Source organism: Spiroplasma endosymbiont of Phycita roborella (genome assembly GCF_964031195.1).
GTDB lineage: Bacteria > Bacillota_I > Bacilli_A > Mycoplasmatales > VBWQ01 > Spiroplasma_E > Spiroplasma_E ixodetis_A.
The window spans coordinates 461,372-576,714 of sequence record NZ_CAXIQJ010000004.1; the positions used below are offsets into that span (position 1 = coordinate 461,372).

The following is a 115,343-nucleotide window of genomic DNA, read 5'->3' on the forward strand; positions in this document are numbered from 1 at the left end:
TGAAGTGATTTTTTCTTGAATTAATAGATTATAAACTGTACTATATGCAATTTTAGTGTTTTCTTCATTAATTAATTTTTCCTGAAAATGTTGAAAATTAAAATTATAATATTTTGTTTTATATAAGTTTATAATTTTATTTTTAATTTCTATTTTTGTTGCCTTATTAGAAATTTTATTGCGAGATTTATGAATAAAACCAACTTTACCTTCTTTATTAAAAATTTGAATTAATTGGTTAATTCTTCTAATAGTTAGGTTAAGTTTATTTTTGGCTTGATGTTTAGATAATTTATTAATAACAATGTCATTTATAATTTTGTATTTATATTTTTCTTTCATAGTCATGCTTCTTTCCATTTTTATCACCAAGTATATTTAACTTCACTTTTTGAGAAATTTTCACTCGATAACTAATAGGAAATTATCACTAAATAATGACACATATTAAAAAAATCTTGTAATTTATTAAAAATCTAATATAATAATAGTTGATATAAAGAAAGTAGTTTTTACGCTCACCTGATAACTAAGTTGTTATAGGTTCAATGCTTTAAATTTTTATTTTTAAAATAAAGTTTTGTAGTGGTGAGTGTGCGTTTTAGCAGACTTTTATTTATGCAAATTAAAGGAGGTATGTATGGCTTTTAAAAATAATGATAATTTATGAAATAGTAATATTCCCTTTTATGAATTTTTATTAATTGGTAATGAGGGTACTAATTATGGCTTAATGAAAAAAAATGATGCTTTAAAAAAAGCAGAAGATTTAGGATATGACCTGTTATGTATATCACCAAATGCTAAACCACCTGTTTGTAAAATGTTTAAATTTGATACATATCGTTTTGAACAACAAAAAAAGGAAAAAGAAGTTAAAAAAGCACAAAAATTAACAATTGTTGAAGAAAAAGAAATTCGACTAAGTGTTGTTATTGATAACAATGACATTAAAACAAAGGCAAATAAGGCTCGTAAATTTCTAAGTAATGGTAACAAAGTAAAAGTTACATTAAAATATCGTGGTCGTGAATTACATAATCCTGAAGCAGGATTTGAAGTAATTACAAAATTTTATAAAGAATTAGAAGATATTTGTATTTATGATAAAAACTTTGATAAAAAAGAAAAAAATATACAAACTATTTATCTTTTTCCAAAAAAGAAAAATCAAGAAAATTAACAATAGGAGGTAAAATATGCCAAAAATGAAAACAAAAAAAGCTTTAAAAAAAAGAATTAAAGTAACAGGAAGTGGTAAATGAATGCGTAGTGGTGCTTTTGTTTCTCACTTAGCTCAAAATAAAACAACAAAACAAAAACGTCAATTACGTGGGTGAAGTGAAGTATCTGCTTCTGACTATAAGCGTTTAAAAGATTTAATTTAGGAAGGTGACAAAATAAATGGCTAGAGTTAAAGGCGGTTATACAACTAATCATCGTCGTAAAAAAATACTAAAAGCAGCAAAAGGATATTATGGAGCAAAACATAGTTTATATCGTACAGCAAATGAACAAGTAATGAACTCATTAGCATATGCTTATCGTGATCGTAAAAATTGTAAACGTGAGTTTCGCAAGTTATGAATTCAAAGAATTAATGCAGCTGTTCGTAATTATGATTTATCATATTCACGTTTTATTGATGGCTTAAATAAATCTAATATTAATCTTAATCGTAAAATATTGTCTGAGTTATCAATTAATCAACCAGAAGAATTTGAGAAATTAGTTTTGGCATCAAAATCTGCTTTAGCAAAATAATTAATTGCAAATTTTATATAAATTAAAAACACTTATAATAAATTTAATTTATTTCAAGTGTTTTTAATTTATAAAATTATGATAAGTTTTGGAAATGTATTTAATATAAATTTCAAAGAATATTTTTTTATCACAAACTTTGTTTTATAATATATTTAATGGTAAAATTAAAAAATAAATTCGCTTCTTAGTATAAAAATAAGAAAGAAATTTAAAAAAGAGGGGGCCATTATGCAATTTGTTTTTCTTGGATTTTTTGATGGTAATCCACAAGCAGTTATTAATCCTTTATTTGGTATGTATTATTGAATTGGCTTATCTATATCATTATTCTTGATAATTAGTTTATTTATTTTTAAAAGGTTTTATGCTAATTTAAGTAAGTGCTATAGTTTTAAATATAGTTTAGGTATTTTTCAAATACTTTTATATATTAGTTTTTATATTGTTCATGGATTGAATGGAGATAATTATCAATGGTATGATTATTTTCCTTTTCAATTATGTTCGGTATTAAATATTACTAGTGGTATATTATTAATTATTCCTAATAAAAGTTTATTTAATATTACTTTTCCTTTAATTGGTCTTGTTATTTTGGCATTTTTATTACCAGATAAAACAAAATGAGTTTTTGGTCCACAGTATTTTCTTTATTGAAATTATTATTTTATTCATATTATTATTCTTTTTTCTTATTTACTTTTATATTTATATGGTCATATTGAATATGACAAAATATATATCAAAAAAAGTATATTATATTTAACTTTATTTGGTGGTGGTGTTTTTATTTTTAATACTTCCTTTGGTACTAATTACTTATTTATTGGAAATGCCGGTTATAAAGCAAGTTTTGGTAAAAAAGTATTAGACACTTCAGTGTGGTTACCAATTTTACGTTTTACATTTATGTCTGTTGTTGGTATTTCATTACTAGTTTTAACATATATTTTTATTATAAAAACTTTATCTCCTTTTTATTTAGAAAAAGGAACAAAAATTAATCGTATTTACAAAGATAAAAAATCATTAATTACAAAATTTTATAAAAAATTAAATTTAAAAGATAAAAAAATAATGAAATCTTAATTAATAATTAAAAAAAGAAAGTGAGTTAATTATGTTAAATTCAAAACAATTTTCAACAATTATCCAACTTCAAAATGAGTTAGATAAAAAAATAATTATTAATCGCGGTGTTAGCGATATTAAAACATTAAATTCTAGATTTTTAGCACTTTTAGTTGAATTAGGTGAATTTGCAAATGAACAAAGATGTTTTAAATATTGAAGTTCAAAACCAAGTAGTGAAAAATCAGTAATGCTTGAAGAATATATTGATAGTCTTCATTTTATTCTTAGTATCGGTAATAGCCTTAATATTGATTTTCAAAATTTTAGTTTTTCAGAAAAAACAAATTATCAAGATCTTAATCTTGCATTCATTGATTTATTTGCTTTTGTTACAACTTTTTTTAAATCAAAATCAAGTAATGATTTTTTTGAATTATTAAATATTTATTTTACAATTGGTAAAAAATGTAACTTTAATAGTGAAGACATTATTTCTTGTTATATTTATAAAAATGAAATAAATCATTTACGACAATCACAAAATTATTAATGGAAATAAGTGATCGTTTTATTTAGGAGATTAAAATGACTAATGTTAAAATTTTCAATTATAATAATACAAAATGAGAGTACATTATTACATATAAACAACAAAAACATATGTATTTAAAAGTGCGCAATGATCAAATTATTATTAGTGCTCCATTTTTTATGCAAGAAAAATTAATTGAAGATTTCATTTTAAAAAGTTTATCTAAAATTTTAAAAAAGAAAACTATATTAAAACCTAATATTGTTATTAATAATAATGACAGTTATCTTTATTTTTTAAGTAAAAAATATAAATTAATTACTAAGTATCATTCAAAAAAAACCATTATTTATTTTGAATTTAATAATTTGGTAGTATGCACAAATATTCAAGATGATAAGCAAATATTAATTAAAATTCAAAAATTTTTAAAAGAAGAGTCAAAAAATATTTTTATGAGTCGTTTACAATATTGATCAGAAATTATGAATATTGAGTTTTCAGTACTAAAAATTCGTTCGATGTTAAATAAATGAGGTGTTTGTCAACCAAATACTAAAATCATTACACTTAATTATAAATTAATTCATTTTGATTATGCTGTAATTGATTATGTTATAATTCATGAGTTAACGCATATAATTCATGCTCATCATAAAAAAACATTTTGAAATTTTGTTGCTCAATATTGTCCAGATTTTCAAGATTGTCAAAAAATATTAAAACAAGGAGTTATGGATGAAACAAATAACCTCACTTAAAAATCCAATAATTCAAGAATTAGTTTTATTACATGAAAGAAAACATCGCAATGTTAAAAAAAAGTTTTTAATTGAAGGAGAACATTTAATTAGTATTGCATTATTAAAAAAAAGATTACTTGCAGTATATGTTGATGAGAAGTATTTAGACAAATATGCAAATTTATTAAAAGATTGTAATAATATTGAAGTTATTGTTGTAAATAGTATGATTATTAAAAAAATTTCACAACAAAAAACACCACAACCAATAATTGGCGTTTGTAATATTGTTAAACCTTTAAATTATTTTTATTCTTCTCATATTATTCTAATTGATACAATTCAAGATCCAGGTAATTTAGGAAATATTTTACGCAGTGTTACTGCTTTTAATATTTCTGAAGTATATTTATCGAATGAAAGCGTTGATTTATATAATCACAAAGTAATTAGTGCAAGTCAAGGAGCTATTTTTTATACTAATGTGTATTATGAAAATTTTGATCAATTTTTATTAAAAGTAAAAAATGCAAATTATATGATTTATGGTACATTTCTACATGAAGATAATAGTACTAATTTATCTGAAATTACCTTTAAGCAAAAGAATGCTTTTTTATTTGGCAATGAAGGACAAGGCATTAATAAAAAGTATAAAGATAAAATTAATAGTAATATTTATTGGGAGCGTACCGATGTTGTCAATAATATTCAAATTTGTCTTAAAATTATAAAGTTAGACGAGAATAATTTTGACTTCAATATGCAATTGTATGTTAATCTTAACACTTGAAAAATATTAGTCAACAATAATACTTACTTTTATAACTCAAAAATTCTTATTAAAGCATCTTTAATAAGTTTTTAATATGTTATAATGTAATAAAGTCCTTTAAGATAAACCGTATACCGTTATGATTACTAAGCGTATGTAAAGTACGTGGTCTCTTAGGCAAATCCCTTAATTAGGGATTTTTATTTTAATTTATAATAACTGGATGGCAGTATTTATTTGATAGCATTTAAAATTAACCATTTTTGTATACATATCAATGTTATAAGTTCTATCACCAATCATATGCTTTAAAATTTGTTTAATATTAGTTTCAGTAAAGCAACCAATATTTTCAACTAATGCTTGGTTTAATACACCATCTTTTGCATTAATAAAATAACCAACTTTTAATTTTTTATATTGTAAAGTTAATGATTGTAAAAAATCAATTAATTCATAATATTCACCTTTGGCAAATAAATTTATTGCATTTTGATAGTGTAATTTAGCAATTTGATTTTTTCTTCTTCCAGCCATGATACCAAGAAATAAAACATGAAAAGCATGAAATTTATCTAAAATAAATTTGGCATTTAAAATTGTAGCAGTTTTTCTAATTCATTTTGCACTATCACCACAAACTATTAAATTTGCTTGGTCAAAGTTTTCAAAAAATAAATTACCATATTTTTCTATTAATTTTGCGGTTTTTTCAGCACCAATTTCTGTTTTTGAAACTCTTATTTTACAAACTGCTCTTTTATTAATTAATTTTCCATTTTTCTTTTTACCAGTACACATTACTATTAATCTCATCGAACATTTTTTACAATTTTTAGTATTGTGTTTTTCATTAAACTTAAATTTTCGATGACCATCATCAATATTTACATATAAATTTTGATTTGGTTGTAATGGTATTTTGGGAATATTTGCTTTTGGTAATTCAAATTTTTGATATCTTCTACAAACTGTACTATTACTTATTAAATCTTCAATAAAAGTATCACAAACATCACGATACTTTTTACCATCAGCAAAATATTTTAAAATTTGTTTAATAACATCTGGTGCTAATTTACTATACTTTTTAACACCAAGATATATATCTAATAATGAAACAAATTCCTTTTTTTGTGTTTTTGGGTTATAATATGTACAAATACGTCGTTTATAATTTAATAAACCTTTTTTTGTTTTTAATTTTCTTTTTCTAAATCTATATGATTTATATAAAGATTTATTACATGTATTTCATAAATAATCATCTATTTTTTTAAATAATTCTTCTGTTTGTTGTAAATTTAATTCATCTTGATTAAAATAGTGTTTGTCTCAATCAAAATGATTAGGGAATGGTAGTGTTAACATTTTTAATGTTCCTTTCTTTTAAATAATTTAATTTTAACTTATATATGTTAATAAGGAGTAAATATGGCTTTTATCACTAGTTATGCACAATTAAATAAAAAATATAATCTTAATTTTAGTGATAATAATTATGGTTTTAGTTGAGATATTTTTAAAAAATTTGTTGGTGATGAATGAGCCGAATATTTTACTACTAATTGTTTTTATCGTTTTATACCAACAGCACGTGGAACAAGAAAAACTTGAAATTGCTTAGCATTTGATTTATTTATATGTTGTAATTTTAGTGATAGTAGTGTTCAAGAAGTAAGAAGATATGAAAATACTCATAGTGAAACTACAATTGGTGCTTTAATGAATGTTTGTCAAGTTTTATTAGATACATATAATATTAATTTACTACCTAATAATCCACATGGAATTAAATGAAAAATTACTAAGGATGGTGGTTGTATTATTTTTCCTAATAATCAACAAATTGACTTTATTGGTTATGCTAATGGTAATAAAATTTTTGGAAAAGAAGCAGGTGGTTCAAGTTTTTTAGGTTCAAGAACAGATGAAATTATTATGGCAGAAGAAAAAGAAACATTAACTGAAAAGCAATTAACATATCGATATGAACGTTTACAAAACTCTATGTTTAGAAGTAATCGTATTAAAGTATCAAATGAACCTATTAAAGAGTGAAGTTGAACATTTATTGATAAAAATATATATAGTTCTACCTTTGGACAAAAGATTACTCGTTATTTTTATAAAAGTTTTTTCATTACTTTTACATGTAATCCATACGATAAATACCATCCATTTTATTTAAAGTATTGCACGCCATTTTTACCATTAAATGATAAAATTATGGAAAATCTTAAAAAAGTTGGTAAAGTTTATTATGAAAATAAAGAAATTTTTAGTGGTTTAGGTTTATTTATATTAAGATTTACTATTCAACCATTTTGAAATAAATTACCAGACATTCAAAAAAGAACATTATTAGAAATGAAAAAAAGTAATCCCGATGAATTTAATACTGTTTTTTATGGTTTTGAATTTTTAGATAGTGATGCAACAATTTTTCCATTTCAAAAAACAGTAAAATATTGACAACCATATGATTTAAAACAATTTTATAATGAAGAAAAAGATATGTATAAATTTGATTTTTATTCAGTTGGTGTTGATTGAGCAACTGGACATAAAGACCATACTGTATTTATGATAGTTGGTTTTAAACAATATAATAATACTGGATATTATGATGCTTATATTATTTGTGAATTAGTAGTTACACCTAATGATTTTATTAATGAAAATGAAAAAATTAATGCTTATGTAAATGAAATTTTAGGATTAATGGATAATTTTGAAAATTTTGACCAAGCAATTTATTTTTATGATGATAAAGCAAGAACAGCAATTGATTGATTAAATCAAAAATTAATAGATGAGCATAATACTATTCTAATAACACAAACTGCTATTAAACATGCTTCAAATTTAAATCAAGAAGCAGGATTAACTAATAGAGTAGTTTGAATGAGAAATATTATGAGTTATGGAAACTTTTATGCAAATCAAGATGATTTACCAAAAACTACTCAATGTTTAGAAGAATTACGTTATGATGAAACAAAAACTAACATTCCTGATAAAAATATGTACCAAGACCCTTACGATGCTTTATTTTATTCACTATATCCATATAAAAATGTAATTAGGGGTAAAAATAATGCTAGTGTCAAAAAAAGCATCTTCACATTTGCTATATAATAAACAAGTTGAATATCATTAATAGTATAGGTATCACAAAATAAACGCCTTTTATTTAGGCATTATTTTCCATTTAAAAGCATACTTGTAAAAATAATCAAAAATAGTACAATTTATAAGTAAAATCAAGGAAAAAAGGAGAAATTTATTATGAAAACATGAATAAAAACAAATTTAAGTAAAATAACATTAGCATTAGCACTAACTGGTGCAGTAAGTGGAGTAACTGGTTTAATAATTGGTTCAATAGCACATAATAAAGTAAATGATTTAAAATATTACTTAGATTATGATGGTAATGTTCACTGGAGAGGTCTTGTACAACAATATGAGAAAGAAAAACAGATGATATTCATAAAATAACTTTATATTTATCTATTAATCCAACTTATCCTAATGTTGATATAAAGTGAGATGGAATTTATCCAGTTGGATATTTCAATAAAAAAATCTAAATTTCTAAATTTATATAAGAAATATTTTCGTTATATTTATCAAATAAATTAATATTAGTTAAATTTATTTCTTGTTTATCAGTTATTAAAATTAAATCATAATTTCCAGAGCCAAATATACCACTAAGTTCAATCCGATTTAAGTTATTAATCGGATTTTCGATTTGTAATTTAAATTCACTATTATTATCAATTTGTGCAATTTCTTTATAAAATTCTAATTTAGAAAATAATTGAGATTTATTTGAACCATATAAATTTAAAGCATTTTCAATTTTATTTTTATCAATAATTGCTCTTGTAAAATACTTACCATATTCACCATTACCTAGTGTTCAATCAGCAGGAATTAATGATGGAATATTATTACTTTCTAATTCATTTGTAATAGATAGTCAGTTAAATTGGTTATCATCTAGTTTAAATAATTCATTTTGACTAATATCATTATTTTTTAATTTAATATTATTAATATTTGTAAAATCAAAATATTCAGATTTTAATATTACTTTTACATCTTTAAATTCTCAAACATCAGTTGGATTTGTATGAATTGGATTTGATTTTAATTCAAAATAATAAGGTAATAAAAGTTTATAATCATCATTCAAACCCTTATTAATTGAACTAGTAGAATAAATATATTTAGAAAGCATATTTATTATTTTTTTTAAAATTTGTATTTGTTGTAATTTTACATAATTTGGATAATCTAATTCCCATTGTTTAAATAAATTTGTAATAACTTCTTCTGGTTTTTGTCCTTCAAATTTAGTACGTAATTCTGCTATTTTTGAATTTAAAGTATCTGGTTTAAAACCATCAAAATTCCTATTATAATTATATGTATAACTTAGCATGCCTAATAATACTTTTTGTAAACTATCATTAGTTGGTGCGTCTTTTATTTCAATTTCAATATCATCAAATTTATCATTTGTAGCAACATAACTATAAAATTGACTTTCACCAGCAAAATTTCAAACTTCTTTATCTTTTAATTCTTTTTGTTTTTTTAATGGTCACTTACCATCTCAAACAGTACCCATTTCATATCCTAATCAAGCATGTGTCACTCTTGCATTTTTAATAACTTCTCTTCTTGTTTCAGTTCCAGTACTAATTTTAATTAAATCTAAAACTGATTTTTCTTGTCCTATAAATTGTTTTGCTAAGTTTCAAGGTAATATTTGTTCACTAAATCATTGTTGTAATATTCTAACTTTTGGTTGAGTTTCAATAGGCATTGATAATAGCGGAAATGCTATCTTATCTTTAACAAATAACTTTGGGTATACTTCCATATTGTCAACTTCACCAAGTACCTTTATATTGCCAAAAATCATGCTTCTAGGGGCTTTAATTTTTAAACCAGTAACTTTTGTATCTTTATCTAATGGTTTTTGTAATTTAATAATGATTGGATAACCATCTCTTGTTTTAAAATCTTTAATTTTAATAATAGTTATACTTTTAGTACTTCTAGTTTTTGGATTTTGATAAGGTTGTGAATAATTATTAATTATATATAAATTATCAATATTATTTTCAGTTAAAGGTTCATTTATATTAACTGCATATAACTTAAATTGATTTAATAAATTTATTTCTTGAAATATTAAATTTTTAATATCAGTCATACTATATTCAATTGTATTATCATTAATATTAGTACTTGCTCTTTGATTTAATTGCATAGTAAAATCAGATGTTTCAACAGCAGTAGTTTTTAATACTTTATCAATATCAATAAAACCTATTTTAATAGTATTTGCTGAAAATTTTAAACTATTATTTTCATTATTTTTAAATAAACGTTCAATTTCATAAATATAAATTGTTCTTTTTTTAAATTCATCATATGCTCTATTAATATCTGGGTCACTAGTAGCACCCATCATATTTGTAAAATCATAAGGAATATTATCAATTAAATAATCATTTTCTACTTCTGCTTGATTAAGTTTAGTTTGTTTCTGTGGAAACTTCGTTTGTGGTTTGTTGTTGTTTTCCATTGTTCTCTCCTATTAATTGGTTATTTTCGGGATTAAATAATTTTAATTTAACAGTTAAATTATTAATTTCTTGTTCATCATTAATATTAAATGTTTTACTATTTAATAAATCTTTATCTAAACGTACTAATATTTGAATAAATTTAAGAATATCAATATTAAATTGCCATAATTTTTGTTCAATATAATTAATAGTAGAAATATTTACAGCTGTACTTTCGGGTACTGATTGTTGTGCAGATTTCTTTTGACTTGGTATATGAATACCACAACGTTTAAATATTTCATTAACATTTCAATCATATATATCAGTTAAATTTTTACCTTTAAAATTACTATTTGTCATATTGATATTTTCGTTTTGTTCATTATTATCTCCACCACTTTTAAATATGTAGTTTTTAGTAACTAATGTTCTTACTGCTTCTTCTAATGCTGATTGAACATTACCATAAGTTTGACTAAATATAAATTTAGGTGAATTTAAAATGGTATCTAAAACAATTTGTTCATAAATGACATCTAATGCTTTAATTTTATCCATTACTTTATTACAATCTGCTAATTCATTTGCTTTATTTCGCATAATTGCTATTGGTATATAATTAATATTTAGTGTTTGTTCTTGTTCTAAATTAGGATTATTACTATATTCTTTAAAAGATAATGGAAATTGTTTTTTATTATCATTAATACTATAAATTGCACGATTAATAGTTACTTGTTCATTATTTAGTGTATAAATTTCAAATAATCTTACAGTTTGTGCATTTTGTTGATAACTATCATAAAAAATAGTACATTGAATTAATTTACCAGTAATATCATAAACTCTTTGTTGTATATCCACTACTTGAAAATATAAGTCATCATTAGCAATATAAATTAAATAACCACTAATTCCTAATTTACTTAACTTAAAAATAGAATTTCAATTTTTTCTATAAAATTCTTGTTGAATTAAATATTGTTTAATAGTTTCATTATTAATATCTAATGGAGCATTATATAAATTAGCATTATTTTCTGCTACAAAATCAGTAAAATAAGTTTCATGATTAAAATCATTAAAACCAAAATAATTTAAAATAGAAGCATGTGTACTTTTATTTTTATTAGTTAAAAATTTTACTTTTTCATTTTGATTATCACTAGTATTTGTTTTATCTTTTCTTTTAAATAAACTTAACATAATATTCACCACCTTTCTAAAATATTTGATTAATTTTTAATATTATTTTTACAATGATAAATATAATTAAACCCGCTGTTGCTGATGACAGAATTACTCCAATTAAACCTAAAATAATTTTTATAATTTTAAAAAACATAATATTATTCTTGTAATTCTTCTAATTTTCATACATTACCTTTTAAATTACCTTTTCCACTATAAATAGTAATAAATTTAGCATGTTGAACTGATAAAATTACTATATTAGCACTATCATTAAAGGTTTGTATTGGTACACCAGCAATTTTTTTATCAGTTATAATAAATTCTTGAATAGTATAAACTGGATTATATATACTTCAAGAATAATAAACTCTATAATGTTTATTCTCTTGAAAATAATAAGTAATTTGTCAATTATCTCATTTATTTTTCTCTCTTGTTCCTACTTCTTTTCAATTTGAACCACTTGGACTTGGTGTTGGATTATTTTTTAATTCAATATCTCAAATATTTTCTTCTATTTCATTTGTAGTTAAACTACCAGACCTTATTTGTAATTTTGATTTAATATCAACTTTAATAGTATCTTGTAATTCTTCTAATGAAAATATATTCCCATATTGTTTATTTCCACCAATAATAATTAATTGACTTTTATTACCATCAACAGTTCCTAGTTTAATAATTAATGAAGCATCTTCATTATCAATTTTACCTTTAACAAGCATATAATCTCCACCTATATATGCAGAACTCTTAAACTCTATTTTTAGTTTTACACTTGTTTGATTAAAAGGTGGTTTATCTCATGTTATAAATACTCTATAATATTTATTAAAACTAAGAGCAAAATCTTCTCATGTACGATTATCAAGACTTTTACCTATTATTTTTCAATTTTCTTTATCTTGTTTTTTATCAATATTACTTTTATTTTCATTAATAGCACCAACAACTGTTTTATTAGTAGTTTCTAAATTAGGAATTTCTTGACCAATAGCATTCATAGAAAAAGCAATTGGAAATAATGCTTTTGTATCTTCTAATTTTTTATCTATTTCTTCTTTTTTATAATAATCAGTTAAATCAGTAGAACCACCAATAGCACTAATTTTATTATTTTCATCAATAGTTATATTAGTACCAGCAATTAATTTATTTTGTTTTTTATCTAATAAATTATTAGTTTCTAGTTTTGTATAATAATCACGTTCAGTATTTTCTTCTGCTATAAATTCAGTTGGTGTACCTATTCCTTGATATTGATATATATTATGAATTATTGGTTTATACTTTTTTGTGTTATTAGTAGCAATAAACTTTATTAAATCAACATCATATAATAATGTTACTTTATCAATATTAACATCAATATTTTCAATTATTATTTGCTTTTGTTCTATTTGACTATTAGTAATTCTTATATTAGATTTAGTTAATTTATTATTACTTATAATAAGTTGTTTACTATCGATAAAATAATATGTTCAATCAATAATATATCATATATCTGTTTTAATATTTTCATTTTTAACTTTCTTTCATAAAGGACTAGTTTCAATATTAAATCAATTATTTTTAACATCATTAATATTTTCATTTGCTTTAATTAATTCAGTATTTAATTTGGTAATTTCATTTTCATTAGTAGTAATTCGTTTTTGTTGTTTAGCAGAAAAATCACAAGTTGGTGCATGAGTAAAATCACCAATTTGCGGATTATTTTGTAATGCTTCTGGTGGTAATGTTCCAATTTCATCTGGTCAATCTAAAATCATTGTTTCAGTTTCTTTATCATAATCTGTTGCAACATAACCTTTATTAATAAATTTACTAACAGGACCTCTATATATTTCATTTTCATTATCATCAACTAAATCATCATATAATTTAATTTGTTTTGATAATGTAAATTCTTTTTGTTGTTCAATTAATTCATCAACTTGATTTCTAGTATAAAATGCTTTTAAGTCAATTTTTTCAACATCTATTTCATCATCATTATAACTTGAAAATATTTGTTTTAATTCTGTTAATCTTGCTCATATTTTCATTCTACTAGGTGCTAAATCTCAAACATTAATTGTAGGAGTACTATTTGCACTAAATTGAGTACCATTATTAAATTGAATAGTAGCATCAACATTAAATTCAATTGGTGTACGATTAAATACTCAATGTTCAACCATAACATAAACCATATCTCTTAATGTTTCTTTAATTAATTCATCTTTAAAACTATCGAAAGGAAATTTAGATAAAATAAAATCAAGATAAGCATTAATATCATTTTGAGCACGAATAGCAAAAGTTTTAAATCAATCATTAACATTAGATCATGTTTGTATATATTGCTGTGGGGTTTCTGTAATTTTTCCAGTTAATGGATATCAGTTATTATAATTTTCAAGACTGACATCAGTTCAAAGTTTATTAATCATAATTTATCATTCCTTAAAAAATGCTTTTTTATAATGCTTAGTTTTTGTTTTAGTTTTTCTATGTGAAATATGGATAATTTCTTTTTGCAACTTTTTCTTACCCTTTTCTACAACTTGACTATATGCAAATTTTTCTAAATGATGTAATAATCCAGTACCAAATAAAGTGTTTACTGAAAATTTTAAACCAACATTTTTAAATGATTTGTTAATATTTTCAATAGGATTATTAATAACATTTACTACTTTATGATAAGTTCTAATAGTTCTAAATATTTCTCTATATACTTTAAAACTATCTCTAATTACTTGTTGAACAACTGGTGGAGCAAATGCTATTGCTTTTAATCATTTATTACGATTAACACCATAACCAATGTATCAACCACTATATCAACGATATCAATGAAATGGATGTATTTGAGTAACAAAAGTTTTTGCTTTAAGAATACTATCAACAACTGTAATTGGTTTATATTTAGGATTACGATGATAAATAGTAATTGCACATTTATCTAATGACAAAGGTTGAATTTTACAACCCATAAATACTGGTGAATTTAATGGAATTAATTGTGCGTGTTTAATTGCTCTTTTTTCTGCACTAGTAAATAAATCAGTTGCTTTTTCTTTTAATTTATTAATTTTTTCAAATGCTTGTTTTTCTAACTTTTCAAATTTTTCTTGTAATTTATATATACTTTCTCTTATTTTTTCAAAATATGGTGTATCTTTTCAAAATTTATTTAAACCTTTTTTTAAATAAAATCTAATATCAAAATATTTAAAAGTTTGATTTGCTTTTAAAACAAGTTGATGAATAATATTATTTTTAAAATTAAATTTAATAGCATTAGCACGAATTTTTTGTAAATCTAAAATTAAAGTTTTTCCATATCTATTTTCTGTATGTATTGTATGAACTAAATTTAATCAATCATGTTGATTCATTTTTAATACTTCTTTTAAATCAGTATTAAATTTTTTTAAAAAGTTATTTGCTTTTTCAATATCTTTAATTTTAAATTTAGGAGTTAATTGTGGACTTAGTTTTATTAATGTATTTTGTAATAATAAGTGTTCCATTAATTTTTCTGTTTCTAGTTTTTGAAAATTATTTTTATATTGTCTTTCAGCAACATAACCTAAATCTCGTAATACTGTTTCACGATTAGGAGTAAAACTATAATTCATTAAATAACGTTTATTACCAATAATTTTATCTGTTAAAATTTCTTTTCCACTTACTTGACTAATAATTTCTTGTAAATTTTTTGCTTCTTTAATTCCCACTTGTTCTAATGTTTTAGTTTTTTGTGCTAGTTTAATAAATTTACTTGTACGATAACCACGACTAATTTTATTAAGTCCAGCAAATGCTGGTAATATATTAAAAAAAGTATTTAATGGTGTTACATTTCCTTTTAAATAATCATAAACTTGATTAATAGTAAAATCAGTTAAAAATTCTACACCAACAGCACTAATACTAGTAATTAAATCACTTGCACCTAATCCAAGGGCTACACTTTCACTTAATCCACCAGTAAAAGGAGTGGATGGGTTACACTTTATTGGACACTAATTACATAGACAAGTGAACAAATTAGTTAAAAGAAAGGAATTATAATTATGGTCACTATTAACTCATATTCAGATGAATTTAAAAAACAAATAGTAGCTTTATATCAAAGTGGCAAATCAGTATCTTGCCTTGTTAAAGAATACAATGTTACAAGAGCAGCTACTTACAATTGAATTAAGCAATTTACTAATTCAGGTAGTTTTAAAACTAAAGATAATCTTTCAGATTTAGAAAAACAATTAATTCAAGCAAATAAAGAATTAAAACAGTTACGAATGGAAATTGATATTTTAAAGCAAGCAGCACTAATAATAGGCAGAAAGTAGAGATTATTGCAAATAATAAATCTAAATATAAAATTCGCACAATGTGTCATTTTTTAAAACTCTCTAAATCAACATATTATTTTAATTTAAAGAAAAAAAATAAAATTCAAAATAATATTTATGAACAAGCTGTTATTAGTGCTTTTAAAGAAAATAAAGAAGTTTATGGTACTAGAAGATTAAAAGTCATACTAGCAAACCAAGAAATTTATTTATCACGCAGAAAAATTAAAGAAATTATGAATAAGCATAATTTAATATCAAAATACACTAAATTATCATTCAAAAATTATCATAATAAAGTCAATGATAGTCAAATAACCAATCTTGTTAATAGAAACTTTAATAATAGAATTAAAAATGAAGTTATTGTTAGTGATTTAACTTATGTTCAAGTTAATGGTAAATGAAACTATATTTGCCTATTAATCGACCTATTTAACCGCGAAATTATTGGACATAGTGTTGGAGTTAAAAAAGATGCATCATTAGTATATCAAGCATTTATGCAATCAAATCACTGTTTAAAAGATATTGAAATATTTCATACTGATCGCGGTAATGAATTCAATAATAAAACTATTGATAAACTTTTATTAGCTTTCAACATAACTCGATCTTTAAGCAAAAAAGGATGTCCTTATGACAATGCTGTTGCTGAAGCAACTTTTAAAACTTTCAAAATTGAATTTATTAATGATAAAAATTTTACATCATTAATCCAATTAAAATTAGAATTATTTGATTACATCAATTGATATAACAACATAAGAATTCACAGTACTCTAAACTACCTAACTCCAATTAGTTATCAAAAACAAATGTCTACCAAAAAATAGTCCTAAAAAGGGTTGCCATTCCAGAGCAAGTGCTACTGCTATAACTTGTACACCAATCATTTCTAAAATTTCTCATCAAAAACTTTTGTTTTCTTGTTGGTTACTTGTTCTAGTATGTTTTGGTTTATTTATGTTTAAAAGTATTGCTGTACTAGTTGTACCGATTGGCATAATATTAATTTCCTTTATTTAAGAGTTATTTTAATTGGATTTGTTGTTCCTTTATAATTTAAGTCATTAACATTAGCAGTAATGGTTATATATAAGTCACCTGCTTTTTGTTTTTGATTACTTACATTAGTTTTTCCTTGTGCATCACTAAAATATTTAATAGTTGGATTTGTTAAATTAGGATTTAATGATTTAAGTTCATTAGTACTTTTTATTTGTGTATTTAATTCACTATTATTGTTATTAACATTTGCAGTAATATCAGTTGTTAAACTTGTAATTTTAGTTTTTAAATCATTTTTATCATTATTAACAATTGCACATAACATTCAGCGTGAAGTTGTTTCTTCATCTGTTATATAGGGTATTGATTCACCAGTTACTTCTCCACCAACTAAATATCTTCTTCCAACTTTACCATCAGCAATATCTTGAACATATACAACTGTATTTTGTAACATATATCTTTTCATTGCTCTTGGTGTTGCTAAAACAAAAGACATAATTTTAGTTTCATTATTATCAGTAAATGTCATATAATCATCCATTACAATTTGACATAGTACACCTTTGATGTATAAATTATTTCCATTTAATCTTAATTGTTGAGCAATTTGATTATCAGTAATTAGACCTTTATTATTGGCTAAATAAACAATAGTATCATAAAGATTATTAGTAATAAAAAAACGACAATTATTACTATTTCTTAGTTGAAATAAAGTATTTCAAGCATCTAACATTGATTTTAAATATCCTAATGGTGTTTTATCAGTAATGTCTATTTTAGTTGCATATTTTGCAATTACATTTGTATCATTATTTGCTAAATAATCTGCTAAGTCATTAGCAACTTCATATTGCATTGTATTTAATAAATTTTGTCCATTTTCAGCATTTAAATCAACATTAGCAATTATTTCACCCGCAACCGCTTCTTCTTTAATTTCTTTTAAAATTTTAACAGTTTCAGCATAACTAACATCTAATCCTTTGCTTTTATCATTTCATTTTAATACTTTAATTTCTGAATTTTTTGGTTTTTTAACTATAAATTCAATTTTTGTTGAATTAACCATTTCGATAGGAAAAAAACTTGATCATGGTGAATTTGATTGTTTATAAAATTCTATAAACTCTGGTGCTTCTACTAATTTTTCGGTATTATCTAAATTTTTATTGAATTGTATTGCCATTTTTTGATTTCCTTTCTGTTATAAATTATTATTTTTTTTATAATCCAATAATGTACTTTTTATTGAATTTTGTTGATTTGTTATTATTGTTTGTTGTTTACCACCTGTATTAATTATTTCTTTAAATACTGGTTGTTCTTTAATAATTTTTTTAATAGTTTCTTCAATTTTTGAATTTTCTAAATTATTAGTTTTAAATTTTAAAAAATCATAAAATTCAGTTTTAACTTGATATTTTTTAAATATATTAATTATTTCTTTTTCTTTAATTTCTTGATTAAGTTTATTTAACTTATTTTCTGCTTCATTAACTTTATTTTCTATTTCTTGTTGAGCATTATTTTCAGTTAAAGGTTCAGTTGTTTGTTGAACATTATCTTCATTTTCTAACATTTAACATTCTCCTAATCTTATCCCAATAATCAATCTTTAACTAATTGTGGCATTTCACTTATTAATTTTTTATAATCATTAACTGCATTTTCTAATGTATCAATATCAGAAAATTTAAAACAATTATCAATATGTAAATCAAAATCTCTATCAATACTAATATCTTGTTTTCTATATTTTTCATTAAATTCAATTTTTGTCATATTATTTTTCTCCTTTATTAATCTTTTCATTTAATTTTGCTAATTTTTTTTGATGTTTTATAATTTTGTTATTTGCTCTAACATGTTTTGGAGTTGTGATAAATCTTTTTAATAAAACAATAATTTCTCTGCAAATTAATGTTCCAACACTTGTTCCAATAATTATTAATTCATGTAAAAATTCTTTCATTTCAATATTTTCCTTTCAATTATTTATTTTTTAATTATTCATCAAATTGACCACCATTAATTCTTTCAATCATCGATTTTGAATTACTTATAATGCTTACTAATAAGGCAATTTCTTTATTTAATTGTTCCATTCTCTCTTTATATGTCTGAATTTCATTATTATAATATTCAAGTAATTTTTCTTTATTCATAAATTATTCACCTCCTTTATAAACTCATGTGATTATAATCTCAATTTAGTGAAGCATTATCATGATTTAATGGTACTTCGCTCATATTATCACTACCATATTGACTAGTTGTTTCACTATTAATAGTAAATCTATTATCATTTACTAATCTTGATGTTTCATCATTAAATGGTGTTTCTTGCATTTCTTCAATATGATTTGTAGTTTCCATAGGTAGTAAATTATGGATAATTTCATTTGCACCAGCAACTATTGTAGGTATAGCATAAGCATTATTAAAATCATTATTTATACCCATTGCAACACCACTTGATATTAAACATCCACCAGTAGCCATATTACAAATCTTTCTTATTGTTTCAAATTTATTAGGTATTAACTCAGTTAATCCACTAATAAGATTTGATATACCATAAGCATTTAAACTAATATATGTATCTCAATCCATTAATGACTGATTTTCTTGTTTATTTAATAGTAATCATGGAGGACCCTCAGTTGTAGTTGTAGTAATTATTGGCATTGGTGTTGGTGGAATAATTGGAGTAATATTATTCTTTGTTCATTTACTATAATTTGCTAATCCAATTGTTCCTAAACCTAATAATATTTTTTTAGAACTATTAATTAATTTAGTTTTAGTATTTGGTCTTTGATTTAAATTTCAAATATCTAAACCTAATTTTTTACCAAATAATAAACTATTAATTGAACCTAATACTGGATTTACAATCACTTGACCATAATAAGCACTTGTACCAATCATTGCACAAATTGGACTTATACCAGTTCTAATTAATTTAGTTAAAGTATAATTTGATTGTGTATTTTCTATACTTGGCATTTTAATCTCCTTTAATTTTCTAATTTTTTAATTGTTACTTTAATTCAACCTTGATAAACATCATTATCACCAACTATTAATGCAACATTACTTTCTGGTTCAGAAACAATTATGTGTTTTGATTTAACATTTGGATATTGTCTTAAAATAATTGCTCTAATATCATTACTTGTATGAATTGCTTTTGGAAATGGTGATAATATTTCAATTTCATCTTTATTTTCAAACAAAGTAGGTAATATTATCATTAATTATTTCTCCTTATTTTTAATTTGATTAGCAATTTCATTTAATATTTTTAATACTTTATATTCATTTTTTAATTCTTTAATAATAAATATTAAAAATATTATTAGTGTTATGCTTGTTATTAATATTGGTACTATTAATAAAATTTTTCATAATATCATTTTTTTACTCTTTTCATTTTTTAAATCATTTAACATTAATTGAACAAAATGCACGATTTTTAGGAATGTTTAAAGTATTAAAGATTTGACCAGTTACTATAATTTCATCATTTTTGTTTAATAAAATACAGCGTCTATAAAATTTTGGGTTGTTAAAAATTAAAGTAACATAGTTTAATCCATTTCACTGACCTCGAACACTATAATATAATTCTTTATTACCTTTTTCATAATATTTTGCTTCAATAGTGTTACTTAGTTTTACTGTTAATTTGACATAATTTACTTTCTCTTTCATCTTTATAATTTCCTTAAATAATTATCAAAAATTAATATTTTTTTATGATTTTTTAAATAATATTGAATATGCTTATAAGCATCTTGTTCATGTTTTGTTAATTTTATATTTCCTTTATATTCTGTTATTTTATTTTTATTTTTTGGGTGATTTTCGAAATAATCTCAGTTGAAAACATCTTGTACTAATACCATTAATGCACCAATAATTTTAGGAGTTGCTAATGGATTAGTTAATAATTGTTTTGAACTTAAAAAGAAATTTTCTACAATAACTAATATTTTTTTATTAATAAATTTTTCTTTAATTAATTGAAATTTTTCTTTATACATATTTTTAGTTCATAAAACAGTTAATGTATTAAACGTTTCATTAAAAATAATATTATTAGTTTCATTTGAATAAATAACAATTCCATTGTTGCCAATTCCAGCGGGGTCAATTCCAATAATTAAGTCATATTGCATAATTAATCAAATTCACCATTTTTAATTTTTTCTTGTAATTTCATTATTAATTTAAGTTTTCAATTACTAATATTAATTTTAATTTCACTACTAATATCATCTTTAAGTAATTCCATAAATTCATTTTCAAGATAATTAATTATTTTTTCTTTATTCATATTTATACCTCCTACTTAACCTAATATTTAAAATACAGTCATAACAAATTGCTTTATTATTTTTATCTCTTAAAAATATTTTCTTGTTTTTTATATCCTTAGTATTAAAGAATAAATAATCTAATTTATTTTGTTTACATGTTCAACAAAAATACTTTTTCATTATGAGTTGATTTTTCTTTATAGGAAGTAACTATATAATTAATTGGTAAATCATCATGTTTATATGGATTATTTATTTTAAAATCTTTTCTGTTCTCTTCTCACGTAATGTTATATTTAAAACAAGGATTAGTAATTTTAGTTTTGTTATCTGTTATTTCACCAATAAATCAACTATTATGCTGTTCATAAAATGTTAATGGTTCAAGTTTGATATCATTAAGATAATATTCTTTTGGAGTAATTGGTTGATTAACAGTTATTTTTTGGTCTTTAATATAGGGTTCTAATAATTTTATTAATTCATTACCACTTAATTCTCTTTTAATATTTTCTAAATTAAAAACTCAATATGTATATTTATCATCAGCAATAAAACTATTATTTTTAACCATTCATTTTGGACATTGTAATTTATATTCACCATAATCAATAAGAATAGATTGTGGTTTATCTTTTACAATTTGTTCTTTTTTAAATTCTATTTGCATAATAATCCTTTCCTAATATGTTCTGTTGCTTCTAGCATAAAGAACATATATTTTGATTTTTTAATTATTAATAATCACACTATTCGTTTTTTTCATTCCATGAAAACTGGGCTCAAAAATAAATTATGAAATTTTAAAAATAAATCGAGGCATTCGATTCAATATTTATTTAATTTATGTTTAATAAATTAATATTTTAATTGAACCGGCACCGCTCAATTTTTTTTACAAGTTTGAAATTTATTTTCTCGCCCAAAAAAATTTTTCAAAAAAAATAAAAAATAAAACCAACACTTGCTCACTGGGGAGTGGCAAGGTTGGTTAAATAAAGAATAGAATTAATACAATAGGTCCCTACAACAGGTCTATATATACTAGTTTCCAATTCGCTCCCACCCCAAGAATTACCATTAATGGTTAGTATATTTTATTAGGTATCACTCCACTTTTTATTTATTCATGCAAGTCCACATGCTAGCTACTATTTTTAACAACTGTGTTGTAGTTCACTTTTTTAGTTCCCTAACACGTGTTGATAATAGCGTTAAAGAGGTTTATTAAAAATTTTAAAATTTTACAATTACAAAAAAAAGACAAGATTTTTATTCTCATCTTTTGTCATTTATTTTTAATTTAAGGATTTAAAAAAGAAAGGAGCTATTTTTAAAACTTTTTAGTTATCGACATCTTCGACACGCTCCCTTTTTATTCCAACTTCTTTTAATGTTGAATCATTAAATTTAGCAACAAGTATAGCAATAGTAACGTATTGCTTATTTACTAGTAATATATTAAAATAAATTATACTTATTTTGAATTATAAAAATTTAATTATACATATTAACAAATTAATGGAGGAATAGAATGTTAGCGGTTAACGATTTAAAAAAAAGATTAGAAATTATTAGACAGCAAGCATTTAATAATATTGATGAAGTTGCTGATTTACATAAATTGCAAGTTTTAAAATCACAATATTTAGGTAAAAATTCGGATATTAATAATATATTAAAATCTTTAGAAAAGTTTCCTCATAATTTTAGAATTGAAATTGGTCAAGCAGCTAATAAATTAAAAAAAGAAATTAATGAATATATAATAAAAAAATTTAATGAAATTGAGAAAGATAACATTAATAAGCGTCTTAAATCTTCAGAAATTGATTTAACACTACCGGGTATTGATTTTAATATTGGTCACATCAATCCTCTATTAAAAACTGTTACCGAAATATCTGAAATTTTTAAAAATTTGGGTTATCAAATCATTAGTGGTAATGAAGTAGAAAATGAAGAATATAATTTTAATCGCTTAAATTTACCATTTGATCATCCAGCAAGAGATATGCAAGATACTTTTTATCTTGAAAATAATAATGACAAACTTAATCGTTGATTATTAAGAACACACGTTACAAATATGACTGCACGCATTCTTAGCGAGCAAGATAAAAATTCAAAAGAAACCACGGCTATTATTAGTTTAGGAAATGTTTATCGAAAAGATGATGATGATGTTACTCATTCTCATCAATTTATGCAAGTTGATGGGTTTTTAGTTGGTTCTAACATTACTTTTGCAAATTTAAAATGAACATTAAATTATTTTTGTCAGCAATTTTTTGGTATGGAAACTAAAACAAGATTACGTCCTAGTTATTTCCCATTTACGGAGCCTTCAGTTGAAGTAGATGTAAGTTGCCCAAAATGTAATACAGAAGGTTGTTCATTATGTAAGTATACTGGTTGAATTGAAGTTTTGGGTGCTGGTATGATTCATCCAAATGTTTTTATTGCTGCTGGTTTAGATGAAACAACAGCAGGTTTTGCCTTTGGTGTAGGCATTGAAAGAATTACTATGATTAAATATGGCATTGACGATATCAGATTATTTTATAATAATGATTTTCGATTCTTAAAACAATTTTAAAAATTAAAAGGAGTATAAAATAAAATGATAGTTTCACGTAAAATCATTTCGCAGTGATTGAATATTAATAGCATTAAAGATTATGAAATCGTTGATGCTTTAAATAGTTTAGGTTTTGAGGTTGATCAAGTAAAAAATTTAATGTTTAGTAATACAAACTTAGTTGTTAGTCAAATTACTAAAATTACCAAACATCCTAAATCGAATAAATTAAATATTTGTGAAGTAACAGTAGGTACTGAAATGTTAACTATAGTTTGTGGTGCACCAAATGTAGTTATTGGTATTAAAGTTGTTGTAGCAAGGATAGGAAGTGTTTTAGGTAATGGTCTTACTATTGTTGAAAGAACAATTCAAGATGTTGTTTCTTCAGGAATGCTTTGTTCATTAACAGAATTAGGATTAAGCGGTATTGTTCAGAATAAAGAAGAATTAAGTGGTATTATTCATTTACCAGATGATGCAATGATTGGTAATATTAATCCGTTACAATATTTAAATTTAGATGATACAATTTTTTTTATTGATTTAACAGTAAATCGTAGTGATTGTTTGGGGATTTATAGTATTGCTAGAGAATTAAGCGGGTATTTTAAAATTCCTTTAAAAAACATGGAAGTTAGTAGTATAGGAAAATTTGATAATAAAAGTCAAGTTAGCGTTCTTAATGGTAAAATTCAAGCTTTAGCAACATTAAAGATTGAATTTGATGATAAATCTGTAATAACACCAATTTGAATTAGAAGAACACTACAACTTGCAAATATTGTACCCAAAACTTTATCAGAAGATATTATTCATTTAGTAATGTTAGAATTGGGTCAACCCTTAATTACTTTTAGTGCTGATGTTTTAAAAAAACCATCTTTAAATATTTCGCCTAAATCATACCCAGAAGGTAATTTGCAAATTAAAGAGGGCGATATTTTATTACACGATAAATATTTGGCTTTTAGTGTTTTAGGAGTTAGTCATAATATTGAATATGAAGTTAAACCAAGTTCCAAAGAAGTTTTTATATTTTCAATTAATCCTGATGTTACCTTAATGAGTAAACAAGCAAAACGACATGGTGCTCTTATTAATACATTATTAGAACGTTTAACAAGACCAGTTGTTCCTGACTATTATTTAATTGCTTTACAACGTTATTTGTTTATTTTAGGACAATTGCAAGTTAAATATGAAATTACCGGTTTTAGTAATGATGTTCCTTATCAAGTTAAAACAAAAGTGATTAACTTTAATTTTAATTTTATTAATAAAATTTTAGGTACAAAATTTGAGGTTAATGAAATAATTAATTATTTGACTATTATTGGTTGTCAAATTGAAATTGATGCAAAAAATCAAGAAATTTTAAAAGTAACAGTTCCTAATCATCGTAGTGATTTAAATAACGCTAATGATTTTAGTGAAGAAGTTGCCAGAGTATTTGGATATGATAAATTACCAGTTATTAAACCACAATTTAATGTATCATTTAAGTCACCAACAGCATTGGAAAATTTAATGATGAAATGAAGACAACATTTAACAAGTTATGGTTTTAATCAAGTAAAAACATATAGTTTAACAAGTATGCAGAGATTAAATGATTTTAATTTTTTTAAATATAAAATACCTGTAAAATTAGAAGCACCGTTGACATTAACAAGAGAAGTTATGCGTTTTAGTTTGACAGATAGTTTATTAAGAATTTGTCAATATAATTATGCACGTAAAGAAACACAATTAAAAATTTTTACTGATGAAACTGTTTATACAGGTGATGAAACTGATGATAATCATCATTTAGCTTTTATGATTATGGATAATTTTTGACCAAAAATTAATGCTAATAAAATTACTAATAGTACTTATTATTTTATTAAAGGTTTTTTAGATGGTTTTTTAGCAAAAGTTATGTCAAATTTATTTAACTCTATTGTTTATAAAAATAATAATTCTTTAATGCATCCGTATTTAAGCGCAGATATTTTTTATGAGCAAGAACATATTGCTACTATTGGCGCACTGCATCCACAAACTGAAAAAATAATGAATGTTGAAAAAATATTCTTAGCAGAAATTAATTGTAGTAAGTTAGTTAAAATCATAGAAGAACAACAAAAAGTAGTTTCTAAATTTAAGCTTTGATCAAAATTTAATACTTTAAGTCGTGATATATCAATTATTGTTAATAGCGATATTCAATTTTCTGATGTAAAAAATGCTATAATGTTTGCAAATATTGATTTTTTAGAACAAATATCTTTGGTAGATTTTTATAATGATGAAAAATTAAAATCACAACATCAACACTCATTAACTTTTAATTTGAAATTTAATAGTCAAGAAGAACAATTAGATGAAACAAAAGTAAGTGGACAAATAAGTAATATTCAAGAAATATTAAAGAAAAAATTTCAAGCAATTATTCGTTAAAAATATAACAAAATATTAAATAATAACATTAATATATTTTTTTATTATATTAAATTTTAAATTGGGTGAGATGATATGAAAATGTTAAACAAAGATAATTTAAGCTTTTATAAAATGGCATTATTATTTATGATTCCAATTTGTGCACAATCTTTAATTGAAACATTAATAAACTTAATGAATAATTTTGTGGTTGGTCAATTTGGAAATGATGATGCTATTGCCGGAGTTGCATCATCAAGTAATATTTATGATATGGTTTGATATATCTTTTTTGCTATTGTTGCTACTGGTAATATTTTTACTGCTCAATATTTAGGTATTAAAGATAAGAAGAAAATTCAAGAAACTACTAATATAAAATTATTTTATACTTTAATTTTTTCAATATTTTTTGTTGTAATATTAGAATTATTTAGTAAACAAATTATGGGAATAATTCTTGGTGCTGAAGATAATTCTCATCAAAATGCTATTGGTATTGCTGAAGAATATAGTAAATTAATTGCTTGAAATTACCCATTATTAGGTTTTGCTTTTATTATGTCAATTACTATGAATACATGTGGTAACGTTAAAATACCATTGATAACTTCTATTTGTTCATTACTCTTAAATACATTTTTAGTTTGTATTTTATCATTACCATATAGTGGGGGACCACAATTAGGCATTGAAGGATTAGCAATAAGTTTAATTATTTCAAGAGCAGTAGAATGTTTTATATTGTTAGGTTATTTAATTTATAAAAAACCAAGTTTTGCTCCTAATTGAAATATTTTTAAATTTACAAAAGATTTACATAAAAAATATATTATTACTTTTATTCCTTTATTTGCTAGTCAAGTATTATTTGGTGTTTCAGTAGTAATGTTAACAGCTTTATATTCTCATTTTGGTGATACTGAAGTTGTTGCCGCTGTGCAAATTGTTGGTAGTGTTGTTGCTATTTTTTATTCTACTTTTAGGGGATATAATGCTTTAGTTGGCTATGCTGTTGGTAGCAAGTTAGGTTTAGGAGAACTAGTACTGGCTAAAGAAAATGCTAAGAAGATATTAAAATTGAGTTTTGCTATTTCAACTGTTATTGCTTTAATTATTTTGGGTAGTGCTTTTTGAGTTCCAAAAGTATTATTTCCAAATTTATCTAATAATGCTATGAAACTTGCAGTTTGATATATGGCTTTTTCAGCAGTAACTTATTTTTTCATTAATATGATGCAACCATTATTTAGTTTTCTTTATGCTGGTGGCTATACTTTAATTATTAGTATTGCTGATCTATTTTTAATTTGATTTATTGATATTTTTATTACTTTTGCTTTATTGCAGTGAACTGACTTAAGTATTAAAATGGTAATTATGATTTCGTGTTTAAGTAAATCAGCTGATTTTATTTGTGCTTATGTATTTTATAAAATAATTCCTTGAAATAAAAATATTATTAATTCTAAAGTAGAAAGTGTACCTCATCCGACATTTGAACCACATGGATAATATAAAAATCCCTTTTTAATAATAGATTTATTTTAATAACTCTGTTTAAAAAATTTTAAAAAAATTCTATTATATTTTAGAAAATAAATTCATATTTATCGTTTTATTTTTATTGTATTTAATATACAATTATTATAGTTACTGGTGTGATTTTAGAGGATGGTAAAAGTAATGATTTTTTTATTTTTAGTTATAATTAAACTTTTATAATAATTAAATTTTAAATAACTAAATAAATACGGACATTAAAAATTTTGACATACCTTTATTATAAGAAATTTTTATTTTTTGAAAGAATTTTAAAAAATAAGTTTAAGTAAATATATAAAAATAGTAATAACACCAGAACTAATAAAATCATTTTGGAATTAAAAAAGAAATTAAGAAATAATAAAAAAATAAAAAAAGCATGATTGTTTTAAAATTTTTTTATTTTTTTATAAGAAGGAGAAAGAAAATGTTAAAGTTTATAAGAAAATTTTATAATAAGTATCTTAAAAAGTACTTTAAAAAGAAATGGAATGGCAACCCTTTTTAGGACTATTTTTTGGTAGACATTTGTTTTTGATAACTAATTGGAGTTAGGTAGTTTAGAGTACTGTGAATTCTTATGTTGTTATATCAATTGATGTAATCAAATAATTCTAATTTTAATTGGATTAATGATGTAAAATTTTTATCATTAATAAATTCAATTTTGAAAGTTTTAAAAGTTGCTTCAGCAACAGCATTGTCATAAGGACATCCTTTTTTGCTTAAAGATCGAGTTATGTTGAAAGCTAATAAAAGTTTATCAATAGTTTTATTATTGAATTCATTACCGCGATCAGTATGAAATATTTCAATATCTTTTAAACAGTGATTTGATTGCATAAATGCTTGATATACTAATGATGCATCTTTTTTAACTCCAACACTATTTCCAATAATTTCGCGGTTAAATAGGTCGATTAATAGGCAAATATAGTTTCATTTACCATTAACTTGAACATAAGTTAAATCACTAACAATAACTTCATTTTTAATTCTATTATTAAAGTTTCTATTAACAAGATTGGTTATTTGACTATCATTGACTTTATTATGATAATTTTTGAATGATAATTTAGTGTATTTTGATATTAAATTATGCTTATTCATAATTTCTTTAATTTTTCTGCGTGATAAATAAATTTCTTGGTTTGCTAGTATGACTTTTAATCTTCTAGTACCATAAACTTCTTTATTTTCTTTAAAAGCACTAATAACAGCTTGTTCATAAATATTATTTTGAATTTTATTTTTTTTCTTTAAATTAAAATAATATGTTGATTTAGAGAGTTTTAAAAAATGACACATTGTGCGAATTTTATATTTAGATTTATTATTTGCAATAATCTCTACTTTCTGCCTATTATTAGTGCTGCTTGCTTTAAAATATCAATTTCCATTCGTAACTGTTTTAATTCTTTATTTGCTTGAATTAATTGTTTTTCTAAATCTGAAAGATTATCTTTAGTTTTAAAACTACTTGAATTAGTAAATTGCTTAATTCAATTGTAAGTAGCTGCTCTTGTAACATTGTATTCTTTAACAAGGCAAGATACTGATTTGCCACTTTGATATAAAGCTACTATTTGTTTTTTAAATTCATCTGAATATGAGTTAATAGTGACCATAATTATAATTCCTTTCTTTTAACTAATTTGTTCACTTGTCTATGTAATTAGTGTCCAATAAAGTGTAACCCATCCAGTATTCTAAAATTTTAAATACAGGTCATGAAATTAAACGATTAATTATTGATAGAGATGGTGTTTTGTTTGCTGGTGTTGATTCAAATCAAATATATAAAAAAGTAAAAAAATCATCTACTTTTTACAATATGTTAGGAATAGATAATGATAATGAACATATTCTTGCCTTAACAATTAATTCAGAAAACACTTTATATGCTGCAGGAACTGAAGGCATTTTGTATTCAAATAAAAATTTTAAGTAACATTTTAAATGTTACTTAAAATTAAATATATTAAAAAAAGATTTTAATTAAAAAATGTTGGCTGTTATGATATAAAATTAGATTTTTTTAATGCTATACTTATTTATAAAGTTTAAAATAATATGAAAGGAAGCAATTATGAAAGTAATTAAGGTTAAAAATATTACTAAGTCATATAATGGTAATGTTGTACTGGGACCTATTAATTTAGAAATTGAGAGTGGTAGTTCTGTTGCTATTTTTGGTGCTAATGGTGCTGGTAAAACCACATTATGTGAGATTATTAGTAATACTAAAAATGCAAGTACAGGAGAAATTGAATATAACTTTAATAAAAAAGATATTCCATATGTTGTTGGAATAAATTTTCAAGATCAAGTTTATCCTAACTTTATAACAGTTAAAGAATTAATAAATTTTTATCATAAAATTTATTTAGATAAAATAAAACCCGAAATTTTTAATAGTATGTTAGATAAGTTTCAATTAAAAGAATTATACAAACGTAAAGTAAATAGTTTATCGGGTGGTCAAAGACAAAGAGTTAATTTATTTTTATCATTATTTCATCAACCAAAAATTTATATTGGTGATGAGATTTCAACTGGTTTAGATGTTAAAACAAGAATTGATATTATTAATTTTTTACAAGAACAAATTAGTTTGAATAACATTACTTTAATTTTAGTTAGTCATAACTTAGATGAAATACAAGCTTTATGTAAACGTATTATTTTTTTAAAGGATGGTCAAATTATTGATGATACTACTGTTGTTGAAGTTACTAAAAAATATGGTTCATTATTAAAATATTATTTAGAAAAAACAGAAACATCATTAGAAATAACTACGAGAAAGGAAAAAAAATAATGCTAGCAATGTTTCAATTATTATTTGGTTATTTTAAGAAATCTTTCCATAGTATTTTCTTTGGCTTTATTTTCCCTATTATTATGTTAACAATTTTAGTTGCTGTATTAACACCTGGTAATCCAAATGCTGCACAAACAGTATTACCGGGGTTAGTGATGTCAGCTTCACCAGTATTAGGAATTGTTACTTTATCAATGACATATTCTGATTTTAAACAATCAATAATTATTAAAAGAATTGGTGCAACACCATTAAAACCATGACAATTTATTAGTAGTATTTTAATATTTCATGTTATTTTAATTTTTATTGGTAGTTTTTGAACATTAGGAATTGGTGCAGCTTTATATCATAATCAGATTAATTGAGAACTAATTAATTGAGGTTATATATTACTAGCAATTCTGCTTTCATCAATTATGTGTTCAGCAGTAGGAATAATGGTTGGTATTCTTGCTTCTGATTTTAAAATTGCTAATGCTTTTGCTTTATTATTATATTTGCCAACGTCATTTTTATCGGGTCAATATATTCCGTATGTAGCCATTAAAGGACAACCAGTTTTAGTTATTATTGCTAAAATTATTCCTTTTTCTTATCCTGTTTCTATTATGAATAGAGGATGAAATAATTATGGTACTCCAAATGATTTAATCAATGCAGCACTTTTTGATAATTACTGAATACCGATTTTAGTTAGTTTACTTTGAATTGGAGCATTAATATTTGGAGCAATTATGGCTTATAAATATCGACGTAAATAAGTAAATAAGAAAAAATATTTGTTTATAAAGAAATTATTTAAATTTTAAAAAATATTTACAAAATAAACAAGCCTAATTAGGCTTGTGTCATTATTTAGTGATAATTTCCTATTAGTTATCGAGTGAAAATTTCTCAAAAAGTGAAGTTAAATATACTTGGTAATAAAAATGGAAAGAAGCATGACTATGAAAGAAAAATATAAATACAAAATTATAAATGACATTGTTATTAATAAATTATCTAAACATCAAGCCAAAAATAAACTTAACCTAACTATTAGAAGAATTAACCAATTAATTCAAATTTTTAATAAAGAAGGTAAAGTTGGTTTTATTCATAAATCTCGCAATAAAATTTCTAATAAGGCAACAAAAATAGAAATTAAAAATAAAATTATAAACTTATATAAAACAAAATATTATAATTTTAATTTTCAACATTTTCAGGAAAAATTAATTAATGAAGAAAACACTAAAATTGCATATAGTACAGTTTATAATCTATTAATTCAAGAAAAAATCACTTCACCAAAAAGACATAAGAATAAAAAAAATAACTTGCATCCCACAAGAAATCGTAGAACAAATTTTGGTGAATTAATTCAAATGGATGCAAGTAATCATCATTGATTTGGTAACGATAAACCAAAAGCATTTTTACATGCTGCAATTGATGATGCTACAGGAAATATTGTTGGACTATGATTTGATCACCAAGAGACATTAGATGGTTATTATAATGTTTTTTATCAAATTTTAACTAAATATGGCATACCAAAGATATTTTATACTGATAATAGAACAGTTTTTGGATATAAGAAAAAAATTGATTCAGGTAAAATAAACACAGAAAATGACACTTATACTCAATTTCAAAAATGCTGTAATGATTTAGGTGTTGAAGTAATTAGAACCTCAATTCCACAAGCTAAAGGCAGAATTGAACGATTATTTGGAACACTTCAAAGTCGCTTAATTAGTGAATTACGACTTAATAAAATTAAAAATTTAGAAGATGGTAATAAATTTCTTAAAACATATATAAACATTTTTAATAATCAGTTTGCTTTTCCTATTGATGATAATAAATCTGCTATGGTTAAAGCTCCTACACAAAATGAAATAAATGTTTATCTTTCAAGATTTTGTAAAAGAAAAACAGATAGTGGTTCAACTATAACATATTATGGTAAAAAATATTTTCCTTATAAAAATAACAAAGTTCAATATATACAACCTAGAACTGATGTAATTGTACTTAAATCATTTATTAATGAATTCTATCTTAGTTATAATAATAAAATATATGAACTAAAAGAAATAGCATTAAAACCAATTATTAAAGAAGATTTGATAAAAACTAAAAAAGTTTATATACCAAATAAAGACCATCCTTGAAGATATGGATATCAATAATTTTTAATTAAAAGTAAAAAAACATATTTTAGAAGAGATTTATTTTATTAATACTAAACCATATAAAATTTTAAAACATTTGTATATGAGCAAATTTGGTGTCTTAAAATCAATTTTAAAGATATAAAGATATTGCAAATGCAATATCTTCCCCTTTTACATCTGTGGTGAGCTTGGTTTATATCCACTTGTTAAAGGTTGATTTTCACTGTTTGCACTACGTTTTCATTGTTCAAAAATTGAATCAAAATCATAATCTAAACTTGATTTTAATTTTAAATATTTTCCTACATTATCAACCCTTTTTTGTCCTTTTGATTCGATTTTATCTTCTAAATCATATATATTTAATTTTTCAATATATGGAATTATTTTATATTTCTTTTTTAAATTTTCATTTAATGTTTTTAGATATATTTCTAGTTTTTCTATTTCTTCTTTAAGATTTTTTTCAGTATTTATTATATTATCTAATTCTTTATTATCTTTAATTTTACCCTCTAATTTTTTTATTTCAGAATAATAAAATTCATAAACTGGTGAATTAGGTTTAACTTTAAACATTTTTTATTTTCTCCTTTGAATAAATAATAAAAAAACTCATTTATTTTATCTTAAAATAAATGAGTTAAAAACTTATATAATTTTTTGTATAAATTAATTATACAAAAAATTTTAAAAAATTAAAAAACTTTATTTCTATTTTTATCTAGAAAAGAATTTATTTGGAATTTATGTTTATTTAACAGTATAACTTTTCAAAATAATTTATTTTTTAAAAAATATTTTTGGGAAATTTTCACTCGATATTGACAGCCTAATTAGGCTTGTTTTGATTTATTTTTAAAAATTAATGATACTTAAATTTTGGTCATTTACTTCGGCTATCAATTCCTGAATTAGTAGCAAAAAGATCAAAATTATTAACTTTTTCTACATTTCATGCTGAAAGGTTCTGATTAAATTTTTTTGCATTTCAAAACATTCCCATCATATTTGTTACTTTTGAAGTATTTCACTTTGAAATGTCTTGATTAAATTTTTTTGCATCATAAAACATATAACTCATATCTACTATATTTGATATATTTCAAGAAGATATGTTTTGATCAAATGTTAGATTATCAGCAAACATATTACTTAAAGAAGTAATTTTTGTTGGTAATTGATCTGGTACTTTTTCAACTATTCTTGGCATTTTAACAGCTTGAATTTCTCTAATTCCATTTTCAAAAAATCCGATTTGAATAATTTCTTTACTATCTATATTTGATAAATCTTTTTTATTTGTTTCTACTTTTGTTCCTGTTTTGTCAATATAAATTGTATCTTGTTGTATTTTATTTTGTGTAATATTAGTATTTTGTTTGATAGTGTTTAAGAAACTAGTTAAATTACCTGTGGTTGTTGCAAGTGTTAAAACACTTAATGTTTTGATTAATATTTTCATTAAGATCTCCTTTTTTGTTTTTCCCGAATAACTTCTTAAGTTTAAGAAGTTAATTTATATTTTAAGTCGTTTAAAAATAAATGCAATAAGTGTTTAGTTTATGATAGAAATAAAAATATATAAATATTAGGAAAAAATTTTATGTTATTAGTAAGGTTAAATGTAATAAAAAAGTTATATAATATATTTTTTGCATACAATTTGTTTTTTTTAAAAAAAGATATTTTATGATATTATTAAATTAATTTAATAACTGTTAATTACTAGTATAGATAGTTTTACCTATATTAGTTTTTTTGTTTTTATTAAATTAATTTAATTAAAAAAATATTATATATTAGGTTTATTGCGTTTAAAGTCAAGTTTTATATTGAATTTATTAGAAAGAAGTTAAAATATGGCAAACGGCAGAGAAGTTATTATTACTAATAATTTAAATAATCCAAGTATAAAAAGTTTATTATTAATTGATGAATTTAGTAATAAAATTGGTGACGCATTACTTATTATTGATTTAGAAAAAAAGAAGATATTTTAGAAAGTATATTTATTGAAGAAAAATATCGTAAGCAACAATATGGTAGTTTACTTATTTACAAAATTTTTGAGATATGTCATAGCAATAATATCGAAAACCTTATTTTATTATCAGATCCAACTAATGCTACTGTCGGTGAATTTTATGAAAAATTAGGATTCACTTATGCATGAAATAAAAAAACTTTTTTTATGATTATGAAATTAATATACCTCATGCAATTTTTAATAAAAGAGATGATATTAAAAAGTGAAAAAATATTAAAATAAAAGAAATTTTTATTGATTTTGATAAGTCAAAATCAAAAGCTATAAATGATGAACAAAAGATATTAGAGGATAGTGAAATATTATCTAGTATTTTAGATGAAGTTTTAATACATGAAGAATCAATTTTAAAGGAGGATTATCAAAAAGTTATTGATTGATTTAATCAACAAAGAGAACAAATAATCAAAAATCCAAAACAATGATGAAATACTTTAACCCCCAAACAAGTAGATGTTGTTAAAAATGAGGCAAAAAAATGGTGAAATAACTTAACACCAGAACAAAGAAAAATAAAATTATTAGAAAAACAAGCATATCAAAAAAAGACAATAAAAAAAGATGATACTCCTTTATTGTGTGATTTTGATCAAAATATAAAAAATAAATTAGACTGCATGCAGTCTATGAAAACATCAACTCCTGTTTTTAAAAAAGATAATTTTAATATTTAGATTTTTTCTTTTCTCAAATGTCTGTCAATATCGAGTGAAAATTTCCCAAAAATATTGATCAAAAAACACTAATTCTGAATAATCCCTAAAAATTTTAATTCCTATTTTTTAATGTAGGGATTATTTTTATAAAAAGAAGTATAATTTAAACAGATTAAAATAATTAGGAAAAAAATAAATAAAAACTTAATATAGTTTTTAATCCCTTGCTTTAATTTCAAAGTAAATGGTTTTTTTAATGTTAAAAAGTAAAGAAGGTAATAAAAATGGGAAATATTAATGAAAGTTTCAAAAAAGAGACAGCAGATAATGATATTATTAAAAATTTAGAAGAAGGTAATGGAACATACATTAAAAATAACCTTATGCATGTATTAAAACATAAAGAACATCGTAATTTTCAAAATTGAATGGTTACAGAGCCATATTGAAGTGCATGAATAGTATCATCAGATGGAAATACAGCAGAAAGTTCTACAGTTAATATTTTAGAAAGAATAGTTTATGTTGCAAATCATGATAATAAACTTACTTGAGAACTAATGTTAAAAAATGGTGAAAACGATGCAAATCCTAATTTAATTGGCAATTTTTATAATTGATATAGAACTGTAAATGAACCAGAAAATGACAGGTTTGAAAAGAGTGTATTAGAAGCAGCAATTTTAAAAAACAAGCCAAATTTAGTTGAGATTTTAGTTGAAAGTGGTGCAAATATCAATTATCAAAATCCTAAAAATGAAAATAAAACACCATGAGAACTTGCAATTATCGAAAAGAAAAATAAAATAGCAAAATATTTAATTAATAAAATTGAAGTAGATAAAAAAAATAAAAATGGTCAAACACCTTTACATTTAGCAGTTAGATATAAAAATAAGGACATAGTTAAATTTTTACTTGAAAATAATGCCAATTTAAATATTAAAGATAATTGAGATGATACACCTTTATTTGATGCACAAAATGTTAATAATGTTGAAATATTTAAATTATTAGTTAAAAAAGGAGCAGATTTAACGAAAAAGAATAAAAAAGGTCAAACAATTAAACAAGTAGTAAAATTAGAAAAAAAATGTTTAATAATGGAATATGAAAAATTTTGTCCTGATAAATTTACTTTGGAATTATCTGGAAAGTATAAAGTAGTAGATTGAAAACTTACGTATGAAAAAACAGATAATGAGTCAGTGAAAAAAATTATAGGTAAAATTATATCAAAAGATGAAATGCTTAATATAATTAAAAATTACAAAAATGATTTTGATTCAGATGAAATAAACTCAAGCAATTATCAAAATCAACCTTCAACAAGTGGATATACATCACCAAGAATATAAAAAATAAGAGATTGTAATTGCAATCTTTTTATATCTTTAAAATCAATTTTAAGGCATTAAATTTGCTTTTCGACAAACAATTTAAAATTTTATATAGTTAAGTATTCACAAAAATAATCTTTTATAAAAAGAATTTTATCTAATTTTAATTTGACATTATTGGTATCCATATCTTCAAGGATGGTTTTTATTTGGTATATAAACCTTTTTAGTTTTTATCAACTCTTCTTTGATAATTGGTTTTGGTGCTATTTCTTTTAATTCATATACTTGATGATTGTAACTAAGATATAACTCATTAATAAACGATTTAAGTACAATTACATCAGTTCTAGGTTGTATGTATTGAACTTTGTTATTTTTATAAGGAAAATACTTTTTACCATAATATGTTATAGTTGAACCACTATCCGTTTTTCTTTTAGAAAATCTTGAAAGATAAATATTTATTTCTTCTGATGTAGGAGCTTTAATCATAGCAGATTTATTATTATCAATAGCAAAGGCAAATTGATTATTAAAAATACTTATATATGTTTTAAGAAATTGATTAGCTTCTTCTAAATTTTTAATTTTATTAAGTCTAAGTTCACTAATTAAGCGACTTTGAAGTGTTCCAAATAAGCGTTCGATTCTACCCTTAGCTTGTGGAATGGAAGTTCTAATAATTTCAACACCTAAATCATTACAAGACTTTTGGAATTGAGTATAAGTATCATTTTCCGTGTTTATTTTGCCAGCATCGATTTGTTTTTTATATCCAAAAACTGTTCTATTATCAGTATAAAATGTTTTTGGTATGCCATATTTAGTTAAAATTTGATAAAAAACATTATAATAACCATCTAATGTTTCTTGATGATCAAATCATAGTCCGACAATATTGCCTGTAGCATCATCAATTGCAGCATGTAAAAATGCTTTTGGTTTATCCTTACCAAATCAATGATGATTACTTGCATCCATTTGAATTAATTCACCAAAATTTGTTCTACGATTTCTTGTTGGATGTAAGTTATTTTTTTTATTTTTATGTCTTTTTGGTGAAATTATTTTTTCATTCATTAATATATTATAAAGTGTACTATATGAAATTTTAATTTTTTCTTCATTGTTTAATTTCTCATGGAAATGTTGAAAATTAAAATTATAATATTTGGTTTTATATAAATTTATAATCTTAATTTTGATTTCAAAATTTGTTACCTTATTAGAAATTTTATTTCGAGATTTATGAATAAAACCAATTTTACCTTCTCTATTAAAAATTTGAATTAATTGGTTAATTCTTCTAATAGTTAGGTTAAGTTTATTCTTGGCTTGATGTTTAGATAATTTATTAGTAATAATGTCATTTATAATTTTATACTTATATTTTTCTTTCATAGTCATGCTTCTTTCCATATTTATCACCAAGTATATTTAACTTTATTTTTGGGAAATTTTTACTTGATAACTAATAGGAAATTATCACTAAATAATGACACTTTTCTCAAATGTCTTGTTTTTTAAAATTAACAATGTAAAATAAAATACATAATTAATTTAAAATATAAAAGAGTAAAATTAAATGGTAATTTAGAGACTTAGTGGTTGCTGTAAACTAAGCAAGTTTAATTTGAAGGTAACTTATATTATTAGTAATTTAAATAATAATTAAGTGCATTTACTTTGTAAATGAATTAGGATGGTACCGCGTTAAAAAACGTTCCTATTTGTGGAATGTTTTTTTATTTTAAAAAGGAGTATAACAAATGAATAGAAATTTAAACAAAAAATATAATCATATTGAAATTGAAAAGGATCGTTATCAACAATGAGTAAAATCTGGATTATTTAAGGCAAATGTTAGTTCTATTAATCCTACATTTTCTATTATCTTACCACCACCCAATGTAACCGGACTTTTACATTTAGGTCATGCTTGAGATAGTACTATCCAAGATTTATTAATTCGTTATAAACGTTTACAAGGATTTAATACTTTATTTATACCCGGTATGGATCATGCTGGCATTGCCACACAAGTTAAAGTTGCACAACGTATTAAAGAAGAACAAAAACTTAATTTGCAAGAATTAGGTAAAGATAAATTTTTACAACAAGCATGAAAATGAAAAACAGAATATGCACAAAACATAAGAAAACAGTGAGCAAAACTTGGTTTAGCATTAGATTATTCGCATGAAGTATTTACTTTAGATGAAAATGTTAAACAAGCAGTTAATGAAGTATTTGTAAAGTTATATAAAGAAGGTTTAGTTTATAGAGGAAAAAAGATAGTAAATTGAGATCCAGAATTAAAAACCGCTATTTCTAATATTGAAGTAAATTATCATGAAACAAAAGGAAAAATGTATTATTTAAAATATTTTATAGAAAATAGTAGTGAATTTATTACTATTGCTACTACCAGACCAGAAACAATGTTTGCTGATCAGTGTATAGTTGTAAATAGTAAAGATAAACGTTATTTACAATTTATTGGTAAAATGGTTATTAATCCGGCTAATAAAATGTTAATTAAAGTCATTGCTGATGATTATGTTGATATGAATTTTGGAACGGGTGCTATGAAATGTACACCGGCTCATGATGCTAATGACTATGAAATTGCATTACGTCACAATTTAGCAATGCCTATTTGTATGAATGTTGATGGAACTATGAATGAATTAGCACAATCATATATTAATCAAGATCGAATGGTATGTCGTAAACAATTAGTTGAACAATTAAGAAAAGAAAATTTAGTTGTAAAGGTTGAAGACCATCTTCATCAAGTTGGTTATTCAGAAAGAAGTAACGCTATTATTGAACCATATTTATCACAACAATGATTCATAAAAATGAAACCATTAGTTGAAATGATTATTGATAAACAAAAAAATAAGAAAACAAAGATTGATTTTCATCCAATATTATTTGAACAACAACTTTTGCAGTGATTAAATAATATTCAAGATTGATGTATTTCCCGTCAATTGTGATGGGGTCATTCGCTTCCGGTTTGATATCATAAAAAAACTAAGAAAATTTATGTTGATACTAACCTACCATCACCAATTAACGATTATATTCAAGAATTAGACGTATTAGATACATGATTTTCTAGCGGTTTATGACCTTTTGTAACCTTGGGTTGACCACAAAAAAATGTTGATTTGCAAAAATATTATCCAATATCAGTATTAGTTACTGCTTATGATATTTTATTTTTTTGAGTTGCACGAATGATGTTTATGGGTTGAAAATTTACTAATCAAAAACCATTTACTAATGTTTTAATTCATGGTTTAATTCGTGATGAACAAGGTAGAAAAATGTCAAAATCATTAAATAATGGAATTGATCCAATGGAAGTTATTAAAAAGTATGGTGCGGATGCTTTACGTTACTTTTTAGTTAGCAATTGTGCTCCCGGTCAAGATTTAAGATTTAGTATTACTAAAGTTGAGTCAGCTTGAAATTTCAATAATAAGTTATGAAACGCTGCACGTTATGTGCTAATGAATATTGATGATAAGTTTCAATTGGATGAAAATATTGTCTATAATAATTCGTTATCATTTATTGATCAATGAATTTTACAAGAACTTAATCAATTGATTATTTATGTAGAGCAATATATGGAAAAATATGAATTTGTTTTAGTAGTTAAAGCACTATCAAATTTTATATGAAATAAATATTGTTCTTGATATATTGAATTAAATAAAGTTAATTTACAAAATCAAGAGCAACAAAGTAACTCATTACAAACATTATATTATGTTTTACAGCAAATTATTATTATGGTTCATCCCTTTATTCCCTTTATTACAGAAGCAATTTATGAAGAAATGGGGTATAAAAATAGCATTTTAACAAATAAGTTTCCTAAAGTTAAAGTTATGGAAAAAACAAAAGTTGTAACACAATTTGTTGAAATATTAATTGAAATTATTGGTAATATTCGAGAAATTCGTAAAGAACTTAATTTATCTTTAAAATTACCGTTAATTATTCATATCAATACGACTAATTCTTTTTTTGAAGTAGAAAAAAATACTTTAAATCCTTATTTATTACAATTAACTAATAGTCAAATTGTTACTATTAGTGATAGTCCGTTGTCTGTTAATAATAAAATAATTAAAATTATTAATTCAGCAGTAATAGAAATTAATGTTTCAAATTTATTTAATAAAGAAGAACAATTAGCAAAATTAAAAGGGGAATTAGTTTATATTGAAAATGAAATAAAACGTAGTAAAGATATTTTAAATAACCAACAATTTTTAGCAAAGGCACCACCAACAAAAGTTGAAATAGAAAAGCAGAAATTAGAAAAGTATCAAAATCAAAAAAAATTAATCAATGCCAAGATTAAAGAATTATAAAAAACTTTTATTTTAATTCAAGTTGAAAAATTTCATTATTTTCCAATTTAATATCATCAATACCTACTGAAAAATCAATAAATTCTTTACCATTTCAATGCTCAATGTATCAAAATTTTTTATCTTCTTGAGTACCTTTTTTACCTTTTACAGCAACCAAAAATCTTCCCAATTGACTTTTTTCAACAGTAAAATTATTAGAACAAGCACTTAATAAATTACCAAGTGTATTAAAAGTAGTAATATAATTAGTTTTTTCAAGGATAGTTTCCTTGCCGTTGATAGCTGTAATTTCAATATTAGTAGTAATGCTATTTTGATTAGTAGTACCATTTAAGAATTTTGGGATATAAATAATATTTAGTATTAATGAAGTTCCTAATATTAATATAATAGAATTATATTTGCATCATTTAATAAATGTTTTATTTTTAATTATTTTTATAAAATTATTTTCTCATTTCTTACCATCAGTTTTTATTTTTGTCATTATTATCAGCCTTTGAATTATCTTTTTTATTTTATTATATTAAAAAAAATAAAAAAAGGAAATTGCTTATCTCATTTTTAATAATTATTGAGGTGAAATTAAATGAGATTATTAATTATAACATTGACAATTCTTTTTCTTGCAAGTAATGGATTAGTTGTATTAAAGTTGATTAAAAATTTTAATGAAAATGAAATAGTTAGTAAGGAAAAAAATGATACAAAAATTATTACTATTACTGTTGAAATTAAAGAACATTTACCAATTAGAGAAGATTTATGTATACGAAATAAATATTATGTTAAAATTCTTAATTCAAAAATAAGTATTATTAATTTAATTAATACTTTGAATATTTCTAATGTTTATTTTGACATTTTGGCATTAAATCTAAATCAAAATATTAGTGAAAATTATAAATTAATATTATCACCAAGAAATAATGCTATTAAATATTATTCCCGTTATACTATTACTTTAGAGCCTTTAATTAATTTAGGTTTAAATAGTCAAGATGCCAAAAAAGTATTATTATTATTTAATAAAAAAAATTTAAATGCAAAACAATTGTTAGAGAATTTAGAAAAATTATTAATAACCACAAAAAGAAAATATATACAATTGATGCATAAATTTATTACTTTTTAATGATGTTTACTTATCATGCTTTATTAGTTTTATTTCGGAAATGTTTAGTAATCTGTGTAACTTACAAAAATAACTATGTTTAATTAATTCTAGTAAATATAATTAAATGACTAGAAAGAGTGAGTTACAGATGGCTAAAAAAGATAACTTTAATAATAATGATCCAATATCAAAAGCAGTAGATTTATTACTAGAAAATACTGAAGATTTAACAACAGTTTTTAAACCTGGCGGTTTATATAAAGAATTAACAAAAAGATTAGTTGAAAAAATGTTGAATTCTGAAATGCAAAATTATTTAGGATATGAAAAAAATCAACATAGTACTACTGAAAATGCTCGTAAGAGGCTTTTTAATTTAAAGGTACACATTCAAGTACAAAGTCTCTAATTTTTTTATTAATATCCTTAGTATTTTTTAATTCTTTTTCTAGTTTTTCTACAGTGTTTTTACAATCTTGTATTATTTTTTTTAGTTCTTCAATGTTTTCTTTTGAATATTTTAATTGTTTTTCTAATTTTTCTTTATCATATTGAGATTGTTTTAGTTTTTTTTCTAATTTTTGGTTATTATTTATATAATCTTTTAATTCTTTTTCTAATTGTGTTTTATTTTCTGTATTTTCTTGTATTATTTTTTGTAAATATCTAATATTTTTTTCTGCTTCTTTTAATTGTTGTTCTAATTTTTCTTTAATACCTTTAGATTCTCTTAATTCTGCTGCTTGTTTTGCTATAGTATATCTAGATTTTCTTAATTCTTTTTCTAAATTTTCATTATTATCCTTATAATCTTTAAGTTCTGTTTCTAGTTTTTTTTTATCATTTTCTACTTCTTTTAATTTTATTTCTAGTTTTGCATTATTATCTTGAGTTTCTTTTAATTCTTCTTCTAGTTTTTCTTTATTATCCATATAATCTTTAAGTTCTGTTTCTAGTTTTTTTTTATCATTTTCTACTTCTTTTAATTTTATTTCTAGTTTTGCATTATTATCTTGAGTTTCTTTTAATTCTTCTTCTAGTTTTTCTTTATTATCCATATAATCTTGGATTATTTCTTGTAAATGTTCAATACTTTCTGTTGCTTCTTTTAAGTTTGTTTCTAATTTTGTATTTTTATCTTGAGTTGCTTTTAGTTCTTCTTCTAAATTTTGATTATTATCCTTATAATCTTTAAGTTCTGTTTCTAGTTTTTCTTTACTGTCTTGAAATTGTTTTAATTGTGTTTCTAATTCTTTTTTATTGTTTTTTGAATCATTTAATTCTGTTTCTAATTTTGTATTATTATCTTGAATTTTTTTTAATTCTTCTTTTAGTTCTTTAACTTTATATTCAAAATTTTTGTTTTCTTTTACTGATTTTGTATAAAGATTGCTTATTTCGTCTAATTTATTACATGTTTCTTGTAATTTTTTATTTAATTTCTCAATTTTTTTATCACATTTATTGCTAGTGGTAATACCTCATCAACTATCAACATCAGATTTTTTTACTATATTTTTATCTTTATCATTTATCATTTTTAAAGTACCCCTTTTTAAATATAAATATTTATTTTTAATAATTGAGATTTATTAAAATATTTTTAATTAAATTTTCATTTATTTTTTTAAATTACTTTAAATAAATCTCAAATAAAGTTTATATGTGAAAAAAACAATATACAATATATTTTTTCAAAGATAAAACTAAATAAAAAAACTATTTATTTGATTTTAAGCAAATTAATAAAAACACCTATAAGTTTTATTTTAATATATAATTTTTCATATATGAAAATAACTTAAATGATATTTAACATTAAAAAAATGTTTTTTTAATTTTCATAAAGCAAAAATGGTTTACAAAAAATATTAACTAGATATAGTAAATTATTATTTTTTTAACAATAATATCTGTATACTAAAATTATATGAAAAATAAAATAGTATTTTACACAAAAATGTTAACACTATATAATAAGAGTTTTTATTAATATAAAAAAGGAGTAAGAAATGCGTTTTATAGATGTAACAAAATTAAAAGTTACTGCTGGCAAAGGTGGTGATGGTGTTGTTGCTTTTCGTCGTGAACTTTATGTAGCCAAAGGTGGTCCATCTGGTGGAGATGGAGGAAGAGGCGGTAATATTATCTTTATTGGTGATTCGGGTATGAATACTCTATTAGACTTACGTAAAAATAAAGAGATAACTGCTGAAGATGGTAACAATGGTGCACCCAAAAATATGCATGGACGTAAAGGAACAAATACTTATGTAAAAGTTCCATTGGGTACCATTATTAGAGATAACAAAACTCAAAATATTCTTGGTGATATTATTAAAGATAAACAAGAAATAATAATTGCTGCCGGTGGTCTTGGTGGACGAGGAAATGCTCGTTTTGCTTCGGCAATAAATCGAGTACCTAAAATATGTGAAAAAGGAATGCCTGGACAACATTTTGAAATAATTTGTGAGTTGAAATTATTGGCTAATGCCGGATTAGTTGGGTTGCCTAACGCCGGTAAATCAACATTATTAGGAGCTATTTCTGCTTCAACTCCAGCAGTTGCTGATTATCCTTTTACTACTCTTAATCCGCATTTAGGTGTTGTTAGAGTTGATAAAAATAATAATTTTGTTATGGCGGATTTGCCTGGATTAATAGCGGGAGCTAGTTTAGGAAAAGGATTAGGTTTACAATTTTTGCGTCATATTGAACGTTGTCAAGTTTTAGTACATATGATTGATATTAGTGATAAGACTCAAGATCATTTTTTAAATTATCAATTAATTATGAGTGAATTAGAAAGTTATAATAAAGATTTGACAAAAAAACCGCATTTAATTGTTGCAAATAAAATTGATTTACCAGATGCAGAAACTAATTTAGAGAAATTAAAAGAACAAATTAAATTACCAATAATTGCAATTTCTGCTATGAAACATATTAGTTTGGATATATTAATTAAAGATATTGCTAAAGCTGTTGAAAAAGAACAACTGCATCAAGTTAATAATGATGAAAATAATGAAGAACATATTTTTTATGAATATATTAATAAAGAAGAAGTTCCACAAGTTTTTATTACTAAAATTGCAAGTAATCAATGAACTATTTCTGGTAAAACCGTTGAAGTAATATATCAAAAAAATCCTTTAAATAATTATCATAATATTTTATTATTTAAAATTAAATTACAAGATTTAGGAATTTATGATGAATTAAGAAAGCAAGGAATAAAAAAAGGTGATCATGTTAAGATTTTTAATTATGATATGATTTGAGAAGAAGAATAAAAAAGGGCAAAGGAAAATAGGAAATGGAAATAGTAATTAGTTTATTGGTAGTTATTTTAATTATTAGTAGTATTGGTGGCTTAATAATTTATATGCAAATTAAAAAAAGTCAGAATGTTACTAGTGACCCAATTGCACAAGATTTTTTAAAAATGCAAGTAGAAACTTTAAAAGAACAATTAAATGATTTTAAAATATCATGAAATGGTTCAGATCGTGATAAAACCGAAAAATTAATTAATTTAATGAGTAATATTGATAATTTTCAAAAAAATTTAGATAAAAAAGAAGATGATTATAAACGCAATGCTGATGTCATTCAAAGACAAGTAGTAGATGTTATTAAAGATTTAGCAAAGTTACAAGAATCATCAACTGTTTTAGGAAAAATTAATGATAATATTCAAAGTTTACAAGAAGTTTTTATTAATACTAAAAAACGTGGTAATGTTGGTGAATTTGTTTTAGAAAAAATTTTGACTAATATGTTGGGTTCAAATCAAAAATTATGAGAACGACAATATAAAACAATTGATGGCAAAGTTGTTGATGCCTATGTAAAAACAGATTCTGAAAAAGAAGGAATTGCTATTGATTCAAAGTTTTCAATTGATAACTATCAAAGGTATTTAGTAAGTGAAGATATTAAAGTTAAAGAAAATTATTTAAAAGATTTTCGTAATGATATTCGTAAACGAATTGATGAAGTTGGAAAATATATTAATATTAAAAATAAGATTTCTAGCGCAGTAATGTTTATTCCTTCTGAAGAAATATTTGCTTTTATTTACGCACAATTTGCTGATGATATTGTTGAATATGCTTTTAAGAAACGTGTTTGAATTACCTCTCCTACTACTTTATCTGCTGTTTTATTTACAGTTGATAAAAATCGTAAAGACATTGATTTCAATAAAAATTTAGAAAAAATGGCAAAAAAATTACGTTTATTCAAAGATGATTTTGATCGTTGGGTTGATAGATGAGAAAAAGTTAAGTCTGGTTTTGATACAACTAATAAAGCCATTGAAACTTTAGATAAAACCCATAATAAAATTGCTGGACATTATAACAATATTTTTGAAATGTCTGAAGAAATAAAAGAGAGTGAATAATTATGAATTTAGAACAATATTTAGATGAAATTATTAAATTTTTACAAAGTGAAGTAAAAAAAGCAAATGCCAAAGGTTTAATTGTTGGTTTAAGTGGTGGTGTTGACTCGGCAGTAGTAGCATTATTGATTAAAAAAGCTTTTCCTAATGATCATTTAGCATTAATTATGCCTTGTTTTTCACCAGATATTGATTTAGAATATGCAAATAATTTAGTTAATATTCATAAATTAAATGCCAAAGTAGTTAATTTAAATAATGTTTTTTTAAGTTTTAAAAAAACATTAGAAACTGAAATTAATATAGAAAAATCAAAATTAATTTTAGGAAATTTAAAAGCTAGATTAAGAATGAATACTCTTTATGCATATGCACAAAATCATAATTATTTAGTTGTAGGAACAGATAATAGTGACGAATGACACATTGGTTATTTTACTAAATATGGTGATGGTGGTGTTGATTTATTACCAATTATTCATTTGTTAAAAAAAGATGTTTTTGCTGCAGCAAAGATATTAAAAGTTAATGAAGAGATCATTATTCGTAAGCCAACTGCTGGTTTATGAGATGGACAAACCGATGAAATGGAAATGCAATTTAAGTATGAACAATTAGATCAATATTTACTAGGAAATAAATCATTAATACCATCATCAGTAATTAATAAAATTGAATTTATGCATCAGAATAGTGCACACAAAAGAATACCTGTACCGCAAGCTCCAAAATGAACAAGAAAAAAATAAAGGAATGAGAATATGGCTGGACATTCACAATATGCAAATATTAAACATCGTAAAGATGCCCAAGATAACAAACGTGGTAAAATTTTTCAAAAATTATCAAGAGAAATTTATGTTGCTGTTAAATTAGGTGGTGCAAATGTTGAAAATAATCCACGATTAAAATTAATGTTAGAAAAAGCACGACGTATAAATATGCCAAAGGATAATATTAATCGTGCTATTAATAAAGCTAGTAATAAAAATGAAACAACTAATTATGAAGCAGTCACTTATGAAGGATATGGACCAAGTAATATTGCCATAATTATTCATTGTTTAACTGATAATAAAAATCGAACTGCAAGTAATATTCGAAGTTATTTTAATAAATTGGGTGGTCATTTAGCTGCTACTAATTCTGTTCAATATTTATTTCAAACAACGGGGGTAATTCAATTTTCAAGTTTATTATCAGTTGAAGAAATATTGGAGTTAATAATTGATTTTGAAATTTTTAATATTGAAAAAAATGAAGATATTATTGATATTGAAGTTAATCCTAAACAGTTAAATGCTGTAACTAATTTATTAGAAAAAAATAATATTAATGATTTTATTAGTAATGAAATTGTTAATATTCCCCATGAATTGATTACCATTACTGATCAACAACAAATTAAATTAATTGATATATTGTTAGAAACAATTGAAAATGATGATGATGTGCTTTCAATTGAACATAATTTTAAAAAATAAAAAGGTTTATTTTTCTTTTTCATCTAATTAAGAGTAAGAATAGAAAAGGAGGAATAAGTTATGGATGAATATTTTTAGGTATTATTAAATAATTTTATGAAAATAAAATTATTTTTGAATGTAATGATCATGGATATATTATTGAAGGTGTTAATTTACAAACATTACCATTAAATATTAAAGTAAAAATTTATGTTTATTTTCATCAAAAACCAACTTATGAACAATTTTTTGGGTTTGTATCAAAACCAATAAAAACCTTTTTTATTCACTTACTTAATATTAGTAATATTGGACCAAAAACTGCTTTAAGATTATTAAATCAACTATCACTTGATAGTATTAAGTTGGCTATAAGCAAACAAGATTATAAGATATTGCAACAGTGTAAAGGTATAACTCATAAAATTGCTAATAATATTATTAATTATTTTAGTAATCATATTAAAGTAGTAAGTAATTTAACAACTAGTCAAAATGAAAAATCAGATTTAGTATTTGATACATTATTAAAATTAGGTTTTAGTTCAATAGTAATTAATAATTTTTTATTAAGAAATATTAATTGAGATTTGGAAGTTGAAGAAATTATTGCATTAGCTATTAAGGAAATAAAATATGGGTATTAGTAGTTTTAATAATTTTGTTGGACAAAATAATGTTATTGAACGTATTCTAATTTTAATCAAAGGTAGTAAAATTCAAAATATTGCTTTAAGTCATATTTTATTGATTGGTCCTCCTGGTATTGGAAAAACAACTATTGCACGATTAATAGCAGAAGAATTGCAAGTAAATTTTCATAGTTTAGAAGGAACAAGCATTAATAAAACTAGTGATATTATTAGTATTTTAGCAAATATCAAACAATCTGATATAGTTTTTATTGATGAAATTCATGTTGTTAACTATGAAATATTAGAAGTATTATATTCTGCATTAGAAGGTAATTTTATTAATATTATGATTGGTAAAGATTATAATAATAAAATTGTTAAAATTAATTTACCCACTTTTACATTTATTGGTGCTACTAATAAAGTAGGAATCTTAACTAAAGCGTTGATAAGTCGTATTCCTAATATTTTACAATTATCTGATTATAATTATCAGGATATTAAAAGTATTATTTCACAAGTTTCTTTGAGTTTAAATTGAAAATTAGAAAATAATATAATAAATATTATTGCTAATCATTGTTGTAATATTCCGCGACTCATTATTAACATCATTAAACAATTGTATAATTATTGCGTTGTTATGAATGTAGATTTAAATGAAACTAATATTTTGCAAATTTTATTTTTTTTGCAAATTTATCCTTTAGGGTTAGATAGTTTACAATTGGCATATTTAGCATTGTTTAATAATGTAAATTTAGATAAAAGTTTGAGTATTGAAACTATTTGTCAACTTTTGAATGAAGAAAGAAAAAATCTTGAAATTCATTATGAACCTTGACTTATTCATTGTGGTTTAATTACTAAGACAACTAAGGGTCGTAAAATAACAATTATTGGTAAAGAGTATATTAATAATAATATAATTTTATTTAGAAAATAATTAGGAAATGTTTAGTAATCTGTGTAACTTACAAAAATAACTATGTTTAATTAATTCTAGTAAATATAATTAAATGACTAGAAAGAGTGAGTTACAGATGGCTAAAAAAGATAACTTTAATAATAATGATCCAATATCAAAAGCAGTAGATTTATTACTAGAAAATACTGAAGATTTAACAACAGTTTTTAAACCTGGCGGTTTATATAAAGAATTAACAAAAAGATTAGTTGAAAAAATGTTGAATTCTGAAATGCAAAATTATTTAGGATATGAAAAAAATCAACATAGTACTACTGAAAATGCTCGTAATGGTACAAGTTCAAAAAAATTAATAACTCAACAAGGTAAAATTGAAATTGATGTACCAAGAGATCGCAATAGTAATTTTACTCCTGTAATAGTTCCTAAAAGGCAAAGAAGATTTGATGGTTTTGATCAACAAGTTCTTTCCTTGTATGCAAAAGGAATGACATTATCTGACATTAGAATGCAGTTGCAAGAGTTATATCATGGTGCTGATATTAGTGAAAGTGTTATTAGTCAAATTACTGATGATGTTATTGATGATGTTAAAGCATGACAAAATCGACCATTAGAAAGTATTTATCCTATTGTTTATTTTGATTGTATAGTAGTTAAAGTACGACAAGATAAACGGATTATTAACAAATCAGTTTATATAGCATTAGGAGTTGATTTAGAAGGCAAAAAAGATGTTTTAGGATTATGAATTAGTGAAAATGAAGGTTCTAAGTTTTGATTATCTAATTTCACAGAAATGAAAAATCGTGGCTTAAATGATATTCTTATTGCTTGTAGTGATAATTTAACAGGCATGTCAGAAGCAATACAATCAGTTTATCCTAAAACAGAATATCAATTATGCATTGTTCATCAAATTAGAAATAGTTTAAAATATGTTTCATACAAACATCGAAAAGGTCTAGTTGCAGATTTAAAACCAATTTATAGTGCATGTAGTGAAGAACAAGCAATGCAAGCTTTAGAATCGTTTGAAAGTAAATGAAATAAACAATATCCTCAAATTACTAAATCTTGATATAAAAATTGAGATAATTTAATGGTTTTTATTAGTTATCCAGTAGAAATCAAAAGAGTGATTTATACTACAAATGCTATTGAATCTGTTAATAGTCAATTACGAAAAATCATCAGAAATAAAAAAGTTTTTCCTAATGATATGGCAGTTTTCAAAATATTTTACTTGGCAATTGAAAATATAACAAAAAAATGAACATTGCCTATTCAAAATTGAAAGGAAATGTTTAGTAATCTGTGTAACTTACAAAAATAACTATGTTTAATTAATTCTAGTAAATATAATTAAATGACTAGAAAGAGTGAGTTACAGATGGCTAAAAAAGATAACTTTAATAATAATGATCCAATATCAAAAGCAGTAGATTTATTACTAGAAAATACTGAAGATTTAACAACAGTTTTTAAACCTGGCGGTTTATATAAAGAATTAACAAAAAGATTAGTTGAAAAAATGTTGAATTCTGAAATGCAAAATTATTTAGGATATGAAAAAAATCAACATAGTACTACTGAAAATGCTCGTAATGGTACAAGTTCAAAAAAATTAATAACTCAACAAGGTAAAATTGAAATTGATGTACCAAGAGATCGCAATAGTAATTTTACTCCTGTAATAGTTCCTAAAAGGCAAAGAAGATTTGATGGTTTTGATCAACAAGTTCTTTCCTTGTATGCAAAAGGAATGACATTATCTGACATTAGAATGCAGTTGCAAGAGTTATATCATGGTGCTGATATTAGTGAAAGTGTTATTAGTCAAATTACTGATGATGTTATTGATGATGTTAAAGCATGACAAAATCGACCATTAGAAAGTATTTATCCTATTGTTTATTTTGATTGTATAGTAGTTAAAGTACGACAAGATAAACGGATTATTAACAAATCAGTTTATATAGCATTAGGAGTTGATTTAGAAGGCAAAAAAGATGTTTTAGGATTATGAATTAGTGAAAATGAAGGTTCTAAGTTTTGATTATCTAATTTCACAGAAATGAAAAATCGTGGCTTAAATGATATTCTTATTGCTTGTAGTGATAATTTAACAGGCATGTCAGAAGCAATACAATCAGTTTATCCTAAAACAGAATATCAATTATGCATTGTTCATCAAATTAGAAATAGTTTAAAATATGTTTCATACAAACATCGAAAAGGTCTAGTTGCAGATTTAAAACCAATTTATAGTGCATGTAGTGAAGAACAAGCAATGCAAGCTTTAGAATCGTTTGAAAGTAAATGAAATAAACAATATCCTCAAATTACTAAATCTTGATATAAAAATTGAGATAATTTAATGGTTTTTATTAGTTATCCAGTAGAAATCAAAAGAGTGATTTATACTACAAATGCTATTGAATCTGTTAATAGTCAATTACGAAAAATCATCAGAAATAAAAAAGTTTTTCCTAATGATATGGCAGTTTTCAAAATATTTTACTTGGCAATTGAAAATATAACAAAAAAATGAACATTGCCTATTCAAAATTGAAATACAGCAATTGCTCATTTTATGATAAAATTTGAAGACAGAATTAATCTAAATTAGTAACTTTGTAAAACAAAGATACACAGATTATTAAAAAGCCTCAATTGAAATACAGCAATTGCTCATTTTATGATAAAATTTGAAGACAGAATTAATCTAAATTAGTAACTTTGTAAAACAAAGATACACAGATTATTAAAAAGCCTCAATAATTATTTTTGATATTACTGTAAAACAATTGTTATTTATAACGAATGTTGCTATTCTTATATAGTGCTTAAATAATATACAATCTATGTTTATACAAATAAATTGATTTAGGAGTGAAGAAATATGAACACTTCTTTTAAGACAAGAAAAACTAAAAATCTTGGATTTTTTTTAAGAATTTTTAGTTTAATAATTATTGTTTCTACAATAATAATTTCAGTAGTGTTTAGTGCTAAATATGTTGAAAATAATAGTAAATTAAGTATTGAGTTTGCTGGTGGTTATCAAACACAAGTTCAATATGATGGTAAAGGTAAACAAAAAGATGTTATTAATTTATTAAAAGACAGAGTTGACCCTTTAGGTACTAGTAACGTTGACATTGAAAGCATTACTAGCAGTAATAATAATAAGTATAATTTAGCGTTGAGTAAAGATGCGGGAGTTGATATTTCTACTTTTGTTCATAGTGTATCACGACGTGGTTATTCTTATATTGTTGATAAAGATGGTAATGACTTATTAGCAACCGAAAAGAAAGATGACAAAGATACTACTTGAACAAAAAGAGATAAAAGATTATTAACTAGTGATGTGTTTTCTGCTATTAAAGCTGTTAATAATTCTGTTACTCATCGCCCAGAACTTGTTTTTGATGTTAAAAATGATTCAGTTTTAAAAGAACTTACTTCTGCCAAAGAAAATACATTTTACATTTATTCAGATATTGGTCAGTTATTAGATTATATTCGAAGTAGTATGGAGGGTATTCGCTCCCTTGCTTTTATAATTGATAATCTTAAAAATGATACTGATGGTAAGATTAAAGCATCATTAACATCATTATTAGATAATAATACACCAGGTCTTGGTAAAGGTACTGATATTTTAGCTAGAGCTAAAGCACAAGACCCTATTTTAGCACGACTATTAAATCCTAATCAAAATGGTCAATTTGGTATTAATTGAATTTATTCTGATAATTTAGGTTCAGTTCATAATCTTTCTGTTGATACTAATGATGAAAAAAATACATATGATCCTGCTAATCGCTTTGATCCTTTTGCTTCCCCTATTGTTGGTTCACCTATGAATGCATGATTGCCTTATATTAAAGATTTATTACGTTTACCAGATGTTTCAGATATTTTACATGAAGATGTTATTGATTATCGTTATATTCCATATTGAGTTGGTGAAGTTAAAGTAACTAACAATAGTATTTCAATTAATTCAGATACTTTTAATCTTGAAACAGTTGAACAAATGAAAAGTGTTTTAACATCAGGATTGTCAAAAAATAATTTTACTATGTTATCTTATGCTAATGTTAGTCCAACGCTAGGTGCAACATCTTTAAAAATTGCAGTTATTATTATATTAGTTACCTTTGTTCTTATGACTATTGTTCTGTTTTATTATCGTATGTTAGGAGTTATTGTTTTAATTATAATATCATTATTTTTATTATTTACTATTGTTAGTTTTGTTTTCATTAATGGCATAATTGCTCCTGAAAGCGTAATTGCTTTAATTATTGGTTTTGCACTATTATTAGATACGATTATTAATTTGTTGGAACGTTTTAAAAATGAATATATGCAAGGTAAAACTTTGATTAGTGCTTTTAAATCAGCAAATAAGAAAACATTATCTTCTTCATTAGATTGTAGCGCTATTATTTTAATTGTTAATTTAACTATTTTCTGATTTGGAACTCGTGCTATCAAAGGTTTTATTATTATGACTTCTATTGCTACTTTTGGTGTAATTATTTTTGGAATTATCTTATTAAGATTAATGTTATGAACATTATTACGAAATAACTGGTTAGAAAATAAACCTCAACTTTTAGGAACTAATAATATTAGTAGAAAAAGCACTATAGTTTTAAATAATTCAATAGATACAAATAATATTAAAACTGATGATAAAAAAATAAAAAAACAATTAATTTCAGAAAAATGTCAGTTTAAAATTAATTATAAAAATAAAGTTAAAGAATTAATTAAAAAATTTAAAGTTGATAAACAGCAATTAAAAAAAGAACATAGTAAATCAAGATCAGTTTATAAGTCAAAAGTAAAAGATTTAAAATTAAATCTTTCACAAGAAATTAATAAATTGAAACAAGAATTAATTAATGCATTAAAACCGTTAAAAATTCAAATAGTTAAAGCAAAAGACAAAAAAATATTAGTTAATTTTAAAAATGTTTTTTCAAAACTTAAAATAAGTAACTGAAATTATTTTCATAAATTAACAAAATGAATTCTTTCAGGTTCTGCTGTTATTGTTCTTGCTTCAGGTATTACTTATGGTGTAATTGGTTCTAATTTTGGTTCTGGTTTTGATCAACGAACTGATTTTGTTGGAATGGGTACAATTACTCAAGATCCAAGTGATCCTAGTTACAATATTATTAAAGAAGCAGAATTAGCAAAAGATTTTATTAATAAAGAAATTCAAAATAATAGTCAATTTAGTAAATATTTTAAAAATATTAATTTTTCCTTAATTGCTGGTGGTGAAGGAAAACCATATCAGTTTAAGATTATTGTTCAAACAACAGTAAATTCTCAAAGTATGCAGCAAAGGTTTAAGAATTTTTTAGGAGAGATTACTAGAAATTGAAAACAAGAATCTATTTTACAATGAGGAGAAATTGATCTAGTTGTTGCTAAGTCAGGTGTAGATTTATTAGTTAATATGATTATTTCAATTGCTTTATCTTTTATTGTTATTTTAATTTATATTATTATTAGATTTCAATTGACTTATGTTATTCCTTTAATTTTAGCTATTATTTTTAGTTTACTAATGACACTTGCTATTATTAGTATTTTCCAAATTGTAATTTCTACTTCAATTGTTGGAATATTATTGGGAGTAATGATTTTAACAATAATTAGTATTATGTCAATTTTTGATAATATTCGTGAAATTAAGATTAATAATAATCAAACACAAGTTATTAGCACAGAAGAAATAATTCAAATTTCAAATAAAAGTGTTCAAAAGGCTTTACCAAGAACATTAGTTATTAATGGTGTAGTATTAATAACATCAGTAATTGTTATGTTTATTATTCCTAGTTTCTGAATAGTTAGTTTATCATTATTAATAGGTTGTATAGTAAGTTTAGTATCATCTTACTTTATTGCTCCTTTTATTTGAACTTATTTTGAGAAATGAAGAGTTTATAGATATAAAAAACGTATTAATAAAATTAAAAAACATTTCATTGGTGCAGATGAATATGTTATTAAAGGTATTAATGAATAGGTGGTTGCAATGACAAAAGAATCATTAAAAAAAATTATTATTAATATTCCTGATTTTCCAATTAAAGGTATCCAATTTAAAGATATTAACCCAATATTAAGTAATCCAGAAGCATTTCAAAGTGTTGTTAATATTTTTGTAGATTTTATTAAAAAATGTGGAGCAACAGCAATTTTAGCACCTGAAGCAAGAGGATTTATTTTTGGTGCTGCTATAGCATATAAGTTGGGTATTAAATTAGTTCTTGCACGTAAAAAAGGTAAATTACCAGGTAAAACCTATAAAGTAACTTATGATTTAGAGTACGGTACTGCTATATTAGAAATGCAGCAAAATGTACTTTCAACAAAAGATAAAGTAGTAATAATTGATGATTTGATTGCAACTTCAGGGACAATTAATGCTTGTCTTAATTTAATAAAGCAAAGTAACGCTCAATCAGTTGGTATTGCTGCTTTAATTTCGCTTTCTGAATTTGCTAATAAACATCATTTTGATAATATTCCGCTGTTAGAAATAATTAAGTTTTAATAAGTACTAAATAATGAATAATTTAACTTGTAAAGATTTTAATCAATTATTAGCGGAAGCAAAAACATTTATCAAAGATCCTAAGCAAATTACAAAAATTAAAGTAGCTTATGAATATGCATTATTAAAACATAAAGATCAATATCGAAAGAATGGTGATCCTTATGTTTATCATGTTTTATCAACAGCATACAATTTAGTATTATGGCATTTAGATGTCTCTTCAATACAAGCAGGATTTTTACATGATATTTTAGAAGATACACCAACAACTTTTGATGAGTTAGTAGCAGAATTTGGTTTGGAAGTTGCTAATTTAGTTTTAGCTGTAACTAAAGTTAGCCATTTTGCAAAAGAAAAAAGAAATGAAATTAAAGCTAATTATTTACGTAAATTATATTTAAGTTTAGCTCATGATATTCGTGTCATTATTATTAAAATGGCAGATCGTTTACATAATATTAGAACTATTAATTTTTTAAATCCTGAAAAACAAATAATTATTGCTAAAGAAACTTTAGAAGTTTATGCTTCTATTGCTCATCGTCTAGGTATGCGTAAATTACAATCAGAACTAGAAGATCGTTCTTTTGCAGTATTACATCCTAAAGAGTATAAAAAAATTGATAACCTTATTAATTTAGATCGTGAAAAACGTGAAAAATTAGTTAATGAAATTATTAAAGAATTAAGTAAAACATTATCACAACATAAAAATTTAATTTTTAAAATTTATGGTCGTAGTAAACACTTATATTCTATTTATCGTAAAATGTATTATTTTGGAAAAGATTTTGATGATATACATGATATTTTAGCAATTAGAGTTGTTACTAATTCTATTGATAGTTGTTATGCCATTTTGGGTTATATTCATCAAAGTTTTACTCCTGTTCCGGGTAGATTTAAAGATTATATTGCAACACCAAAAAATAATATGTATCAATCATTACATACATCTGTTGTTTTTGATAATGAAATTTATGAATTACAAATTAGAACTGAAGAAATGGAAGATTTTGCTGAAGCAGGTGCAGCTTCGCATTGAAGATATAAAGAAGGGGAAAATAAAAATCCTAAGAAACGTCAAGCAGAAATTGATGAAAAATTAAATATTTTTCAAGAAATATTAAATTTAAATGACTTAAATCCAAATGTTGATGAAAACATATTAGCAGATAATATTGCCAAAGATAATAATTTAGAAAAAGAAATTCGACAAGATATTTTTAGTGATTTAATTTATGTATTAACTCCAAATGGTAATGTTATAACATTACCATTTGGTTCAACTGTTTTAGATTTTGCTTTTAAAGTTCATACTGAAATTGGTGAAACAACAGTGGGTGCAAGAATAAATGGTATTTATTCTCCTATTAATACTGTTTTAAAATCAGGGGATATTGTTGAAATTAAAACTGCTAAAACTGCACGTCCTTCTCGTGATTGATTAAATATTGTTAAGACCAATTTTGCTCAACATAAAATAAAAAAATATTTAAATAATCAGCAAGAAAAATTTAATCAAGAAAATAAAATTAAAGATACAGAAAACAAAGAGAAAATAAAAAAAACAAAGGAAAAAATAGAAGAATATATTATTGAAAATCACATTCGTTGAAAAATTGCAAAACGTAATGTTATTATGTCAAGAATTAGATCATTAAAATATAAAACGTATGAAGATTTTTGCTTAGATGTTGCTAATGGAACTTATACAATTGAACAGACGGTTACTACTATTTTATATAGTGATTCAGCAACATTTCAAGAATTAAAAACTAAACAACAAACAACAATGAATTTAAGTAGTAATAATGAAATTATTATTGAAAATGCCCCCAATACTAAAACATCATTGGCTCATTGTTGCTTACCTATTCCTGATGAACCAATTGCGGGTTATATTACTAAAGGGCAAGGTATTAAAGTTCATCGTTTAATTTGTCCTAATGTTAGTTTGCCAGAGCGGAAAGAACGTATTATTGATACTAAGTGAAATTTATTAGCAACCAGTCATCATCTTTATAATTCAAAAATTCAAATTCAATATTTAGATCGACCAGCATTGATGACTGATGTTTTAAATATTTTGGGCTATTTAAAGGCACAAATTCAAAGTATTGATGCTAATAATAAACTTAAGGAAAATCATGGAAGTTTAAAAATTTTAATTAAAGTTTCTAATATTGAACGTTTACATCAAATTATTTCATCAATTAAAAAAATTCCTGATATTATTGCAATAAACAGAATAATTATGTAATATTTTAGTATAATATTTTCAGTATTTAAAAGTAAATTTAGGGTAAACATTAAGAGACGGTGTGGTTGGTGCAAACACTGGTTAACTAATTTTATGACATTAAATAGCTTGTATTATTAATTAATTAAATATGATAAATTATAATTAAGTGCATTTATTTTGTAAATGAATTAGGATGGTACCGCGTTAAGAAACGTTCCTAAAATAAAGGAACGTTTTTTTAGAAGATTTATTTTTTATTAAAAGGAGTAAAAAAAAGTATGCAATTTCAAAAGCCAAGAGGAACACGTGATATGTATAATGAAGAGGTTATTATATATCGTAATATTATTAAATCTTTAACACAGTGTGCAATTAAATATAATTATCAAGAATTTATTACTCCTATTTTTGAAAATGCTCAACTATTTTTACGAGCTGTGGGAGATACAACTGATATTATTCAGAAAGAAATTTATCAATTTAATGATAAAAATGATAGATTATTAGCTCTTCGTCCTGAAGGAACAGCAGGTATTGTTCGTGCTATAATTGAAAATAAATTATATAAATCTAAGCAAACGTTAAAGTATTTTTATTATGGTTCGATGTTTCGATATGAAAGACCTCAAAAAGGGCGTCAACGTCAATTTAATCAATTTGGTATCGAAACTGTTGGTGTTAAACATCCTTTAGTTGATGTTGAAGTAATGATGATGGCCTTAGAAATGATAAAAAGTTTTTCAATACCAAATTTAACTTTAAATATTAATTATTTTGGATCTAATGAAACAAAAAATAAATATCAAATAGCACTTAAAGAACAATTATTAAATCAAAGTAAGCAATTGTGTGAAAATTGTCAAATTAGAGTTAATGTATCACCACTAAGAGTTCTTGATTGTAAAATTTGTACTAAATTAAATTTAGAAATACCATATTTAAATGATTTTTTAACTAATGAAGAAAAAACATATTTTACAACTATTATTAATAGTTTAAAAAATAATAAAGTTAATTTTATTATTGATGAGCATTTAGTTCGTGGTTTAGATTATTATAATGGTATTATTTTTGAAATAACTACTATTGATTCACGAATTGGTGAAAGTCAAAATACTTTACTTGGTGGTGGTAGATATGATAATTTATTTAATGAATTGGGCTCACCATTAAAAATTCCTGCTATTGGTTTTGCAATTGGTATTGAAAGATTAATGTTATTATTGGTAGAAAATAAAAATATTAATAAACCACCAATTATTGATTTACAAATTATTGCTTTAAGCGAATTAGGATTAATAATGGCTTCCGATTTATTATTACAATTACGTAAAGAAAATTATCATATTGATATGGAATATAATTTATATCAAGATAAAAATAAGTCACAGATTATTGATCGTAGTTTAGCCAAAAATATACTATTTTTAAAAGAAAAAAATCAGGTTAGTTTTTATTCTTTTGTTAAAAAAGAAATGATAAAATTAATTTTTGATACTGAACAGCAATTGCTTAGTAAGGTTAAAAATCTATTATTAGAGGAGAATGAAGAATATGGAAAAACTCTTTAGAACTCATACATGTGGTAATTTAACGCAGGGTGATATTACAAAAGAAATTATTATTAGTGGTTGAGTTAAAGATATTCGTATTAATAAATTTGGTATTTTTATTGATTTACGTGATATGTACGGAACAACACAAGTCATTGTTAAACCAGATAAAGGATATTATCAAGAAATAAAAAATGTTAAAGTTGAATCTGTTTTAAAAGTAATTGGAACAGTTGTCTTACGAAAAAATAAAGATGCAAAAACTGCTAATGATATGATTGAAGTAGTAGCAAAAGATATTGAAATATTAAGCAATTCTATTAATTTACCATTTGTTATTAAAAATGATAATACGCTTGCTAGTGAAGAATTACGTTTACAATATCGCTATTTAGATTTAAGAAGACCAGCAATGAATTATAATATTAAATTTAAACACCAAGTTCTTAGTTGTTTACGAACATTTTTGAATCAAAATAATTTTTTAGAAATTGATACTCCTTGCTTAACAAAATCAACACCAGAAGGTGCTCGTGATTTTTTAGTTCCTGCTCGTATTCAAAAAAAACATTTTTATGCTTTACCACAATCACCACAAATTTATAAGCAATTATTAATGATATCAGGTATTGACAAATATTATCAAATCGCTAAATGTTTTCGTGATGAAGATTTTCGTGCTGATAGACAACCCGAATTTCAACAATTAGACTTAGAAATGGCATTTACTACTAGTAAAGAAATTAAATTAATAGTAGAAAATATGCTAATAAGTCTTTTTAATACTTTAAAAATTGGTAATATTCCTTCAACATTTTCATCAATTACCTATGATCAAGCAATGGATTTATATGGTAGTGATAAACCCGATTTACGTTGTATATGTAAGTTAATAAATATTAATATTAACAATAATAGTGATGGATTTATTTATAAGGGTTTTATAGTTAATGATAAAATGAACGAAACAACTATAAAAAAATTAACAGAAATTAGCAATCAGCATGGAGGAAAAACATTAATAATTTATGACTTAATTAAGAAAAAAATTATTCATAATAATTCTAAAGTAAAGTTTGATGATTTAGTTTTATCAGAAGAAATATCAAAAATAAAATATAATAATAATTTTTTAATTTTCGTATATGAACAACAAGATATTGCTAATAAAGTTATGGGTGCTATTAGAAGTTTTTATATTAATGATTTGTCAAAACGAATTAATCATAAAGATTTTATGAATAATATTGAAAACTTTGAATTTATTTGAATTATTGATTGACCAATGTTTGAACAGGAAGAAAATAAATGACAAGCTTGTCATCATCCTTTTACAAGTCCAAAAAATCCTGAAAAATTATTAGATATAAAAAATAAAGATTTAGGAACTTTAACTGCAGATGCTTATGATTTGGTTTTAAATGGTTTTGAAATTGCTGGTGGGAGCATTAGAATTCATGATTATAAATTACAGAAAAAGATTTTTGAATTATTAGATTTAAGTAAAACAGAAATTGAAAATAAATTTGGTTTTTTCTTATCAGCTTTTAATTACGGAGTTCCTCCACATGGTGGTATTGCTTTTGGCATTGATCGTTTATTAATGCTTTTAATTAAGAATGAATCAATTCGTGATACTATTGCTTTTCCTAAAAATAATCGTGGTATTTGTTTATTAACAAATAGTCCTAGTGAAATTTCATCTGATCAGTTATCAATATTAAATTTGGAATTTAAGAAGTAAAATTTTAATTTTAAAGTGATTAGAAGTTTAATAAAATTAGAAAATATAAATATTAAAAATCTCTAATGAAAAATAATTAAATTATTTTTCATTAGAGATTAATTATGTAATTTAATTGAAATCAATTTTTCAATAATGTTAAATTAATAATTATTAATTTCAATTATATTTTTTTGATATTTGTTAATATTCAAGTTCAATAAATGGTTCACTATCTTTGGTTTTTAGATGTCATATAGCTGGTAAATTTTTTTGAACTAAAGTAAAGACATTATTTGTTGCTAAACATTTATAAAGTGAACCATCATTAGTTTTAGTTTTTCCATCTCCGTTTCATGTAGTAACATATAAAAAATTTGTATTTTTATTAAAAACTAATGATAGTACTCCCCCTTTTATTCCAGACATTGGTTTAAAGTTTGTTTCTCCTGCTAAACATTTGTAAACTTCACCATTACTAGGAGATTGATATGAACCGGTTCAAACTCCTGCATAAATATTATCATCATTGTCAAAAGTTAAAGAAGAAACAGATTTAAATGGTTATTTCTAAATGTAATAGAATAAATTTAAAAACATAAAATTTAGATATTTTTATGTTAATTACAGAATATAAAAACTTATTAAATTAAAATTTAATAAGAATTTTTGTTGTATATTGATGTTAATTAAATATTTATAAATTTCATAATTTGTATTTTAGTTGTAATTATTTTTACTAAGTAGTATTATTAATTTACAATTACATAACAAAAGTCTTAATTTATTCTCGTCTAAATAATAATAAAGACAGTATTGAATAATTTATTCCGCATTTTTGTTATTCGCCCAAAAACTGTTGATGTATTTTTAGTTGGTTGTTCAACAATTATTGTTTTAGTAGTAGATGTAGTAGTTTGATAATTAGTAGTGGGGTAGTACATATAGTTTGAATCCATAGGTTGTAAATATTGATATTCATTATCAAAATTATTACTAAAGAATTTAATACAGCAGTTTCATAACATTTTCTTTTTTTCCTTTTTTTTGAATATTTGAACACTATCTAAAACTAAATAATTGCATTATTTAATTTTAATAGTTTATAATTATAATAATAGCAAAGTTTATTTAAAGGTGAATATAATGTTACGTAGTAGTAATATTTTAAAAATTAATAGTATTAATAATTTTGAACAATTATTTATTTTTTTTGGTTTACCAGTTCTTTTTTTACTTTTAATTATGAAATTAACTTTTTTAATTACTATTAATTTTCATAAAAATAGTATTAATAATAAAAAAATATTTAATAAAACAAAAATCATTATTCTTCAATTTAGTTTATGATTTTTAGCACAATTTTGTTTATTTTTATTACCAGTTCAAGAAATGGTAATTAATATTAATTTTTTAGATTTAGAAAGTTTACCAATGCTATCATTGATTTCAATTTTACATTTATTTATTTGTTTTAGTTTTTTAAGCCGTAATAATAATCAGATTATGAAAGTGATGCGTTTTACTATTTTGTCAATTATTATAATTGCCATTATTTTACAATTTAATTTTACTATGATTAAAATATCATTACCATCAATAAATAACTTTGTTTCAATACTAATTTTAGTGTTCTTTTACTATTGATTAGGTTTTTTTTCATGAAAAATGTTTAGTGATAATTTATTTACAATTTTTAATTTAATGAAAAAAACTTGAGTGACATTATTTAGTAATTCTTCATTACCTAATATTATTAATAAACAATTTCCAGTAAAAGCATATACTAAAACTAAAATTATCATTTTAACATGGCAATTTAAAAAACAAATGTTTACTAATTTTGACCACCAAGTTTTTATTACTGATAATAATAAAAAACTTTTAATTGCTATTTTTAAGAAGAATTTAACTTATTTTTTAAGTGCCCAATTAACACTACTTATTACTAAAACTATTCAAGATTTAAAAACTTTAATTAATGGTTGAAAAATGGCTTTAATTCAATAACTTTTTTTGTTTTAAAATTTAAAAGAAAGGAAGAACGAATATGAAAAAACAATCATTTTTGCTTTTTAAAAATGCGTTTAAACAAGCATTTCGTAATAAAATTCAATTAGTTGGTTTAATTGTTTTAGTATTATTATCATCAACTATTTTTTCATTAATGCAAACAAGTTTAGCAAGAATTTCTGATGAATATTCAACATTAGTTGCAAAATCTAATTTACATGATTTTGTTATTGATTTATCTAATACTACTCCAAAAACTGTTTCTAATAAAATCTCAACATCAACAACTGCTGTTGATGAAAAGAATGATTTTGATATTAACAATATTGCAAATGATGCTGGTAATGAATTTATATGAGATCGTGTTGAAGGCAGAACTATGCAATTAGATAATAATAGTAATCCTAGAATTTTAAAAATATTAACTTATAATCAAGATGCTCGTATTGATAAATTAATCATTAGTGATGGTTATCAAATAGGAGATAGTAAAAATCCAGATAAAACTCCAAGTTGAAAACAGGTAGTTATTAATAAAGAATTTGCTCAAAAAAATAATTTGCATATTAATGATACAATTCGTGTGCAATCAGATCAATTAGGAAGTAGTTTAAAAGTTTCAGGATATGATTTAAATGATGCTGCTTATAGTAGTTATAATTGATTAAAAATTGTTGGATATGGTGTATCTGCTGATTTCACAACCCCAATTATTGATCAAACTACACCAATTCCAAATAAAACTCGTGAAGGTTTATTATACGTTGATCCAATGCAATTTGGTTTAAGTAAAAGGTTAGAAAAAAATAATTATATTTGATCATATGATAAAGCTAATGAAAAAATCACAATTTCTTCTGATAATGATCGCGAAATTTATTTTGTTGGAAAATCAACAATAGGTAAAATTAATGATATTAAATTAATTTCACAAAGTTTAAGAAGTAAATATATTAATACTATTGATTCTGATGCTGCTTTAGTATATAAGTTAGGAAATAATAAGTATACATTTAATAATCGTACTGCTACTTTGAATGCAACTATTATTGGATTTAAAAGTTTATTAATTGGTTTATTGTTAATTGTTTTAATTATTACAGGAATTACAGTAATATTAATTACTTATAAAAATATTGATAATTCACGAACACAAATTGGAATTTTAAAATCATTAGGTTATAGTAATATTAAAATTTTAATTACATCTTTAGCTTATCCAATGGTAGCAGCACTTATTGGTACTATTTTAGTGTTTTTACCAGCAAGTGGTTTACAAGTAATTATAGTTCAAACATTTGCCAACTATTTTAATCTAGATTTTGGTCGTTTTATTTTTGATGGTTTAGGATTTATATATTGTTTAATTTTAATATTTGGTTTTTTATCAATTATTGCATGAGTTATTAGCGCTTTAACAGTTATTAAAAAACCAATAGATTTAATTAAAAACGAATCAGCTACTGTTAATTCTCGCTTTAGTCGAATTATTAAAACAAAAAGTATTAATCGTGGATTTTTAACAAGATTCCGTTTATCACTATTTACATCATCAATTGGAAAAATGGCAGCAGCAGCATTAACTATGTTTTTAGGAACAACGTTAATGACAACATCTATTATTGGTCCAAAAATTATGGCTGATAATAAATTACTTTCTTTTACTGGTATGAATTATCACTCCTTAGTTGAATATGACATTCCGACTTATAATTCTCCATATAGTTTTTATAAAACTTATAATCCAAATAATAAAGATGATTGAACTTATACTTCTACTGTTGATAGTACTACTGGTGATACATATTGACATCCACCACGTTTTGATAATTCTGGACCATTAAATGATACTTTTGTTAAAGAATTATTAGAAAATAATATTAATGCTGAAGCATATGCTCCAATGTCAGATGAATCTAATCCCGGTGGTGCTATTAGTGATTTAGGATATACTGGTTTAACGTATTTAAATGGTAAAATGCTTACTAAAAACTTTTTAAATGGATTAGATTCTAGTGATATTAAAGATGCTTCTGTGATTGTTGGAATTATGGTACAAATGGCTTGACCAAATGCATTACCAATGTATGACACAGTTTTAAAAAATACTAATATTAACAGTTTTTATAGTGAGAATACTTATAATATTATTAGAAAATTTTATCAAAACTATCGAACAACAGTGGCAATGAATATTAGTGGTACGATTTCAAAGACTGGTAAGATTAGTACTAATCCTAATGATTTAGATATTACAAAATTCAAAGATTGAGCAAATAGTAATATTCCTGCTTACAAAAATGCCTCAAGTAAGGGTCCTACTTTTATTAATGATATTGATAATTTAAGTTTTGATACTAGCGATAAATTATATCCGTGACATTTAACTAATGAAACACAATTATTGAATAATAATGCATCTGAAATTAGTGACAAAGAGCGTGATAGTTGAATTAATAAAGTTGGAATTTGATTTGGTGCTTTATTTTATAATAGAATGGGACAAACTGTAGTGCAAGGTGCTTATACTAAAAGCCCATATTTTATTCGTCAAAATATTGCCAAAGCTTATAGTGATCCCAATGCTCCTTTTAATGTTGCTTTTAATGTTGTGCCTTTTGATAAAGAAACTGATGAATTAGGAACTTACTTTATTGGTACTCCTGAAAAATTATTTAAACAGAACAAATATTTAATGAAAGTTTATGGTTTACAAAATCAACAACAGTTAGGCAAACCTTCAATGATGCAATTATATGATGCTGGAGGTTCTTCATTAAATCCACTTTTAGAACAAGAAAATAGTGATGATAGTATTAGTCTTGTTATTAATCAAACGATTGCTAAACAATTAAATTTAAAAATAAATGATGAATTTAAAATGAGTAGTAATGGTAATACTATGAAATTTAAAGATAATAATAAATTGAAACCTTTTGATTTGGATAAAATTAATATTGATAACATTGTTGGTCATAGTAAAAATGTTAATAATGTAACATTATTAAGACAACAAACTGGTTATACACAAGTTGATGAGTTAAAGGATGGGGCTTATGATAATATGGGTATTAATGCTACAAATATGTTAAAAGAAGTTACTGCTGGTAAGGTTGTTAATTCTTATAATGATAAGATAAGTTCTAAAACACCAACGTATAAAGTAGTTGGTATATATAATGGTTATGGTCAACCTAATGCTTATATTAGTAAAACTAATGCTGATAAAGTTTTATCATTTAATAAAACAAAAGAATTTTTATTTTTATTATTTAAAAAAGAATGAGAAGACAAAAAAACAACTTGTGATGTTGATTTTGGTAAATTAAAATCATTTAATGAATATCAAAATTTTCTTAATCAATTAAATGATCCCGTTATTTATAAACTTAATCAAATATTTGAAAATGAAAATCCAATTTTTAATTTTAAATTTTCAAATTCGCAATCATTACCAGATATAACTAATTCATTTTCAACTTCGCAAATGTATGGAGATTACAGTGCTTTTGGTTTAAATGGTGGTACTGATGGTTCTGGTACTTATCAAGGTTATGGTGCAGGTAGTGCTGTTAATATTACGCCACAAGATATCCATCATCAGTTGTTAAATCAAATTACTGCTTTAGTTGATACAGTATTGGTTGCATTTATTATCTTTTCATTAATCATTTCGTTCTTTATTATTTTATTAACAAGTAATTTAGTAATTTATGAAAATCGTAAAACAATAGCAACAATGAAAACACTTGGTTATAGTGATGCAAAAATAACTAATATTGTTATTGGTATGTATTTACCAGTGATTGCTGTTATGTTTGTTATTGGTTTTCCCGTAGGATGAATAATTGTTAAGTTTATTCTTAACTATTTAGCTGCTAATACAACATGGGTTTTACCATTATTCTTTGTTTGATGATTACCGCTTGTGGTTGGTTTAATTGTCTTTGGTATTTATGCAACAACCTTTATTATTGATTGATATGCCATGAAGAAGATTAATCCAATTAAAACTTTAAATGAAATTGATTAAAAGCAGAAGGGAATAAAAACATGAAAAATGATAAAAAAAACACTAAAAATTCAAGTGAACAAGTAACTAAAAATAAGTTAGAATCTAGTTTTACAAAGAAGTCAGTATCTAAAAATGAAGGTGTAATACCACCAGTAACCCATAAATCTCATGATAAACCAGAATCAAAGGAAGAAATAGAAGATAAAAAAGCCAAATTGCAAGCTTTTAAAGATAATCAAAAAGCAATTAAAAAATTAACAAAAACTCATTCAAAAGAAATTTTAGCAGGTAAAATTATATCAATGACTAATAATACTCCTGATACTCAAACTAATGTTATTGAATTATTTGATGTTAAAAAATCTTACTTAACTGGAGACTTAGAATATGAAGTATTAAAAGGAGTTAATTTAAAAATTAAATTAGGTGATTTTGTTGTTATCTTAGGACCATCGGGAAGTGGTAAGACAACATTATTAAATATTATTTCGGGATTGGATAAACCTAATACTGGTGATGTTTTTGTGGCGGGATACAATTTATCTTTATTAAAAGATAGTCATTTAACTAAATTTAGACGAGATAATGTTGGTTTTATTTTTCAACAATACAATTTATTAACTAACTTAACTGCTCGTGAAAATGCTGAAGTTGGTGAAAATCTTGCTAAAAATAAAAATAAAAATATGATTATTGATGATATTTTTCAAGTTATTGAAATGGATGAACATATGAATAAATTTCCAAGTCAATTATCAGGTGGACAACAACAAAGAGTATCGATTGGTAGAGCACTAGCAAAAAATCCGACAATTTTATTTTGTGATGAGCCAACAGGAGCACTTGATGAGGAAATGGGGCGTAAGGTATTAGAGATTTTATTGGATGTTAATCGAGAATATAAAACATCAATTATTATGGTTACTCATAATCCTAACTTCCAATATGTTGCAAATACTGTTATTAACGTTAAAAATGGTAAAATTATTAGTGTAAAGAATAATGAAAAACCAATGAAACCAAATGAAATAAATTGATCATAAGAAAAGGGTATAGATGGGGGTTGATTTAATAAATATAAGAAAAATGCATATTTTCATGCATTTTTCTTATATTTATATAGAGTAAATACTTGTATAAAGAAAAAAATATTAAATTATAAGAATCTAATAGAAAATACTATATTTTATTTAGTTTAATTATTTTTTAGAAAGAAAAAGGTGCAAGGCAATGAGTATTGGTTTAATTACATTTATTATATGAATATGTTTAGTAATTTGAATAGTATTTTTAATTTGAGGTATAAGTTTATGTAATAGTAATAATGCATTAGGCATCATATTATTATTTTTAACATTAAATTTAATTGGTTTAATAATAGGAATTTCTTTATTATATAATAAAAATAAGCAAAATGTAGATAACAAAAAAAATATTAATAGTAATATTAAAATAGAAGAACTAAGTTAAATATTCCTTTTTAGAAATTTTAATATTAAATTAAAAAATCATACCTTAATTTAATACAATTAAAAATAAAAGGGAGCGTACCGAAGATGTCGATAACTAAAAAGTTTTAAAAATAGCTCCTTTCTTTTTTAAATCCTTAAATTAAAAATAAATGACAAAAGATGAGAATAAAAATCTTGTCTTTTTTTGTAATTGTAAAATTTTAAAATTTTTAAGAACCCTCTTTAACGCTATTATCAACACGTGTTAGGGAACTAAAAAAGTGAACTACAACACAGTTGTTAAAAATAGTAGCTAGCATGTGGACTTGCATGGATAAATAAAAAGTGGAGTGATACCTAATAAAATATACTAACCATTTAATGGTAATTCTTGGGGTGGGAGCGGATTGGAAACTAGTATATATAGACCTGTTGTAGGGACCTATTGTATTAATTCTATTCTTTATTTAACCAACCTTGCCACTCACCAGTGAGCAAGTGTTGGTTTTATTTTTTATTTTTTTTGAAAAATTTTTGGGCGAGAAAATAAATTTCAAACTTGTAAAAAAAATTGAGCGGTGCCGGTTCAATTAAAATATTAATTTGCTAAATGCAAATTAAATAAATATTGAATCGAATGCCTCAATGTTTTTTAAAATTTCATAATTTATTTTTGAGCCCAGAATTTCTGGAATGAATAAAACTAATAATAGTATTATTAATAATTTAAAAATCAAAATATATGTCCTTTATGCTAGAAGCAACAGGACATATTAGGAAAGGATTATTATGCAAATAGAATTTAAAAAAGAACAAATTGTTAAAGATAAACCACAATCTATTCTTATTGATTATGTTGAATATAAATTATCACTTCCAAAATGAATGATTAAAAATAATTCTTTTATTGTTGATAATAATTACACATATTGGGTTTTTAATTCTGAAAATATTAAAAGAGAATTAAATGGTGATGAATTAACAAAATTATTAGAACCATATATTTCTGAACAGAAAATAACTGTTAATAAACCAGAAACACCCAAAGAATATTATCTTAATGATATAAAACTTGAACCATTAACATTTTATGAATAGCATAATAGTTGATTTATAGGTGAAATAACAGATAACAAAACTAAAATTACTAATCCTTGTTTTAAATATAACATTACGTGAGAAGAAAACAGAAAAGGTTTTAAAATAAATAATCCATATAAACATGATGATTTACCAATTAATTATCTAGTTACTTCTTATAAGGAAATTTCAACTCATAATGAAAAAATATTTTTGTTGAACATGTAAACAAAATAAATTAGATTATTTATTCTTTAATACTAATGATATAAAAACAAGAAAATATTTTTTAAGAGATAAAAATAGTAAAGCGATTTGTTATGACTGTATTTTAAATATTAGGTTAAGTAGGAGGTATAAATATGGATAAAGAATATTTAACTAAAAGAGGAACGATTTGCATACCAGACAGTGATGATATTGAATTTAAAATAGGACTAATTAAACTGATTGATGATTTAAAAAAAGATAATTTAGTTTGTGGTCATAAAGAATTTATTGAAGAATGTAAATATTGTTGATGTAATTGTGATTTAGAAATTATTAAAACAGTTATTAGAGGTTAACTTAATTAATGCAATATGATTTAATTATTGGAATTGACCCCGCTGGAATTGGTAATAATGGAATTGTTATATATTCAAATGAAACTAATAATATTGTTTTTAATGAAACATTCAATACATTAACTGTTTTATGAACTAAAAATATGTATAAAGAAAAATTTCAATTAATTAAAGAAAAATTTATTGATAAAAAAATATTAGTTATTGTAGAAAATTTCTTTTTAAATTCAAAACAATTACTAACTAATCCATTATCAACGCCTAAAATCATTGGTGCATTAATGGTATTAGTTCAAGATGTTTTCAACTGAGATTATCTAGAAAACCAACCAAAAAATAAAAATAAAATAACAAATTATAAAGGAAATATAAAATTAACAAAACATGAACAAGATGCTTATAAGCATATTCAATATTATTTAAAAAATCATAAAAAAATATTAATTTTTGATAATTATTTAAGGAAATTATAAACATGAAAGATAAAGCAAATTATGTCAAATTAACAGTAAAACTAAGTAATACTATTGAAGCAAAATATTACGAAAAAGGTAATAAAGAATTATATTATAGTGTTAGAGGTCAATGAAATGGATTAAACTATGTTACTTTAATTTTTAACAACCCAAAATTTTATAGACGCTGTATTTTATTAAACAAAAACGATGAAATTATAGTAACTGGTCAAATTTTTAATACTTTAAATATTCCTAAAAATCGTGCATTTTGTTCAATTAATGTTAAATGATTTAAAAAATGAAAAGAGTAAAAAATGATATTATGAAAAATTTTATTAATAGTACCAATATTAATAACAAGCATAACACTAATAATATTTTTAATATTTATTATTAAAGAATTAAAAAATGAATATAAAGTATTAAAAATATTAAGTGAAATTTCTAATCAAATTAAAACTAAGGAGAAATAATAATGAATAAAGAAGAGTTAGAACAATGAGTATTTAATGAAATAGGTAAAATTGAAAGTATTAAAGAAGATAAATTATTACATGAAAATTGTATTAATAAAGAAAAATTAGTATCTTTTTTATCTGAATTTTATAATAATTTTAATCAAGTTGAAGACAAATGATTTCAATCAAAAGCAGATACTTATGCAAATATATTAGAATATTTAGAAAGTAATGAATTTTATAATGATAATAAAAATTAAAAAGAATAATAAATGTGGTTATGGTAGAGTTTTTGCTCATAAATGTAATAACTTATGTAAACAAAAACAAAATAAAAGAGTTAGGAAAGAAAGGTTAAATTATGAATAAAGAAAAATTAATTAAATATTTAAAAACTTTATTTATGGAAACTGATAATTGAGAAAAACAAACAATTATTGCAACGAATTTAATAATACGTGAAGAACTGATTAAAAAAATAGAAAATGGAGAATTTGAATAATGATAATATTACCTACTTTGTTTGAAAATAAAGATGAAATTGAAATATTATCACCATTTCCAAAAGCAATTCATACAAGTAATGATATTAGAACAATTATTTTAAGACAATACCCAAATGTTAAATCAAAACACATAATTGTTTCTGACCCAGAAAGTAATGTTGCATTAATAGTTGGTGATAATGATGTTTATCAAGGTTGAATTAAAGTAACAGTTAAAAAATTAGAAATTAAAGGAGAATAAAAATGGAAACAAATAATTATACTTTAACTAAATTAATTAGAACTGGAATAAGTCCAATTTGTGCAATGATTGGTACAAGTGCTTATTATGGTCAAGTAATTGCAAATCCAGTATTAGGTTCAATTAATAGTTTATTATTTGGTAAAAAATTAGGTTTAGATATATGAAATTTAAATCAAAGACCAAATACTAAAACTAAACTAATTAATAGTAGTAAAAAAATATTACTAGGTTTAGGAACAATTGGATTAGCAAATTATAGTAAATGAACAGAAAATAATATTACTCCAATTATTCCAACAACACCAACTCCAATCACTACTACAACAGAAGGTCCACCATGATTACTATTAAATAAACAAGAACCAAATTACCATTTCTGGTTAGTATATTTTATTAGGTATCACTCCACTTTTTATTTATCCATGCAAGTCCACATGCTCTAGCTACTATTTTTAACAACTGTGTTGTAGTTCACTTTTTTAGTTCCCTAACACGTGTTGATAATAGCGTTAAAGAGGGTTCTTAAAAATTTTAAAATTTTACAATTACAAAAAAAAGACAAGATTATTTCTTGTCTTTTTCCTTTGTTGATAATTTTAATTTAACTTATAAAATGTATATTTTATTTTTTTAAATACGTCGAATATAAAATATAAATTTAATGTTTTAAGAAAAGAGAGTAATTTTGTCTAATTTTCATTATTTTTCAAATAATTCATTTTTGGAAATAAGTTACTAATATGATAATTAATTATTTCGTAAATTTGACAACCGTCCTAGTACATTTAATAATTACTTACTTATTTTTATTATGCTTGCTATTTTATTTTTAGTTATTGAGACAATTGCAGATTGACAAAAGTTTAGATTTTCCTTAAAGAAAAAACATGATTTATTTTTTATTAATTATGGTTTATGAAAAGATTGTCGTCACCCTAATTATTTAGCAGAAATTGGGTTTTGATATATGATGACAGCATTGTTTATTTGTGATTTATTATTTAAAAATATTAATAGTGATATAAATAATTTATATCATTTATTATGATTATTAAGTCCGTTGTATTTTAATGTTGTAGTAATTAATATTACCGACATACCAATATGAGAAGTAAAACAATGACAAAGGTTCCACTCTAATGAAGATTATTACAAATATTTAAATGAAACTAGTTGTGTAATGTGTTATATTGGTAAAAAAGGTCCAATTAATAAAGTGAAAAAATTAATATATAAAAAATAAGAACATATGTTCTTATTTTTTATATATTAATTTATTAAATTCTTTTTATTGCACTATTAACAAAATCTTCATTTGGATCAAATTTAGTTTCGTTATTAATATTTCATAATTTTTCTTGCTCTGTTTTAGTAACTTTATTAGGCATTTGTATATCAAGAATAACATGTAAATCACCACGTTTACTACTATTAGGGTAATAGAATCCTTGATTTTTTAAAGTAATTTTGTCACCGTATTGTAGTCCTAATGGTAATTTATGTTTAATTATTCCTTCAAAGGTAGGAATCATAATAATATTTCCCAAAATAATATCTAAGTAAGATACTGGTAATTTAATATACATATCACTACCTTGACGATCTAAGAAAGCGTGTCGCTTAATATTAATACCAACAAATAAATCGCCTTGAGTGCCACCATTATGACCAATTTTACCTTTACCTTTAATTCTAATTTGTTGACCATCAAAAATACTGCGAGGAATATCAAATTCTAATTTTTGATTTTCAATATAATAGCGATGTCCTTTGCATTTTAAACATTTTTGACGAATAATTTTACCAAGTCCTTGACATTGGTTGCAAACACCTTGATGTCTAAACATACCTAATGGTGATTGTTGAACATATTCAAGAACTCCTTTACCTTTACATTTATCACATTTACTAATATCATTAGGAGTTCTAGCACCAGTTTCTTTACAATCCTTACAAGCAACATCAATGTTAATACTAATGGTCATTTTTTTGCCAAAGAATACATCACGATAACTAATTTCAACTTTTGTTAGGATATTATCACCTGGTGTTTTACCATTATAGCGTTGTTGTTGTTGTCTTCTATTACCACCAAATAAGTCACCAAATAAGTCACCAAATGCTGAACTAAAGTCACCGAAACCACCAAAACCAGAAGAACTGCCAACTCCAGGCATATCATGACCAAATTGATCATATTTTGCTCTTTCATTAGTATCAGATAAAACTTGATAAGCTTCACTTATTTCTTTAAATCGAGCTTCATCACCACCACTTGGTGAATCAGGATGATATTTTTTTGCAAGCGTACGAAACGCTTTCTTAATTTCATCTGGAGTAGCATTACGTGAAACTCCTAGAATTTCATAATAATCACGTTTTTTACTTGCCATTTTGTCCACCTCTAATTATTTTATTTAGTTGTTGCGTCAACATCAATAACATCATCACTTTTATTATCATCTTTTTTAATATGATCTGTTGGTTCTTGTTTTTGTTGGTTCATAAATTGTTGTGCAGCAGCAAACGCTTGTTTTAATTGTTCTAGTTTTTCTTTTAAATCATCATATTTTTTTTCATCTAGTGATTTTTGTAAATCATCACGTAGTTTTTTCATTTCAGCAATTTGTGGATTTTCTGCTTCACCTTCTTTTGCTGATTTAGTAACTTCAGCAGTCATTTTATCAATATCATAAATATAGGCTTGTGCTTGATTAGATAATTCAATTTCTTCTTTATGTTTTTCATCGTTTTCACGATTCTTTTCAGCATCTTGTACCATTTTTTCAATTTCGTCTTTACTTAAAGTACCACTATTGCTGATAGTAATTTTTTGTTCTTTATTAGTTTTTAGATCTTTAGCACTAACAGATACAATACCATTAACATCTATATCAAAAGTAACTTCAATTTGTGGAACACCTCTTGGTGCTGGTTCGATGCCACTTAATTGGAAACGACCTAGTGAATGATTATCTTTAGCTAGTGGACGTTCTCCTTGTAAAACACTAATATCAACAACGGGTTGATTGTCTTCAGCAGTTGAAAATACTTGTGACTTTTTAGTAGGAACAGTAGTATTACGAGAAATTAATGGTGTCATTACTCCTCCTAAAGTTTCAATACCTAATGATAAAGGAGTTACATCTAATAGTAAAACGTCAGTAACATCACCCGATAATACTCCTCCTTGAATAGCAGCACCTAAAGCTACTACTTCATCAGGGTTAACACCACGATGTGGTTCTTTACCAATTTCGTTTTTAATAACTTCTTGCACAGCTGGGATTCTTGTTGAACCACCAACTAAAATAACTTCATCAATTTCATTTTTGCTTAATTTAGCTTCTTTTAAGGCATCACGAACAGGAGCAATAGTTCTTTCAACTAGTGATTTTGTTAGTTCATTAAATTTGGCACGTGTTAATTTTTCATTTAAATGTAATGGACCTGAGGCATTCATTGAAATAAACGGTAATGAAATATCAGCTTGTACTACTCCTGATAAGTCTTTTTTCGCTTTTTCAGCAGCATCTTTTAAACGTTGCATTGCCATTTTATCTTTTGATAAGTCAACACCATTACTTTTTTTGAATTCACTAACTAAATGTTGAACAATTAAGTCATCAAAGTCATCACCACCAAGTTTGTTATCACCACTAGTTGATAATACTTCAAATGTTCCACCCGCTAATTCTAGAACTGAAACGTCAAATGTTCCACCACCTAAGTCAAATACTAAAATTTTGTGATCTTTATCTTGTTTATCTAAACCATAAGCAATGGCAGCAGCAGTTGGTTCGTTAATAATTCTTTCTACTTTTAATCCCGCAATAATTCCTGCATTTTTAGTAGCTTCACGTTGTTCATTGTTAAAGTAAGCAGGAACAGTAATAACTGCTTTTGATATTTTTTTACCTAGTTTTGATTCAGCAAAGGTTTTAATAGTGCGTAAAATTTCTGCAGACACTTCTTCTGGTTTACGTGTTTTAGTAGCGGCTTTAACTGTTTCTTTAGTTCCCATAATTCTTTTAATTGAACTAACAGTATTATCTGGATCAGTAATAGCTTGACGTTTAGCAACTTCACCAACCATAATTTGACCATCTTTGTAAGCAACAACTGATGGTGTTGTTCTTCCACCTTCGGCATTTTCAATAACTTTTGGCTTATCACCTTCCATTACGGCAACACATGAATTAGTTGTTCCTAGATCGATTCCTAAAATGATTTCTTTATTTGTTGTTTTATTTGTAGACATAATATTTTCACTCCTTAATTTTTCTTTGTTTCTGTTTTTTCTTCTTTAGTTTGAAAAACTTTAACTTTAGTAGTGCTAATGACACGATTATGCAATTCATAACCATTAGCTATAACTTCAACAATAGTATTATTTTTTACATTTTGATAAGCATTGTTTGTATTATCATTAATAATTTCTACTGCCTCATGTTGGTGAGAATTAAATTGATCTCCAACTTTAGCAGTAATTTCTTTTAAACCTTCTTTACCAAGTGCTTTAATTAATTCTTCATAGATAAATTTAAAACCAACTAGGAAATTTTGAACTGCTGCATTATCAGTTTTAAAGTTTAGTGCTCGTTGGAAATTTAATAAAGTATGAACTAAATCTTTAATAATTTTTTGGTTAGCATATTTAATGTGTTCTTTATTTTGAATTTCTAATTCTTTAATGGTATTTAATCTAGTAGCTAGCATTAATTGCTTTTGCTGTGAATTAATTTTATTAAGTTCTGTTGTTAATTCTTTAATTTTTGTTTCTAATTCGATTTCTTTATTTAATGATATTTTTTCTTCTTCGACACTTACTGGTGTTTCAGTAACAGGAGTTGAAATAGTTGTATCTTTAGTTTCTGTTGCTGATACGTTATCAATGTTATCTTTTTTAGCTTTTGTCATTTTATCATCTCATTTCTATTTAAAGTTTTTAATCAATGTTTGATTAATCCAATTTAGAATTTCGGTTAGTTTTTCATATTCTAAACGTTTTGGTCCAACAATTGCAATTTGTCCTTGTTCACCATCATGAATTTTAAAAGTAGTAGTAATCATTGCCATATCGTTATTTTCATTGCCCAGTTCTTCACCAATTTTAATTTGTAGTTGATTATTATTTAATTCATCAAAATACATTCATGGTGATTGTGATTCAATGAATTTAATAATTGTTTTAACCTTATTAATATCATTAAATTCAGGATTTTCTAACATATATTGAACACCATGTGTTGTTGATAGTGGTCGTGAGAAATTAATTAAAGTGTTAACAAATCCTTGAATAATATATTCTGATTTTTGTACTTGTTGTTCAAGAATTGGTTTTAATAAATTTACTTTCTCACTAATTTCACTAATTTTAGTACCAATTAATCTGGTGTTAAAAATATCAATAGCAATTGATAAATCGGTTAATGATGTTTCTTGAATATTAAACATTTTGTTTTGAACATGACCATTACTAGTAATACAAATTGTTAAAGCATTATCATTACTAATCGGTATTAATTCAATTTTCTTTAAAGTATCTTCATTAAGATTAGGACCAGTAACAATACTAATCAAATTAGTCATTTCACTTAAAATACTACTAGTTTTATTTAATACTTCGGTAATTACTAAGTTACGGTTATTAAATACTTCTGCTATTTTTTTCTTCAAGATTTCTAGTTCTTGGTGTTCACCCATATTCATTAAATTATCAACATAATAGCGATAACCTTTTGTTGAAGGAATACGACCACTAGAACTATGTGCTTTTTCTAATAATCCTAATGTTTCTAATTCAACACATTCATTACGAATAGTAGCACTAGAAAAATTAATATTGTTATTATTTTCTAAAATAGTTTTGCTACCAATTGGTAATCCTGTTTTAATATATTTTTCAACAATGATTTTTAAAATTTGTGATTGTCTGTTACTTAACATTGTTCACCACCTTTTTTAGCATTCATTAACATTGAATGCCAATACTTATATAATTATAACTGAGAGTGTAATAATATCAAGACTTAATTGAATTTTATTTTTTTACTGAGAATAAACATATTATCTTTATTGATAGTAATTACCATTCGTTTGTGGGGTATTAGTTCTTCTTTAATAATAGCTTGTGCGATAATAGTTTCAATATAGTGTTGAATATAGCGTTTAATCGGTCGTGCGCCATATTCTTCATCATAAGCATCTTTTAGTATTTTATTAACTACTTCTGATTCATAAGATAATTGTAAATTTTTTTCTTGTCTTAATCGTAATAATAAAGTATCTAATTCTTTAATAATAATTTCTGTTATTACTTTTTTACTTAATGGATTGAAGATAATAATTTCATCAATTCGATTAATAAATTCTGGTCGAAATGATTTTTTTAAGATATTTAATGCTTGTTCTTTACTGTTATCTTTACCACTTAATAGTTCTTGTGAACCAAGATTTGAAGTCATAATAATTATTGTGTTTTTAAAGTCAATTAAGAGACCGTGACTGTCTGTAATTCTACCTTCATCAAGAATTTGTAATAAAATATTTAATACTTCAGGATGGGCTTTTTCGATTTCATCAAAAAGAATGATACTGTAAGGATTTCTTCTTACTTTTTCGGTTAATTGTCCACCATTTTCATAACCAACATAGCCAGGAGGTGAACCTAGTAATTTGCTAACTGCGTGTTTTTCCATAAATTCTGACATATCAATACGAACCATATTTTTTTCGCTATCAAATAAAATATCAGCTAAGGTTCTGGCAACTTCAGTTTTTCCAACACCGGTTGGACCCAAGAAAATAAATGAACCAATTGGACGATTGGGATCTTTAATACCAGCACGAGCTCTAATTAAAGCATCACTTACCAACTGTAGGGCATTACTTTGACCTTTAATTCTTGTATTTAAAGTTAAGGGTAATTTTAATAATTTTTCTTTTTCGGTTGCTAATAAACGAGTAACAGGAATGCCGGTTCATTTTGCAACAACTTTTGCAATATCTTCACTAGTAACATCTTCGCGTAGTAAAGGATTATCTTTTTTTATATTTTCACTATCTTTAAGTTCTTTTTCTAAGTTGGGAATAATACTATATTGTAGTTCACCAGCTTTTGTAAAATTACCTGATAATTGATACAATTCTAGTTCTGATTTAGCATTTTCTAATTTATTTTTTAAACTAGTAATATGGTCTAATGCTGACTTTTCTTTGATTCATTTATCTTCTAATTGTTGTAAAGTATTTTTTTTAGTTTTTAATTGTTTATCGACTTCAATTAGTCTTGTTTGCGAGTTTTCATCTTTTTCTTTGCTTAAGGCTGCTTGTTCAATTTTTAATTGTAAGACTTTTCTTCTTATATCATCTAAATCACTAGGAACCGAAGCAATTTCAGTTTTAATACTAGCACAAGCTTCATCAATTAAGTCAATTGCTTTATCAGGTAAGTAACGATCATTAATATATTTATTAGATAGATAAACAGCTTCTCGTAATGCACTATCATGAATTTTTACACCATGATAAGCTTCAAAACGTTCTTTTAAACCACGTAAGATAGCAGTTGTATCTTCTGTTGTTGGTTCTTTAATAATCATCTTACGAAATCTTCGTTCAAGGGCTGCATCTTTTTCAATGTATTGACGATATTCGTCAAGCGTTGTGGCACCAATACAACGTAGCTCACCACGCGCTAACATTGGTTTTAGTAAATTAGAAGCATCCATTGAACCTTGTGTTCTACCAGCACCAACAATTAAATGTAGTTCATCAATAAATAAAATAATTTTTCCATTAGAATTTTTAATTTGGTTAATAACCGCTTTTAATCGTTCTTCAAACTCACCTTGGAATTTAGCGCCAGCAATTAGTGCTCCCATATCTAGTTCATAAATAATTTTATCTTTTAAGTTACTAGGAACATCACCACGAACAATACGTTGGGCTAAACCTTCAATAATAGCAGTTTTACCAATACCAGGTAAACCGATTAAGACGGGGTTGTTTTTAGTTTTTCGTGAGAGTATTTCTTCTACTTTACGAATATCTTCATCACGTCCAATAATAGGATCCATTTTTCCTGTTTTAGCTTGTACAATTAGATTACGAGCGAATTTATCAAGAATTTTAGGATCATTACTATAGTTAGGGATTTCATTTAATTGCATAATGTCACTCCTCTTTTTAGCACTATAATTACTTGATTGCTAATCATATTAATATACTAACAAATAAAATTAGCAGTTTCAAGTAGTAACTGCTAATTTTATATTTAATTGACTTAGGGATAAGTATTTTCAATTAAAGAAACTTAATATAATATTAATATTTGTGATAGATCTTGTAGGTATTTTAGATCTTAAATATATATTTCTCGTGTAAATAATATATATCATATTTTTAAAAGAATTGATATACTAATTACATAATTGCTAGATAAAAATAAATAATAGTAATTTAATAACTTTTAAATATTAAATTTATAAGGAAATATTATGAAACAATTTAAACAAAAATTAATTTTATTACTTAGTGCTAGCAGTTTATTAGTAACCTCAGTATTAAGTATTAGTTTTAATAATAAAAATCATCAAACTAGTAATAGTAAAGTTAGCGGCTTTCATATTACTGTTAAGTCATCAAATCGTAACTTAGTTAATAGTATTAAATCTTGAAATAATGATTCACAATATTTATATAATAATGTTAAAAATACACCATTAAATGTTAATTTTGATAGTTATGATCAAATTATTAATAATGATTGAACACATAGTAATATTGAAACCAATGATATTATTAATGATCAAGGTTATAGTCAATTAAAAAATATTATTAATGATAATAGTAGTTATTTTAAAAATGCAGAAGGTTTTCTTACTGCAGGTGTTTTTGGTCATACTTTTAATGAAAAAAGTAATAATTTAATTTTACAATATCATCAAACAATTAAAGAAAGTATTGATGCAGGACTTTTTGCAACAATATATGAAGCAAGTGACATTAATACTTTAATGGAAGTTCCATATAATTTACAACCAACTACTAATTTTCAAAAATCTAATTTTGAAACGCGTGCTAAAATATTTCCAATTGGACCATTTGCAAATACTAAGGATAGTTTTAGTAATGAAATGTTTGTTTTTTATGTGCATCCTCCTTTTAAAAAATTAGGATTAGAAATTTCTATTAATAATGAAAACAGAGAAATAAAAAAAATTGTTAAAACTAATAGTAATAAAACTTTTGACTATGCTATTTTAAACCAAGATTATAGTAAAAATAAGCCCACTATATATAATGTTAAATGAAATGATAGTGATGGTAGTACTGTTTTAAGACAAGAAACACTTACTATTAATAGTTCTATGCCAGACATTCAAGTTATTAATGAAAAAGAAGATAAATCTTCATTAATTCATCAATATTTTATTAATGATGAAAAAAATAGTAATTTACAAATGATTGCTTTTAGTCAAATTAAATCAGAAGCTGTTATTACTGCTAATGTTAGTGAAGATAAATGAACATATCAGCGTGTTGATGATAATCTTGTTCCGCAAGAAGAAAAGGTAACACCTATTTCAAATCAACCATTAAAAACATATCAATCTGAAGATCATACTATTTATTTATTACAAAGAATAGTAAATGATAAAGTTGATAATTCTTCAAGACAATATTTAAATATTTATAATATTAATCCTTTATCAACTAAGTTTTCTGGTTTTACTAATTTTGCTAATAGTCAATCTGGTATTGAATTTAATCAGTATTTACAAGAAACTACTAATATAGATTGTGCAATTGATGTACTAAATCCAGGTCAATTACATTATTGATTATTATTTTATGAGCACGATTTAATTACTCATTTATATGCTAATGTTAAACATGATGAAAAAAATAAAAATAACCCTTTTGCTTTAGCAGAAATAAAACCAAAGACAACAACTTTAATTAATAATTGAAATATTATAATTATTGGTAGTACTTTTTTATTAGTTATTATTGCTATTCCAGTAGTTATAGCAATATTAAGAAGAATAAAAATTAAAAAGTAAGTGGTTAATTGAAGTAAGCCTAGTCATTATAGATATAGTTTATTAAATTTTAATCATATAGATAGTATAAAAATTTATGTAATATTGATAAAAATAATTAAATTTTCGATACTAAATATAGAAAATATGATATTATTTTTTTAAAACTTAATATAAGTTTTAAATTCATTACTTATTCAAAAGTAAATGAGTTTTTTTATTTTTTTAAAAAAGGAGAAGTTAATAATGACTTGATTAGAAGTAGAAAAGGCAATTGCAGATTTAGATGAAAGACAAAAAGATGAAACTAATTTTATATTAGTTGATAGTAATTATCATCCAGAAATGACTAAGAAAAAATACAAATACTGAAAAAAATTTAAAACAAAACATTCAACAGCAGCAAAAACATTAAAAATTATTTCTGCATCTACTAAAGGACTTGTTAAGGGGGGTTATGAAGGTATTCCTGAAGGTGCTGTTAGAGGTACTATTATTGGTGCTGGTGGTGTTTTGGTTACAACTTTTTTTGTATCTCCACCTGCCGGCATTATTGTTGCAGGAGCTGCTGTTGCTGGTGGTGTTACTTATGCAGTTGTTAAAGGTAGTCATGTAGCTATTATAAAAGGAAAAGTAGCAGCAAAAAAATTTGATAAAAAGAAAAAAGTACAAAAACAAGATTTAGAAGAAGCACAAAAACACGCAATAAATTCTAATACAGATTTACAAAATAAAACAAAAACTAAATCAAAAAAATCAATTAATTTATAGGATAGGTAATTTTTAATTTCATTAAATTGTGGAAAACTATTTTTATTTTTATTTTAAATTTTTGTATTAAAATAAGTGTTATTTAATAAATATAAATCTTATTTAATTATTGATAAAATCATGTTAAAATTGTAAAGAATTATATTATAGAAGAGGATAAGTATGGAAAATAAAAACCAAGAAGTTAATTTTGAAAATAATAGTGAAAATACATTTCCAAGAACTAAGTTTTTTCTAAGTGTTGGTTATTTAATAATACAAGTATTAATTCCAGGAATTATTCTTTTTTTTACTACTAGTACTGATTTTACTTTTAAATTGCCTTTTTGAATAATGGTACTTTCTAGTTTAAGTTTAATTATATTTACTTTTATTATAACCTTTATTACATATAAGTTAAAATTACATCAATTAGATCAATTTACATATAGTATTCCATTTGCTTTTGTTTTATCATTATTTTATTTGTCAGGATACTTTTTAACTCCTCAACAAATTTTAATACGTTTTATTATTTCAATCGCTGGTGCTGTTATTGGTATTTTTTTAACGAGTATTATTTTATTATTAGTATTAAGAAAAAAACAAAAAAAATCATATATTAAGTTATAATAAGTGATATAAATCTAAAAAAATAAAACGAAAAAAAGGAGCGTAATATATGTTACGCACCTTTTTAAATATATGTTTTTTATTTACTGTATAAAAATTATTCAATATCTAATTCTCATACATTTGTAATTGTTCCAGCAAATAGTTTTTTATCAACTATTAATGATGAATATACTGAAGCATTTAATTAATATTTGTTTTTTACTTGACTAAAGCTTGAATCAAGTTCATAAACATTATTATTATCAGTAGTAGCATATATTTTGTTATTTAAATCTTCTATTGATAAAGAAAAAATTTTACCATCTTTCAAATTAATTTTTTCTGTTATTTCATTTTTGATTAAATCATACTGATAAATTTTGTCTTCTGTTGCTAATATTAATTCAGTATCAGATAGTGCTTTAATATCAAAAATAATATTACTTTTATTTTTAAAATCATATTTTAATTTATGGGTTTTAGTTTCTAAATCAATTTCTCATAATTTCCCTTCACTAGTGCTAGCGTATATTTTATTTTCTGCAATTTTAACTAGGGCATTTACATCACCTCAATCGTCAAAACGATATTTTTTAGTATTACCAGTATTAATATCTAATTCATAAACATTACCAATACCAGTACCAACATATAACTTATCTTTTGAACCTTCAATTAAAGTTTTAGAATCATACTTATCACCAAATCCAATGAATTTCTTTTCTGCAGTTTCAGTTTCTAAATCAATTTCTCAAATTGTATTTGTTATTGTACCAACATATACTTTACCATTTGATGCTTTAATTAAACTATTTATACGTTCTTCATTTAATTGATATTTATTGATTTTTGTATTATTAGTAAAATCAATCTCTCAAATATTTCCGTTCTCTGTTGCAGCAAATATTATACTATCTGAGATTTGAAGAAATTTATTTATTTTTCCATCATTTAATTCATATTTATTAGAAATTTGACCTTCACCTATGATAATTGTTAGATTAGTAGTTAAATTTTTAAATGAATCATAATTATAATTAATTTTTGCATTAATAGAACCACTAACTGTGAAGTCTTCATCTTTTAAATCAATTTCTTTATTATTAGTAATTTTGTTTAATGAAAATAAATTATTTTTAAAAGAATTTTTAATTTCAGAAATTAATGAATTTTTAATAAATTCAGCATTAATTGAATCATTTAATTCCATTACTGAACTTTGAAAATTAACTTTTTTTGTATATTTTGTTTCATTAATAGCATCAACAATTTTTTCAGAAGAAGCATTAATATTAATTATTAATAAAGTTTCTTTATTTTTAATTTCTCCATAATTAAAAATGATTTTAGCATTAATTATACCTCATTTATCTAAATCTTCTTGTTTTAAATCTTCTTCATTATTAGTAATTTTATTAAATTTAAAATCTTCGAATTTAAAAACATTTTTAATATCATTATTTTTTATTTCATTTTTAATAAATTCAGATTTATTAATTTTTTTATTGATAGATTCTAAACTATCTTTCATTGTTATATTAACTGTATATGTAGTTTCACTAATAGCATCAACAATTTGTTTATCTGAATATTTTACACTGATTTTTAAATCAACAAATTGATTTTTAATTTTTCCATAATTATAATTAATTTTTGCATTAATAAGTCCTATTTTTTTAAAGTCATTATTATTAATTTCTTCATTTTTTTCATTTATAATTTTATTTAATGAAAATAAATTATTATTAAAATTTTTTTGATTAATTTCATCTAATGAATTTTTAATAAAGTCTGAACTAATGTTTGTTTTTAATTCATCTATAGTACTATTAATTATAATATTATCAAGTGAATAATTAGTTTGATTAATTGCATTTACTATTTTTTGATCATTATTTTTTTGTTTTTCTTTTATTGCACATGATGCAATACTTAAAGACATTGGTAATACAACAGTTAATACACCAACTGTTGCTAGCATTTTTTTATAACTTAATTTTCTTTTCATCTTTCACGACTCCAAAGTGTTATTATATTGTTTTTTTTGTTTGAATTTCAATACTTAAAAAGGAATGAGTTAAATTGAATATCAATTTTATTTTCATTCCTAAATAATTTTTTAATGTTTTAATTTACTATTGATCAGTTTACATTAGTTTTAATTTATATTGATTTGTTGAAGATTTTTTTTGTGAATTTAGTGAATTTGCTTCTTTTTTTATTGAAGAAAAATCTTGAATCTTATTTACTTTTTTATTAATTTTATATCCTTGTTTCAATATTTGATATTCTGGTCTAGATTTTACATAACTACTGCCTTTATCAACAATATATTTACCACCTTTAGCAATTACAATACCACCAGCAGTTGCTTTTAATGTATTCATTAATGATGCTTCTGGATTTAATACTGCATTTAATACACCACCACCAGCACCACAAATTAATGATGTTCCAACTTTAGTTTTATTTTTATCTTTATTTTTTACAGCTTTTTTAATTTGATAACCTGCTATTCCTCCGGCTGCAGCACCAATCGCAATGTTGGTAACAGGCACTGGATTTGTTCATGAAAGACCGTCAATTGCTCCTAATCCAGCACCAAACAATGGTAAATAATCAATTGTTTCATTAATGATATTTTTATCTTTAGCCATCTCTTTTAATCTTCCTTTCTAAAAATAAAAAAACTCATTTACTTTTTAACAAGTAATGAGTTAAAAACTTATATTAAGTTTAGAAAAATAATATCATAATTTTAATAATAATTATAAAAAAATATTAATTACATAATTTAGTGTAGATATAATTATAGTTACATTAAATATTAAATATTAAAGATATATTTTTTTATTTTTCTTTTTTAGTAATTTTTATATTTAAATTATGTGTATAATTACTAAATTTTGTATTGCTTTTAATAAAAAATACTTTATAATATTTAAGACTGTTTATGCAGTTTCAACCGCTCTACTTTAGGTTAACAAGTGATTTATTCCACCTATAAGGCGAGTCTAAACTGGAGGTAATAAGAAAAATGTTTGTAGTTATTCAAACAGGAGGAAAACAAATTAACGTTTCCTATGGTCAAGAGATTTTTGTTGAAAAACTTGTTGGCAAAGCTAAAGATAAGATTATTTTTGACAAAATATTGATGATTGATCAACAATTCGGTAAACCTTTCCTAAAAGGTGCTGAAGTTCATGGTGAGATTATTAAACAAGATAAATCAAAAAAGATTCGAGTGTTTAAATATAAACCTAAGAAAAATTCAAAAACAATGTATGGACACCGTCAGCCATATACAAAGGTATTAATTACTGATATCTTACTTGGTGGTAAAAGTCTTGTTGATAAGAAGACTGAACAATCAAAACCAGTAATTAAAGATGAAGTAAAAAAAGAAGTAATTTCTGAAGTAGTAACTCCTATTATTAAAGAGCCAAAATCAGTAGTTAGTAAAGTAAAAAAAGAACTTACAAAAGAAAAAGTTGTTAAAACTAAATCAGTTGTTAAGGATAATATTACAGAACCAGATAACACTAAAACTGTTGTTAGTGAAGGTAATTTAAAAACTATTTTTGATCATAAAAATATGACTGTTAAAGTTGTTAAAGAAGATGATGAAAATAATAAAAAATAATTTAAGGTAATATTAAATTATGGTTAAAGTTACTTATAATTACCAAAATAGTAACATTGTAGAAGTTATAATTACTGGTCATGCTAATTTCTCAAAAATTGGAAATGATATTGTTTGTGCAGGGATTTCAGCCATTGTTATTGGTACATTAAATGCACTTCATGAACTTGATAATAATCAAGTTCAAGTAATTAATAATACTGCTGGATTAGTTAAACTTAAAGTTGCTAGTTTCACTAATAATAGTCAAATCATTTTAAAAACAATGCTTTGACAATTAAAAACTATTAAAGAACAATATCCAAAATATATTAACATAAAGGAGGTGTAATTATGTTTTATAAATTAAATTTACAATTATTTGCTTCAAAAAAAGGAGTGGGTTCAACTCGTAATGGTCGTGATTCACATTCTAAACGTTTAGGTGCTAAAATTGGTGATGGACAAAGTTTAAAAGAGGGAACAATTATTTATCGTCAACGTGGAACTAAAATTCACCTTGGTGAAAATGTAGGACGTGGTGGTGATGATACCTTATTTGCTTTAAAATCAGGAATTGTTAAGTATACTATTTTTAAAAAAAATAAAACACGAGTTTCAGTTATACTTGATAAAAAGTAAAAATAAATTTTTAATAATAAAAACCTATTTTCAATGCTATCATATTTTGAAGATAGGTTTTGTTTGTTTATTTTATGTTTAATGATATGATAGGAGAAAATAATGAAACATATTACTTTAATAATTACTGGTAGTATTGCAGCAAACAAAGCCTTAATTTTATTAAAACAATTAAAAAAAGAATTTTTAGTTGATATTATTTGTACTAAAAGTTCTTTACATTTTCTAGAAGATAAAACATTTTCTTATTATTCTGAAATGTTTGAACAAGAATCATATGTTAAAGGAGATTTAATTACTCATACTAATTTAGCGATTAAAACAAATTTAATTGTTGTTTATCCTGCTACTATGAGTTTTATTAGTAAAGCAAATTTAGCAATTGCTGATAGTTTAGAATTATCAGTATTTTTAGCTTCCAAAGCAGAAAAGATATTATTTCCAGCAATGAATCATAATATGTATCACAATCAAAGTTTTCAAAAAAATTTATTAGAATTATCTAATTTTGAAAATATTACTATTATTCCTCCAGATTCAGGAATGTTAGCTTGTAAGATGATTGGTGATGGACGGGTTAAAAGTCCAGATAATGCATTAGCAATAATTAAAGATTTTTTTAAAAAAAATATTGATTTATCTGATAAAAAAATTTTAATTAATATTGGTCGCACTAGAACTTATATTGATCCAATTCGTTATATTACTAATAATTCTTCAGGAAAAATGGGTAAAGCATTAGTAGATGCTTTTCTTAAAACTAACGCTAAAGTAGTATTAGTTGCAGGTGATTGTGATTTTGAAATTAAATCGCAAAAAAACCTAACTATTATTAAAGCGAATACTAATGAAAAAATGTTCTTAGCAATGAAAGAAAACTTTGATAATGCTGATATTGTAATATGTGCTGCTGCTTTAAATGATTATAAAGTAAGTAAATATATTCCTAATAAAATAATTAAAAATAAGAATGAAAATTTATCTTTATCACTGATTGCTAATATTGATGTATTGGCATTTTTAGGTAAGCAGAAAGCACAACAAGTTTTAATTGGTTTTGCTGCTCAAGAAGTTAATGATAAAAATCTTGGTATCGAAAAAATGAAAATTAAAAATTGCGATGGTATTTGTATTAATAATATTAGTGTTATGGGTAAAAATGAAACAGAAATTAATTTTTATTTTAAAAATAATAATTATAATTTGATTGGTTCAAAAGTGGAAGTTGCTAAACAGATAGTTGATATTATAAGTAAAAATATTTTAAATTATTAATATAATAAAAATAGAATTTGAGTATGTAATTAATTTGTATCAATAAATATATAAGAAAACGTTATATATTTAAGTATATTTTTAGGAAATGTTTAGTAATCTGTGTAACTTACAAAAATAACTATGTTTAATTAATTCTAGTAAATATAATTAAATGACTAGAAAGAGTGAGTTACAGATGGCTAAAAAAGATAACTTTAATAATAATGATCCAATATCAAAAGCAGTAGATTTATTACTAGAAAATACTGAAGATTTAACAACAGTTTTTAAACCTGGCGGTTTATATAAAGAATTAACAAAAAGATTAGTTGAAAAAATGTTGAATTCTGAAATGCAAAATTATTTAGGATATGAAAAAAATCAACATAGTACTACTGAAAATGCTCGTAATGGTACAAGTTCAAAAAAATTAATAACTCAACAAGGTAAAATTGAAATTGATGTACCAAGAGATCGCAATAGTAATTTTACTCCTGTAATAGTTCCTAAAAGGCAGAGGCTTTTTAATAATCTGTGTATTTTTGTTTTACAAAGTTACTAATTTAGATTAATTCTGTCTTCAAATTTTATCATAAAATGAGCAATTGCTGTATTTCAATTTTGAATAGGCAATGTTCATTTTTTTGTTATATTTTCAATTGCCAAGTAAAATATTTTGAAAACTGCCATATCATTAGGAAAAACTTTTTTATTTCTGATGATTTTTCGTAATTGACTATTAACAGATTCAATAGCATTTGTAGTATAAATCACTCTTTTGATTTCTACTGGATAACTAATAAAAACCATTAAATTATCTCAATTTTTATATCAAGATTTAGTAATTTGAGGATATTGTTTATTTCATTTACTTTCAAACGATTCTAAAGCTTGCATTGCTTGTTCTTCACTACATGCACTATAAATTGGTTTTAAATCTGCAACTAGACCTTTTCGATGTTTGTATGAAACATATTTTAAACTATTTCTAATTTGATGAACAATGCATAATTGATGTTCTGTTTTAGGATAAACTGATTGTATTGCTTCTGACATGCCTGTTAAATTATCACTACAAGCAATAAGAATATCATTTAAGCCACGATTTTTCATTTCTGTGAAATTAGATAATCAAAACTTAGAACCTTCATTTTCACTAATTCATAATCCTAAAACATCTTTTTTGCCTTCTAAATCAACTCTGGAATGGCAACCCTTTTTAGGACTATTTTTTGGTAGACATTTGTTTTTGATAACTAATTGGAGTTAGGTAGTTTAGAGTACTGTGAATTCTTATGTTGTTATATCAATTGATGTAATCAAATAATTCTAATTTTAATTGGATTAATGATATAAAATTTTTATCATTAATAAATTCAATTTTGAAAGTTTTAAAAGTTGCTTCAGCAACAGCATTGTCATAAGGACATCCTTTTTTGCTTAAAGATCGAGTTATGTTGAAAGCTAATAAAAGTTTATCAATAGTTTTATTATTGAATTCATTACCGCGATCAGTATGAAATATTTCAATATCTTTTAAACAGTGATTTGATTGCATAAATGCTTGATATACTAATGATGCATCTTTTTTAACTCCAACACTATGTCCAATAATTTCGCGGTTAAATAGGTCGATTAATAGGCAAATATAGTTTCATTTACCATTAACTTGAACATAAGTTAAATCACTAACAATAACTTCATTTTTAATTCTATTATTAAAGTTTCTATTAACAAGATTGGTTATTTGACTATCATTGACTTTATTATGATAATTTTTGAATGATAATTTAGTGTATTTTGATATTAAATTATGCTTATTCATAATTTCTTTAATTTTTCTGCGTGATAAATAAATTTCTTGGTTTGCTAGTATGACTTTTAATCTTCTAGTACCATAAACTTCTTTATTTTCTTTAAAAGCACTAATAACAGCTTGTTCATAAATATTATTTTGAATTTTATTTTTTTTCTTTAAATTAAAATAATATGTTGATTTAGAGAGTTTTAAAAAATGACACATTGTGCGCATTTTATATTTAGATTTATTATTTGCAATAATCTCTATTTTCTGCCTATTATTAGTGCTGCTTGCTTTAAAATATCAATTTCCATTCGTAACTGTTTTAATTCTTTATTTGCTTGAATTAATTGTTTTTCTAAATCTGAAAGATTATCTTTAGTTTTAAAACTACCTGAATTAGTAAATTGCTTAATTCAATTGTAAGTAGCTGCTCTTGTAACATTGTATTCTTTAACAAGGCAAGATACTGATTTGCCACTTTGATATAAAGCTACTATTTGTTTTTTAAATTCATCTGAATATGAGTTAATAGTGACCATAATTATAATTCCTTTCTTTTAACTAATTTGTTCACTTGTCTATGTAATTAGTGTCCAATAAAGTGTAACCCATCCAGATTTTTTACAATCATTGACTTTACAATATAAAAAATTAAAAGTTGGTTATTTTGTTAATGCAAAAGATGGCGTATTAAATCAAGCATTAGTTGAAAATATTGGTTGCTTTACTGAAACTAATATTAAACAAATTTTAAAGCATATGATTGGTGATAGAACTTATAACATTGATATGTATACCAAAATGGTTAATTTTAAATGTTATCAAATAAATACAGCAATACAATTATTATAAATTAACCATTTCAATTTAAAGATAACTAAAAATAAAATAAAACTTATTAAAGTAAAATTTAATAAGAATTTTTGAGTTATAAAAGTAAGTATTATTGTTGACTAATATTTTACAAGTGTTAAGATTAACATACAATTGCATATTGAAGTCTAAATTATTCTCGTCTAATCTTATAATTTAAAGACAAATTTGAATATTATTGACAACATCGGTACGCTCCCAAATTTTTATTATATCTAAGTGTCCATTTTTAGCCGCTATTATTAAAGCAGTATTATTAAATTTAGTTCTATGTAGAATTACATCAGAGTTTATTTTAATTAAAGTATCAACTATTTCCAAATAACCTTTTCTGGCGGCTATTATTAAAGCAGAGTCACCAAGGTTGTTTACATGATTATTAATGTCATTATCTTTTGTTATTAAAACTTTAACTGTTTCTGTGTGTCCGTTTTCAGTAGCTCATATTAGAGCAGTATCACCAAATATATTTGTATCATTAATATAAGCACCACTTTTTAATAAAGTTTTAATTGTATTTACATGCCCATTTTGTGCTGCTGATATTAGAGCGCTATCACCAATTCAATTTTTGTGATTAATAATCTTACTATTTGTTGCTAATAAAGCGTTAACTACTTCTGTGTGTCCCTTTTTAGCAGCCATTCTTAAAGCATCATCACCAAAATCATTTATATGGTTAATATTAACGTTATTTTTTAATAAAATTTGAACAATTTTTAAATTACCATGTTCAGCAGCTATTGTTAATGGACTATTATAATGTTCATCTACATAATTAACATCAGCATTATTTTTTAGTAAAGTTTGGGTCAATTCTAAATCATCATGTTTAGCGGCTTTAATTAATTTTTCATTTTTATTAATTTTTATAGTTGTATTTAATTTAGATATTTCTTTTAAATTAGACATTTTTTTCTCCTATCAAATTAAAAAACCTATTTATTTTAGTTTTAAAATAAATAGATTAAAAACTTATATTAAGTTTGAAAAAATTATATCATAAGATTTATTTCTATAGTAAATATAGATAATTGCTATTTAAAATTGCAAACTTTAATATTAATTAGCCGTTATAATCATTTTTTAAATACTTTAATGTATCCCATTTTATTAATTGACTTAGCACACAATAAGTCATGATTATTCCTAAAACAATTGGAATATAGACTGGCGGTGGTCCTATCATATTCATTTGATGACCAATGTAAGTATAAGGTAAACCTAATCCAATGGTACAAATAACAATTGCCATTATATTCACCGGTCAAGTACCACGACTTTGAATAAAAGGAATTTTTTCAGTTCTAAACATTTGTACTATTAATGTTTGTGTTAATAAACCTTCAATAAATCATCCTGAGTTGAACATATTAATATTTTCTGCAGAAGGATTACCAAAGACACCAAATCCAAATCCTAAAATTGCAAAAGTAGAGATATCAAAAATGCTACTTATAGGTCCATTAATAAAAGCAAATGGTAACATTCCTTTTGGATTTCAGCGTTGTGGTTTTAATAAAAATGATGGATCAACACGATCAAAGGCAATTGTAAATTGTGAAATATCATATAATAAATTTTGAAATAATAATTGTACTGGTGACATTGGTGCAAAAGCAAATCATGCTGATGCTACTAGCACACTAAAGACATTACCAAAGTTAGAAGCAATTGTGATTTTAATATATTTTAAAATATTACCAAAAATGCGACGACCTTCAATAATACCTTTTTCTAAAACTAATAATGATTTTTCTAATAAAATGATATCTGATGCTTCTTTTGCAATATCAGTAGCATTATCAACAGAAATTCCAACATCAGCATTTCTTAATACTAAAGCATCATTAATACCATCACCCATGAAACCAACGACGTGATCATTACTTTTTAAAGTTTGAATAATCTTTGCCTTTTGTAATGGGTTTAGTTTAACAAAAATATTATTATTTTCAACAATTCTTTTTAATTCATATTCAGTTAGGCCAGTTAATTGTTCACCAGAAATTAATCCTTTAATTTCTAGATTAACACGATTACAAATTGCTCTTGTTACTAATTCATTATCACCAGTTAATATTTTAAGATCAACACCATGTGTTTTTAGCAATTTGATCATTTTTGTTGCTGTAGGTTTTGGTGTATCAAGAAAAGTTACAAAACCAAGAAAAATTAAATTTTTTTCGTTTGTTTCATTATATTTATTATTAGTAAGATTTGTATCTTCATATGAGACACCTAAGACACGTAATCCTTGTTCATTTAATTTTGTTATTTTTTTATTAACCATTTTCATTAAATCAGAATTTAATGGTATTACTTTATCTTGATAAACTATACGATTACATGTATTAATAACTTCTTCAATTGCACCTTTACAAATTAATTTTTTATTATTTAATTTATCTTCTAAAACAACTGTTAATTTACGACGATTAAAATCAAAAGGAATTTCATCAATTTTTTGATAATAATTACTTATATTTTTTAATTTGTTTTTTTCTCCAAATTCAAGTATTGAATTATCCATTGGATTTTTTATTCCTGTTTGAAAATAACTATTTAAATAAATAAACTTAATTAAGTCATTATTTGTTTTATTATCCAATGTTATATGGTTGACTACTTCAATATTATCATTAGTTAAAGTTCCTGTTTTATCAGTACATAAAATATCAATTGCACCTAAATTTTGAATAGCAGCTAGTTGTTTAACAACTACTTTTTGTTTACTCATTTTACTAGCACCTCGCGCTAGATTAGAGGTAACAATCATTGGTAGCATTTCAGGAGTCAAACCAACAGCAACCGAAATTGAAAAAATAAATGCTGCAGGTCAATTGTTTTTTAAAAGACCATTGATAATTAACACAATGGGTACCATTACTAGCATAAAGCAAATTAACATTAAAGTAACGCGTTTAATTCCTTTGGAAAAACTGCTTAATGGACGTTGTTTATTTATTGTATCAGCAATAGTAGCGAAGTAGGTGTTAGTAGCTGTTGCTATAACAATAGCAATTGCACTTCCAGAGACAACACTTGTTCCCATAAAACAAATATTTTGTAAATCAAATAAGTTTTGATATGTAGGATCGTTAATAGCGTGTTTTTCAGCAGGTAGTGATTCTCCTGTTAATGATGATTGATTAATAAATAAATCATTGCTTAATAAAATTTTTAAATCAGTAGGAATTAAATCACCCGCTGATAAATAAATTAGGGCGGTTGTCAAATTTACGAAATAATTAATTATCATATTAGTAACTTATTTCCAAAAATGAATTATTTGAAAAGTAATGAAAAATTAGACAAAATTACTCTCTTTAACCCTTAAATTTAAATTTATATTCGACGTATTTTAAAAATATACATTTAAAAAAAATTATTCTCAAACTTATTAAGGAAAAAGACAAGAAATAATCTTGTCTTTTTTTGTAATTGTAAAATTTTAAAATTTTTAATAACCGTCTTTAACGCTATTATCAACACGTGTTAAGGAATTAAAAAAGTGAACTACAACACAGTTGTTAAAAATAGTAGCTAGCATGTGGACTTGCATGAATAAATAAAAAGTGGAGTGATACCTAATAAATTATACTAACCATTAATGGTAATTCTTGGGGTGGGAGCGAATTGGAAACTAGTATATATAGACCTGTTGTAGGGACCTATTGTATTAATTCTATTCTTTATTTAACCAACCTTGCCACTCCCCAGTGAGCAAGTGTTGGTTTTATTTTTTATTTTTTTTGAAAAATTTTTTTGGGCGAGAAAATAAATTTCAAACTTGTAAAAAAAATTGAGCGGTGCCGGTTCAATTAAAATATTAATTTATTAAACATAAATTAAATAAATATTGAATCGAATGCCTCATCGTTTTTTTAAAATTTTTAAATTATTTACGAGCCCAGAATTTCTGAAATGAATAAAACTAATAATAGTAATATTAATAAACTAAAAATCAAAATATATGTCCTTTATGCTAGAAAGCAACAGGACATATTAGTAAAGGATTATTATGGCAATAGAAATTCTTGATTATGAAGCACTAAGAAAGATTGATAATAAAATTAAAAAAAGAAGAAAAAGATGTGTTGAATGTAATGAATTATATGAAGATGACAAAATCCAAATGCTTTATCGCTTTAAAACAGAATTAGAAGCAGAACAACATGATATTAGAAAATTTGAAGATGATTATGATATTGAAGAACATTTAGATTATAAAAACCCATATGGATATGTTTGTGATTGATGTAGAAGTGATTAATTATGCAAATAGAGTTTAAAAAAGAACAAATTATTAAAGATAAACCACAATCTATTCTTATTGATTATTTTGAATATAAATTATCGCTTCCAAAATGAATGATTAAAAATAATTCTTTTATTGTTGATAACAGTTACACATATTGAGTTTTTAATTTAGAAAATATTAAAAGAGAACTAAATGGTAATGAATTAATAAAATTATTAGAACCATATATTAAAGACCAAAAAATAACTGTTAATAAACCAACGCCTCCAAAAGAATATTATCTTAATGATATAAAACTAGAACCATTAACATTTTATGAACAGTATAATAGTTGATTTATTGGTGAAATAACAGATAACAAAACTAAAATTACTAATCCTTGTTTTAAATATAACATTACGTGAGAAGAAAACAGAAAAGGTTTTAAAATAAATAATCCATACAAACATGATGATTTACCAATTAATTATATAGTTACTTCTTATAAAGAAATTTCAACTCATAATGAAAAAGTATTTTTGTTGAACATGTAAACAACATAAATTAGATTATTTATTCTTTAATACTGATGATATAAAAACAAGACAAAACTTTTTAAGAGATAAAAATAGTAAAGCAATTTGTTATGACTGTATTTTAAATATTAGATTAAGTAGGAGGTATAAATATGGATAAAGAATATTTAACTAAAAGAGGAACGATTTATATAACGGACAGTGATGATATTGAATTTAAAATAGGACTAATTAAACTGATTGATGATTTAAAAAAATATAATTTAGTTTGTGGTCATAAAGAATTTATCGAAGAATGCAAATATTGCTGAAGTAATTGTGATTTGGAAATTATCAAAACAGTTGTTAGAGGTTAAGTGGGAGGTTTAAATATGAATAAACAAAAACCATTTTCTTATAAAGACCAAGAAATAATTAATGAATATAATAAAAAACGTAATCAAGAAATAACAAAAGAACATTTAAATAATATAGAAAAATTAAGAGAAGATTTTAAAAAAGAAATAATTAATGAATATAAAGAAAAATTAATTAATAAAATACTTGATTATGAAACCTTTTATATTAGTGATACACAAGGTTTAACTCCATTCGGATTTATTATTAAATTAAGAGATGAAATTAAAAATGGAGACTTTGATTAATAATGCAATATGACTTAATTATTGGAATTGACCCAGCAGGAATAGGTAATAATGGAATTGTTATATATTCAAATGAAACAAATAATATTGTTTTTAATGAAACATTTAAAACTAAAACAGTTTTAGAAAGTAAAAATTTGTATAAAAAATACTTTTTATTAATTAAAAAACATTCTGATAATAAAAAAATATTAGTTATTGTCGAAAATTTCTTTTTAAATTCAAAACAATTATTAACTAATCCATTAGTAACTCCTAAAATTATTGGTGCATTAATGGTATTAGCACAAGATGTTATGAACTGAGATTATTTAGAAAGTGAACCAAAAAATAAAAATAAAATAACAGAATATAAAGGAAATATAAAATTAACAAAACATGAACAAGATGCTTATAAGCATATTCAATATTATTTAAAAAATCATAAAAAAATATTAATTTTTGATAATTATTTAAGGAAATTATAAACATGAAAGATAAAGCAAATTATGTCAAATTAACAGTCAAACTTAGTAATACTATTGAAGCAAAATACCATGAAAAAGGTAATAAAGAATTATATTATAGTGTTCGAGGTCAATGAAATGGTTTAAACTATGTTACTTTAATTTTTAATAACCCAAAATTTTATAAACGATGTATTTTATTAAACAAAAATGATGAAATTATAGTAACTGGTCAAATCTTTAATACTTTAAACATTCCTAAAAATCGTGCATTTTGTTCAATTAATGTTAAATGATTTAAAAAATGAAAGGAATAACTAATGAATAAATGTGAACATGAAAATGTAAGTATTGAATTAATATTTAGATGTGATAATTGTAAAGCTGTTCAATTTCAACATCCAAAGGAGAGTAAATAATGACTGAAAAAGAAGCTCTTAAATTAGCAAAAAAATTAGAACCAAAAATTAAAGGACATGGAGTTGTGGGTGAATATATTGATAATGGTTGAAATATTTATTGTAAACAAGTAATTAAAGGTGATGCTAAAGAAGATTGTTGAGAAGCTAGTATATTTATTGATGATTTAAAAGGAGAATAACTAATGAATAGATGTACATGAACTGAAACAATAACATTTGAAAAATTTATTCATGAACCACATTATGATGAAATTAAAAATGAACAAAGACAAAGACAATGTGAAAATATGACAGATGAGCAATTTGATGAATATCGTAGAACATATTGTAAAAAACATAGAATTAAAGTTGATGAAATTAATAAATCAAAACATAAAAATTGTATTAATAAAGAAAAATTAATTAATTTTATTATAACAACTCTAAAAGAAAATAAAGAATCTAATTCTAGTGATTCATTTAAAATAGGACAAGAAAGTGTTTTATTTAATCTTCAGATGTATATTAATGAAGGAGACTTTGATTAATGATTATATTACCTACTTTGTTTGAAAATAAAGATGAAATTGAAATATTATCACCATTTCCAAAAGCAATTCATACAAGTAATGATATTAGAGCAATTATTTTAAGACAATATCCAAATGTTAAATCAAAACACATAATTGTTTCTGACCCGGAAAGTAATGTTGCATTAATAGTTGGTGATAATGATGTTTATCAAGGTTGAATTAAAGTAACAATTAAAAAATTAGAAAATTAAAGGAGATTAAAATGCCAAATATAGAAAATCAATCAAATTATACTTTAACTAAATTAATTAGAACCGGTATAAGCCCAATTTGTGCAATGATAGGTACAAGTGCTTATTATGGTCAAGTGATTGTAAATCCAGTATTAGGTTCAATTAATAGTTTATTATTTGGTAAAAAATTAGGTTTAGATATTTGAAATTTAAATCAAAGACCAAATACTAAAAATAAATTAATTAATAGTAGTAAAAAAATCTTATTAGGTTTAGGAACAATTGGTTTAGCAAATTATAGTAAATGAACAGAAAATAATATTAATCCTATTATTCCAACAACACCAACTCCAATAACTACTACAACTACAACAGAAGGTCCTCCATGATTATTATTAAATAAACAAGAACATCAGTCATTAATGGATTGAGATACATATATTAGTTTAAATGCTTATGGTATTTCAAATCTTATTAGTGGATTAACTGAGTTAATACCTAATAAATTTGAAACAATAAGAAAGATTTGTAATATGGCTACTGGTGGATGTTTAATATCAAGTGGTGTAGCAATGGGTATAAATAATGATTTTAATAATGCTTATGCAATTCCTACTATTGTTGCTGGTGGAAGTGAAATAATCCATAATTTACTACCTATGGAAACTACACATCATAATGAAGAAATGCAAGAAACATCATTTAATGATGAAACTGCAAGATTAGTAAATGATAATAGATTCACAATTAATAGTGAAACAACTAGTCAATACGGTAGTGATAATATGAGCGAAGTAGCATTAAATCACAATAATGCTTCATTAAATTGAGATTATAATCACATGAGTTTATAAAGGAGGTGAATAATTTATGAATAAAGAAAAAATACTTGAATATTACAATGATAAATTAAAACAACATGAAAAAGATTTAGAAGATATACGACTGAATGAACGTTTAATTGCAAATCTTTTAATGGATGCAAAATGTATGATTGAAAGAATTAATAAAGGTGAATTTGATGAATAATCAAAAATAAATAATAAATAGTTGAAAGGAAAATATTGAGATGAAAGAATTTTTACATGAATTAATAATTATTGGAACAAGTGTTGGAACATTAATTTGCAGAGAAATTATTGTTTTATTAAAAAGATTTATCACAACTCCAAAACATGTTAGAGCAAATAACAAAATTATAAAACATCAAAAAAAATTAGCAAAATTAAATGAAAAGATTAATAAAGGAGAAAAATAATATGACAAAAATTGAATTTAATAATAAATATCATGATTTAGAACTTACCATTGATGCTGATTATGAATTACGCATTAGTAATGACTATTTTACATATGAAGATGTAGAAAAATTAGAACAAGCAATTATTGATTATAAAAAACTAATAAGTGAAATGCCACAATTAGTTAAAGATTGATTATTGGGATAAGATTAGGAGAATGTTAAATGTTAGAAAATGAAAATAATGTTCAACAAACAACTGAACCTTTAAATGAAAATAATGCTTCTTCACAAGAAATAGAAAATAAAGTTAATGAAGCAGAAAATAAGTTAAATAAACTTAATCAAGAAATTAAAGAAAAAGAAATGATTAATATATTTAAAAAATATCAAGTTAAAACTGAATTTTATGATTATTTAAAATTTACAACAAGTAATATAGAAAATTCAAAAATTGAAGAAACTATTAAAAAAATGATTAAAGAACAACCAGTATTTAAACAAACAATTAATACAGGTGGCAATAAACAAATAATTATTAATAATAAAACAAATGATAAAGAAAATTTTTTAATTAATTATAAAAAGAAAAATTATTTATAAACGAAAGGAAGAAATAAAATGTCAGTACCATTTAATCAAAATTTAGACAATACAGAGAGATTAGTAGAAGCACCAGAATTTATAGAGTTTTTTAAAATTTCAAATAGTCCATGGGCAAACTTTTTTCCTACTGAAATTGTTGACTCAGTAAATATTGAGTTTATTGTTAAAAAACCAAAAAAACCGGAAGTAAAAATTATTGCTTGGGATGATAAAAGTAAAAGATATGAATTACCATATGTTGATACAGATAAAATTAGTAAAAAAATAACTAAAAAATATCTTGCAGGAGAAATTATTGCAGATGTAGATTTAAAAGCAAATAATGGACAAAATTTATTAGATAGTATGCAATATGAAGTTGCAAATGATTTAGCAGATAAATTGGCAATTGATGATACACAAGCAATTGCAAAATTTGCTACTAAAATCGATATTGAAGATACAACACCAGTAGGCTATTTAAAATCGATGTTATCTGCTTGAAATACTTTGTTTCAATTTAGAAATATTGCAAATAGTAAATTTTTTATTACTAATGGTCTTTATGATAGTTTAGTTTATTTAGCAGATAATAAAGGTTTAATTACCGATAATCAGTTGGCACAACAATTACGTTTAAATGGAAATAATTTATATGTAAAAGGGGTATTATGTGAAATCGTTCTTGATGACTATATGATTTTTACTAATGATAAAAATGAACAACAATTAATGACCTTTGTTTTAGCAACACCAAGAGCAATGAAAAGATACATGATAGAAAATACAGTTATTTATGTAGATTTTATTAAAGATGATAAAGCAGGAAGAGCATATAAAGTTGCTGGTGAAGTTGTTGGAGAAGCAATACCATATATTTCTAATAATGAAACAACATCAAGATGAATGTTATGTGGAGTTATTAAAACAGAAAAAACTGATTTAAAAACTAAAATTACAGTTTTAACAACAAATATTACTGCAAATGTTAATAACAATAATAATGAATTAAATACAGAAATAAAAAGTAGTAATGAACTTAAATCATTAAATCCAAATTTAACAAATCCAACTATTAAATATTTTGGTGATGTACAAGGAAAAACTAATGTAAGTAATCAAAAACAAAAAGCAGGTGACTTATACATAGTTATTTCTTCAAATGTTAATGATTTAAATTATAAAGGTTCAACAAATCCAATTAAAATAACTCTTAAATAAAGGAAATTAATATCATGCCAATTGGTACAACTAGTACAGCAATACTTTTAAACATAAATAAACTAAAACATACTAGAACAAGTAACCAACAAGAAAATAAAAGTTTTTGATGAGAAATTTTAGAAATGATTGGTGTACAAGTTATAGCAGTAGCACTTGCTCCTTTTACTGGTGGATTAAGTGAAAGTGTAGCACTTGGATTAGGTGCAAGTGATTTTATTGCAAGTACTATTAATTTTGGTATTTATGCTACAACTGATTTTACTATTAATCAAGTTTATGATTATTTAAAAGGAAATGTAACAAAATTAAATACTTTCTTAAATTTATTACCTGCATTTGCTGGACTTAATAAAATTAGTCGTGGTTATCGTACGACTAAATTTATTAAGTTAGCACAAAAAACTAAAACATTAGAACAAGTTGGTATTAAAGAAGCAAAAAACTTACAAGAAATTATTAGTCAAGTAAGTGGAAAAGAAATTTTAACAGATAAAATTATTGGTAATAAACGTTATTTAATGAATTATAGTTTTACTCCTAATCGTGAAACAGTATTACGAGATTTAGGTTATGTTGCTGAAAGACAATATAAGAATAATTTTCAAAAATTAGAAGCACAAGAGTTAAAAGATTATTTATTATTACAAAATACATTAATAAAATTAAGCCCACAATTAACTCCTAAATTTAAAATCAAAGATATTGAAAAAGCAAATAACTTTTTAAAAAAATATAATACTGATTTAAAAAAAGTACTATCTATGAACCAACATGATTGATTAAATTTAGTTCATACAATACATTCAGAAAATAGATATGGAAAAACTTTAATTTTAGATTTACAAAAAATTCGTGCTAATGCTATTAAATTTAATTTTAAAAATAATGTTATTCATCAACTTGTTTTAAAAGCAAATCAAAGTTTTAAATATTTTGATATTAGATTTTATTTAAAAAAAGGTTTAAATAAATTTTGAAAAGATACACCATATTTTGAAAAAATAAGAGAAAGTATATATAAATTACAAGAAAAATTTGAAAAGTTAGAAAAACAAGCATTTGAAAAAATTAATAAATTAAAAGAAAAAGCAACTGATTTATTTACTAGTGCAGAAAAAAGAGCAATTAAACATGCACAATTAATTCCATTAAATTCACCAGTATTTATGGGTTGTAAAATTCAACCTTTGTCATTAGATAAATGTGCAATTACTATTTATCATCGCAATCATAAATATAAACCAATTACAGTTGTTGATAGTATTCTTAAAGCAAAAAATTTTGTTACTCAAATACATCCATTCCATTGATATCGTTGATATAGTGGTTGATACATTGGTTATGGTGTTAATCGTAATAAATGATTAAAAGCAATAGCATTTGCTCCACCAGTTGTTCAGCAAGTAATTAAAGATAGTTTTAAAGTATATAGAGAAATATTTAGAATAGTAAGGACTTATCATAAAGTAGTTAATGTTATTAATAATCCTATTGAAAATATTAATAAATCATTTAAAAATGTTGGTTTGAAGTTTTCAGTTAATACTTTATTTGGTACAGGATTATTACATCATTTAGAAAAGTTCGCATATAGTCAAGTTATAGAAAAAAGTAAGAAAAAAATAAAAAAAGGCAAAAATAAACTACAAAAAGAAATTGAACATATAACACATAGAAAAACAAAAAAACATACTCATCATTATAAACAAGCATTTTTTAAGGAATGATAAATTATGATTAATAAACTTTGAACTGATGTCAGTCTTGAAAATTATAATAACTGATATCCATTAACTGGAAAAATTACAAAAACGCCACAGCAATATATACAAACATGACCTAATGTTAATGATTGATTTATAACGTTTGGAATACGTGCGCAAAACGATATTAATGCTTATCTTGATTTTATTTTATCTAAATTTCCTTTTGATAGTTTTAAAGATGAATTAATTAAAGAAACATTAAGAGATATGGTTTATGTTATGGTTGAACATTGAGTATTTAATCGTACACCAATTGAATTTAATGTTGATGCTACTATTCAATTTAATAATGGTAATCAATTTAGTGCAAATAGTACTCCTACGATTAATGTTTGAGATTTAGCACCAAGTAGAATGAAAATATGAGCAAGATTAACAGAATTAAAACAAATATTTTCAAGTTATAATGATGATGAAATAGATGTTGAAAAAATTGACTTAAAAGCATTTTATACTAGAAATCAAGTTGATGAATTAATTAAAGAACAAAAAGAATTTACATTATTAAAACAAATTAAATTATATGATGATTTAGTTGATGATAATGATAATGAAATATATAGAGGTCCTGTTAGTAAATTTATTAATAAAGGTTATGTTGCAACAGATTATGATAAAGAAACTGAAACAATGATTTTAGATTGACCTGATGAAATTGGAACATTACCACCTGAAGCATTACAAAATAATCCACAAGTTGGTGATTTTACTCATGCACCAACATGTGATTTTTCTGCTAAACAACAAAAACGAATTACTACTAATGAAAATGAAATTAACAAATTAAATACTGAATTAATTAAAGCAAATGAAAATATTAATGATGTTAAAAATAATTGATTTAATATTGAAACTAGTCCATTATGAAAAAAAGTATCTTCTTTTATTCCAAGTAATGAATTTGGTAAAACATATTTAGCAATATGAGGTTATATTTATCAACCCCCTAGTACTCCTACTGATAATTATATATATAGTGATAAAAAAACTATATTTAATTTAGGCGGTGATATTAACAGAACAACACAAACAAGTATTAAGTTAGATGAGTTAATTATAAAGGACAATGTTAAAGTACAATTATTATTCACTAAGGAATGAAATGATATTACCGTGGTTTCTAATGATATTAATTACCAAGCGGGTTCTGTTACATTATATCGATATATAGGAAAAGGAACACCAACTGAGTTTATAGCAGAAGAAGGTACTGAACGTGATTATTATACAAAAATAGAAACTAATAATTTATTAGATAAAAAACAAAATAAATTAATTGCTGGTGAAAATATTACTATTGATAAAGATAATAAAATTAGTGCTATTGGTGGAAGTTCAGATTTATCAGATTATTATAAAAAAGAAGAAGTAGATAAAAAATTAGAAGATAAAATTGATAAAGACCAATTTAAATATGCTTTTGGTATTAATACTATTGGTACTGAAATTCCTAATTTAGAAACTACTAATAAAACAGTTGTTGGTGCTATTAATGAAAATAAAAGTAATATTGATAAAAAACAAGATAAATTAAAAACTATTATAGAGGATACTACTTATACAATTATTAAATATGTTGGTACACCATTAGGACAATATACTGGTGATTGAGAAATACCACCAACTAAATTTATTAAAAAATGAATTAATGAAAGTTTAAAAAATAAACAAGATAAAATTAATGATTTAGAAAATAAAATATTTAAAGATAAAGCACAAAAAGAAAATATTATTGATTTACTTACTAATGCTTTTTATCTTGCAAATACTCTTTTTGATGAAAATGAATTTTATGGAACAAATACAACAAATACAAAAGAATTAGGTAATAAAATTCATTTAAAAGCAGATGGTATTGTAAGAATTTTACAAAATAAAAATATACCACAATTAGAAACTTTTTATAAAACTATTATAGATGCTATTAATGAATTAAATAAAAATTTTAAATCTTTTAAAATTAATTCAAAAAGTTTAGTAACTAATAAAATAGAAGAAAATATTTGAGATATTGAATTAAAAGATATTCCTCCAACACCAAGTCCAAGTGGTTCAAATTGAAAAGAAGTAGGAACAAGAGAGAAAAATCAATGAGATAATTGACAAATTACTTATGATTTTCAAGAGAATAAACATTATAGAGTTTATTATTCTTGAAATATATATAATCCAGTTTATGCTATTCAAGAATTTATTATAACTGATAATAGAATAGCAGGTGTAGAAATAGAAGTTTTTAACAATAATAGTAATGTATTAGTTTTATCAGTCAATGGTGCAAAATTTATTACTATTTACTCTCTTAAAGGTAGTTATAAAGGTAATACATGAAAATTAGAAGAATTACAGGAATAAGATTATGTTTTTTAAAATTATAAAAATTATTTTAGGTTTAATTGGAGTTTTATTATCTTCTGCTGTTGCTGGTTTAATTATATTTATTATTGTAAAAATTGTATTAAAAATTAATCAAATATTTTAAAGAAAGGTGGTGAATATTATGTTAGGTAGATTTTTTAGAAAAGATAAAAGTAATATTAGTGATAATCAAAATGAAAAAGTAAAATTTTTAACTAATAAAAATAAAAGTACTCATGCTTCTATTTTAAATTATTTTGGTTTTAATGATTTTAATCATGAAACTTATTTTACTGATTTTGTAGCAGAAAATAATGCTAATTTATATAATGCTCCATTAGACATTAATAATGAAACTATTAAACAATATTTAATTAAACAAGAGTTTTATAGAAAAAATTGAAATTCTATTTTTAAATTAAGTAAATTAGGAATTAGTGGTTATTTAATTTTTATTGCTAATGATGACTTATATTTTCAAGTAGTAGATATACAACAAAGAGTTTATGATATTACTGGTAAATTAATTCAATGTACTATTTTTTATGATAGTTATCAAGAAAATGCACAAACTGTAAGATTATTTGAAGTTTATACATTAAATAATGAACAAGTAACTATTAATCGTGCTATTTATAGTATTAGTGATAATAAAAAACAATTTCCATTAGATTTCAGAACATATAGTAATAACCCTAATTTAGCACAAGAACAAACACTAAATATTAACTATATACCAATAGCAATTATGCGAAATAAAGCAAATGAATTAGCAGATTGTAATAAAGTAATGGATAAAATTAAAGCATTAGACGTTATTTATGAACAAATTGTTTTAGATACCATTTTAAATTCACCTAAATTTATATTTAGTCAAACTTATGGTAATGTTCAATCAGCATTAGAAGAAGCAGTAAGAACTTTGGTTACTAAAAACTACATATTTAAAAGTGGTGGAGATAATAATGAACAAAATGAAAATATTAATATGACAAATAGTAATTTTAAAGGTAAAAATTTAACTGATATATACGATTGAAATGTTAATGAAATATTTAAACGTTGTGGTATTCATATTCCAAGTCAAAAGAAATCTGCACAACAATCAGTACCCGAAAGTACAGCTGTAAATATTTCAACTATTAATTATATTGAACAAAAGTTATGACAATTTAATATTGATATTCTTAAATTTATTCAAATATTAGTACGTTTAGATAAAGACTTATTAAATAGTAAAACCTTTAATATTAATGATGAACAAGAAATTAATAATTTAACAGTTAAATTAAAATTATTTAATCCCGAAAATAACCAATTAATAGGAGAGAACAATGGAAAACAACAACAAACCACAAACGAAGTTTCCACAGAAACAAACTAAACTTAATCAAGCAGAAATAGAAAATGATTATTTAATTGATAATATTCCTTATGACTTTACTAATATGATGAGTGCTACTAGTGACCCTGATATTAATAGAGCATATGATGAATTTAAAAAAAGAACAATTTATATTTATGAAATTGAACGTTTATTTAAAAATAATGAAAATAATACTTTAAAATTTTCAGCAAATACTATTAAAATAGGTTTTATTGATATTGATAAAGTATTAAAAACTACTGCTGTTGAAACATCTGATTTTACTATGCAATTAAATCAAAGAGCAAGTACTAATATTAATGACAATACAATTGAATATAGTATGACTGATATTAAAAATTTAATTTTTCAAGAAATAAATTTATTAAATCAATTTAAATTATATGCAGTTAGTATAAATGAAACTTTAACTGAAAATAATATTGATAATTTATATATCATTAATAACTATTCACAACCTTATCAAAATCCAAAAACAAGAAGTACTAAAAGTATAACTATTATTAAAATTAAAGATTTTAAAACAAGAGATGGTTATCCAATTATTATTAAATTACAAAAACCATTAGATAAAGATACCAAAGTTAAAAGTATAACTTTAAAATTTCCTAAAACAATGTTATTTGGTAATATAAAAGTAAATGGTGAAATTGATGGATTAAAAGTATCACCAAATTTATTAATTGCTGATGATAACCAATTATTTCCATTATATGCTTTACCAATTCAAACTCAACCAAAAGTTAATATTTTACAACAATGATTTAGTGACCAAATTTTACAATGAGAAATTGCTAAAAATTTTATTACTCAAAATTCTATTTTGGAATATTTAGATATTGGTGAAATTATACCCAATCCACCATCACAAGAATTTAAACATGTTAAAAAAATTGAATTAAAAAATGTTGAAACTATAACTACAAACGAAGACCAAAAAATAGATAATATTCAAAAAGAACAATATTTTGTGTTTTCCAAAGAAAATAAATGTGATTATATATGATCATATTATGATTTTGATAGTGGGTTTGATAAAGTTGGAGTAGCAACAAGTAAAACAACTGGTGTAATAGTTTCACAAAGTAGAAAAGTACAAGCAAATTGAAGAATTAATAATATTGATAGTGTATTATTAACTTATGATAAGGTTAAACCACTTACAACATTAGGAAAACTATTAATGGATATGCTAGGTTATACTTATAATTATCAATCGAATTTTAAAGGTTATGACCCAAAATATGATGAAAAATTAGATAAAGATAAAGCACCAGATATTACAATTTTAAGAAATGAATTCGAAAATCAAAAACCACATGATGTAATTAATAATTTATTTGAACAATGAAAAATAGATAATCCTGACTTTATTAATCATCCAAAAATTAAAGTTTTTAAACAAGTTATAATGATGTTATCAAATTACATACTTTCTTATTTATCAATAAATAAAGGTTTAGATGATGATTATAAACTATTATTACCCTATTATTTTGAATTAAAATCTAAACCAACGAGAAAATCAACACATGATAGATGAAATTTTGAAAATGTTTATGTTGTTTTAAAATCAGAATATTTTGATTTTACTGACCCTAATAATATTCAAGTTAAAAATAAAAATATTAGCCAAAATGAATGATTTAAACTAAGTAACAATCAATTTAATTGATTATCTTTAACTAATGAATTAGAAAGTAATAATATACCATCATTGTTACCACAAGATATGAGCTTAAGTAATGGTGAATATGGAAAATATATGGTTAAAGGTATAACTAATAATGTTTTAGGATTATTAAAATTATTTAATAGTGAAAAACAATACTTTTCAAGTTGAGATTGATTTAATTTTGTACAAAAAGATTATTTTAGTAATGAAGTAAAATTTAACATAGAAAAAGAAATTTCTAATTTATATAAACTAGAAATCTCAGGAACTTTTAGTATTGGTAATTATGATTTAGTTTTAGAAACTAATAATCAAATAGTTAATATTAATAATATTTCATTATTTAATTCTAATGATGAAACATTATCTTATATTAATATTGAAATTTAATTTCTAAAATAACCATTAGGATATATCCCGTCTCATTTTATATCTTCTTCACTAACCTTATTATTGGAAAAATATAAAAAAAACATATTTTTATCATTTTTATCTTTATGTTCTCATATAGTTGCCCCCCCCAGACTGCTGTATGGTCTGGTTTTAAATAAAAACTTAATTTTTGTCTTCCATCTTTACATGCAAAACCTAACGCAATACATGCAAAAATTAATGCTATAATAGTTGTTATTTTATAGAAATTTCTTTTTATTCATTTTTTTATTTTAGAGTTTATTTTTTCTTGTTGTTGTTCAACTTCATTTTGTATATTTTTTAATATTTCTTTACTATCTTGCATTTTAATTACTCCTTTTTTTACTATTAATGTAAGTTTTTTGTATTGTTGTCTGTTAAAAGCATATCCATGAACTTTTCAATATCTTCTTCTTCAAAAGTATCTTTTAAACAATTAAAACAAAAACGTGAATATCTATCATTCATCTTTAATCTAAAACAATAGGCACAAGCAGGATAATCACACATTATACAATTTCTGTTAGCAGGTCTATTACAAAATTTTGACATTACAAACTGACATTTATTATCTTTGATATGCTGTTCATATTTTTTTCAAAATTCTTTTTCTTTTTCTTTGTTAATCATAATTTATTCTCCTTTTTCCTTAATTTTACTTATAAATTGTACTATTTTTGATTATTTTTACAAGTATTCTTTTAAACGCAAAATAACGCCTAAATTAAAGGCGTTTATTTTATGAGACCTATACTATTAATGATATTGAAATTATTTATTATATTTTAAATATGAAAGTATTTTTTAAAATATTTTTTATTTTATTTAAAATTACACTTATATATTTATATAATAATTAAGTAAATTAATTTTTTAAATATATTTACAATAAATTTAGATTTTTTTAAAATAGTTAGGAGAAATAAATTTGAATTTTAATTATAAATGAAATTTTAGAGAACAAAATGCAAAAATTGATAAATTAGTTTTAGAACATATAACAAAAAAATGAGAAAAATGAGATTGAAGAATAAAAAATACAAGAGATAAAAAGAAATATAAAATTGTTGATTATCAATATCGAACAAGAAAAACAATGTATGGATTAGTAACTTATAAAAGAAGAATTTATGAATATTTTGATGAAAAATTACAAAAATTAGTTCGTATTTGTTTAGTTGATGAATGACTACAATTACCTAAGTATAAAAGAATTGGTGAAGATATTGAACAAACTATTATTGAATATTTTGCTGATGGAAAAAGATACCATGATATTTGTGCTATTTGTAAAAAAGCAGGTATTAGTGTTAGTACTGTTCATAGAGTTTTTAAAAATTTAGAAGTAATTGAAGCAAATCCAGTAAAAGTAAAATTAGAAAAAAATCAACCTGTTTTTGTTGCTATTGATGATGGTCACCGAAAATTTTGAAATTTTAAACGTAAAGGTACAAAACATTCTATGCGATTAATAGTAACATATACAGATAATATTAATCATAAAGTACAAAACAAAAGAGTAAAAGCAATTATAAGACCAACAAGAACAGCAATTGGTGTTAAAAAAACTGCTGAATTTGTTAAAGAACATTGTCAAAAATTTTATGAAAATATTGAACAAGCAAAAATTATTATTTGTGGTGATAGTGCAGGATGAATTAAAGAAATTGCTGATTATTTAGGTGCCCAGTTTGTTTTAGATAAATTTCATTTAATTAGAACATTATATCTTGGAATAATGGCTGGCAATAAAGGAAAATATTTAAAAGAATATAATCACTGTAAAAATTTAATTAATAATGGTCAATATGAACAATTAATTGATTTTTTATATAAAGAATTAGATAATCATAAAAAATTAAAGAAAAAATATTTTAAAAATAATAAACAAGGTATTGAAAATCAAAGTGCAAAGTGAAATATTGGTTGCTTTACTGAAACTAATATTTGACACGTTTTAAAAGAAATGCTTGGTAATAGAACTTATAATATTTCAATTTATATTAAAATGGTTATTTTTAAATGTAATAAAATAAATACAGAGATACAATTATTATAAGTTAAAATTTTACTTTTTTTAAAAAATCAAAATAAAATAAAACTTATTAAATATGTTTTAATAAGAATTTTTGTTGTGTATAAATATTAAATTTATTTTTTAATTTTTTAGTAATTTTTAAAAATAAGTATTTTAGTTGAAATATCTTTTAAAAAATAGTAAGATGAATGTACAATTTCATAAAAATCCAAATTATTTCTTGTCTGAAATATAATAAGACTATATAGATTTAATTTATTCCGGATTTTTGACAATCTCCCTTAATTATTTCGTAACTTTGACAACCGCCCAATAAAATTAAATCACCTGGTAATAATTCATTAACATTTATTTCTTGTGCTTGTTTAATTATTTTAATTGAGTTTTCTTTAGTAATTTGATTAATGTTTATATTACGAATAACAGTAGTTGTATTTTTGACCAAAATTGTTAAATGTTTAGTAATAAAAAAAGCTCGTATTGATTGAATGTAAATTAGGGTTCCACTTAATAAAATCATAGTTCCAACAATAATAGCGGCAACCAATGAATAAATTGAAGTATCATTTGTTGTAAAATATGAGAATAAATTATAGATAGTAATAATTGCTAAAATTATATTGAATGGTCCAAAATATGCTTTTAAAAATTCTAAAATTCAATTAAATTTTGTATTTTTTAAAGTATTAATACCATATTTTTTTCTTCTTATTTCAATTTGGTCTGTTTTAAGACCAAAATTATGTAAATCTAAATTTTTTAGTAATTGTTTTTGGTTAAAATGTGCAATTTGTTTAATATAATCACCATTTGTGTAAACTAATGGTTTTTTAAAACTAAATTGTAATTTAAAATAAATTTTGTTTAAAAAAATCTTCATAATTTCTTTACCTCCTTATTTTTCTTATTTTAAGACTTTTAAATAAGGATTTAGAAATTTATTAACACGCTAAAAAAATATTTTTTTAGTAAAAATACCAGGAGAATATTTAACTGAATCTTTATTTAAAAGTACACTTTTAAAATTACTAATTTTTAAATTAGTATTATTTTTCTTATTATAAACGGAATCGCTGTCAGTCATGATATCACTCTCCTTTATCCTTTGACATTTTAACATGTTTCTCTTTAAAAAGATAACTTTTTTTAATTTATATAATTTTAAGAAAAAGATGATTACTATAAAATATTCGAATTTATTTTATGTTATTATTAATTAATGTTACGTGTTACTTTAATAATTAAAATAATAGGAGGTAAACATGAATACATTTGTAATAGTTGGTATTATTATAATAGATATTGCTATTATTAGTTTTATGTTATTATTTAAAATTATAAAATGACTTGCTATTTGTATTATTGTTGGTGGTATCATTTTGGCTGCATTATTTTTTGGTTTTGGTATATGGCCATTAGATAATATTCATTTTACTAATTTTATTAATATTAATAAAAATTAAAATAATAAATAATAATTAGTTTAAATCTTAACTATTAACTATAATATATTTTTGAATAAGAGGTAAAAAATGGAACGAATTAAGCAAGCACAATTTTTAACTAGTGCTATTAAAGAAGAACAATGGCCGCAGGATGAAATTCCTGAATTTTGTTTTGTTGGTCGCAGTAATGTTGGTAAATCAACATTTTTAAATACAATTTGTAATAATGGTAAGTTAGCTAGAGTTTCACAAACACCTGGTAAAACACAAATGCTAAATTTTTTTACAATTAATAATAATATTTGTCGCTTTGTTGATGTTCCTGGCTATGGTTTTGCTAAAGTATCAAATGAAAAAAAAATCCAATTTGCGACAATGATGGATGAATATTTTCAGTCACGAAAAAATTTAAAAGCAGTTTTTTTATTATTAGATTTAAGACATGCACCCAGTAAAGATGATATTGATATGTTGGAATATTTACAACATTATCATTTAAAAATTCATTTAATTGCTACTAAAGTTGATAAAGTGAAAAATAGTCAATTAGTAAAAAATAAAAAATTAATATTATCAACTTTAAAACTTAGCACTAATACTCCTATTATTTTATTTTCTAGTATTAGTAAACAAGGAATTGATTTAGTAATTAGTAAATTAGCAGATGATGTTAATACTAATGAAGTTGAAGTAGAAACTTAATAGTATAATATTTGTTGCTATAAAAAAAGATAAAAGTTGTTTAATATGTATATATTTATTAAAAATATCAATATTCAGTATAGAATAGAATATAATAATAATTAAACTTAATATAAGTTTTTAACTCATTATTTTGATAAAAATAAATGAGTTTTTATTTGAAAGGAAGATTAAAAGAAATGCCTATAAAAAATGAAATTTTACAAAATCTTGAAGCAAAATCAGAAGAAAATGTAGAACAAAAACCTACAAAATGAAAAGAATTTAAAACAAAACATCGAACAACCGCAAAAATTATAAAAGTGACTAAAGGTGTTGCTACTGGTGCTGCTGTTGGTGCTTTGTATATTAATCCTATTGCTCAAATGAGCGGTTTAGTTGCTGCTACTGTTGCGGGTGGTGTCAGTGCTGTTAGTAACCGTTCTGAAGAACAATTAGAAACTGATATTATAACTGCTGCTACTAGTGCTGCTGCTATTGGTGGGATTGCCAATGCTGTAATAACACCTGTTTTTATTCCTGTTGGTGCTGGTATTGCTGCTGTTGGTGGTGCTATTATTTTTGGCATAGATGCAGCAAAAAAATTTGATGAAAAACAAAGAAGACAAATTGAAGTTGACAATGATAAGTTTGCAGATAAAAAAACCGCTATAAATAATATAGATTCACAAATTGAAGTAAAAATAGAATCAAAGAAAATGGCCAGTTTATAATGAAATTTTAGATTTAAGGTAGTCTATGTTATAATATAAATATATTACTTTTTAAGGTAATAAATCCCCAATAACATGATTGGGGATTTAGTGTTTTTAATATTTTTTAACATTAAAATGTGTATAATTTATTTTTGTATATATTGTGTGTTAAAAAATAATAAAAAAGATTAAAATATTAAAATTTGAGGAGATGAAGTTAATATGAATAATACAAGTGATATAAATGATAATTTTGTTATTAGTAGAGCAGTACTGTCAGATGTTTCATGTACCTCTTGTGCTAGTGTTATCGAAAGACATTTTAC

Annotated in this window: 121 protein-coding genes, 4 pseudogenes and 1 other annotated feature (2 of these 126 running past the window's edge); of the genes and pseudogenes, 83 read left to right on the plus strand and 42 right to left on the minus strand. The window is 23.5% G+C overall.

Annotated elements, in window-relative coordinates; translation table 4 throughout:
• Positions 1 to 360, minus strand: the beginning of a protein-coding gene (locus AAHM95_RS04585) for an ISNCY family transposase (RefSeq protein WP_342273976.1). Its footprint begins 888 nt before the window's first position; only the first 360 of its 1,248 coding nucleotides appear in the window; its start codon is at positions 358 to 360; its stop codon lies beyond the left edge, outside the window.
• Positions 361 to 640: 280 nt separating this feature from the next.
• Here AAHM95_RS04585 and infC point away from each other — a divergent pair, with 280 nt between their 5' ends.
• The 7 genes from infC (at position 641) to AAHM95_RS04620 (ending at position 4,984) form a co-directional block, all read left to right on the plus strand.
• Positions 641 to 1,183: a translation initiation factor IF-3 gene (gene infC / locus AAHM95_RS04590; protein ID WP_339042334.1), complete on the plus strand. Its 543-nt coding sequence runs from the start codon at positions 641 to 643 to the stop codon at positions 1,181 to 1,183.
• Positions 1,184 to 1,199: 16 nt separating this feature from the next.
• Positions 1,200 to 1,388, plus strand: coding sequence for a 50S ribosomal protein L35 (rpmI, locus tag AAHM95_RS04595; RefSeq protein WP_174480739.1), 189 nt, complete (start codon positions 1,200 to 1,202; stop codon positions 1,386 to 1,388).
• 16 nt (positions 1,389 to 1,404) lie between these two features.
• A complete protein-coding gene (gene rplT, locus AAHM95_RS04600; RefSeq protein ID WP_338978156.1) occupies positions 1,405 to 1,764 on the plus strand; it encodes a 50S ribosomal protein L20 in 360 nt (119 codons plus the stop codon).
• A gap of 231 nt (positions 1,765 to 1,995) precedes the next feature.
• Positions 1,996 to 2,856, plus strand: a complete 861-nt coding sequence (locus tag AAHM95_RS04605) for a TMEM164 family acyltransferase (protein WP_342274243.1) — start codon at positions 1,996 to 1,998, stop codon at positions 2,854 to 2,856.
• A gap of 31 nt (positions 2,857 to 2,887) precedes the next feature.
• Positions 2,888 to 3,391: a dUTP diphosphatase gene (locus AAHM95_RS04610; RefSeq protein ID WP_338960903.1), complete on the plus strand. Its 504-nt coding sequence runs from the start codon at positions 2,888 to 2,890 to the stop codon at positions 3,389 to 3,391.
• Positions 3,392 to 3,426: 35 nt separating this feature from the next.
• Complete coding sequence (locus tag AAHM95_RS04615; RefSeq protein ID WP_342274244.1) at positions 3,427 to 4,134, plus strand: M48 family metallopeptidase; 708 nt, start codon at positions 3,427 to 3,429, stop codon at positions 4,132 to 4,134.
• On the plus strand, positions 4,112 to 4,984 hold the full coding sequence (locus AAHM95_RS04620; RefSeq protein WP_342274245.1) for a TrmH family RNA methyltransferase: 873 nt from the start codon (positions 4,112 to 4,114) through the stop codon (positions 4,982 to 4,984). The genes AAHM95_RS04615 and AAHM95_RS04620 overlap by 23 nt, the downstream gene beginning before the upstream one ends.
• A 117-nt stretch (positions 4,985 to 5,101) precedes the next feature.
• Here AAHM95_RS04620 and AAHM95_RS04625 read toward each other — a convergent pair whose 3' ends face one another.
• Positions 5,102 to 6,262, minus strand: a complete 1,161-nt coding sequence (locus AAHM95_RS04625) for an Mbov_0401 family ICE element transposase-like protein (protein WP_342273757.1) — start codon at positions 6,260 to 6,262, stop codon at positions 5,102 to 5,104.
• 63 nt (positions 6,263 to 6,325) lie between these two features.
• Between AAHM95_RS04625 and AAHM95_RS04630 the strand changes: the two genes are divergently transcribed.
• Together AAHM95_RS04630 and AAHM95_RS04635 are read left to right on the plus strand one after the other, a co-directional pair.
• The gene (locus AAHM95_RS04630; protein WP_342273756.1) at positions 6,326 to 8,032 is read left to right on the plus strand and encodes a hypothetical protein; all 1,707 of its coding nucleotides are present in this window, start codon (positions 6,326 to 6,328) and stop codon (positions 8,030 to 8,032) included.
• A gap of 150 nt (positions 8,033 to 8,182) precedes the next feature.
• Complete coding sequence (locus AAHM95_RS04635) at positions 8,183 to 8,395, plus strand: hypothetical protein (protein WP_342274246.1); 213 nt, start codon at positions 8,183 to 8,185, stop codon at positions 8,393 to 8,395.
• A gap of 88 nt (positions 8,396 to 8,483) precedes the next feature.
• Here AAHM95_RS04635 and AAHM95_RS04640 read toward each other — a convergent pair whose 3' ends face one another.
• The 4 genes from AAHM95_RS04640 to AAHM95_RS04655 all read right to left on the minus strand — a co-directional run bounded on the left by AAHM95_RS04640 (position 8,484) and on the right by AAHM95_RS04655 (position 15,413).
• Entirely contained in the window at positions 8,484 to 10,502 is a 2,019-nt protein-coding gene (locus tag AAHM95_RS04640) for a hypothetical protein (protein WP_342274247.1), read from the minus strand.
• On the minus strand, positions 10,453 to 11,694 hold the full coding sequence (locus tag AAHM95_RS04645) for a hypothetical protein (protein WP_342273753.1): 1,242 nt from the start codon (positions 11,692 to 11,694) through the stop codon (positions 10,453 to 10,455). The genes AAHM95_RS04640 and AAHM95_RS04645 overlap by 50 nt, the downstream gene beginning before the upstream one ends.
• A 143-nt stretch (positions 11,695 to 11,837) precedes the next feature.
• Positions 11,838 to 14,120: a hypothetical protein gene (locus AAHM95_RS04650; RefSeq protein WP_342273752.1), complete on the minus strand. Its 2,283-nt coding sequence runs from the start codon at positions 14,118 to 14,120 to the stop codon at positions 11,838 to 11,840.
• A gap of 3 nt (positions 14,121 to 14,123) precedes the next feature.
• Positions 14,124 to 15,413 (minus strand): hypothetical protein, encoded by a 1,290-nt coding sequence (locus tag AAHM95_RS04655; protein ID WP_342274248.1) that lies wholly within the window; start codon positions 15,411 to 15,413, stop codon positions 14,124 to 14,126.
• Positions 15,414 to 15,752: 339 nt separating this feature from the next.
• On the opposite strand from AAHM95_RS04655, the gene AAHM95_RS04660 reads away from it, so the two are divergent.
• Positions 15,753 to 16,870, plus strand: a protein-coding gene (locus AAHM95_RS04660; RefSeq protein ID WP_338975281.1) for an IS3 family transposase whose coding sequence is annotated in 2 segments (ribosomal slippage) — positions 15,753 to 16,023 and positions 16,023 to 16,870 — 1,119 coding nt in all. Because the reading frame shifts where the segments join, the coding sequence is not laid out codon by codon here.
• Here the strand turns inward: AAHM95_RS04660 and AAHM95_RS04665 are convergent.
• The 13 genes from AAHM95_RS04665 to AAHM95_RS04725 all read right to left on the minus strand — a co-directional run bounded on the left by AAHM95_RS04665 (position 16,826) and on the right by AAHM95_RS04725 (position 22,046).
• Complete coding sequence (locus tag AAHM95_RS04665; protein WP_342274249.1) at positions 16,826 to 17,041, minus strand: hypothetical protein; 216 nt, start codon at positions 17,039 to 17,041, stop codon at positions 16,826 to 16,828. The two genes, AAHM95_RS04660 and AAHM95_RS04665, sit on opposite strands and share 45 nt — an antisense overlap.
• A gap of 14 nt (positions 17,042 to 17,055) precedes the next feature.
• Positions 17,056 to 18,237, minus strand: a complete 1,182-nt coding sequence (locus tag AAHM95_RS04670; protein ID WP_342273787.1) for a hypothetical protein — start codon at positions 18,235 to 18,237, stop codon at positions 17,056 to 17,058.
• Positions 18,238 to 18,255: 18 nt separating this feature from the next.
• Complete coding sequence (locus AAHM95_RS04675) at positions 18,256 to 18,630, minus strand: hypothetical protein (protein ID WP_338961095.1); 375 nt, start codon at positions 18,628 to 18,630, stop codon at positions 18,256 to 18,258.
• Between the two features lie 17 nt (positions 18,631 to 18,647).
• Positions 18,648 to 18,833 carry a hypothetical protein gene (locus tag AAHM95_RS04680; protein ID WP_281748210.1) on the minus strand — a complete coding sequence of 62 codons (186 nt, stop codon included), beginning with the start codon at positions 18,831 to 18,833 and terminating at the stop codon, positions 18,648 to 18,650.
• A 1-nt stretch (position 18,834) separates the two neighbouring features.
• Entirely contained in the window at positions 18,835 to 19,023 is a 189-nt protein-coding gene (locus AAHM95_RS04685) for a hypothetical protein (protein WP_174481134.1), read from the minus strand.
• A gap of 34 nt (positions 19,024 to 19,057) precedes the next feature.
• Positions 19,058 to 19,216 (minus strand): hypothetical protein, encoded by a 159-nt coding sequence (locus AAHM95_RS04690; protein WP_281747961.1) that lies wholly within the window; start codon positions 19,214 to 19,216, stop codon positions 19,058 to 19,060.
• A 16-nt stretch (positions 19,217 to 19,232) separates the two neighbouring features.
• Positions 19,233 to 20,060, minus strand: coding sequence for a hypothetical protein (locus tag AAHM95_RS04695; protein WP_342273794.1), 828 nt, complete (start codon positions 20,058 to 20,060; stop codon positions 19,233 to 19,235).
• A gap of 11 nt (positions 20,061 to 20,071) precedes the next feature.
• Complete coding sequence (locus AAHM95_RS04700; protein ID WP_339041654.1) at positions 20,072 to 20,308, minus strand: hypothetical protein; 237 nt, start codon at positions 20,306 to 20,308, stop codon at positions 20,072 to 20,074.
• 3 nt (positions 20,309 to 20,311) lie between these two features.
• On the minus strand, positions 20,312 to 20,470 hold the full coding sequence (locus tag AAHM95_RS04705) for a hypothetical protein (RefSeq protein ID WP_342273785.1): 159 nt from the start codon (positions 20,468 to 20,470) through the stop codon (positions 20,312 to 20,314).
• 4 nt (positions 20,471 to 20,474) lie between these two features.
• Positions 20,475 to 20,768 carry a hypothetical protein gene (locus tag AAHM95_RS04710; protein ID WP_342273784.1) on the minus strand — a complete coding sequence of 98 codons (294 nt, stop codon included), beginning with the start codon at positions 20,766 to 20,768 and terminating at the stop codon, positions 20,475 to 20,477.
• A gap of 2 nt (positions 20,769 to 20,770) precedes the next feature.
• Positions 20,771 to 21,235 (minus strand): hypothetical protein, encoded by a 465-nt coding sequence (locus AAHM95_RS04715; RefSeq protein WP_342273783.1) that lies wholly within the window; start codon positions 21,233 to 21,235, stop codon positions 20,771 to 20,773.
• A gap of 2 nt (positions 21,236 to 21,237) precedes the next feature.
• Entirely contained in the window at positions 21,238 to 21,393 is a 156-nt protein-coding gene (locus AAHM95_RS04720) for a hypothetical protein (RefSeq protein WP_342273782.1), read from the minus strand.
• A 134-nt stretch (positions 21,394 to 21,527) separates the two neighbouring features.
• Positions 21,528 to 22,046, minus strand: coding sequence for a hypothetical protein (locus AAHM95_RS04725; RefSeq protein WP_342273781.1), 519 nt, complete (start codon positions 22,044 to 22,046; stop codon positions 21,528 to 21,530).
• Positions 22,047 to 22,910: 864 nt separating this feature from the next.
• Here AAHM95_RS04725 and pheS point away from each other — a divergent pair.
• The 3 genes from pheS (at position 22,911) to AAHM95_RS04740 (ending at position 27,899) form a co-directional block, all read left to right on the plus strand.
• Positions 22,911 to 23,975, plus strand: coding sequence for a phenylalanine--tRNA ligase subunit alpha (gene pheS, locus AAHM95_RS04730; protein WP_342274250.1), 1,065 nt, complete (start codon positions 22,911 to 22,913; stop codon positions 23,973 to 23,975).
• A gap of 24 nt (positions 23,976 to 23,999) precedes the next feature.
• A complete protein-coding gene (pheT, locus tag AAHM95_RS04735) occupies positions 24,000 to 26,402 on the plus strand; it encodes a phenylalanine--tRNA ligase subunit beta (protein WP_342274251.1) in 2,403 nt (800 codons plus the stop codon).
• Positions 26,403 to 26,477: 75 nt separating this feature from the next.
• Complete coding sequence (locus tag AAHM95_RS04740) at positions 26,478 to 27,899, plus strand: MATE family efflux transporter (RefSeq protein ID WP_342274252.1); 1,422 nt, start codon at positions 26,478 to 26,480, stop codon at positions 27,897 to 27,899.
• A gap of 540 nt (positions 27,900 to 28,439) precedes the next feature.
• On the opposite strand, the gene AAHM95_RS04745 is transcribed toward AAHM95_RS04740, so the two are convergent.
• Positions 28,440 to 29,557 (minus strand): IS3 family transposase gene (locus AAHM95_RS04745; protein WP_342274253.1). Its coding sequence is split into 2 segments (ribosomal slippage): positions 28,440 to 29,287 and positions 29,287 to 29,557, totalling 1,119 coding nucleotides; the frame shifts between segments, so codons are not numbered across the junction.
• A 140-nt stretch (positions 29,558 to 29,697) separates the two neighbouring features.
• On the opposite strand from AAHM95_RS04745, the gene AAHM95_RS04750 reads away from it, so the two are divergent.
• From AAHM95_RS04750 to AAHM95_RS04765, 4 genes are all read left to right on the plus strand, one after another.
• Positions 29,698 to 29,880: a hypothetical protein gene (locus AAHM95_RS04750; protein ID WP_342274254.1), complete on the plus strand. Its 183-nt coding sequence runs from the start codon at positions 29,698 to 29,700 to the stop codon at positions 29,878 to 29,880.
• Positions 29,881 to 30,018: 138 nt separating this feature from the next.
• The gene (locus AAHM95_RS04755; protein ID WP_338975921.1) at positions 30,019 to 30,750 is read left to right on the plus strand and encodes an ABC transporter ATP-binding protein; all 732 of its coding nucleotides are present in this window, start codon (positions 30,019 to 30,021) and stop codon (positions 30,748 to 30,750) included.
• Positions 30,750 to 31,517 carry an ABC transporter permease gene (locus AAHM95_RS04760; protein WP_338959055.1) on the plus strand — a complete coding sequence of 256 codons (768 nt, stop codon included), beginning with the start codon at positions 30,750 to 30,752 and terminating at the stop codon, positions 31,515 to 31,517. The genes AAHM95_RS04755 and AAHM95_RS04760 overlap by 1 nt, the downstream gene beginning before the upstream one ends.
• Positions 31,518 to 31,685: 168 nt before the next feature.
• Positions 31,686 to 32,933, plus strand: coding sequence for an ISNCY family transposase (locus tag AAHM95_RS04765; protein WP_342273976.1), 1,248 nt, complete (start codon positions 31,686 to 31,688; stop codon positions 32,931 to 32,933).
• Positions 32,934 to 33,089: 156 nt separating this feature from the next.
• On the opposite strand, the gene AAHM95_RS04770 is transcribed toward AAHM95_RS04765, so the two are convergent.
• Positions 33,090 to 33,497: a hypothetical protein gene (locus AAHM95_RS04770; RefSeq protein WP_342273977.1), complete on the minus strand. Its 408-nt coding sequence runs from the start codon at positions 33,495 to 33,497 to the stop codon at positions 33,090 to 33,092.
• Positions 33,498 to 33,783: 286 nt separating this feature from the next.
• Positions 33,784 to 34,383: a BspA family leucine-rich repeat surface protein gene (locus tag AAHM95_RS04775; protein ID WP_338973956.1), complete on the minus strand. Its 600-nt coding sequence runs from the start codon at positions 34,381 to 34,383 to the stop codon at positions 33,784 to 33,786.
• A 397-nt stretch (positions 34,384 to 34,780) separates the two neighbouring features.
• On the opposite strand from AAHM95_RS04775, the gene AAHM95_RS04780 reads away from it, so the two are divergent.
• The 3 genes from AAHM95_RS04780 (at position 34,781) to AAHM95_RS04785 (ending at position 36,982) form a co-directional block, all read left to right on the plus strand.
• Positions 34,781 to 34,921 (plus strand): hypothetical protein, encoded by a 141-nt coding sequence (locus AAHM95_RS04780; protein WP_281748171.1) that lies wholly within the window; start codon positions 34,781 to 34,783, stop codon positions 34,919 to 34,921.
• Positions 34,922 to 34,974: 53 nt separating this feature from the next.
• The gene (locus AAHM95_RS09665) at positions 34,975 to 35,190 is read left to right on the plus strand and encodes a hypothetical protein (protein WP_425289628.1); all 216 of its coding nucleotides are present in this window, start codon (positions 34,975 to 34,977) and stop codon (positions 35,188 to 35,190) included.
• 718 nt (positions 35,191 to 35,908) lie between these two features.
• Positions 35,909 to 36,982, plus strand: a complete 1,074-nt coding sequence (locus tag AAHM95_RS04785) for an ankyrin repeat domain-containing protein (protein WP_342273918.1) — start codon at positions 35,909 to 35,911, stop codon at positions 36,980 to 36,982.
• Positions 36,983 to 37,138: 156 nt separating this feature from the next.
• Here the strand turns inward: AAHM95_RS04785 and AAHM95_RS04790 are convergent, their stop codons facing one another.
• Positions 37,139 to 38,386: an ISNCY family transposase gene (locus AAHM95_RS04790; protein ID WP_342273919.1), complete on the minus strand. Its 1,248-nt coding sequence runs from the start codon at positions 38,384 to 38,386 to the stop codon at positions 37,139 to 37,141.
• A gap of 350 nt (positions 38,387 to 38,736) precedes the next feature.
• Between AAHM95_RS04790 and AAHM95_RS04795 the strand changes: the two genes are divergently transcribed.
• A complete protein-coding gene (locus AAHM95_RS04795; protein ID WP_342274255.1) occupies positions 38,737 to 41,364 on the plus strand; it encodes a valine--tRNA ligase in 2,628 nt (875 codons plus the stop codon).
• Positions 41,365 to 41,371: 7 nt separating this feature from the next.
• On the opposite strand, the gene AAHM95_RS04800 is transcribed toward AAHM95_RS04795, so the two are convergent.
• Positions 41,372 to 41,854, minus strand: a complete 483-nt coding sequence (locus AAHM95_RS04800) for a hypothetical protein (RefSeq protein WP_342274256.1) — start codon at positions 41,852 to 41,854, stop codon at positions 41,372 to 41,374.
• Between the two features lie 102 nt (positions 41,855 to 41,956).
• Here AAHM95_RS04800 and AAHM95_RS04805 point away from each other — a divergent pair, with 102 nt between their 5' ends.
• Positions 41,957 to 42,502 carry a hypothetical protein gene (locus AAHM95_RS04805; protein ID WP_342274257.1) on the plus strand — a complete coding sequence of 182 codons (546 nt, stop codon included), beginning with the start codon at positions 41,957 to 41,959 and terminating at the stop codon, positions 42,500 to 42,502.
• Between the two features lie 130 nt (positions 42,503 to 42,632).
• Positions 42,633 to 42,878, plus strand: a pseudogene (locus AAHM95_RS04810) (IS256 family transposase); the annotation flags it as partial.
• On the opposite strand, the gene AAHM95_RS04815 reads toward AAHM95_RS04810, so the two are convergent.
• Positions 42,856 to 44,022, minus strand: a complete 1,167-nt coding sequence (locus AAHM95_RS04815) for a coiled-coil domain-containing protein (RefSeq protein ID WP_342274259.1) — start codon at positions 44,020 to 44,022, stop codon at positions 42,856 to 42,858. The pseudogene AAHM95_RS04810 and the gene AAHM95_RS04815 sit on opposite strands and share 23 nt — an antisense overlap.
• Positions 44,023 to 44,496: 474 nt before the next feature.
• Here AAHM95_RS04815 and obgE point away from each other — a divergent pair, with 474 nt between their 5' ends.
• The 13 genes from obgE to aspS all read left to right on the plus strand — a co-directional run bounded on the left by obgE (position 44,497) and on the right by aspS (position 62,070).
• Entirely contained in the window at positions 44,497 to 45,783 is a 1,287-nt protein-coding gene (obgE, locus tag AAHM95_RS04820; RefSeq protein ID WP_342274260.1) for a GTPase ObgE, read from the plus strand.
• Positions 45,784 to 45,806: 23 nt separating this feature from the next.
• Positions 45,807 to 46,898, plus strand: coding sequence for a DNA recombination protein RmuC (locus AAHM95_RS04825; RefSeq protein WP_338974852.1), 1,092 nt, complete (start codon positions 45,807 to 45,809; stop codon positions 46,896 to 46,898).
• 2 nt (positions 46,899 to 46,900) lie between these two features.
• A complete protein-coding gene (gene nadE, locus AAHM95_RS04830; RefSeq protein WP_338977649.1) occupies positions 46,901 to 47,647 on the plus strand; it encodes an NAD(+) synthase in 747 nt (248 codons plus the stop codon).
• Between the two features lie 12 nt (positions 47,648 to 47,659).
• Positions 47,660 to 48,382 (plus strand): YebC/PmpR family DNA-binding transcriptional regulator, encoded by a 723-nt coding sequence (locus tag AAHM95_RS04835; RefSeq protein WP_338975273.1) that lies wholly within the window; start codon positions 47,660 to 47,662, stop codon positions 48,380 to 48,382.
• A 110-nt stretch (positions 48,383 to 48,492) separates the two neighbouring features.
• Positions 48,493 to 49,011, plus strand: a complete 519-nt coding sequence (gene ruvA, locus AAHM95_RS04840; protein WP_342274376.1) for a Holliday junction branch migration protein RuvA — start codon at positions 48,493 to 48,495, stop codon at positions 49,009 to 49,011.
• Positions 49,001 to 49,945: an AAA family ATPase gene (locus tag AAHM95_RS04845; RefSeq protein ID WP_342274261.1), complete on the plus strand. Its 945-nt coding sequence runs from the start codon at positions 49,001 to 49,003 to the stop codon at positions 49,943 to 49,945. Before ruvA ends, AAHM95_RS04845 begins: the two co-directional genes overlap by 11 nt.
• 97 nt (positions 49,946 to 50,042) lie before the next feature.
• Positions 50,043 to 51,263 carry an IS256 family transposase gene (locus AAHM95_RS04850; RefSeq protein ID WP_342274377.1) on the plus strand — a complete coding sequence of 407 codons (1,221 nt, stop codon included), beginning with the start codon at positions 50,043 to 50,045 and terminating at the stop codon, positions 51,261 to 51,263.
• A gap of 57 nt (positions 51,264 to 51,320) precedes the next feature.
• Complete coding sequence (locus tag AAHM95_RS04855; RefSeq protein WP_342274378.1) at positions 51,321 to 52,559, plus strand: IS256 family transposase; 1,239 nt, start codon at positions 51,321 to 51,323, stop codon at positions 52,557 to 52,559.
• Positions 52,560 to 52,832: 273 nt separating this feature from the next.
• Positions 52,833 to 55,994 carry a protein translocase subunit SecDF gene (gene secDF, locus AAHM95_RS04860; RefSeq protein WP_342274262.1) on the plus strand — a complete coding sequence of 1,054 codons (3,162 nt, stop codon included), beginning with the start codon at positions 52,833 to 52,835 and terminating at the stop codon, positions 55,992 to 55,994.
• A 9-nt stretch (positions 55,995 to 56,003) separates the two neighbouring features.
• Positions 56,004 to 56,525, plus strand: a complete 522-nt coding sequence (locus tag AAHM95_RS04865; RefSeq protein ID WP_338977639.1) for an adenine phosphoribosyltransferase — start codon at positions 56,004 to 56,006, stop codon at positions 56,523 to 56,525.
• A gap of 13 nt (positions 56,526 to 56,538) precedes the next feature.
• Positions 56,539 to 58,791 carry a RelA/SpoT family protein gene (locus AAHM95_RS04870; protein ID WP_342274263.1) on the plus strand — a complete coding sequence of 751 codons (2,253 nt, stop codon included), beginning with the start codon at positions 56,539 to 56,541 and terminating at the stop codon, positions 58,789 to 58,791.
• Positions 58,792 to 59,051: 260 nt separating this feature from the next.
• A complete protein-coding gene (hisS, locus tag AAHM95_RS04875; protein ID WP_338975278.1) occupies positions 59,052 to 60,344 on the plus strand; it encodes a histidine--tRNA ligase in 1,293 nt (430 codons plus the stop codon).
• On the plus strand, positions 60,328 to 62,070 hold the full coding sequence (gene aspS, locus AAHM95_RS04880) for an aspartate--tRNA ligase (protein ID WP_342274264.1): 1,743 nt from the start codon (positions 60,328 to 60,330) through the stop codon (positions 62,068 to 62,070). The genes hisS and aspS overlap by 17 nt, the downstream gene beginning before the upstream one ends.
• A 183-nt stretch (positions 62,071 to 62,253) precedes the next feature.
• On the opposite strand, the gene AAHM95_RS04885 is transcribed toward aspS, so the two are convergent.
• Together AAHM95_RS04885 and AAHM95_RS04890 are read right to left on the minus strand one after the other, a co-directional pair.
• Positions 62,254 to 62,478 (minus strand): hypothetical protein, encoded by a 225-nt coding sequence (locus AAHM95_RS04885; protein ID WP_342274265.1) that lies wholly within the window; start codon positions 62,476 to 62,478, stop codon positions 62,254 to 62,256.
• Between the two features lie 365 nt (positions 62,479 to 62,843).
• Entirely contained in the window at positions 62,844 to 63,077 is a 234-nt protein-coding gene (locus tag AAHM95_RS04890) for a hypothetical protein (RefSeq protein WP_342274266.1), read from the minus strand.
• Between the two features lie 118 nt (positions 63,078 to 63,195).
• Here AAHM95_RS04890 and AAHM95_RS04895 point away from each other — a divergent pair, with 118 nt between their 5' ends.
• The 13 genes from AAHM95_RS04895 to AAHM95_RS04955 all read left to right on the plus strand — a co-directional run bounded on the left by AAHM95_RS04895 (position 63,196) and on the right by AAHM95_RS04955 (position 74,083).
• A complete protein-coding gene (locus tag AAHM95_RS04895) occupies positions 63,196 to 64,059 on the plus strand; it encodes a hypothetical protein (protein WP_338973642.1) in 864 nt (287 codons plus the stop codon).
• A 40-nt stretch (positions 64,060 to 64,099) separates the two neighbouring features.
• Positions 64,100 to 68,095, plus strand: a complete 3,996-nt coding sequence (locus AAHM95_RS04900) for an ABC transporter permease (protein ID WP_342274267.1) — start codon at positions 64,100 to 64,102, stop codon at positions 68,093 to 68,095.
• 20 nt (positions 68,096 to 68,115) lie between these two features.
• The gene (locus AAHM95_RS04905) at positions 68,116 to 69,120 is read left to right on the plus strand and encodes an ABC transporter ATP-binding protein (protein ID WP_342274268.1); all 1,005 of its coding nucleotides are present in this window, start codon (positions 68,116 to 68,118) and stop codon (positions 69,118 to 69,120) included.
• 1,197 nt (positions 69,121 to 70,317) lie between these two features.
• Entirely contained in the window at positions 70,318 to 70,626 is a 309-nt protein-coding gene (locus tag AAHM95_RS04910; RefSeq protein ID WP_342274269.1) for a hypothetical protein, read from the plus strand.
• A 344-nt stretch (positions 70,627 to 70,970) separates the two neighbouring features.
• Positions 70,971 to 71,174: a hypothetical protein gene (locus AAHM95_RS04915; RefSeq protein ID WP_281748672.1), complete on the plus strand. Its 204-nt coding sequence runs from the start codon at positions 70,971 to 70,973 to the stop codon at positions 71,172 to 71,174.
• A gap of 8 nt (positions 71,175 to 71,182) precedes the next feature.
• Entirely contained in the window at positions 71,183 to 71,647 is a 465-nt protein-coding gene (locus AAHM95_RS04920; RefSeq protein WP_281748671.1) for a hypothetical protein, read from the plus strand.
• Positions 71,648 to 71,649: 2 nt separating this feature from the next.
• Positions 71,650 to 71,943 (plus strand): hypothetical protein, encoded by a 294-nt coding sequence (locus tag AAHM95_RS04925; RefSeq protein WP_281748863.1) that lies wholly within the window; start codon positions 71,650 to 71,652, stop codon positions 71,941 to 71,943.
• 3 nt (positions 71,944 to 71,946) lie between these two features.
• Positions 71,947 to 72,105 carry a hypothetical protein gene (locus AAHM95_RS04930; protein WP_338975867.1) on the plus strand — a complete coding sequence of 53 codons (159 nt, stop codon included), beginning with the start codon at positions 71,947 to 71,949 and terminating at the stop codon, positions 72,103 to 72,105.
• Between the two features lie 2 nt (positions 72,106 to 72,107).
• Entirely contained in the window at positions 72,108 to 72,350 is a 243-nt protein-coding gene (locus tag AAHM95_RS04935; protein ID WP_338975868.1) for a hypothetical protein, read from the plus strand.
• A gap of 101 nt (positions 72,351 to 72,451) precedes the next feature.
• Positions 72,452 to 72,592 carry a hypothetical protein gene (locus AAHM95_RS04940; RefSeq protein ID WP_281749441.1) on the plus strand — a complete coding sequence of 47 codons (141 nt, stop codon included), beginning with the start codon at positions 72,452 to 72,454 and terminating at the stop codon, positions 72,590 to 72,592.
• Positions 72,592 to 72,837: a hypothetical protein gene (locus AAHM95_RS04945; RefSeq protein ID WP_281747959.1), complete on the plus strand. Its 246-nt coding sequence runs from the start codon at positions 72,592 to 72,594 to the stop codon at positions 72,835 to 72,837. Before AAHM95_RS04940 ends, AAHM95_RS04945 begins: the two co-directional genes overlap by 1 nt.
• Before the next feature lie 2 nt (positions 72,838 to 72,839).
• Complete coding sequence (locus AAHM95_RS04950; RefSeq protein WP_342274270.1) at positions 72,840 to 73,283, plus strand: hypothetical protein; 444 nt, start codon at positions 72,840 to 72,842, stop codon at positions 73,281 to 73,283.
• 368 nt (positions 73,284 to 73,651) lie between these two features.
• Positions 73,652 to 74,083, plus strand: coding sequence for a DUF1295 domain-containing protein (locus AAHM95_RS04955; protein ID WP_342274271.1), 432 nt, complete (start codon positions 73,652 to 73,654; stop codon positions 74,081 to 74,083).
• A 34-nt stretch (positions 74,084 to 74,117) separates the two neighbouring features.
• Here AAHM95_RS04955 and AAHM95_RS04960 read toward each other — a convergent pair whose 3' ends face one another.
• The 5 genes from AAHM95_RS04960 to AAHM95_RS04980 form a co-directional block, all read right to left on the minus strand.
• Positions 74,118 to 75,233 (minus strand): DnaJ C-terminal domain-containing protein, encoded by a 1,116-nt coding sequence (locus AAHM95_RS04960; RefSeq protein WP_342274272.1) that lies wholly within the window; start codon positions 75,231 to 75,233, stop codon positions 74,118 to 74,120.
• A gap of 20 nt (positions 75,234 to 75,253) precedes the next feature.
• Positions 75,254 to 77,101: a molecular chaperone DnaK gene (gene dnaK, locus AAHM95_RS04965; RefSeq protein ID WP_342274273.1), complete on the minus strand. Its 1,848-nt coding sequence runs from the start codon at positions 77,099 to 77,101 to the stop codon at positions 75,254 to 75,256.
• Positions 77,102 to 77,115: 14 nt separating this feature from the next.
• Positions 77,116 to 77,760: a nucleotide exchange factor GrpE gene (locus tag AAHM95_RS04970; protein ID WP_281748893.1), complete on the minus strand. Its 645-nt coding sequence runs from the start codon at positions 77,758 to 77,760 to the stop codon at positions 77,116 to 77,118.
• Positions 77,761 to 77,775: 15 nt separating this feature from the next.
• Positions 77,776 to 78,789, minus strand: coding sequence for a heat-inducible transcriptional repressor HrcA (gene hrcA / locus AAHM95_RS04975; RefSeq protein ID WP_338977904.1), 1,014 nt, complete (start codon positions 78,787 to 78,789; stop codon positions 77,776 to 77,778).
• 83 nt (positions 78,790 to 78,872) lie between these two features.
• A complete protein-coding gene (locus AAHM95_RS04980; RefSeq protein WP_281748895.1) occupies positions 78,873 to 81,014 on the minus strand; it encodes an ATP-dependent Clp protease ATP-binding subunit in 2,142 nt (713 codons plus the stop codon).
• 327 nt (positions 81,015 to 81,341) lie between these two features.
• Between AAHM95_RS04980 and AAHM95_RS04985 the strand changes: the two genes are divergently transcribed.
• The 3 genes from AAHM95_RS04985 (at position 81,342) to AAHM95_RS04995 (ending at position 84,272) form a co-directional block, all read left to right on the plus strand.
• On the plus strand, positions 81,342 to 82,910 hold the full coding sequence (locus AAHM95_RS04985) for a hypothetical protein (protein WP_338976120.1): 1,569 nt from the start codon (positions 81,342 to 81,344) through the stop codon (positions 82,908 to 82,910).
• Positions 82,911 to 83,135: 225 nt separating this feature from the next.
• Positions 83,136 to 83,660 (plus strand): hypothetical protein, encoded by a 525-nt coding sequence (locus tag AAHM95_RS04990; RefSeq protein WP_342274274.1) that lies wholly within the window; start codon positions 83,136 to 83,138, stop codon positions 83,658 to 83,660.
• Between the two features lie 162 nt (positions 83,661 to 83,822).
• Complete coding sequence (locus tag AAHM95_RS04995; protein ID WP_342274275.1) at positions 83,823 to 84,272, plus strand: DxFTY motif-containing membrane protein; 450 nt, start codon at positions 83,823 to 83,825, stop codon at positions 84,270 to 84,272.
• A 187-nt stretch (positions 84,273 to 84,459) separates the two neighbouring features.
• On the opposite strand, the gene AAHM95_RS05000 is transcribed toward AAHM95_RS04995, so the two are convergent.
• Positions 84,460 to 86,262, minus strand: a complete 1,803-nt coding sequence (locus AAHM95_RS05000; RefSeq protein WP_342274276.1) for an outer membrane protein assembly factor BamB family protein — start codon at positions 86,260 to 86,262, stop codon at positions 84,460 to 84,462.
• Between the two features lie 139 nt (positions 86,263 to 86,401).
• Positions 86,402 to 86,911: a hypothetical protein gene (locus tag AAHM95_RS05005; RefSeq protein WP_342274277.1), complete on the minus strand. Its 510-nt coding sequence runs from the start codon at positions 86,909 to 86,911 to the stop codon at positions 86,402 to 86,404.
• A 296-nt stretch (positions 86,912 to 87,207) separates the two neighbouring features.
• Positions 87,208 to 87,280: a sequence feature (ribosomal protein L21 leader region), on the plus strand.
• An 11-nt stretch (positions 87,281 to 87,291) separates the two neighbouring features.
• Here AAHM95_RS05005 and rplU point away from each other — a divergent pair.
• From rplU to AAHM95_RS05030, 5 genes and pseudogenes are all read left to right on the plus strand, one after another.
• Positions 87,292 to 87,582: pseudogene (gene rplU / locus AAHM95_RS09670) on the plus strand (50S ribosomal protein L21); the annotation flags it as partial.
• 334 nt (positions 87,583 to 87,916) lie between these two features.
• A complete protein-coding gene (locus AAHM95_RS05015; RefSeq protein WP_281748879.1) occupies positions 87,917 to 88,228 on the plus strand; it encodes a ribosomal-processing cysteine protease Prp in 312 nt (103 codons plus the stop codon).
• Between the two features lie 2 nt (positions 88,229 to 88,230).
• Positions 88,231 to 88,518, plus strand: a complete 288-nt coding sequence (gene rpmA / locus AAHM95_RS05020) for a 50S ribosomal protein L27 (RefSeq protein WP_342274278.1) — start codon at positions 88,231 to 88,233, stop codon at positions 88,516 to 88,518.
• 102 nt (positions 88,519 to 88,620) lie between these two features.
• Complete coding sequence (coaBC, locus tag AAHM95_RS05025; protein WP_342274279.1) at positions 88,621 to 89,793, plus strand: bifunctional phosphopantothenoylcysteine decarboxylase/phosphopantothenate--cysteine ligase CoaBC; 1,173 nt, start codon at positions 88,621 to 88,623, stop codon at positions 89,791 to 89,793.
• 178 nt (positions 89,794 to 89,971) lie between these two features.
• Positions 89,972 to 90,334, plus strand: a pseudogene (locus tag AAHM95_RS05030) (transposase); the annotation flags it as partial.
• Here AAHM95_RS05030 and AAHM95_RS05035 read toward each other — a convergent pair.
• A pseudogene (locus tag AAHM95_RS05035) lies at positions 90,334 to 90,975 on the minus strand (IS256 family transposase); the annotation flags it as partial. The pseudogenes AAHM95_RS05030 and AAHM95_RS05035 overlap by 1 nt on opposite strands.
• A gap of 25 nt (positions 90,976 to 91,000) precedes the next feature.
• A protein-coding gene (locus tag AAHM95_RS05040; RefSeq protein WP_342274281.1) for an IS3 family transposase occupies positions 91,001 to 92,118 on the minus strand; the annotation gives its coding sequence in 2 pieces (ribosomal slippage) (positions 91,001 to 91,848 and positions 91,848 to 92,118; 1,119 coding nt in all).
• Positions 92,119 to 92,209: 91 nt separating this feature from the next.
• Between AAHM95_RS05040 and AAHM95_RS05045 the strand changes: the two genes are divergently transcribed.
• Positions 92,210 to 92,431, plus strand: coding sequence for a hypothetical protein (locus tag AAHM95_RS05045; protein WP_281749330.1), 222 nt, complete (start codon positions 92,210 to 92,212; stop codon positions 92,429 to 92,431).
• Positions 92,432 to 92,608: 177 nt separating this feature from the next.
• Here the strand turns inward: AAHM95_RS05045 and AAHM95_RS05050 are convergent, their stop codons facing one another.
• Entirely contained in the window at positions 92,609 to 93,364 is a 756-nt protein-coding gene (locus AAHM95_RS05050) for an ankyrin repeat domain-containing protein (protein WP_342274282.1), read from the minus strand.
• Positions 93,365 to 93,518: 154 nt separating this feature from the next.
• Positions 93,519 to 95,714, minus strand: coding sequence for a magnesium-translocating P-type ATPase (gene mgtA, locus AAHM95_RS05055; RefSeq protein ID WP_342274283.1), 2,196 nt, complete (start codon positions 95,712 to 95,714; stop codon positions 93,519 to 93,521).
• 762 nt (positions 95,715 to 96,476) lie between these two features.
• Between mgtA and AAHM95_RS05060 the strand changes: the two genes are divergently transcribed.
• The 20 genes from AAHM95_RS05060 to AAHM95_RS05155 all read left to right on the plus strand — a co-directional run bounded on the left by AAHM95_RS05060 (position 96,477) and on the right by AAHM95_RS05155 (position 110,113).
• Positions 96,477 to 96,728 carry a hypothetical protein gene (locus tag AAHM95_RS05060; RefSeq protein ID WP_342274284.1) on the plus strand — a complete coding sequence of 84 codons (252 nt, stop codon included), beginning with the start codon at positions 96,477 to 96,479 and terminating at the stop codon, positions 96,726 to 96,728.
• A 2-nt stretch (positions 96,729 to 96,730) separates the two neighbouring features.
• The gene (locus AAHM95_RS05065; protein WP_342274285.1) at positions 96,731 to 97,249 is read left to right on the plus strand and encodes a hypothetical protein; all 519 of its coding nucleotides are present in this window, start codon (positions 96,731 to 96,733) and stop codon (positions 97,247 to 97,249) included.
• A 134-nt stretch (positions 97,250 to 97,383) separates the two neighbouring features.
• On the plus strand, positions 97,384 to 97,587 hold the full coding sequence (locus tag AAHM95_RS05070) for a hypothetical protein (RefSeq protein WP_342274286.1): 204 nt from the start codon (positions 97,384 to 97,386) through the stop codon (positions 97,585 to 97,587).
• A 15-nt stretch (positions 97,588 to 97,602) separates the two neighbouring features.
• Positions 97,603 to 97,875: a hypothetical protein gene (locus AAHM95_RS05075; RefSeq protein WP_342274287.1), complete on the plus strand. Its 273-nt coding sequence runs from the start codon at positions 97,603 to 97,605 to the stop codon at positions 97,873 to 97,875.
• Between the two features lie 2 nt (positions 97,876 to 97,877).
• Positions 97,878 to 98,342, plus strand: a complete 465-nt coding sequence (locus AAHM95_RS05080; protein WP_342274288.1) for a hypothetical protein — start codon at positions 97,878 to 97,880, stop codon at positions 98,340 to 98,342.
• 2 nt (positions 98,343 to 98,344) lie between these two features.
• A complete protein-coding gene (locus AAHM95_RS05085; RefSeq protein ID WP_342274289.1) occupies positions 98,345 to 98,638 on the plus strand; it encodes a hypothetical protein in 294 nt (97 codons plus the stop codon).
• Positions 98,639 to 98,739: 101 nt separating this feature from the next.
• Positions 98,740 to 98,922, plus strand: a complete 183-nt coding sequence (locus AAHM95_RS05090; protein WP_342274290.1) for a hypothetical protein — start codon at positions 98,740 to 98,742, stop codon at positions 98,920 to 98,922.
• A 3-nt stretch (positions 98,923 to 98,925) separates the two neighbouring features.
• Complete coding sequence (locus AAHM95_RS05095; protein WP_342274291.1) at positions 98,926 to 99,270, plus strand: hypothetical protein; 345 nt, start codon at positions 98,926 to 98,928, stop codon at positions 99,268 to 99,270.
• On the plus strand, positions 99,270 to 99,506 hold the full coding sequence (locus AAHM95_RS05100) for a hypothetical protein (RefSeq protein WP_174480108.1): 237 nt from the start codon (positions 99,270 to 99,272) through the stop codon (positions 99,504 to 99,506). The genes AAHM95_RS05095 and AAHM95_RS05100 overlap by 1 nt, the downstream gene beginning before the upstream one ends.
• Positions 99,507 to 99,517: 11 nt before the next feature.
• Positions 99,518 to 100,342 (plus strand): hypothetical protein, encoded by an 825-nt coding sequence (locus AAHM95_RS05105; protein WP_342274292.1) that lies wholly within the window; start codon positions 99,518 to 99,520, stop codon positions 100,340 to 100,342.
• Positions 100,343 to 100,358: 16 nt separating this feature from the next.
• Positions 100,359 to 100,517: a hypothetical protein gene (locus tag AAHM95_RS05110; RefSeq protein ID WP_339041839.1), complete on the plus strand. Its 159-nt coding sequence runs from the start codon at positions 100,359 to 100,361 to the stop codon at positions 100,515 to 100,517.
• A 40-nt stretch (positions 100,518 to 100,557) separates the two neighbouring features.
• The gene (locus AAHM95_RS05115) at positions 100,558 to 100,746 is read left to right on the plus strand and encodes a hypothetical protein (RefSeq protein ID WP_174481134.1); all 189 of its coding nucleotides are present in this window, start codon (positions 100,558 to 100,560) and stop codon (positions 100,744 to 100,746) included.
• A gap of 1 nt (position 100,747) precedes the next feature.
• A complete protein-coding gene (locus AAHM95_RS05120) occupies positions 100,748 to 100,936 on the plus strand; it encodes a hypothetical protein (RefSeq protein ID WP_342274293.1) in 189 nt (62 codons plus the stop codon).
• Between the two features lie 17 nt (positions 100,937 to 100,953).
• Complete coding sequence (locus AAHM95_RS05125) at positions 100,954 to 101,331, plus strand: hypothetical protein (protein ID WP_342274294.1); 378 nt, start codon at positions 100,954 to 100,956, stop codon at positions 101,329 to 101,331.
• 18 nt (positions 101,332 to 101,349) lie between these two features.
• Positions 101,350 to 102,534, plus strand: coding sequence for a hypothetical protein (locus AAHM95_RS05130; protein ID WP_342274295.1), 1,185 nt, complete (start codon positions 101,350 to 101,352; stop codon positions 102,532 to 102,534).
• A gap of 14 nt (positions 102,535 to 102,548) precedes the next feature.
• Positions 102,549 to 104,267: a hypothetical protein gene (locus AAHM95_RS05135; RefSeq protein ID WP_342274296.1), complete on the plus strand. Its 1,719-nt coding sequence runs from the start codon at positions 102,549 to 102,551 to the stop codon at positions 104,265 to 104,267.
• 3 nt (positions 104,268 to 104,270) lie between these two features.
• On the plus strand, positions 104,271 to 106,658 hold the full coding sequence (locus AAHM95_RS05140; RefSeq protein WP_342274297.1) for a hypothetical protein: 2,388 nt from the start codon (positions 104,271 to 104,273) through the stop codon (positions 106,656 to 106,658).
• Positions 106,659 to 106,662: 4 nt separating this feature from the next.
• Positions 106,663 to 106,785 carry a hypothetical protein gene (locus AAHM95_RS05145; protein WP_255495889.1) on the plus strand — a complete coding sequence of 41 codons (123 nt, stop codon included), beginning with the start codon at positions 106,663 to 106,665 and terminating at the stop codon, positions 106,783 to 106,785.
• A gap of 18 nt (positions 106,786 to 106,803) precedes the next feature.
• Entirely contained in the window at positions 106,804 to 108,045 is a 1,242-nt protein-coding gene (locus AAHM95_RS05150) for a hypothetical protein (protein ID WP_342274298.1), read from the plus strand.
• On the plus strand, positions 107,996 to 110,113 hold the full coding sequence (locus AAHM95_RS05155; protein WP_342274299.1) for a hypothetical protein: 2,118 nt from the start codon (positions 107,996 to 107,998) through the stop codon (positions 110,111 to 110,113). The genes AAHM95_RS05150 and AAHM95_RS05155 overlap by 50 nt, the downstream gene beginning before the upstream one ends.
• A 37-nt stretch (positions 110,114 to 110,150) precedes the next feature.
• On the opposite strand, the gene AAHM95_RS05160 is transcribed toward AAHM95_RS05155, so the two are convergent.
• Both AAHM95_RS05160 and AAHM95_RS05165 read right to left on the minus strand, forming a co-directional pair.
• Positions 110,151 to 110,462, minus strand: coding sequence for a hypothetical protein (locus tag AAHM95_RS05160; protein ID WP_342274300.1), 312 nt, complete (start codon positions 110,460 to 110,462; stop codon positions 110,151 to 110,153).
• A 23-nt stretch (positions 110,463 to 110,485) separates the two neighbouring features.
• On the minus strand, positions 110,486 to 110,767 hold the full coding sequence (locus AAHM95_RS05165; protein ID WP_281748185.1) for a hypothetical protein: 282 nt from the start codon (positions 110,765 to 110,767) through the stop codon (positions 110,486 to 110,488).
• A 298-nt stretch (positions 110,768 to 111,065) separates the two neighbouring features.
• On the opposite strand from AAHM95_RS05165, the gene AAHM95_RS05170 reads away from it, so the two are divergent.
• Entirely contained in the window at positions 111,066 to 112,196 is a 1,131-nt protein-coding gene (locus AAHM95_RS05170) for an Mbov_0401 family ICE element transposase-like protein (RefSeq protein ID WP_342274301.1), read from the plus strand.
• Between the two features lie 229 nt (positions 112,197 to 112,425).
• On the opposite strand, the gene AAHM95_RS05175 is transcribed toward AAHM95_RS05170, so the two are convergent.
• Positions 112,426 to 113,055: a cation-transporting P-type ATPase gene (locus AAHM95_RS05175; protein ID WP_342274302.1), complete on the minus strand. Its 630-nt coding sequence runs from the start codon at positions 113,053 to 113,055 to the stop codon at positions 112,426 to 112,428.
• 69 nt (positions 113,056 to 113,124) lie between these two features.
• Positions 113,125 to 113,259 carry a hypothetical protein gene (locus AAHM95_RS05180; protein WP_338960140.1) on the minus strand — a complete coding sequence of 45 codons (135 nt, stop codon included), beginning with the start codon at positions 113,257 to 113,259 and terminating at the stop codon, positions 113,125 to 113,127.
• A 178-nt stretch (positions 113,260 to 113,437) separates the two neighbouring features.
• Here AAHM95_RS05180 and AAHM95_RS05185 point away from each other — a divergent pair, with 178 nt between their 5' ends.
• From AAHM95_RS05185 to AAHM95_RS05200, 4 genes are all read left to right on the plus strand, one after another.
• The gene (locus tag AAHM95_RS05185; protein WP_342274303.1) at positions 113,438 to 113,638 is read left to right on the plus strand and encodes a hypothetical protein; all 201 of its coding nucleotides are present in this window, start codon (positions 113,438 to 113,440) and stop codon (positions 113,636 to 113,638) included.
• Positions 113,639 to 113,707: 69 nt separating this feature from the next.
• The gene (gene yihA / locus AAHM95_RS05190; RefSeq protein WP_286640905.1) at positions 113,708 to 114,322 is read left to right on the plus strand and encodes a ribosome biogenesis GTP-binding protein YihA/YsxC; all 615 of its coding nucleotides are present in this window, start codon (positions 113,708 to 113,710) and stop codon (positions 114,320 to 114,322) included.
• Between the two features lie 179 nt (positions 114,323 to 114,501).
• Positions 114,502 to 115,035, plus strand: coding sequence for a hypothetical protein (locus tag AAHM95_RS05195; protein ID WP_342274304.1), 534 nt, complete (start codon positions 114,502 to 114,504; stop codon positions 115,033 to 115,035).
• Positions 115,036 to 115,239: 204 nt separating this feature from the next.
• Positions 115,240 to 115,343, plus strand: the beginning of a protein-coding gene (locus tag AAHM95_RS05200) for a heavy metal translocating P-type ATPase (RefSeq protein WP_342274305.1). 2,194 nt of this gene lie beyond the right edge of the window; only the first 104 of its 2,298 coding nucleotides appear in the window; it begins with the start codon at positions 115,240 to 115,242; its stop codon lies off the right edge, out of view.